This window comes from Nocardia sp. AB354 (genome assembly GCF_049538315.1).
Lineage (GTDB): Bacteria > Actinomycetota > Actinomycetes > Mycobacteriales > Mycobacteriaceae > Nocardia > Nocardia nova.
The window spans coordinates 57,672-172,118 of the sequence record NZ_JBMVFU010000004.1 but is presented as its reverse complement, the minus strand read 5'-3'; the positions used below and the strand labels follow the sequence as shown (position 1 = coordinate 172,118).

The window sequence follows — 114,447 nt, the reverse complement described above, 5'->3', positions numbered from 1 at the left end:
GGCCTCTTCCATCATGCGGTTGAAACCGACCTGCAGCAGGCCGATCTCACTGCCGTCGAACACCTCGACCTGGACATCGCGCGCACCTCCCTGCACCCGGTTGATCGCCCGGGAGAGCTGCCGCACCGGGTCGGAGATGCTCGACGCGGTGAGCATCGACAGCGCCAGCGCCTGCATGATCACCACCCCGCACAGCAGCAGAATCGAGATGGCCAGCGACTGCGCCGAGAAATGCACCTGCGACGTGATCTGGGTGACACACAGCAGCACGATCGCGATGGTCGGCGCGAATGTGCCCATGCCCCACGTCATCGCCATGCGCGTGCCGACACCGGGGGTGAGGGTGTGATCGAAGGTGCCGGTGGTCAGCGCGTGCGCGGCCACCGGGCGCAAAATTCGTTCACCCAGCATGTAGGTGAAGCCGAACACGATGGTGGCGGCCATACATTCGGTGACGATCACCGCACCCGCGAGCTCGGGTGTTTCCACGATGATCCGCGCGGCCAGCACCGCACCGCCCACCAGCCACAACAGCAGGTGGAGGATGGACTGCCGCAGCGGCGCGTGCAACGCCGCCATCTGTTCCTGGCGACTGGGCGGCCCGCCGCGCATCTGCCAGCGCATCACCGGGCGCAGCATCAACGCCGAGGCGGTGACGCTCAGGAATCCGCCGATCGCGAAGACCAGCGCCGGAAGCAGCAGGCCGGCGCGCCGCAATCCGTTCGGCGTGCCCTCGGGCGCGGGCAGCCCGTACTGGATGAACGCGTAGACCAGGACCGCACCGAAGGCATTGGCCGCCAGCATCGATGCGAGGTACAGCGGCCAGCGCGTTCGCATGGTCTGTTTGACCGCTTCCAGAGGCGCTGACACGATGACCAATCTAGCGGGGCGCGTCGTAGGTCACCGGATTCGGGCGGAGCGGACACGTGCCGGTTGCGTCCCCGGCCGATAGGCTCGCGGCGTGAGTGGGGACAGCAAGACCTCCGGGAATCCGGCCGAGCCTGCCCCGGCGGGCGTCGCATCGGCGGCTTCGAGCCGAAGCGCACCCGATCGCGGGCGCGAGCGCAGCGCGGCCGACTCGGTGCATCCACTGGTGCGTCAGGGCGCCGAATGGTGCTGGCGATTGTTGATCATCCTGGTGGCGGTGCTGGCGGTCGCCTACCTGGCGCACAAGCTGACCACGGTCGTCATTCCGGTCGCGATCGCCCTGCTCGCGGCGGCGCTGCTCTCGCCGCTGGTGGATCTGCTGCAACGCCTCGGAATGCCGCGCGGCATCGGCGTATTCGTGGCCCTGGTCGGATCGCTGGGCTTGCTGGCGGGGATCTTCACCTTCGTGATCGAGCAGTTCATCACCGGTGTGCCGCAGCTGACCGACGAATTCAAGACCAGCATCCATACCGTGCAGGACTGGCTGATCAACGGTCCGCTGCATCTGAGCAACGACCAGATCCGCAACGGCGGCAATACGATCATCAAAACCCTGGAGGCCAATCAGGATTCGCTGACGAGCGGCGCCCTGACCACCGCCGCGGCGATCGGCGAATTCTTGACCGGCGCCTTCCTGACGCTGTTCATCCTGATTTTCTTCCTCTACGGCGGCGACCAGATCTGGAACTTCGTGACCCGGATCGTGCCCACCCCGCAACGTGAACGGGTGCGCACCGCCGGGCGGCTCGGCTTCGGCACGCTGATCGGATTCGTGCGCGCCACCGTCGTGGTGGCGGCCGTCGACGCCATCGGCATCGGCGCCGGACTGGCGATTCTCAGTGTGCCGCTGGCCCTTCCGCTGGCATCGCTGGTGTTCATCGGCGCCTTCGTCCCGATCGTCGGCTCCCTGCTCGCGGGTTTCATCGCGGTCTTCCTGGCCTTGATGACGAAGGGTTTCGTCACCGCGCTGATCGTGCTCGGCATCACGGTGGCGGTGATGCAGCTGGAAGGCCATGTGCTGCAACCGTTGTTGCTGGGCCGCGCGGTGCGCATCCATCCGCTGGCGGTGGTGCTGGCGATCACGGCGGGCGTGGTGCTGGCCGGTATCGCGGGCGGTCTGCTGGCGGTGCCGTTCGTCGCGGTGATGAACACCGCGATCCGTTCGTTGCTGGTCGGCAGCCCGGAAGAGCTGTATCAGGAACTCAATACCGGGGAACCGGGGGAGCCGATGTTCCACGCCGATGCCGACCGGCCCGAGCCGGATCGCTACCGCCGGGCCGAATCGCGGTCCGATGCGGACGGCGGTGATGCGGACGAGGGCTGAGTCCGCGGGCGTCACGCGGCCCGCCGACTCGACCGCGCCGGGACCGACGGCCGCGACCGCGCCGCTGTGGCGGGCGGCGCAGGTGTTTCGCCTGGTCACAATGCTCTACGCGGTGGGCCAGCAGGTCGCCTCGGTGTCGTCGTACGAGCGGCAGCCGCTGAGTTGGGTGCTGATCGGGATGCTGGTGCTCTGGTCAGTCGTCTCGGCGCTGTGGTTGTCGCGCTGGTCGGTCACCGGGTGGGAGCGGCGAGCGGTGGTGATCGGTGACCTGGCGGTCGCCGTCGGGCTGATGGCGGCGACTCGGCTGGTCGCCGACTACCCCTGGTACCACGGGCATCAGACCCTGCCGACCACGCTGTGGGTGGCGAATGCGGTGATGTCGGCGGCGATCGAATGGGGTGCGCTCGGCGGCGTGCTCGCGGGGCTGGCGATTTCGGTGGTGAGCATCGTGGTGCGGGAACAGTGGGAGTTGGATCTGTGGTCGGATGCGACCGCGCCCGTGCTGGTTTCGGTCGGGCTGGCCATCGGGTTGGCGGCCGCGACGGCGCGGCGCGCGCAGGGGCACCTCGAGCAGGCGATGCGGTTGTCCGCCGCCACCGCCGAACGCGAACGGCTCGCCCGCGAAGTACACGACGGGGTGCTGCAGGTCCTCGCGTACATCAGTCGGCGCGGCAGTGAAATCGGTGGACGTACGGCCGAATTGGCGGATCGTGCCCGCGAACAGGAAGTCGCGCTCCGGGTGCTGATCTCCGAACAAGGCAGGGACGGTTCGGGTCTCGACGCCCGCGCGGACCTGCGTGCGCTGCTGAGAGCCTTCGCCGCGCCGTCGATCGCGGTCTCCGCGCCCGGTGAGCCGGTGACGATCGGGGCACGGACCGCCCGGGAGATCGCCGCCGCCGTCGGTGCCGCGCTGTCCAATACCGCGCTGCACGCCGGCGCCGAGGCGAAAGCCTTTGTGCTGCTGGAGGATATGGGCGATGCGGTGGTGGTCAGTGTGCGCGACGACGGGCCGGGGATCGCGCAGGGCCGGCTGCCGGCCGCGGCCGCCGAGGGGCGGATGGGCGTCTCGCATTCGATCGTCGGGCGGATCGAGGCGCTGGGCGGCACCGCCGAACTGCTCGACACCGCCGACGGCACCGAATGGGAATTCCGGATTCCACGTGACGGGGAGCAACGATGAGGACATCGGAAGACGTCGCGGCAGACGATGTTTCGGTGATGGTGGTCGACGACCATCCGATGTGGCGCGACGGCGTGTCCCGCGATCTCACCGAAGCCGGTTTCCGGCTGGTGGCGACGGCGGACGGCGCGGGCACGGCCGCGCGCCGGGCCGCCGCGGTCCGACCTGACGTCGTCCTGATGGATATGCAACTGCCCGACGGCAGCGGAGCCCAGGCCACCGCGGAAGTGCTCCGCGTCTCGCCGCGCAGCCGAGTACTGGTGCTCTCGGCCTCGGACGAACGCGGTGATGTGCTGGAAGCCGTCAAGGCCGGGGCGAGCGGCTATCTGGTCAAGAGCGCGTCGGCGGCCGAGCTGATCGACGCGGTGCGGGCGACAGCCGCGGGCCAGGCGGTGTTCACGCCCGGCCTGGCCGGTGTGGTGCTCGGCGAATTCCGTCGCATCGCCGGGACGGGGGCCGATAGGAGCGCCGAGCGCCCCGTCCTCACCGACCGCGAAACCGAGGTGTTGCGGCTGGTGGCGAAGGGTTTGTCGGCGAAACAGATCGCGACCAGGCTGAGCGTCAGCCATCGCACGGTGGAGAACCACGTGCAGGCGACGCTGCGCAAACTGCAGCTCGGCAACCGGGTCGAGCTCACCCGGTACGCCATCGAACAGGGCCTCGAGTAGGGGCCGGATCAGGGATTGCCCTGATGTGCTGCGGCCGCGGCGTCGGTAGCCTCGTGAACATGGGTGGTGAGACCGTTTCCGCCCCGGGGTCCGCGGGAACCGGGGGAGCCGTAGGCGACCGTGACCTGCGAGTATCGGATGCCGAACGCGAACATGTCGGGACCCTGCTACAGCGCGCGGTCGGGCTGGGCATGTTGTCGCTGGGCGAGTTCAGCGAGCGGATGGATACCGCGCTGGCGGCCAAGACGCGCGGCGAACTCAACGCCGTCCTGATCGATCTGCCCGGGATTCGCCTTGCGGGACAACCGAATCCCGGCCAGCCGACCGCCTCGTCCGGACCGGCTCAGACGTGGCGGTGGGGTGCCCCCGCCGGACGCACCGAGGCCGAAACCGCGATTCGTCCGCGCCTGTCCGGCGTCACCCGCAAGGGGCCGTGGCAGGTGCCGCCCTCGCTGTACGTCAACAGCTATCTGTCGGGCGTCACCCTGGATTTCACCCAGGCCGTCATGTCGACCCAGGTGGTCGAGATCCGGGTCGACGATTTCTGCAGCTCGCTGACCATGATCCTGCCCGGCGAGGCGACCGTCGACCTGAACGGCGTGGAGCTGATCGGTTCCAGCGCCAACAACAAAGTGCGCACCGGGCCGCCGATCGGACCGCTGCACATCATCGTGCACGGGCGCAGCCGGTTCAGCTCGATCACCGCGAAGCACCCGTTCGGCGTGCAGTGGAAGAAGCTGATGTCGGGGTTCTGATCGCTATTCGACGACCTCGCCGAGTCCGATCATGTTTCCCTCGCTGTCGCGAAACCACGCACCCCGTTCCGCGCGTCCCTTGCTGGGGTAGTTCCCCTCGATCTCCATGATCCCGCCGACGGTGCCCGGGTACTCCTCGAAGACCACGCCGCGCTCTCGCAGGTCGGCCACGGTGCTCTCGATATCGTCGACGTAGAACCCCAGTTGGGTGAAGGAACCATCGGACGCACCGGCCGACGCGAACAGGCAGAAGACCCCTGACGCCCCCTCATAGCGCAGCCCGCCCGGGCGCTCCTCCACGGGTTCCAGACCGAGTTTCTCGGCGTACCAACGCCTCGCCCGTTCCAGATCCTGCGTGGGGACGCGTGCCTCGATCCGCGCGGTGTTCAGCATGGGGGCATCGTAGAGCCGCGAGCTGCGGGCGCGGGCCGGTACGGAGCCACCGGCCCGCGCAGTCGATCAGTCGCGGTTCTGGCGGCGCAGCAGTTCGTTGACGCTCACCGTGCGGCCGCTGGTGCGATGCTTACCCTCGTCGTCGGGATCGGCCGGTTCCGGCTCGGGGCGACGACGGGACGAGCGCAGGTCGGCCATCCACTGTTCGATGTTGTTGCGGTTGTCGTCACCCGGCGCGTCGGGGTGGTCGGCCGGGTTTCCGGACGCATCGGATTCGGTTGCGGCCGTGGAATTCCCGGGCTCGGGCGCCGTCGGACCTCCGGCTTCACCGGTGCCCATCGAGCCCGGACCGTGCGGCGAGCCGAGGTCGCCTCGGGGCCCCGAAGCCGGTGCGTTGTGGCCGCCGGCCGGTGGCCGGTGGCCCGGATTCGCCGGCCCGTGCAGCTCCTGGGTCGCATCGGTGTCCTTCGGCTCCCGGGGCATGGCGGGAGACACACTGCCGGGCCCGGATTCCGTTGTCCGCGTAGGCGAATGCCGCATGCCATCGGGCGGGATGCGCCGCGGCGGCTGCACGGCCGGCGGGCGGGCGTCGGGGGCTACTCGCTGCGAGCGACCGGGCCCCTCGGGAGCGGCCGGAGGTCCGCTGTGGCCGGGCCGACCGGCGTCCGGCGCCGGCCCGGCGCCCTGGGCGGGAGCCTGTCCAGGGTGGTACGGCGGGGCGTCCGGACGATAGAGCTGGGCGCGGACCGACGGATGCGGCGGCACCTTCGCCGGTTTCGGCGGCAGCACCCGCGGCGTGGTGCCGACCGGAGCGGTCGGCGGCACGGAATCGGTGGCGTCGGGAGCGGTGTCCGGCGCGGGCACCGTCCGGGGCGGCATACCGCGGCGGACGACCTGCGGCGGCCGCACCACGCCACGGTTCGGGGCGGTATCCGAACCGGGCAGCGAGACCGAGGGCGGTGCCGAAGGCGCTTGCGGCGCTTGGGGTTCGGGAGTGCCCGACGGGGCCTGTCCCGGATTCGGCGAGGTGCGCCCCGGCATCGGGGCCGCGCCGAGCACGCCGGGAGTGCTGCCGGCATCGGCCGAGCGGGCCGGTTGCGGCGTTCCCGCGCCCCGGACCGGCTCCTCCGCGGCGGAGGAACCGCCGATGACACCGGATTCGCCGATGACACCGGGACCGCCTGGGGGCCGAGGCGGCTGCGGCCGGCCGGAGGGAGGCAGCACGCGGGAGGATCGGATGCCGGGCGTTTGCGGCGGGGTTGTCGGGCGCCCGGCTTCCGGACCGGACGGCGTGCGGACCGTGGCGGCGTCGGCAGAGGCCGAGGCGGCGGGCGGTGCCTGATTCCCGGTGCCGTCCGAGGCATCGGCATCACTGTCGCCGGACGAGGAATTGCCCGAATCGGCCGACGGCGCATCTGCGCCGGAGTCCGACCGGCGGCGGCCGAAACGCTTGCGCTTCGGGGACTTTTCCGACTTCTCGGCCTCAACCGGCTTCTCCGACGCCGACGAATCGGCTTCCGCTGCCGCGGCCGCCGGGGGAGCAACGGCTTTCGCTCGCGATTCCGTCGACTCTCCGGCGCCCGCCTTGGACCGCGCGGTCCGCGACGCCGACGACTCGGAGCCCTCGGACCGAGACGCCTCGGGGCTCTTGGCGCGAGTCGCGCGCGTGGACGTGCCGGCCGCGGCCGGATCGATGCGATCCAACTGCTCGGTCGGCGCCTCCGGGTCGACCCGCAGGAACTTCAACCGCCGCGGCTTGCGCGGGCCCTTCGGCGTCCCGTCGGGCAGCTGCGGCAGCTGCATGGTCACCGGATCGGTGACCGGCGTCGTCTTGACCAGGTCGACGACCTCGCCGGTGCCGGGACGCTCGTCGTCGAGGATGGGTTCGCCCAGGCCGATGCGCTGCTGAATGCGCTTCATCCAGGCCGGGGCCCACCAGCAGTCGTCACCCAGCAGTTTCATGGTCGCGGGAACGAGCAGCATGCGCAGCACGGTGGCGTCGATGAACAGCGCGGCCATCATGCCGTAGGCGATGTACTGCATCATCACCAGATCGGAGAAGGCGAACGCGCCGACCACCACGAGCAGGATCAGTGCCGCGGCGGTGATGATGCGACCGGTCTGCGCGGTTCCGGAGCGCACCGACTCGGTGGTACTCGCGCCTTGGGCGCGCGCCTCCACCATGCGGGAGAGCAGGAACACCTCGTAGTCGGTGGACAGGCCGTAGATCACCGCCATGATCAACACCAGTACCGGCGACATGATCGGCTGCGGCGTGAAATTGAGCAGTCCGGCGCCGTGGCCGTCGACGAAGATCCAGGTCAGAATGCCGAGCGTGGAGCCGAGGCCCAGCGCGCTCATCAACGCCGCCTTGATCGGCAGCACCAGCGAGCCGAAGGTCAGGAACATCAGCAGCGTGGTCACGAAGACGACCAGCACGATCATCAGCGGCATGCGATCCAGCAGCGAATCGATACTGTCCTGCATCAGGACCGGCTGGCCGCCGACCATCAGATCCACATCGTCGGGCACGCTGATCGAGCGCAGATAGGCGATCGTGTCCTCGACGTTCGCGTCCGGCGCCATCGTCGCCTCGGACACCCAGACATCGGAGCCGTTCGGCGGAATGCCGGGCGTGCCGAACGGATCGGTGAGTCCGGGTGCGCCACTGGCCTCGTCGAGGATGGCCTTGATCTCGCCGGTGTTCTGCGTGGTGATGACCAGCTGGATCGGGTCGGTCTGGCGCAGCGGGAAGATCTCGTCGAATTTCTCCTGCGCCATGCGGGTCGGATTGTCCGGCGGCAGATAGGTTTCGCTGATACCGCCGAACTTCAGGTTCTTCACCGGGATGATCAGCAGCAGCAGGATGATGCACAGCGGCACCGCCACCTTCAGCGGATGCTTCATCACCCACTGCGTGGTGCGGCCCCAGAAACCGTTCTCGACCTCTTCGGCGGTCTTGGTCTTGCGGAACCGCTTGAATCCCAGCGCGTCGACGCGCGGTCCGAGGATCGACAGCAGCGCGGGCAGGATGGTGAGCGAGGCCAGCGCGGCCAGCAGCACGGTCGCGATGGTGCCGTAGGCGACCGATTTCAGGAAGCCCTGCGGGAACAGCAGCATGCCGGCGCTGGCGGCGATGATCATGGTCGCCGAGAAGGTGACCGTACGCCCGGCGGTCATCACTGATCGCCGTACGGCCTGGCGGGTGGTGTAGCCCTCGGCCAGCTCCTCGCGGAACCGGCTGACTATGAACAAGCCGTAGTCGATCGCCAAGCCCAGGCCGATCATCGACACCACGGCCCCGACGAACGAGTTCACCTCGGTGACATGGGTGATCGCCATGACGATGCCGTTGGCGCCCAGGACGGTGAGACCGCCGATGATCAGCGGCAGGGCCGCGGCGACGATACCGCCGAAGATGAAGAACAGCAGGATCGCGACGGCCGGAATGGCCAGCATCTCCATGCGCTTCTGGTCGGAGGCGATGGTGTCGTTCAGCTCTCCCGCGACCGGCTGCATGCCCGCCAGCTGGACATCCACGCCGGGGATGTAGAAGGCGTTCTTGACCGCGCGGTAGTTGTTCATCGTGGTCGTGTCGTCGTCACCCTTGATGGCGACCGAGGCGAACGCGTACTTCTTGTCCTTACTACCGGTGGCCGAGGCGCTCCAGTCGCCGGTCTCGGTCTTCCAGTAGGCGACGTTGACCTTGTTGATCTGGTCCGGATGGTCCCTGGGCAGGCTGTTGAGATTGTCGGTGATCTTCCGCCCGAACTCCGGATCGTCGATGGTCTTACCGTCGGGCGCGGTGTAGAGCACGATCACGTCGGACATGTGATCGCGACCGTAGACCTGGTCCTTGAGCACCGCGGCCTGCGAGGACTCCGCACCGGGGTCGAACCAGCCGCTGGAGCTCAGATGGTTTTCCAGACCGAACCCGTACGCCCCCAGGGCGAGAAGCGCGGCCACCGCTACACCCAGCACGGTGTAGCGGAACCTGTGGACCAGCTCGCCCCAGCGGGTGAACACTAAGCGACTCCTTGAGCGGGGCGGGAGGTGAGCAGTGCGGACAGCGGCCGGAAGGGCTGCAGCCAGGCTCCCTCGTCGGGCAGCGAGTCGAGGCTGACCCGGGGCAGCGGTTCACGGAACACACCCGGGATGTCCTCGAGGTCGACGAAATCGAGGATATCGGACGTGACAGCCCAACTCGCGTGCTCGCGGAATCCGAGCACCTGGACCGGAACCCCGGTGGCCGCGACCTCCTCGAGCGGTTCGCGGAAGGCCTGACCGTCCGCGGAGGCCACCATGATCCCCGCGAGACCGGCTCCGCTGCGGCGTAACTGGATATGTGCCAGCATGTCGCTGTCGACGTCGGAATCCTCGTCGATCTTCGGTTTGGCGAAGACCGCGTAGCCGACGTTGCGCAGCGCCTCGACCCACGGACGCACCACATCGGCGGTCCCGGGGGCGATATTGGTGAAGACGGTGGCCTCGGGTTCGATGCGCTGTGTACTGCCGGCGGACAACTCGGCGGTACGCGCCAGCAGCCAGCGGCCGAGTGCGTCGAAGCGCGGCCGGTAGGCCGCGGTGGGACGGCCGCCGAGGATGGCGCCCAGGCCCATATCGAGGTTCGGTGCGTCCCACACCAGCAGCACCCGTCGCACCCCGGCGGGCTCGGCGACCGGCGTCGCGGGGGCCGCCGCGCCGGCGACGACGTCCGATTCGTCGCCGCGCACTGTTCCGGCAACCTCGTCGGCCGGCTGGGCCATCTCCCTGAGACTCATATCTAGATCTTCCCCCAAATGAACTCGGTGATGGCGCTTCCGGCTCGATGCGCCTTGCTCTCGAACTTCGTCACCGGGCGTTCGAGGCCGATCACCGTATCGGTTCCGGGGTGTTCCGCATCGCCGCCGGTGGCCTCGTTCAGGCCTACGAGCTGCGGTTCTCCCGCGCCCACCTCGGCGATATGTTCGGCGTAGCCCGCGTGGTCGGTGGCTACGTGCAAAATGCCGCCACGCTGCAGCCGGCTGGCGATCAGGGTCATCGTCGCGGGCTGCAGCAGCCGGCGCTTATGGTGGCGAGCCTTCGGCCAGGGGTCCGGGAAGAAGACCCGCACGCCCGCTAGCGAATCCTTGGCAATCATGTGCTCGAGGACGTCGACGGCATCGCCGCGCAGCAGCCGGATGTTCTCGATGCCTTCCCGCTCGATCCGCTGTACGAGCTGGGCGAGACCGGGTTTGTACACCTCGATGCCGATCAGGTCGAACTGCGGCTCGGCCTTGGCCATCGCCGCGGTCGCGGTCCCCGTGCCACAGCCGATCTCGATGATCAGCGGGGCGGTCCGGCCGAACCAGGCGGCGGCGTCGAGCGGCTCGTCGCTCACCTCGCGGCCGATGCGCGGCCACATCCGCTCCCAGGATTGCTGTTGGGTCGCGGTCAACGCGCCACGACGCGAGCGGAAGCTGGTTACCCGCGGGTAGAGGCGGGAGGGCTCACGCTCGGGGTAGGGGCTTTCGTGGTTACGCAAGCTGCCGCCTCCGGCCCCGTCGCTACCAGCGGTGTCGTTCGCGGCGTCGTTCACGGCGTCCATTGTCCAGTATTCGATGATCAGGGCCGCAATCGACCGCGTCGAGGAGGGAAATCCCGGGTCAGAAGTGTTGCCGCGGTGGCGGAGCCCGGCGTCAGGCGGCGAGCGGCTGCGTCTGCGGCAGTTCCGGTTCGCTCTGCCTGCCCAGCGGCAGGCCGAGGATCATCCGGCCCGCGGTGCCGGCCAGCTCGAACAGTCCGCGCCAGCGCGACGGGGACGCCATCACCGACCAGACGGTCCGGGTCTCGGTGTCGGCGTCGGTGACCGGGCGGCCGGCGATGCGGTCGGCCAGCCAGTCCAGGCTCAGCGGCGTGGCCAGCGGTAACAACGTGAAGTGGTCGCTCAGCCGATCGCGCAGGTAGCCGACGGTGGCACCGCCCGCGCGGTAGCGCTCGACCTGCGCATCGATACACGAGACGTCGATGATGCGATCGTGCAGCGGCTGGATCACCAGGATCGGGCAGTGCGGGGTGTGCTTGCCGAGCCGCATATCGTCGAACATGTCGCACATCGCGGGGGTGCTCAGTACCTCTTCCAGCGGGTGATCGAGGTGTTTGCTGACGTCGTGGCCGGCGAGCCGAGCGAGCGCGACGATCGGTGGCAGCTGAGCCGCGCGTTCCAGCAGGCGTTCCCCGGAGCTGGTGATGTGCTTGTCGAGCACCTCCTCGAGCGCCGGATACACCTGGCGTAGCGCCGAGATCACGATGGCGGGAAAACCGGCGTACCGGCCACCGTTCAGCCGGATGAACACCTCACCCGGATCGCCGACCGGCGCGCCCAGTACCGCACCGGCGATGGTGAGCTCGGGCGCATAGGTGGGAGCCATCTCGACCAGCCAGGAGCCGGCCATCCCGCCACCGGAGTAGCCCCAGACCACCACGGGGGTGTCGGTACCGAGCCCCAGCGGACGGAAGTGCATCGCGGCGCGGATGCCGTCGAGCGAGCGGTAGCCCGGTTCCCGGGGCGCGCCGAAACGGCCGTCCGGTCCCTCGTGATCGGCGATGCTCACCGCCCAGCCGCGGCGCAGTGCGTTGGCGACGAGCAGCAGTTCGAGCTGGGTGATCGAGCCCGGGACGACGGCGCCGCGGCGGAGTGCATAGGAGGGAGCGCATCGCTCGGTGACGGCGTCGATCGCCGATTCGAAGGCCAGCAACGGGCGGCGTTCGGCCGGATCGGCATCGGCGGGCAGCAGCACCGTGGTCACCGCGACCTCGGCGTCACCGTGCAGATCGTTGCTGCGATACAGCAGCTGCCACGCCGTCACGCGCTGCGGAATGAGTCCCAGCAGCGCGATCTGCACGGGCCGGCTGCGCAGAACGGTTCCGGGTGCGTGCGCGGCGGCGTCGGCGGGTGCGCGATAGAAGGGGTCCTGCGACGGCGGCAGCGGCCGTTCGTTCTTCGTCGCGACGGCGGCGCCGTCGTTACCGATGACGTCGACGTTGACGCTCATCGCAACCTCCTTCGGATCCACGGGGCCGGCGCACGGGCGCACGGCCGACCGGGGTCCACACCGCCGAGGCCGCGCACCGGCGGTGCCGCCGGCGGCTTCAGCGTAGGTGATCGAATCCATGACCCGATAGTTCACCACTGTCGAATTATGCTGTGACACAAGCACAACCACCGTTTCACCGGAGAGATTCCCAATTCCGCGCCAATTACCGCTCACCTGCGGTGATGGTCGAGCCGCAGGCCATCGTCGCCGGTCGCGAGCTCGGGCAGGCGGTTTCGTGTGATCGATTACACATCGCTGTGTGGCGCAACGACGATCGGGCGCGCCGGTGAAAATCCGGTCGGTGCCGACAACCGCCGCGTCTTCTGACAGAATTTGCCGCCGGAAGGGGGTATCACCTGTGTCGAGAGCCACTGCAACCAGCGCTTCGCCGGGCTTGCTGAACGACCACGGCGGGCCCGCACCGGAACTCGAGCAACTCATCGCCACGGTGCGCGTCGGCGCCGGGTCCGCCCCGGGCGTCGCCGATCAGCTGGCGAGCGCGGCCGTGGCCTTCCGGCGGCCGCTGCGGATTCAGGTGACCGGCCGGGCCGGCGCCGGGAAATCGACGCTGTTGCGGGCGTTGGCCCTGATGTCGGCGGAGGAGACCGCGCCGGTGGATCAGCCGGGCGTGCCGGATCCGGTGCTCGACGCCGATCTCGTCGTCTACGTGCTGGCGGGTTCGCTGCAGGCCGCCGATCGTCGCGTCCTCGAATCCCTGCGGCCCGAAACCACGATGGTCGTACTCAACAAGGCCGATGCCGTGGGCTCGCGTTGGGGCGATGCGGTGGTGGCCGCCGATCAGGCGGCGCACGTGCTGGGTGTTCCGGTGGCGCCGATGGTCGCCGAACTGGCCGTGCGCACCCGCGCCGGCACCCCGAGCGACGACGATCTGCGCACGCTGCGCCGCCACGCGGCCGGTGGCGGCGCGGCGCTCACGCTCTCCCCGGAACTGTTCGTCGACCAATCGGCCGGGCCCGATGTGGCCGATCGCCGGGCGCTGCTGGAGCGCTGGGGCCTGCACGGGGTGAGCTGCGCCCTGGCCGCACTGCGTCACGAACCGGAGTTGGGACCGCAGCAGTTGCTGCAGCTGCTGCATGCCGTGAGTGGGATCGATCCCGTGCACGCGCGCCTGCACCAGCGCTATGAGCAGCTCGCGGCCTTGCGCGGCGGTGATCTGCTCGACGATCTGGCTCGCATCGCCGCGCGCGCGATCCCGCAGGGTGACGGTGGGCGCGCCCGCGACCTGATCGAGGACTACCTGGCCGGTGACGAGGCGCTGTGGACCGCGCTGCAGGCCGGACTAGTTCGCCCGGAGGTCCGTCATCTCGCGGCCGGATATCCGTCGGCGACACCGGCCGACGCCGACGACGCGCTGGTTCGCGCGCAACGCTGGCGCGCGGTGGCCGCCAGCGATATGCCGGCCGCCGCTCGCCGCGCCGCGATCCGGCTGCACAACGGATATATGCGGATGTGGGAGCGGATGAGTAGTGCCGGACTGTGAGGTACCCGGATCGCCGGCCGAGCTGAACAGTCGGCGGGCGGGCGGGGTGGATCCCGAGGTGCTGGCCGTCGTCGAGCGATGGAATCCGCAGGGCGGCGCGCTGCTGCGCGCGGTTCCCGCCGAACCGGGCCCGAATCCCGTCGCGCCGAACGGAGTCGCGGCGACACATGCGGAAGTCATTGCGACACAGCCGGTGTCGGTGACGGTCATCGGTCCCGACGACGCCAACACCACCCTGCTGCGTACCGAACTGTCCCGCTTCGAACCGCGCGTAGCGCTCACCGATCCGGTCACCGACCCGGCAACCCTGGTCGCCGCCACCGATTTCGGCCCCGGCAGCGGACCGCCGGTGGCGCTCGTGCTGGTGGACCCCGGCGCCGCCGTCGGCGCCGCACTGCTCGATCCGGTCGCCCGCCTGCGGGCGGTGGGAACGCGAATGCTGTTCGCCATGAACGGCATTCACGCCCATCCCGACTGGCGTTCGGTACTGGATCGCGATACCGCCATGCTGGCCCGGGCGCTCGGCGCCGAGCCCGAGATTCTTCCGGTCTCGGCGCGCCTGGCCGTGGCCGCGCGCGGCAGCGGCGACGCCGCGCTCCTGGACCGCTCCGGCCTTGCCGCCCTGCACGCCCAGCTCAGCGCCGCCGTCGGGGCCCAGATCGGCCCCGAGCGACTGGCCGAGGTCACCGCTCGGGTGCTCGCCGACACCCGCGCCCGGGTGCTGAGCCAGATCGAGGCGCTGCGCTCGGGCAGCGCGGTCGCCGCCCTGCGCGCCGAACGTACCGCCGCGCTGGCCGGGCGCGACGGTGGCCGCGCCCAGGCCCTGGGCGCCCTGCGTAATCGGCTGCAGTTGGCCCGGGTCGATCTGACGCACGAGGTCGGCGCCCGCGTCCGCACCGTGAACGCCACCGCCCGTGCCGATCTGGACCGTCTCGACCGCCGCTCGGTGCGCGGCTATCCCGATCTGCTGCAGGCGGCGGTGAATCAGGCCACCGCCGAACTCGACGGCGTGGTCCGTCACCGCCTGGCCGAACTCGCCCGCCAGATCGAGGCCGTGGCGGGGTCGGAACCACAGCCCACGCTCGCCTCACCGCCGGCTCCGCCGACCGATCCCGCACCCCGGGTCGGGCCCGATCCGGAGCGCCGCCACCGCGGCGTCGAGGATCGGCTGATGATCGCCCTGGGCGCATCGGCGGGTTTCGGCCTCGGCCGGTTGATCGTTGCGCCGTTGTCGCTGGTGCCGGCGTTGGATTACGCCACCGTGCCGGTCACCCTGGCCCTCGGCGCGGGCGTGGCGTGGTGGGTGGTGGGGGCCCGGGGACATCTGGCCGATCGGGCACATCTGCGGCAATGGGTGACCGATGTGCTGGTCAATGTGAAGGCCCAGCTGGAGCAGCGGGTGGCGACGGCCCTGGTGGAGGCCGAGTCCGAGCTGACCGAACAGGTGGTGCGCGCGAGCACCGCCCGCGTGGTCGAGGCCGATCGCCGGGTCGCGGAGCTGGAGGGGCAACTGCGCCGCGCGGCCGCCGAACAGCCTGCCCGAGTGGCCGCATGCGAACGCGATCTGGCGATCCTGCGGGTCGCGGTCGCCGGGTGATCCGGCCCCGTGGTGGTTTGCCGGTTCCGCACAGCTGCGGTCCTGGTGAGGTGGGAAGGTTTCGACCGGGTCCCGAGTGAGCAACCCCATTCCGTACCGACCGTCACACCGCGTTAACCTCTTTACTTAAGGAATCCGGGTGTCCGTCTCGTTCTCGTACGCCGCCCAGCCGGGGCGTGCTGTTCGGCGAGCCGGGCGGATGTCCACAGCCAACGGCGGCCTTCCTGGTGTTGAAAGCTGTTTCGGCAGCTCTCTGGCCCGCCGCTCATCTCAGGAGAGTTTTCATGACCTCAGCGACCATTCCTGGTCTTCACGGATCCGATGGCACCGCGCCGACCAAGCATGCCGGACTGCTCGCCTGGGTGCAGGAGGTCGCAGAGCTCACCCAGCCGGAGCGGGTCGTCTGGGCCGACGGTTCCGATGAGGAATGGGACCGGCTGACCGACCGACTGGTCGCGGCCGGCACCTTCCAGAAGCTCAACGAGCACAAGAAGCCGAATTCCTTCCTCGCGCTGTCGGACCCCTCCGACGTCGCCCGCGTCGAGTCGCGCACCTTCATCTGTTCGCGCACCGAGGCCGACGCCGGCCCGACCAACAACTGGGTCGACCCGAACGAGATGCGCGCCACCATGACCGAGCTGTACCGCGGCAGCATGAAGGGCCGCACCATGTACGTGGTGCCCTTCTGCATGGGCCCGCTGGGCGCCGCGGACCCGAAGCTCGGCGTCGAGCTCACCGACTCCGAATACGTCGTGGTGTCGATGCGCGTGATGACCCGCATGGGCAAGGCCGCGCTGGAGAAGCTGGGCACCGATCGCCCGTTCGTGAAGGCGCTGCATTCGGTCGGTGCGCCTTTGACGGGCGACGTGGCAGATGTCCCCTGGCCGTGCAACGACACCAAGTACATCACCCACTTCCCCGAGGACCGCGAGATCTGGTCCTACGGTTCGGGCTACGGCGGCAACGCGCTGCTGGGCAAGAAGTGCTACTCGCTGCGCATCGCCTCGGCGATGGCGCACGACGAGGGCTGGCTGGCCGAGCACATGCTGATCCTCAAGCTCATCTCCCCGGAGAACAAGAACTACTACGTCGCCGCCGCGTTCCCGAGCGCCTGCGGTAAGACGAACCTGGCGATGCTGCAGCCGACCGTTCCGGGCTGGCGCGCGGAGACCCTGGGTGACGACATCGCGTGGATGCGCTTCGGCGAGGACGGCCGCCTGTACGCGGTGAACCCGGAGTTCGGCTTCTTCGGCGTCGCCCCCGGCACCAACCACAAGTCGAACCCGAATGCGATGGCGACGCTCGAGGCCGGCAACACCGTCTACACCAACGTCGCGCTGACCGACGACCGCGACGTCTGGTGGGAGGGACTCGAGGGCGAGCCCGACCACCTGATCGACTGGAAGGGTAACGACTGGTACCTGCGCGAGACCGAAACGCTTGCCGCGCATCCGAACTCGCGTTACTGCACGCCGATGTCGCAGTGCCCGACCCTCGCCCCGGAGTGGGACGACCCGCAGGGCGTGCCGATTTCGGCGATCCTGTTCGGCGGCCGCCGCAAGACCACGATCCCGCTGGTGACAGAGTCCTTCGACTGGCAACACGGCGTATTCATGGGCGCCACAATGTCTTCCGAGCAGACCGCCGCCGCCGAGGGCAAGGTCGGCAACGTGCGCCGCGATCCGATGGCCATGCTGCCGTTCATGGGCTACCACGTCGGTGACTACATGAACCACTGGATCAACCTGGGCAAGAACGCCGACGCCACCAAGTTGCCGAAGATCTTCTACGTCAACTGGTTCCGCCGCGGCGACGACGGCCGCTTCCTGTGGCCGGGCTTCGGCGAGAACTCCCGCGTGCTGGAGTGGATCGTCAACCGGATCGAGGGCAAGGCCGAGGCCGAGGCCACCGCGATCGGCAATGTGCCCACCGCCGGCGACCTGGACCTCGAGGGTCTGGACGTAGACCCCGCCGACGTCGACGCCTCGCTGAAGGTCGACCTCGACGAGTGGCGCAAGGAGATCCCGCTGATCGAGGAGTGGTTCGAATTCGTCGGCGACAAGCTGCCCTCGGGCGTGCGTGACGAATTCGAGGCGCTCAAGCAGCGCCTGGGCTAGTCGGACGACGCCGTTCACCGAACGACGAAAGCGAGCCGCCCGCACCGTCTTTGCGACGGGGCGGGCGGCTCGTCATTTCCGCGGTTCCGCGTGCGGAATGGCGCGCTTGTCCTATTCTGATTGTGTTCTGCATCTCACGAATACTCCCCGTGGTTGCGGGGAATTAACTACTCGGCTGAACTGACTGCTTGCAGGTGCTCGTGGATTCCGTTGTCTGGCCGACCGGTCGGGGTATGTGGGAGGTGGGTGTAGGCATGACAGAACTCGGGTTCGATGCTGTCTCGGGATTAGCCGGCGCGCGGTGGGCCGATCCGGAAGCGGACTTCACGCCGACGGCGGCGAGTACGCCGCTGCAGCGTGCCGCGGCCCGCTTGCAGGCCGTACTCCCCCCTGGATGGCAGGTCGACATCGACCTCGCCGCGCCGCGCCCGCACGAAAATCCGCAGCCGGTGCTGCGAGTTCGCTTGTCCGAGAATTGATTCGGCGCACAGTCCCTGGCGTCACGTACTGCGCGCAGCGGACATCCCGGACCGATCGCCCAGCCGGGAGGCGCGAAATCCTACCTCGCGGTTCGCTTTTCGCAAAACGCACTATTGCGTTTCCTGTGATTGCAGAGCATGCTTAGAGCAACATTGCCGGACGATTTTACAGATGCAATCGCAGGGGAGTCCGAATCATGGCGGTGCACGTGGTCGGCCGATCGCTGATGACCAGTGATCAGACCCCACATCAGGCAAGGTCCGTCGGTACCGGGGGCTGGGTGGTGTCCTTTCTGCCCGGCCGGACCTTGACGCTCGAACAGGCGACGGCGGCGCTGCAGGCGGCCGAGGCGGTGGCGGCGGTCCGCTCACTCGCCGACCGCGTCGGCCTGACCCCGCTGGAAACCGTCGGCCTCGCCATGCAGGAGCCGCCGTGGAGCGAACCGGCGCGGCGCACCCGTCGGCGGGGATGGCTGGAGTAGATCGGCCCGAGTAGATCCGGATGCGGCTCAGCGGAGGGGTTTGGTCGCGACGACGACCAGATTGCTGACCAGTAGTTCCCGCACGCCCGGTATGCGCGTCACCCACCACGCCCAGCGCGGGTGGTAGCGGGGGAAAGCGGCGAGGATCCGGGCCCGGCCGCCGGTTTCGCGCGCCCATCGCAGCCCGTCGGCGGCGCTGACGGCGAACAGGGAGCTGCCGAAGCGGTTCTTGGGCTGCTTTCCGGTGCGGCGGGTGTAGCGCCGGGCCGCGAACTCACCGCCGAGGTAGTGCCACGGGCCGGTCTCGTGCCCGCCGAACGGTCCGAGCCACACCGTGTAGGAAAGCACCATCAGACCGCCCGGTTTGGTGATACGCAGCATCTCGTCGGCCATCACCCACGGCTGTGGCACATGTTCGGCGACATTCGAGGAAAGACAGATGTCGACGGCGTCGTCGCGGATGGGCAGCGCCATTCCGGATCCGCGGACCGCGCCGGCGACGGTGAGCCCGGCGGCGTGCATTTCGGTCGGATCGGGTTCGATCGGCAGATAGCGCGCGCCTGCCGCCGCGAATTCGTCCGCGAAGTAGCCGGGGCCCCCGCCCACGTCGACGATCACGGTGCCGCTGAGGTCCCGGCCGGTCAGATCGCGATAGAAATCGGCGATCAGGTCGGCGGTATCGGCGGCGATCCCGCCGTAGAACCGCGCCGGATCGGTTTGTTCGAAGCGGAAACTGCCCAACAGGCGCAGTGAACGGCGAAGGGTGGCCCGGCGCGCGAAGCGGGGACGCGGTCCGGTTGCGTCGGATCGAAGCATGGCCGCGCCAGTCTATGCGGCCACCGCAGCGACCCGGAACGGCCGTCGGCGGCTATGGTGGACCCCACTGTCGTCCGACGTGAACGATCTGGAGAACTGCCGTGCCCGAAATCGGCCCTCGCGAGCGCGCTGCCGTGGCGCAGCTCTGTGGGCCCGGCGGCGGCGAGAACGAGGCCCACCCGAGTGCTGACGTGCGGGAAGTCCTGCTGCTGTGCTGGCGCGATACGGGACATCCGCAGGGCGGCGGGAGCGAGCGGTATCTCGAGCAGGTGGGTGCGCAGTTGGCGGCACGCGGGGTGAAGGTGACGCTGCGGACCGCGCACTATCCGGGCGCGCCGCGCCGGGAGCGTATCGACGGCATCGAGATCAGCCGGGCCGGCGGGCGCTTCACCGTCTATCCGCGCGCGCTGGCCGCCATCGCGGCCGGGCGGCTGGGCTTCGGCCCGCTGCGCGGAGTGCGGCCGGACGCGGTGATCGACACCCAGAACGGCATTCCGTTCTTCGCCCGGACGGTCTCCGGGGCGCCCTCGGTAGTCCTGGTGCACCACGGCCATCGGGAGCAGTGGCCGGTGGCGGGTCGCGTGGTCGGGCGGATCGGCTGGTGGATCGAATCGCGACTGTCCCCGCGGGTCCATCGGCGCGACCAATATCTGACCGTATCGCTGCCCTCCGCGGAGGAGCTCGCCTCGCTCGGGGTCGATGCGACGCGAATCGCGGTGGTGCGTAACGGTGCCGAACCCGTACCCGCGCAAGCGCCGACCGGTGGCGAATCGACCCGCACCCCGTATCCGAGCATCGTCGTGCTGTCGAGGCTGGTGCCGCACAAGCAGATCGAGGACGCGCTCGACGTCGTCGCGGGTCTGCGCGACCGCCTGCCCGGTCTGCGCCTCGACGTGATCGGCGACGGCTGGTGGGCCGACAATCTGAAAGACCGCGCGCATCGCTCGGGTATCGCCGACGCGGTGGAATTCCACGGCTTCGTCGACGAAGCGCGCAAGCACGAATTGCTTTCCCGCGCTTGGGTTCAGGTGCTGCCCTCCCGCAAGGAAGGGTGGGGTCTCGCGGTGATCGAGGCCGCGCAGCACGGCGTCCCGACCATCGGCTACCGCAGTTCACGGGGGCTCACCGACTCCATCGTCGACGGCGTGACCGGGGTGCTGGTGGACGACTCCAGCCAGCTCACCGAGACCGTCGGGGAACTGCTCGCCGACTCCGAGGCGCGAATTGTCATGGGGGAGAAGGCTCGTACGCGAGCTCGCGAGTTCTCCTGGGAGCAGACGGGTACCGGAGTCGGTGAGGTCCTGGCCGCTGCCGCCCGGAGGCGGTTCATCTCGGGGCTGGTGACGGGACGTGCGACGGTGGCCGCTGCGACGTCGGCGCCGCTGCGAGACGACCGCGTCGCGCCGACTCTGCGCTGATCAGCGGACGATATCTGCCGGCCGACGGCACGCCTGTCGATCCGTGTGGATCATCTCCTCCGTCGCCTGTCGGCCGGCGCCGCGACGAGGCCGGCCAGGAGCAGAGCGGCCCAGAGCGCGTGCGCGGCGACGGCTACGGTGCGGTCGGTGGCGGTGGCCGTGGCCACGTCCCGTGCGCCCGGTACGCGGTACAGCGTCAGATCGGCGTCGGAGTACACCGGCTGTAGCGCGCCCAGCGTGGTCTTCGCATCGCCGACCGCTCCCGGCGTGCGATGTTCGACGAGAATCCACCCGACGCCGTGGGCGGCGAGGTCGGCGGGTGCCGCTCCCCGGAGCAGAAGGTTTTCCACTCGCTGGGCCCGTGCCCCCTCGCCCGCCACCACTCGGCCCCGGACCGGCAGCACCCCTGTCTGCAGAACATCCGACCGCAGCATGCGCGGCGCCGGATCCAGCACCGGCACCCGTCCGCTGTAGGGGAATACGCGGAACATCCCCGCGGGCGATACGGCGACGTCACCGGGACCGTCGACCACCGCGGCGACCCGCTGCCACGCCGGCGGGTAGTGCACCGGTCGCAGTGCTCCGCCCACTCCCCACGCCAGGTCGGGAAGGGTGAGGATCAGCGCGGCGATGAACAGCAGGGCGGTAAGCGGTTGCGCGGCAACAGGTTCGGTCTGCACCGGCTCGCCACCAGCGTTCGACGGTCGGTCCGCATCCGCCGCTCGTGGTGACGGCGTTGCCGACGGGCTGCTCGTATTCGTCTGGTCCGCTTGTGGCGCAGTCTGTTTCGCGATCTCCGTGCTGTGTCGGCGGCCGAGTGCGGCGAGGGCGCGACAGCCCGCCGCCGCGCACAGGGCGTACGCGGGCATGGCAAGGGCGACGTATTTCTGGGTGTCGCGCAGCAGTCCGGCGCCGGGGATGCGCGCGATCAGGGATTCGCCGATGGCGAGCCCCCACCCCGTAGCCCCCAGGGCCGGCAGCAGGATGCAGACGGCGGCCAGTACCAGCAACATCCGCCGGGGATAACGCGTGGATCGTTCACCCCGGGCTGCCACCGCGCGCACGCCCGAGACGACGATCGCCAGCAGGACGAGAGTCGACAACACCGCGAAAAGCGTTGTCCGGGAGCCGGGTACCGCCTCGCCGTTCCAGATCCCACCGAGTCCGGCCAGGCTCCCCAGCGTGCCGAGCCCCGGTTCGGCCCGCGCGGCGAAGGCCGCCACCCCCGCCGGATCGGACGGTTCGGCCCCGCTACCGGACAGTGCGGTAGCCACCAGCCACGGACTGGCGCTCACCAGCCACAGCGCCACCGCGCCGACGACATTGCGCCGGCCCACCGTGAGAATCGCCAGCACGCCCGCCAGTAGCGAACCGGTCGGGGTCAAACCCGCCGCGGCGAGGACGCCGCCCAGCATCGACCACGGCGCGGCGGCGGCCGGTAGCCCCCGACGGGGCCGGTGATCGTCGGTGGTCCGCTCCGCTCCCTCACCGGCCGGCTCCCGGGCGCCGCCGGTCCGTATCCGTTGTCCGAGGACGACGGTCCAGGGCAGTGCCGCGTATCCGGCCAGCAGGCTCCAATGTCCCTGCAGCAGCCGTTCGGCGACATAGGGATTCCAGATCGCGACCGTCGCGGCGACGAGCCGGGGAGCCAGGGAGACCCCCAGCAGGGTGTGCGCGAGCCGGGCCGCACCCCATCCGGCGGCCGTGAGTGCCAGCACCAGGATGGCCTTGACGACGATCCCGCCGTCCACCACCACCGACAGTGCCGCGAGCAATCCGTCCTGTGGCACGGCCCGCGGCGCCGCGTCACCCAGGCCCAGTGCCGCATCGGTCGGATACGACCGGGGCGTGCTCACGCCGTCGCGCAGCAGCAGATAACCCGGCGCCAGCAGCGGCCCGACCACGATCAGGGCGAGCGCCAGGCTGTAGGCCACGGGAACGATCCGAGCCCACCTCGGCGCGGCGGCCGCAGGCAGCTGCGAGCTTCTGGTGTCGTCGCCGTGTTCTCGAGCCCCGGTCACGCTGAGTCACCCTACGTCGGCCGCAATGCCGGCGACGGTCGCCCGTCCGGTGCTACTGAACTCGCACGCCGATCTGGCGCAGCAACGTCACGTCGTCGAATACCGCACGAGCCCGAGCGATCTTCCCCTCGCGGATCGTGTACAGGCCGAGCTGGGTGTACTGCACCGGCCGGTGGGTCGCCGGGACGCCGCGCAATTCCGCGGAATGGGTGCCGCGGATCGTGATGTGGGCCCAGACCCGGTCGTCCTCGGCGATCAGCTCGTCCACGGTGAAGGTGGCATCGGGAAGCGCGCGGAAGTAGTCGAGCAGGAACGCGCGGTAGTCCTGCACGGTGAAATCGGCGCGACCGGTGCGGGCGGCGAGGGTCGGGAAGGTGCAATCCGGCGTGAAGCTGTCCCAGATTGCCGCCAGATCCCTGGTCGCTGCGTCGCCGACCTTCATGAATCGGCGAATGACGTCCTTGTTCGCTTCGATCGACATAGCCAACCCTCACATTGAGACCGTATCGTTGATACTAAAGGTATGGTCTCAGTGAGATGGTGTCAACGCGGCGAGATGAGGGGTTGTTCATGGATCGATGCGCCGAATGCGGTTTCGAGTACCGGCCGGCCGAGTCGCCGCAGGCCGCGGGCGCGATCGTCGCGGGCGTCACCGAGCTGGCGGCGACCCTGAACGACTGCCCCGACGCGGAGCGTCGCCGCCTTCCGCAGCTGTGGTCGCCGCTCGAGTACGGTTGCCACGTCCGCGACGTCCTGCTCGTGCAGCGGGAACGCGTCCTGCTGGCGCGCCGCACCGACCGCCCGGCCCTGCTCACCATGGGCCGCGACGAACGTGCCGATCACGACGGCTACGCCGACCAGGATCCCGCCGACGTGGCGCAGGAACTGCTCGTGTCGGCGCGACTGCTCGCGAATGTGCTCGACCGCCTCGCCGAGGACGACTGGGACCGCCGCGTTCTGTACAACTACCCCGATCGCGTCGAGCGCGAACTGCGCTGGGTGGCGGTCCACACCGTCCACGAGGTCCGCCACCATCTGCTCGACGTGCGGCGCCAGCTGGCGGACGAGGACTGAAAACAGCCGCCCGACGGCGTACCGGCGGGCCTCGGCTGTTCCGGGCGGGGACGAGGTGGGAGCATGGCGGGATGCCTGCCCTGCGCCGTCTACCCGTGGTCGCGGATATGACCCTGGTGACCGCTGGGGCCATGACCGCGAATATCGCCGGCTATCTGCTGCAACTGCTGGCCGGGCGCTGGCTGGGCGTGGCCGGCTACAGCGCCTTCGCGAGCCTGCTGGCCGTGCAGTTGCTGGCCGCGGTGCCGGCGTTGGCCCTGCAGAATGTGGTCGCACGGGAGCTGGTGCGCGGCGCCGCGGTGGCGACGGTGCGCGGTTTGACCCGGCGCTGCGCGCTGATCGTGGCGGTTGTCGCACTCGCGCTCATACCCCTCGTCGCGGTGCTGCTGCACGTGCCGGCACCCGCCGCGGGCGGGGCGCTGATCGCGGCGCCGGTGCTGGTACTGCTCTCCGGGGAGCAGGGCATTCTGCAGGGAACGAACCGATTCCGTTCGCTCGCAATCGTTCTCGGTGGTTCGGCGATCGCCCGGGTAGCTCCGGCGCTGATCGCGCTGGCCGTCGGGGCGGGTGCCGCTGCCGCGCTCTGGGGCGCTGCCCTCGGCCTGCTGGTGGCCACCGTTGCGGCGAACCGGATCGCGCGCCTCGCACTCTCGGCGAGGGATGCCGGCTCGCCCCCGTTGCCGCCGGACGCGGCCGAAGTCGCGGAGGCCCCCGTTGCCGGCGAGGCCCGGGGAACCGGTGCGCGGGCCGGGGCGGTGCGGGCCGCCGGCGTGGGCGCGGTCCTGCGCGCCGCACAGGTTCAAGCCGCGTTGATGGCGCTCTCGTCCGCGGATCTGATCGTCGCCCGCATCGTGCTCGACGAGGCGGACGCCAGCCGCTACGCCCTCGGTGCGATCGCCACCAAGATCGCTTTCTGGCTGCCGCAGGCCGTCGGCGTCGTGCTGTATCCGCGGATGGCGCAACCGCAGCATTCCGTGCGTGCGCTGCGTTCCGCGCTCGGCGTGCTGGGGGCGGTCGGGCTGGTCGCCGTGGCGGGTGCGGCCGTGCTGGCGCCGCTGGCCCCGTTGTTCGCCGGGCGCGACTATGCGCCGATCCAGGATCTGCTGTGGCTGTTCGCGCTCGCCGGCGCGCTGTTGGCGGTGCTCCAGGGAGCCCTGCTGTCGGCCATCGCCGCCGACCGCACGGCGCCGGCCGTCGTGATCTGGATCGGATTGGCGGTCGAAGTGGGCGTCGCCGTGCCGTTCGTACGCAGCCTGCCCGTGTTGATCGCGCTGGCCACCGGAGTCGCCGCGACGGTCACCGCGCTGGTGGTCGCCGTCGTGATCCGGACCGTACGTTGCGATCCGCGCGCTGCCACCGATGTTGCTGTGGGAGAACGGCTTTCGCCGTTGTCGGCCGAGTGACATCGGGGTCGGCGCGGCTTATGCGTCCGACTCCGTGACGTCCTCGGCGGTGATGTCCTCGGCCGCGCGCTGGTACGCCTCGGCCGCGCGCGCGAAATAGTCGAACAGCAATTCCCGCTGTTCGGGGGTGTAGCCGCGCACGATCTCGCCGATTCGGCGGCGCGCGGGGGCCAGGGCGCTGTCCAGGCCGGCGGGCCGGTCCACCGGTTCGACGATGACCTTGCGCCGGTCGGCCGGATCCGGCGCCCGGCGCACGTAACCTCCCTGTTCCAGGCGATCGATCAGGCGGGTGGTGGGTCCGGTGGTGAGCCCGGTGCGGGCGCCGAGTTCGCCGGGCGTCATCGCCCCGCTCAATTCCAGGATGTTCAGCGCGTAGAGGTCGGTGGCCCCGAGCCCGACCGCTTTCGCCCCCGCTTGGGCATGCAGCACCACCGAACTCAGATAGCGCCGAAAGACCTCGCTGTCGCGGCTTGCTGTTGACACCAGGCGCACCTCTCTCATAATCTCTTCCTCAACAAAGAGACTTCTTCAAAGAAGAAAAATCTTCTAAGCAGAGAATATCACGAGAGGGAACGCTCATGACCGCCACCGACACCACTGCCATCCGCGCCCTCATCGAGCGCAGCCGGGACGCGTGGAATCGCGGTGACGGCGCCGCCTACGGGGCGTGTTTCACCGCCGACGCCACCGACGTCACCTACCTGGGCAGCGTCTACCACGGCGGGTCCGAGATCGGCAGCGCGCATCAGGCGCTGTTCGACAGCTTCCTGAAGGGCACCCGGCTCACCGTCGACATCGTCGAGATCCGCCACTACGGCAGCGATACCGCCGTGGTCGTCACTCGCGGCGAATCGGCGAAGGGACAGGCGAAGAAACTGGGCAAACTCGCCACCTACACGGTGGTCCGCGAATCCGACGGCCGGTGGCGGATCGCGGCGGTGCAGAAGACCCAGCGCAAATCCCTGATGGAGGCCCTGACCTTCCGCCTGCAGCCCGCCGCTCGGCCGGCCGCACGGTAGCGCCCGGAATACGACAGTGGCTCCCCGGTCCGACAACCGGGGAGCCACTGTGCGAGCGGAAGCCTAGCGGTTCTTACTGATGTCGATCTGCTGCGTCGGAGCCTCCGAGAACGCCTGCCCCGGCTTGTCGCTCGGCGGGGTGGTCTGCGGCTTCTTGACCAGACGGCCCGGCTTCGAGGTGCCGTCGCCGCCGCGCAGGCCCAGGATCAGGCCGGCGATCAGCGAGATCGCGCCCAGCACACCGAAGATGATCGGCAGCGTGCGGCCGTAGAGCGACAGCTGATCCATATACTTGCGGGCCTCGTCGGACTGCGAGCGGACGGTGTCGGGATCGAAGGTCAGCGTGGTGTTGATCGCGGTGACCTCGGGCTTGTCCGCGCTGCGCGCGTAGTACTGGTGCAGCTGCTCGGAGCCGTTCACGACGGTGCCGGTCTTCGGCTCCACCCACACGTCGCGGGTGTTGGTGTAGAAGCGGTTCATCGTGATGTCACCCTCGCCCGGGACGCCCCACTTGGCGGCCGGGAAGGTGAGCCGGTTGGTCGGCGAGGACGTGACCTTCGACAGATCGGTGGCCGGCACCTGCTGGCGGAAGTGGTAGACCTTCAGATCGTTGATCTCGGTCTCCTCCACGAACTTCATATCGAACGACTTGCGGGCGTTGATGTCGAAGTACGGGTAGGTCGTCTTCTCGGTTCCCAATGGGAAGCGGTACTGGAGGCCGGTGTGCTGCACCGGATCCGCGACGCTGTTGCCCTTGCTGTCGACGGTGGTGGCGATCGAGCCGTTGGGGTCGTCGTCGATCGGCTGGCCGGTCTTGCGGTTGATGGTGACGCGGTCGATGATCGCCGACAGCAGGCCGGTGTCGCCCGTCTTGTCCTTGCGGCGCAGCGTCTGACCGGCCTGGATGGTCATGTTGGTCTTGCCGGACGGTTCCTCGACGGTGAGGAAGCGCTGCGAGATGAGCCCGACGTTCTTGTCGACCACCGCCGGACCCTCGCCCGTGAGGAGCGTTTTCGAATCCAGCACCTCGCTCGGGGCGTCGGGCTTGTTGGATGCGATGGTGGTGATCTCGAGGTCGAGGGGAGTTTTGGCCAATTGGCTCACCCCATACGTCGGGACCAGTATCGCTGCGACGATCAACAGCGCACCGAGTCCCACGAGCAGGCAGGCCACCGTCCTCTTGGTACCGGCACTGAGTGCCATGCAAACTCTCCTCGTCGTCGAACAAGCCTCGTCCGGGTGCGCTCATAACCGGGTGCGGTCATAACACAAGCACTCGTGAGCCCCGACACTAACAGTCCGGCACCTTAACCTGGCGAGCTGAGTGCGGAAAACACTCCGAAAAAGTACGAGTGTCCGGCGAGTCGCGGTTCGAGTCCGCGGGCGCGGGGAGCCACACGAGGCGCCGGCGAACCCGGCAGGGCACACTGGATCGCGATGACCGCAACGCCAGAAATCGCCACATCCAGCACCGACGTGCCGGTTGCCGCGGCGTCGCGTCCCGCTCCGCCGGTTCCCGGAACCCGGAGATTCGTTCCCGCGCTGGAGGGGCTGCGCGGACTGGCCGCCCTCGGCGTGGTGCTGACGCACGTGGCCTTCCAGACCGGCGCCACCGCGACGCCGGTGATCGGGCGGGTGTGGGAACGGTTCGACATGGCCGTCGCCGTATTCTTCGGTCTCTCCGGTTTCCTGCTGTGGCGCCCGCACGCCGCAGCGGCCCGCGGCCTGGGCACCGCCCCTCGGGCCGGGCGCTATCTGCTGCACCGGGCCGCTCGCATCCTGCCCGCCTACTGGGTCGTGGTCTGCGTGGCGCTCACTTTGCTGCCGTCGGCGGCACATTCGGCCGGGCTGCGGGTATGGGGGGCGAATCTGATCCTGGTGCAGGTGTTCGTTCCGCTGACCCTGACCGACGGTCTCACCCAGATGTGGAGTCTGTCGGTGGAGGTGGCGTTCTATCTGATGCTGCCGCTGCTGGCCTGGGCGCTGGTCCGGTTGCGCGGCGCGGCGGCACGGCAGCGGGTGTTCGCGGTGACCGCGATGGGACTGCTGTGCCTGGGCTGGAATTTCCTGCCGGTGCCGACCCCGGACGCCATCCACGCCGACAATTGGCTGCCCGGATATCTGCCGTGGTTCGCGGCCGGCATGGTGCTGGCCGAACTGGCCGAGGTCCTCGCCGCGCGGTCCCGCAGCGGGGAGGTGACCCCGCGCTGGCAACGCCCGCTCGGCGACCGCCGGCTGATGTGGTCGGTCGCCGCGGTCGCGTTCGCGCTGTCGGCGACCGATCTGGCCGGTCCCGCCGGACTGGCCCGCGCCGCGGCGTGGCAGTACGCGATGAAAATGGGTCTAGGGGCCTTGATCTGTTTCGGCCTGCTCGCCCCGCTCGTGGTCGGTGTCGCGCGGCACCGCTTTCTGGAGAGCCGCCTGGCGCTGACGATCGGACGCTGGTCCTACGGCATCTTCATCTGGCATCTGGTGGTGCTGGCGATGATGTTCCCGATCTTCGGATTCATCCCGTTCAACGGCGGGTTCCTGCATGTGCTGGCATTGACGGTCGCCTTCACGATGCCGCTGGCCGCCGCGAGTTACGCGCTGGTCGAAGAACCGGTGCGGCAGTGGGTCAAACGCCGGTTCGGTTAGTGGAACGCGCCCGCCGGAGCGGTGTGCGCGCGGGCAGTGCGGCGACGCCCACGGCGACCACCGCCACCAGCGCCGGGAACTGCGTCCACAGCGAGCCACCCATATAGGCCTCGGCCGAACGCCACGGCCCGGTCGAGAGCGCGGCTTCACCCAGAATCGTTCCGGCCCCGGCGAGGACCGCGAGAACGAGCGGCGCCTTCGGCAGCAGCCGCACCGCAACCAAACCTGCGGCAGCGCAGAGTGTTCCGATCGGACCGGAGATGAGGAACGCGGCGATCGACACACCGGCCGCACCCAGCCACCAACTGTTCCAGGTCCGAGGTGGTGGGTCGTAGGTCGTCGCGGGTTCGCCGTCCGCCGGGGCGGGCGACTCGGCCGCCGACAGGGCGGGGGCGCGGCGACCATCGCCGTTGTGCCACAACCGTTTACGCAGTCGTCTCGGAACCGGCAGAGCCAACAGTGCCAGCGGGATCAGCAACAGCAATCCGCCGAAGATGGCCAGGCGATACCAGCGGTCGATCGGGAACCCCACGGTCACCGGGCCGTGCGCATCGGCGGGAATCACCCACCCCTGCTTCCACCCGTCGACCACGACGGGCCGCAACGCGTGGCCGTCCCCGGTGTGCGCGGTCCAGCCGACATTGGTACTGAGTGGCAGGACCAGCAGGCGATCGCCGGCCGGCGCATCGATGCCGACCGGGCGACCCGCGTCTTCGGGCGACCCCGGAGCGAGGGATTCGGGCGAGTCGGAGCCGTCGGCCGCGAAAGCCGTGTTGTCCAACCGCAGTTCGTCGACCGAGAACAGCTCCGTCGGGGCGACCGTGACGTCGACGGAACCGGCGGGGAGGTCGGCCGTCCCCGGGGCGCCGCCGTCGCCGGGAGCGCACACGGTGGCGGACACCGGCTTTCCCGTGAGCAACGCATCGGCCGTCGCGGTCACGCTGGTGTGCAAAACCCGCCCGGCGACCGCGATGGTCGGGCCGTGGTCGCAGTCGACGGTCACCGGCCGATCGCCGGGGGCGGGCGCGGGGTAGTCCGGTCCGAGTACCGACACCTCCGCCAGGCCCGGCGGCTGCTCCTGGGTGAGCCCGAGGGCGGTCCGGTCCAGCACCGGCTTCCAGGTATCGATGCTGAGCTCGATGTGGTCGGTGACGTACGGATGCAACTCCAGCCGCACCGGAGTCGGCGGCGCCGACATCGGCGCGGGGGTGTCGGTCGACTTGGGCTCCGGGGCGGGCGCGTTGCGCGGCGGTGTGGCGGTCGGCGAGGTTCGGCCCGGTGAGTCGGCCGTCGCCTCCGGATCGCGTCCCTTCGGCGCGGGCGGAACCTCGCGAACCTGCGGCCCGTCCCCGAGATTGACCGCGATCGAGGTCGGTCGCGCGGGCAGTGCGCCCATCGGCGGGGTGACCTCGAGGCCGGTCACCAGTTCCGGTCGCGGCAGCTGAATCGTCAGTGTCGGTTTGGCGCCGGTGCGATTGCGCACGGTGTCCTCGGGCGCGATCCAGCTGGTGCGCGGATCGCCGTCGGTCGCCGCGAAGGCCGAACCGCGCAGATCGCCCACGTCGGCCTTGCCGCGGGCGATGGGCCGCTCCGGATCGGTCAGCAAGCCTTCCAGTGCGGGGCCCTGTCGCGTGCGCAGAGTCAGTCGCGGTGCGACCGTCATCGGGTCCGGCACACCGAGAGTGCGTTCGAAGGCGCCCGGCTCCTCGGCGGGTAGCGCGAGGCCCTTACTGCAGCGCACCCGATCCGGCGCATCGAAACATCCGCTGCGGCCGGGAAATTCCTGTCCCAGATTCCAGCCGCGCACCGGCGTTCCGGCCGGAACGGGCGGTAGCACCGTGTGGTGGCGAATCGTCACGGGCGTCGGTGCGTCACGGTTCGAATAGTCGAACAGCTGAACTTCGCTGATGCCGAATTGCCCACCGCCGGTGCCGTTCTCGGTGCGGGTCGCGGTGATGGTGAGCCAGTCGGTACGGCCCGGCGGCAACGAAACCGACACCGGCGCACCGGGTTCCGATATTCGTGCGGCCACCGTCCCGTTAGCGGTGCGCACCTCGATCCACTTCACCGGGTCGCCGATCGCGGCGGGGCTCGTGGTGACCTGCAGGGCACCGGCTTCGATGGGATGGTCGAGGTCGAGTCGCAGCCATTGCCCGACAGCGTGTTCGGCGCTGGTGCTCAACCACGCGGTGCTCGGATCCCCGTCGAAGGCGGCGGCGGTCGAACTGCCGGGCGCCGCTCCGCCGAGCTGCGTGGCATCGGCCGCGGAACTGGACGCCGTGACGGTCGCGCCGGACCACTGTCCCTGCACCGGCTGCGCGCCGGGCACTGGGTAGTCGGGTACCAGATTGTGGGTGCGGCGGGCGTCGGTGGGCGCGCGCAGCGCCGAATTGTGGTTGTCCACCCGTCCGAAATCGGCCTCCCGATCCATCGGCGTATCGGTGATCGTGGTCGCGACCGGAGTCAGTCCGGCGCGTGCGGCATCGGCGGCCAGCAGCGCGGGACCGTTCGCTTCGGAGTCGTTGCGACGCAGCCGTTCCAGCACTTCCGGCCCGCCCTGCACCACCGGAACCGAAGGCAGCGGCACCGTCCGTGCCCCCGGGAAACTCGCCGGAGCGCCGGGACCACTGCGAATCTCGGCAGGATCACCGCGGTCACCGGCGCTCACCCGGTAGATCTCGATCGCCGGATACGTGGGGCGCAGATCACCGTCGGCGACCAGACCGTCACCGTGGCCCACCTCGATCGGGTTGCCGAATTCGGCGACCTTGGTGATGCCGGGCGAACCCTCGATTGCCGCGTGCGCCAGCATCGGCCGGGTGGAGCGGGAGGTATCGGGATCGAGATCGTTGCGCAGCACCAGAATTCCGATGCCCTGATCGATCAGTGTCGGTGCGAGCCCGGTCGAGGGCCGGCCGTCGGCGATCAGCCGCTGCACCGAATCCATCGCCCGGATCGCGCCCGGCGGCGTGAGCGGCACGGCATCACGCACCGCCCACGGCGTGCGAGCCAGAGCCTGCAGCGGTTCGTCGCGGGTCAGGCCCCAGATCTGACTGCCGAACGGTGCTCCGGGCACCACCAGCGCCCGGGTGTCGGAAGCGTTGCGCGCCAACCAGTCCGCGGTCTGCTGCCAGTACGCCGGCACCTTGTCGTAGGCGCCGCGCGGGGCGAGTTTGCCGGTCCATGCCAACGAGGTCGACAGCGCCAGCGCCGCCAGCAGCAGCGCCGCCACCGCGACCATGCGGTTGCGCTCGGGATGGGCGAAGGCGCTGCGCCACACGGGCATCGGCACCGAGGCGGGCAGCGGCACCCGCCGCAGCAGATGGGCGAGCCCGATCACCAGCGGGATCCGGATCAGTGGTTCCAGCTTGTGCACATTGCGCAGCGGGGCACCGCCGGAATCCAGGAAGATCCGCACCGATTCGGCGAACGGGCCGCCCAGCTGTCCGGCATATCCGGCACAGATGCCGACCAGGCCGGCGATCAGGACGAGCGTGAACCGCCCGCGCGCCGGCATGGAACGCAGCGCCAGCCCGGCCATTCCGGCCGCCGCCAGCACGCCCGTCGCCAGCACCGCCGCGGGCTGGGTGACCAGCACCGCACCCGCGATCCGCTCCGGTGAGACGTACGGCGTCCAGCTGTCGGTGCCGCGCAACACCTCACCCAGCGACGCCCACTGGGTCGTCACGCCGGAGGATTCGATGTAGTCCAGGAACGGCGGACTCACCTTGCCCAGCACCAGCAGCGGTACCACCCACCACAAGGTGCCCAGGATCAGCAGCGGAATCCAGGCCCGGGTGAACCGCCACCAGGTCCGATTCGGGCGATACGACGCCCACCACAGTGCCGCGGGCAGGAAGGCTGCCACGGTCGCGACCGCGTTGACCGACCCCATCAGCGCCAACGCGAGGGCGCTCGCCGCCGGCGAGGTCGCACCCCGCATCGAGACCGATTCGGCGGTCGGCCGGTGCGGTAGCAGTCGCCGCCATCCGGACCGGGCGGCATGGATGCGCGGCATCCCCACCACACCCAGGGCCGCCGGTGCGAGCAGCACCCAGGGAGCCAGCATCATCGGCAGGGTTTCCGAGGAGATGGATCCGAGCGTGGTCAACACCCGCGGCGACAGTGCGAACGCGACCGCCGCGATCACCCGGGAACCGCGGGTGCCGATGCCCAGCACCTCGCACAGCCGGACGATGCCCCAGAAGCCGGCGAGGATCAGCAGCGCCCACCAGATCCGCTGCGTCACCCACGCCGGAAGGCCCAGCACATGGCCCAGCGAGAAGAAGGCGCCGTGCGGGAAGAAATATCCGTAGGCCTGGTTCTGCACCTGGCCCATCGGGGCCTGACTGCTCCACAGGTGGGCGGCACGCTGCAGGAATCCGACCGGATTCTGGGCGAGGTCGTATTTGGTGTCGGCGACGGTGTTACCGGGCGCCTGCAGATAGGTCAGCAGGAAGGCGACGAGAACGGTACCGGCGAACCAACGCCGGCCCAGTGGTGCGGTGGCCGAGGAGCGAGAGTCGGCGGCGGGGGCAGCGGTCGGCGCAGCGTCAGCGAGCGCCGTACTCAACGTTGTTCAGCAGCGACGACGAGGCGTCTCCATGACTTATCTCGGGCCGCGAATTCTGCGCCGTCGCCGTCACGACGATGAACACCGCGATCACACCGAGCAGCGCTCCGGCGACGGCGCTCGCAACCCCCGGGACGGCAAACTTCATCGCGTACTCCCAACATCGACACAGGCGTCTTGCGAGCCAACCTACAACATGGACGCGCCCCGAGAGACAAGCAGCACCGCAACCCGCCGGGCGAACGGCTCCCGAGCGGCTTTTCGAGCAGCTGCGATCAGCTCGGCTGGTCCGGTACCGGGCAGGCCAGCCCGTTCAACAGAGTGCGCAGTTTCGCGGTCGTCTCGTCGAGTTCGGTGCGCGGGTCGGAGGCCGCCACGATGCCGCCGCCACCGTAGGCCTGCACGGTGCGTCCGTCCGCGGACACGTCGGCGCACCGGATCGCGACCACCCATTCGCCGTCGCCGCGCGCATCGCACCAGCCGACCGCGCCGCCGTAGAAGCCGCGCGGCTCCTCGTACTCGGTGATGGTCCGCAGGGCGAGGTCGGTGGGGGTGCCGCAGACGGCGGGCGTGGGATGCAGCAGCAGGGCCAGATCGAGCGCGGTGGTGGCGGGATCGCGCAGGCGTCCGGTGATGGGTGTGGCCAGATGCCAGACCTCGGCGGTGTTGATCAGCTCGGGGCCGTCCGGGATCGCGAGTTCGGCGCACACGGGGGTGAGTCGTTCCCGGATCCACTCGATGACGAAGGCGTGTTCGTCGCGATTCTTGGTACTGGACAACAACTCCCGCGACCGTTCGGCATCGACGGTGGGATCGGCGTGCCGGGGCAGCGTTCCGGCCAGTGGACGCAGCGTGACGGTGTCACCGTGCCGGGCGACCAGCACCTCCGGTGTGGCGCCGACCAGGTGCGCGCCGGTCCGGCCGGCGGGAGTCAGATCGACGGCGAAGACGTTGGCCTGAGGATGGCGTACCAGCAGGTGCGCGGCGACCACCTCGGGCTCGAGCGGCTGGTCCGCCTCGGCGATCAACGAGCGCGCGGCGACCACCTTGCGCAGCGGCTGCGCCGGATCCGACAGCTGCTCCACCAGTTTCGTCACCCGGGCCACATGCTCTGCCGGACTGGGAATCTCCGCGACGACCCGGACCTCGGGCAGGGGCGGAACGGCGGCCGGACGCCACGGGCCCGCACTGTGCTGGGCCTGCTGCGGCTCACACAGCGCGGCCGCATCGCCCGGGTCGAACGGGATCGCGCCGACGATCAGTTCCGCCGCACCGTCACGCAGGGCCGTCGCTGCCCGCCGCGCATCGTCGAATGCGCGCCGGATGCCGGTCGTACGGACCACGCCCCCCGGTTGTGCGAGCAGAAAGCCGTCCATAGTTTCCCGACGATAGTCGTGTGCGGAAGCGGCGGCGCCCGGGTAGCGACGCAGATCTCATGTGGGCAGACTCATGTGAAGGCGGCGGCACCCTCACAGCTGACCGGCGAGATCGCTGACCGGTATCGGTTCCTTTCCCGGCGGCACCAGCAGAATCGGCCGATGGCAGTGCTTCAGCACGGCCTCCGCCACGCTCGAATGCAGCAGGGCGCGGATGCCGGTGGAACCGCGCGTACCGGCGACGATGATGTCCACATTCAGCTCGTCTGCCACGTCGACGATGGCGTTCCAGATGGTCGAGGTGCATTCGGCGGTACGGGGCTCCGCATTCAATCCCGCCAATTTGGCCAGCCGTACGCCCTCGGCATTGATCTGTTTCGCGTCGACGTAGGCGATATCCTCGATCTCCTCGTCCGGCAGCCATTCCGGCTGCATCACACCGGAAAGTCCGGACAGCCGCGCGGCCTGGCGCACCATCGGCTCCCATGCGGTGAGCACGACCGCCTTGGGCGCGGACAAGAATCGCCCCGCATATTCCACGGCCCGCTTCGCATTCTCGGATCCGTCGTACGCGATGAGCATCAAGTCGCAAGTCATGCCGACCTCCCGGACATCCGTGCCGTGCGCATGCGGGTTGTTCCGAGACTACCCGCGGCCCCGAGAGTACTCGGGCGATCAGCGTAAATGCGGGATGTCGATCGGTATTCGCCGATTCGATTCGAAACCGTTCCGTTCCGTCACCGGATTCGGTCCGGACCGAATGCGACCATTCGGTCCGGACCGGCCGGACCGTGTGCTGAACCTCACTCGTGGCTGACAATTCGCGCGTGATTCACCGAATCACGTGTAACTGCTGTGATTTCCGGTATTCACTGGAACAACCGACGAACGGAGCCGGGGCACGGCGCCGGGAGATGGACAGTGAGTGAGGTGCATCGTGCGATTGAAAGAGATTGCTACGCCACAGGATTGGGCGGACACCTACCGCGAGCTGTTCGGATTACCCTATGTGCGCGTCACCTCGCCGGGATATGTCGTGTTACCTCTCGGCGACTCGGTCGCCGCGGTGAATACGCCGGAACCGCTCGGTGCGCTGGTACTCGGTGAATTGACCGTGCGCGGGATTCCGGGGCCGGTGCTCGTGCGTGAACACCCGCCGCGTCGAACGTTTATCGCGGTATTCGACGGATATCCCGATGTGGACCGGACACTGCGATTGGAACGCCACGGCGTCGATATCGGATCCCATCGCAGCAATGTCATTCTGCCCACCGGATTCGGGCGCCACACCCATGAGGGCCGGTGGTGGGCGCGCGCGCCCCAGCGCGACGAATCGCTGCCGCTGCTGTCGGAGGTCGTGGCAGCGGTGGAGCGCATCGCGGCATAGCACGACGACCGGGGCACGACGACCGGACCGGCGTCCGGCGGCGCCGCAATCGCGAGGCTATCGGCGGGTGCGCAACTCGTAGCGGCGCTCGGCATAGGCCAGGTCGTCGCGCCATAGGCGGGCCGCCGCGTGATTGATCAGCGGGCGCAGCACCGGGAGAGCGCGGTGCGCGTGCCGGAAACCGGGGCGAAGTGAGTGTGCGATGACCGCTTCGATCACCGCGGTGCGAGGCCGGCCGTCGGGGCCCGGGCCGAGCGGGGTGGCGTGGGTTTCCACCACACTGCCCGCGCCTTCGCCGCCGACGATGCGCATCACGATCGTGCGCGGGTCGGGACAGGTGAATTCCGCTTCGACCGGAACTCCGAGACCGCGGGTGACGCGGAAGGTGACGGTGAGCAGGAAGCGATGATCGTCCTCGCCGAGGTGCTCGCGCGGGGGTGTCCGAGTGACATCCAGGCGGGTGAAGGAGTACGGGTGGAGCCATCCGCCGTGCCACGGATCGAGCCGGTTGGCGACGATGTCGCTCGGCTCGCAGATGCCCGTCGACCGATTGACCGCGTGCACCGTAGTGTCCTCGGGCCGGGCGCCGACGACCGGCGCCTCGGTCGGTGTGTGCCCACCCACGGCGTCCAGGCGTACCCAGGCGAGCACCCCGTCGTCGTGGCAGGGGAACGGTGACCACCGCGGCCCGCCGTCGGCGCCGATCCGCAGGCCGTGCCAGCGGCAGATCAAGGTGCCGTTCTCGACGCGGCCGGTCGCGAGCGACGCACCGAGGTGCGGGCACGCGCCGGGGCCGACCAGCAGGCTGCCGTCGCGGTCTCGCCAGGCGACGATCTCGACACCGCCGACGGTCGTGCCGAACGGCCGCCCCGCCCGGATCGCGCGACTCGCCGCGAACACGTACCAGTTTCCGCTGGGCAATCGCTGGGACCAGTCCAGTGTCGCGTCGATCAGGGCGGGATCGGCGTCGCGGTAGGTGGGCCGCTGTCGCGACCACTCTTCGGCGGCGAAACGTCGCAGTGGAAGGTTCCTCACCCGGCCGGTGAGCTGAAGCCGATGGTTCACGACGAATTCCTTTCCCGGAGCGCGAGGGTGCGCAGGACGGCCGAGCGGCCACGGTTGGGCACCGTCTGCAGTGAATGACCGGCTGCCCGCCAGTGTTGTGCCAACGTCGACGCCGCGAGCCAACCGGTCGTCGCGGCGCGTTCCATCAGGGCCACCGGAAGATCCACCCGTATGCCGTCACCTGCCAGCATCAACCGCGGGTGCGGGGTGGTGACCTCCGGCCGGTTGGCGAAATCGCCCGGCGCGAAACGGGGGCAGTCCCGGCGCCACAGCGTGCGTTCCGCCACGACCCGCGCCTGCCTGGATTCGGGGTAGATCTCGTGCAGTCGCGCGCACAGCCGGTCTTGCACCGCCTCCCGTACCGATGTGCCGGGTAGTTCGGGCGCAGCCGCGTAGGCGTGCAGTTCCACGACGCTGCCGCCCCGTTGCCGGGCCCATCGGGCAGCGGCGCTCTCGTAGCGATCGACGACACTGATGTTGTCGATCGGGCTGAGGTTGCCGGTGGCGAGGAAGCTGGGCCGGTCGCGGCGCAACGGACGGTCCAGCCAGAGCCGGTAGACGACGAAGGCCGGGGCGAGCGCCAATGCGGCGACTCGCTCGCGCCATTCGGCAGTCCCCAATTCCGGTGACGCGGCGACGATGTCGCGCAGACCGGCTATGTCGGCGGCGAGTACGACGGCATCGGCGGACAGACCGGACCCGTTGTCGGCGTGCAGCCGGAAACCGGGGCCGTCGGTGTCGATCCGGGTGATTCTGACGCCGGTGTGGAAGTCGACACGGCCGGGACGTCCGGCGACGTCCGGCGCGGTGAGATGGTCCCGCAGCGGATTCCACAGGCCCACATCGAAATTGTCCCGAATCGTGTCGAAGACCAAACCCTCGCTGGAGCCCAGGAAGTAGATGTGGAACATCGTCGCCAGTTCGGCTGCCGACATCTGCTGGGGAGCGGCGAAGAAGCTGCGAGAAAAGACGTCGAAGGCCAGATGCCGCGCGGCAACCGGGAAATTGATGCGCTGCAGGAAGGTATCGGCGTCCACGTCGTCGAGCTGCCGATAGATCCGCGGTACCGACACGGCGGCCAGCGGCGCCGCCGCGGAGGGGTCCATCCGGATCAGGTCGCGCAGCCGGAAGGTGGGACTGCGCAACGCGAACGCCACCGCGTTCCAGGGAGGGGTGCGGGGCAGATGACGGAAACCGTCCCGGCGGCCGTGCGCGTCGATCAGCGGATAGTCGTCGACACGTTGCCACCTGGTCAGCCCGGGATCGCTGCGCGACAACAGCTTTCGCAAATTGTAGTACTGCGGAAAGAAGGCGTGGAAACCCCGGTTCATGGCGAGCGCGGTGCCGTCGGGCAGCGTCTCGGTCCATCCGCCGACGCGGCCGCCGAGATATCGCTCGCGTTCGATCACGTCGACTCGAAATCCCCGTTCGGCCAGCCCTGTGGCCGCGGCCAGACCCGCGATGCCCGCGCCCACCACCGCCACTCGTGGTCGCGGCTGCCCGCCCGCGCCGACATCCATTCGTCCCGGCGCGGCCGGGAGCCGGACCCGCCGCGGATCCCGCCCCAGCCCGTCGTGAGCCGACCGGGTTCTCATGACGGCGATCCCTCCTGCCGTTGCCGCGCCCGCTCCCAGCAGAGCAATACCGCTGTGACCAGGGCGAATCCGAAGAAGAAGTCCTCCACCGGGATATCCCAGGGAAACCGGATCCCGAGTATGTGGTCCGGGTTGTACAGCACGATCGGCGCGCTGAGCTTCGTCAACCACCCGTCGACCGGTATCTGGAAGCCGAGCACGATGACCATCGATATCCAGTAGGCGGGGCGCCGCAGCAATCCGGTGCGCAGCACGGTCCATTCGGCGACCCACACCGCGGGCACCGCCGCCACAGCGGGCACGGTGTACGCGAGTATTCCGACGCTCATCGTCTGCCTCGCAGTGCCGGGCGCCGCCCTCGTTCGCTGCCGAGCAGCGCTTCGACGGCGACGAAGGTGAAGAGCCCGCAAATCGGAACAACCAGGAAGAACAGCACTTCCTCGAGCGGTATCGAACCCGGCAGGGTGATGCCGACCAGGTAACGGCTGTCGAAACTCCATACGCCACCGGCGATCGCGAGCAGATCCCAGGTCAGGAAGAGCAGAGCGGGCGGTATCAGCGCGGCCGCCAGTAATCGTGGCCGGCGATACACGCCGCGGCCGAAGCATTCCAATGGCGCGGTCAGCGCCAGACAGGCCATGAGGAGGAACAGGTAATGCCAATGCGCCATGCCGACTCCTACCGTCGTTCGTTGATCCTGTGTCCGCGTTCCGGCCGGCGGCGGGCCCACTGCGCGTGCGCCAGACCGGTGGCACCGACATACGCCCGGCGAAGCTTGCCGACGGTGGCGCGCTGCCCGAAGACTTCGAACCCGCCGCGTTCGATGCGATCCAGAATCTCCGAATAGAGCTGTAGAGCCGTCGCGACGCACGGGCGGGAACGGGGTGCCAGGAGTTCGATCCCGTCCCGAGCGTAGGCATATATCTCCCGGGTGCGGGCATGTTGCTCGGCCAGCGCGTCACGCACCCGGGAATCGCTGTGCCGTTGTTTCCGGCACCACATCAGCAGATCGCGGTCGACGCCGTGCGCCGCCAGCTCGTCCGCGGGCAGGTAGATCCGGCCGCGCGCCAGATCCTCGTCGACATCGCGCAGAAAGTTGGTGAGCTGGAAGGCCTTTCCCAAGGCGGCGGCATATGGCTCGGCTGCCGGCGCGGGGCCGACGGTCCCCAGTATCGGCAGCAGTTGCAGCCCGATCACCTCCGCCGACCCGTAGATATAGCGGTCGAGCGCCTTCCGGTCCGGGTAGTCGGTGACTGTCAGATCGAGGCGCATGGATGCCAGGAATGCCTGGAACAGTTCGGCGCGGATGTGATGCCGTTCGGCGGTATCCAATACCGCGGCCAGCACCGGATCGGCATCGCCGTCACCGGCCTCGAGTTGCGCTGCCAACTGCGTCAAACGCGCCTCGCGGCGGTGAACGGTCCAGGCCGGATCGAATTCGTCGAGTACGTCGTCGACGCGGCGGGCGAATCCGTACAGCGCGTGCACGGCGGGGCGCTGATCGGGCGCGAGCAACCTGGTTGCCAGGAAGAAGGTCTTGCCGTGGCGAGCGTTGAGAGATCGGCAATATCGGTACGAGTCACGCAGTCGCGGATCGGTGATGCCGGCCGCCTCGAGTTCGGTGCGGGTCACAACGCCTCCCCTCGGGGCCGCACACCCGTGGTCGTGTCCGCGAGTACGGACTCGATGGTGTCGAAGGGCTTGTGCTGTGCGATTTCCCTCGCCAATCGACGCGCCGCCACGCGATAGCCGGTGTCGCCGAAAACGCGGTCCACCGCCGCCGCGACCGCCGCCGGTGCGGGCGCGGCGCCACCGAGATCGATGCCCGTGCCGGTATAGGCCACGCGCGCGGCGACTTCCGGCTTGTCCGCGGTGTCACCCGCGACGATCACCGGGATGCCGTGGCGCAACGCATGGTGCACGCCGCCGTAACCACCGTTGGTGATCACGAGGTCGACATGCGGCAGCAACTCTGCGTACGGAACGAAATCACGCACGTGAATATGCGCGGGCAGCGGGCCCAGGCTCGCGTCCTTCCCGCCGGTGCTGACCACGACGACCAGATCCGGGCGCCGCGCCAGCGCTGCCAGCGCGGGCCGGAGCAGCTGATCGGGATCGCCGTTGTCCCAGGTGCCCTGGGTGAGGTGTACGACCCGGCGGTGGTCGGCGACGGACTTCCAGTCGGGGGACGCCTCGAACCCGTCCGCCGACGCCGGAATCGGTCCGGTGAACACCACCGTGGACGGAAGATCGCGCCGAGGGTATTCGAAACCGGGCACGGTGAACTGCAGTATCCGGTCGGCCAGGATCGGCCAATCGAGCAGGAAGACCGGGGCCGGCGGCATGCCGAGTTCGGCAAGAATCGCATTCAACCTCGCCTGCGACGGGCGGAACAGTACGTGGTGCACGAAACGATTCATCCGCGTGTAGTCGCGCCCGGCCCGTGGCTGCCATCCCACACCGAACGGCGGGCAATCGGCGCTGGAGAGCGTGAGCGGTCCGACTCCGCACACCAGCACCGGCGGTCGGGGAGCATCGGACACGAGCAGGGGTATCGCACCGCTGAACATCGAATCCACCAGCACGGCGTCGAAATGCCCGCGGGCCAGCTCGGAGGACAGCGCTGTGTACTGGGCCGTGAGGGGCGCGAGAAAGATCGAACTCAGTTCCGCCCGGCCGATCCGCAGACGCCGGCCGAGCCCGCGGCCCGCTCTCGAAGCCACGGGACGAACATCGGCCGCGCCCGGTAATTCCGCCGCCGGCACGCCGTGTTCGATCGCGAGTTCGCGAAATCGAGCTCCGGTGAGCAATCGGACTCGGTGCCCGCGCCGCCGAAGTTCGCCCGCGACGGTGGCCAGCGGCAGAACATGACCGGGTATGGGACTCGCGGCCAGCAAATATCGTGCCATTCCACGGTTCCTCGCTGATCGTGGCCGGATCGCCTCGGCGGTGTCCGCCCAGGATGTCGATCCGGCCTACTCTGCGCCGCGCTGACACTGCACGCGGCAGCAACCGTCACGTCGAGCTCAGTGAAGAAGCGTTCGGGCACCACATCGATCGGCGACGTGTTGCCCGTACGACACGAGATTTTACGGTAGAACGCCCGGCCGGTTCAGGCGATCGGGAACAGGCAGGCGACGGCGAGTGCCAGGACCAGGCACGGCATCGGATACGGCAGATGCGCGTACCAGCGCGCCCGCACGATGGTGATCACCGCGCCGACGAAATACAGCACGAGGCCGACGGCCGCGGCGATGCCGATCGCCGGGATCGCCAGGCCGACCAGCAACCCGAGCGCACCCGCGGCCTTGATCGCCGCCAACGGCATCAACGCCCAGTCCGGCACCCCGTAGCTGCGCATATTTCCGCGCACCCAGTCCGGGTTGACGATGTCGACGACGGTCGCCCCGAAGACGACCACGGCGGCGACGATCGTGACGGTCACGTATGCGGTGTGCATGACACCCTCCTGCTCGTTCGGCGCCCCTGATCTGCGATGGTGAAGGTGTGGGCCGAGCCCACTGCGCGGGCGAACAGGGCGAATCCGTCCCACATCGAGTTCGACGTGCGGCGACGGAGAAAGGTGACCGGTGCGCGATCGGGACGAGCTGGCGCGGCGCTTCGAACGACACCGCGACCTGCTGCGCGATATCGCCTACCGCATGCTGGGCTCGCTGCACGAGGCCGAGGACGCGGTGCAGGAAGCCTGGCTGCGCCTCGATCGGGCCGCGAGCGCGACCGAGACGACGCGCGGTGAGCGAGGTGTTGCGGACGGGTCTGCGGTGGAGGGGCGTGCGGCGGACGGGTTCGGGATCGACAATCTCGCGGCGTGGCTCACCACCGTCGTCTCGCGAATCTGTCTGGACCAGTTGCGTTCCCGGACCGCCCGGCGGGAAGAGTTCGTCGACCCCGTGGACCGATCCGCCGCGCTCGACTCCGCCGGCACCGAGGCCGGCTCTCGGTCCGGCGCCTTCACCGAACCGGAACCCGAAGCGCTACTGGCCGATTCGGTCGGCCGCGCGATGCTGGTGGTGTTGCACGCGCTGAGCCCGGACGAGCGCGTCGCCTTCGTACTGCACGATATGTTCGCCGTCCCGTTCGGCGATATCGCCCCGATCGTGGGCCGGACCACGGCGACGACGAAGAAGCTGGCCAGTCGCGCCCGGCAACGGGTACGCGGCGACAGCTCGACGCCCCCGGCCGAGCTCGCCCGTCATCGTGAGGTGGTCACGGCATTCCTGTCGGCGGCACGAGCAGGCGACCTCGGTGCCCTGCTCGCGGTCCTCGCGCCCGATGTCGTGCGTACCGCGGACCCGGCGGTCCTGCCGCCCGGCATCGCGGCGGTCGTGCGCGGCGCCGCCGCCGTGGCCGAGGAAACCGTCTTGCTGCGCAACCGTTCCCAGGTCGCGGGTGTGGCGCTGATCGACGGCGCGGTCGGTGTCGTCGTCGCCCCGGCCGGGCGTCTCGCCGCGGTCCTGCTCGTCACCGTGCGCGGCGACCGGGTCACCGCCTACGACGTCGTCGCCGATCCCGAGCGACTCGCCGCGCTGACTGTCACCGTGTTGCCCGAATACGGAACAGCGCCGGTTCGGCCGTAGCCGAACCGGCGCTGTCCAGGTTGTCGAATTCCTATGTCACCGAAGTGAAGTCGCGGATCAACGCTCCAGGATCGCGACCACACCCTGGCCGCCGGCGGCGCAGATGGAGATCAGCGCGCGTCCGGAACCCTTCTCCGCCAACTGCTTCGCGGTCTGGGCGACGATGCGTCCACCGGTCGCGGCGAACGGATGCCCGGCGGCCAGCGAGGAGCCGTTGACATTGAGCTTGGTGCGGTCGATCGCGCCGAGGGCTCCGTCCAGACCCAGGCGCTCCTTGCAGTACTGGTCGGATTCCCACGCCTGCAGGGTGGCCAGCACGACCGAGGCGAACGCCTCGTGGATCTCGTAGTAGTCGAAATCCTGCAGGGTGAGGCCGTTGCGGGCGAGCAGGCGCGGCACCGCGTAGGTCGGCGCCATCAGCAGGCCGTCCGGACCCCAGACGTAGTCGACCGCGGCGACTTCACTGTCGACGAGGTAGGCCAGTGGCTTCAGGTTGCGCTCGGCGGCCCACTCCTCGCTGCCCAGCAGCACCGCGGAGGCGCCGTCGGTGAGCGGGGTGGAGTTGCCGGCGGTCATGGTGGCACTCGGGTCTTTTTCACCATTGCCGAGCTTGTTTCCGAACACCGGCTTCAGGGTGGCCAGCTTCTCCAGCGAGGAGTTCGGGCGCAGGTTGTCGTCGCGGGTCAGGCCCAGGAAGGGGGTGACCAGGTCGTCGAAGAAGCCGCGGTCGTAGGCGGCGGCCATGTTCTTGTGCGAGAGGTAGGCCAGTTCGTCCTGCGCCTCGCGGGCGATGCCGAATTCCTTGGCGGTGATCGCCGCGTGCTCACCCATCGACAGGCCGGTGCGGGGCTCGGCGTTGCGCGGGATCTCGATGCCGACCATGCTCGGGCGCAGCCGGCCCACGAGCTTGACGTAATCCTTGTTGTTGCGCGCCCGGTTGGCGTCGAGCATCCATTCGCGCATGGATTCGCTGACACCGATCGGCGCATCGGAGGTGGTGTCGGTACCGCCGCCGATACCGGCCTCGATCCGGCCCAGCGCGATGGCGTCGCCGACCGTGACGATCGACTGCAGGCCCGTGCCGCAGGCCAGCTGCAGATCGTGGGCGGGGGTGTAGGGCGACAGTTCGCTGCCCAGCACGCTCTCGCGGACCATGCCGTGCTCGCCGACGCGCTTGAGCACCGCGCCGCCGACAACCATGCCCAGCCGCTCGCCCTGCAGCCCGAACCGGCTGACCAGGCCGTTCAGCGCGGAGGTGAACATGTCCTGGTTCGAGGCGCGGGCGTAACGGCCGTCGGATCGCGCGAACGGGATCCGATTACCGCCGAGGACGGCGACAGGTTTGGCCTGCTTGGCCTTGTCGGCCCGGCTGCTCGATGGTGCGGTCTTCGCCGAACGGGCTTTGGTAGTCACTCGAGTCTCCTTGGAGGACGGTCGGGCCGGCGGAGCTTGCGGAGCCGGCGGGTGGGTAGGCACTGTCTCGTCGGGTTTTCTGGGGCCGGAGCCGGGAATGCCGCATTTTGGGGACGAAGTCGGTAACCCGGCCGACTGTATTGCCGGCGATTCCGTCGGTTTACATTAAACTTACTCTGGAGTAAGTTAATTGTCGACACCGTACCCCGGAGATGTGGGCTACAACGCGCGGGGTAGTGGGGAAATACGGAAACGGCAGACGTCCAGATCGTCCACATTCGACACAAGGAGAAGGTAGGAACAGTGGCAGCCAGCAAGAGCAAGGGTGCTCCCAACCTTTACGGTTCGTTCGTCAATTCCGCCCCCGGCGCCTTCCTGGCCGGCAAGTTGGGCCTGCCGCAGCCGGAGAAGCTGCGCCGCTACACCCCGGGCGAGCCGGCGTTGCCCGGCCCGGTCCTGCTCGGCGGTAAGGGCCGCGTCGCCGACGCCGCGCGCACCCTGTTGTCGGACTACACCTTCGTCGACGCCCCCACCCAGGGCGTGAAGCTCGGCGCGCTGGTTTTCGACGCCACCGGCATCGGCACCGTGGAGGAACTGTCGCAGCTGTTCGAGTTCTTCCAGCCGGCCATGCGCTCGATCGCCCCCTCCGGCCGCGTGCTGGTCGTCGGCACCACGCCGGAACTCGCGGGCAGCGTCGACGCGCAGATCGCGCAGCGCGCGCTGGAGGGTTTCTCCCGCAGCGTGGGTAAGGAACTCCTGCGCGGCGCCACCGCCAACCTGGTCTACCTGCACCCGGAGGCCGCCGCGGCCGCCACGGGTCTGGAGTCGACCCTGCGCTTCATCCTCTCGGCCAAGTCGGCGTTCGTCGACGGCCAGGTCTTCCGGGTCGGCAAGGACGACAACGCCGCGGCCGGCATCGACTGGACCAAGCCGCTCGACGGCAAGGTCGCCGTGGTCACCGGCGCCGCCCGCGGTATCGGCGCCACCATCGCCGAGGTGTTCGCCCGCGACGGCGCCACCGTGATCGTCGCCGACATCCCGGCCGCCGGTGAGGCGCTGTCGCAGACCGCCAACAAGGTCGGCGGCACGGCGCTCGCGGTCGACGTCACCGCTGCCGACGCCGCGGACAAGATCGCCGAATTCGCCACCGAGCGCTTCGGCGGCGTCGACATCATCGTGCACAATGCCGGCATCACCCGCGACAAGCTGCTCGCGAACATGGACGCCGCCCGCTGGGACGCCGTGCTCAACGTCAATCTCGCCGCGCCGCACCGCATTACCGAGGGCCTGGTGGCCAAGGGTGCGCTGAAGGAGGGCGGCCGGGTGATCGACGTGTCCTCGATCGCCGGTATCGCCGGTAACCGCGGCCAGACCAACTACGGCGCCTCCAAGGCCGGTGTCATCGGCATGGTGAACGCCGAGGCGCCCAAGCTGGCCGAGAAGGGCATCACCATCAACGCCGTCGCCCCCGGTTTCATCGAGACCGCGATGACCGCCGCCATTCCGGTCGGCACCCGCGAGGCGGGCCGGCTGCTCAGCTCGCTGCTGCAGGGTGGGCAGACCGTCGACGTCGCCGAGACCATCGCCTACTTCGCCAGCCCGGCCTCGAATGCGGTGAACGGCAACATCGTTCGCGTCTGCGGCCAGGCCATGATCGGAGCCTGACGTGGCAACCCGGACCATCTCGCTGAACGAGTCGCCCAAGACCGGCAGCCTGTATCTCAAGGCCGCCCTGGGTGCCGTTCCGCTGCCGCTGGTGTCGGCGCGCAAGTCTCAGATTCCGGACCGCGCGGTCGAGTGGAACGGCGTCCGCGTCGATCCCGACCACCTCGCCGCCTACTGCCACGCGACCGGGCTGCGCTTCGGCGACTCCCTGCCGCTGACCTATCCGTTCGTGCTCACCTTTCCCGTGGTGATGCAGCTGGTGGTGGCCCGGGACTTCCCGTTCGTCGCGGTCGGCGCGGTGCACGCGGAGAATCTGATCGAGCGCACCCGCGAGATCTCGGTCAGCGAACCGCTCGACATCCGCGCCCACGTGGAGAATCTGCGGGAGCACCCGAAGGGTCTGCTGGTCGATGCGATCAGCGAGATCAGCGTGGGTCGGGAACTGGTGTGGCGGCAGGTCACGACCTTCCTGCACCAGCAGCGCACCTCGTTGTCCGGTGGCCCGAAGGCCGCGCCGCCCCCGGACGAGGTGCCTCCGCCGCCGCTGCGCAGGCTGAAGGTCGACCAGGCGATGATCCATCGCTACGCGGCCGCCTCCGGTGACCGCAACCCGATCCACATGTCGGCGCTCGGGGCGAAGGCCTTCGGCTTCCCGCGCTCCATCGCCCACGGCATGTGGTCGGCCGCCGCGATCCTCGGCGTGATCGAAGGCCGGGTGCCCGCGAAGACGTCGTACGCGGTGAAATTCGGTAAGCCGATCCTGCTGCCGTCCACGGTCAACGTCTACGCCGACCGGACCGCCGAGGGCTGGGATCTGTCGCTGAAACATCCGAAGAAGGGCTACCCTCATCTGACCGCGACGCTGCGCTGAGCGGCGAACGGCACGAACAGCCGCCCACCTTCTCGGCGGCCGCATATCGGATCGCATGGGGGATTCGATATGTGGCGGAGGCGAAAAGGTGGGCGGCTGTTGCCGTTCCGGCCGGCGATCGGCGGCCGGGTCAGCAGTTGCAGTCGCAGCCGCAGCAATCGCAGTCACAGTCGCCGCAACTGTTGCAACAGTTGCAGCAATCGCCACAGCCCTCGCAGTCGCAGCAGTCGTCACAATCGCAGTCGCAGCGGTGTATCCAGGCATCCCGATGTTCACCGCTGCACGGCCGCCGATGCCCGCCACAGCAGGCGTATCCGGTGCAGTACACCCCGCAGATGATCCCGACGCCCTGCCAGAAGGTGGGCCGTCGCGGGGGCTCGTGCGGCGGCTCGTCCGAGGGCGGATACGGATCGTTCGGCGGCCGATCGCCGAAGGGCGGCGGAATGTCGTAGGGCTGCACCGGGCTCGCGGGATACGGTCCCTGGTCGGGGTAGGGTGACGGATCGATTTGCGGCCCAGCGGGGTTCGGCTGATACGGCGGCGGCGCCGGATACGTCCCGGGCTGGTAGGGATTCGGCTGATAGGGCTGCTGCGCCGTAACGGCCGCTGCGGCTGCCGAGGGCCGAATGTGCCCGGCCGCCACGGGGTGGCCCAGCAGCTGTACTGCGGCGTCGGCATCGGCGCCGTCGGAAAGCGTTCGGCCGCCGCGTTTTCCGCAGCCGCGGGCAGCTTTCGCGTCGCCGCATGCTACGGCCGCGGCTCGGCCCAGCTTCCGAACGACACCGCGCAACGGATCGAGCAGCAGCCAGCGGACGGCGGGAACGTGGGCGAGCTTCGCCTGGTGTAGCGCGCGGCGGATTTCGGCGTCGGATTCACGCAGCAGGCCGTGCGCCTCTTCGGCGCTCACTCCGCTGGCGAGCAGCGGGTTGAAGCGATTCCGGCGGCGGTCGTCGTCCAGATCTTCGATGGCGTCGGCCAGGTGAGCGATGCGGCCGAAATGCCATCCGGCATCTCGGAGGGCCGGCGTGTTCTCCGGTCGGCCCGCCAGCACCGCGCTGTGGGCGAACAGTTCCGCGGCACACATCTGTGTCGGCTCGGTGAGTGTGGCGAGCAGCTCGGCCGGTGTGGAACCGATTGTCCGCGTGTCGCTTTCGATGTCGGAGCCCCGGGAGTCGATCGCGGCAGCCCCGCGCCCGTGTGCCGCCTGCAAACGCGGTTGCCCGCCGCACGCCGTGTGAATCCGCACTGCCTGTTCGAGTTCCGCCTGGCGGCCGATCGCGGCGATCAGCGGTTCGATATCCAGCCCGATGTCGGCGGCGTTCGCGCGCGCCGAGGCGAACCAGCGATCGGCCACCTTCCGCATGGGGCGCCGGACCAGCGGGCCCGCATCGCCGTCGTCGGCGTGGTCGCGAATCTTGGCCGCTCCCAGCAGGAGTGACGCGGTGGTCGCCAGCCGCACCCCGGGGGATTCGGCCGCGGCGACCGAGGCCCGCTGCATGCCACGCAGCGCGCACGGTCCGGCCGCGGTTCGCGCGGACTCGCCGGCCTGTGCTTCCGTCAGCACGTTCAGCACGATCGCATCGGTATTGGTCGCGGTGCGGGCCAATTGGCCGTGCCCGTCGCGCAGGCCCAGGCACAGGCCGCACATATGCGTGCGCCAATCCGCCGCGTCCAGGCCGTATTTCGCCGCGCTGTGCGCGCACGGCGTGAGAAGTCCGAACAATTCCGCCCCGTTGAATCGGCGGCCGCATCGGCAATCCGGCCGTCTGTTGCAATCCGCACTCTGGCAGGTGCCGACGGCGCCGCGCAACTCGGACCGCGCGATTCCCCGGTACTACTCGGCCTTCTTCTTACCGGCCAGACCGCGCCAGGCCAGATTGTCCAGCAGGTCGACCGCGCTGGCGACATCCACCTCACCGCTGGCGATCCGGTCGGCGATCGCCTCGCCCGCGCCGATCACCGCCACCGCGACGATGTCGAAATCCGTTCCGGGCTCGGCGTATTTGGCACTCGACTCGAGCAGTTTCGCGGTCAGTTCGATGATGCGCTCGCGACTGTTCGCGATCTCGGAGGCGAACGGCTGCTGCCCGAGGGCCTGCCGATACAGCACCGACCACGACAGCCGGTTGTTGTCCACATAGGACAGGAATGCCTCGAGCCCGGCCCGCAGCTGCTCGTGCGGGGTGAGCTTGGGGTTGCCGGCCACCGCTACGGCCTCGATGAACCGTGCGCTCTCGCGCTGAATGCAGGCCCGGAACAGTTCGTCCTTGGAGCCGTAGTACAAATACAGCATCGGCTTGGAGATCTTGGCCTCGGCCGCGATGGCATCCATCGACGTGTCGTGATATCCCTTTCGGGAGAAGACCTCGACGGCGGCGTCCAGCATCTGCTGCTCACGAACCGCCCTGGGAAGCCGCTTCGTTCCGCCTGCCATCCACACTCCTAGCCCATATCGAAACCCCTATCTTACTCCAAGGTAAGTTTCGGAGAACAACGAATTGCCGCCGATTCGCCGAAGCCGGGCTCAGCAGGGGAGCTGGATGCCTTTGTACTTGGCCACCCGCAGGACCGAATCGTCGACCTGCTTCATGGTCAGCTTCCCGTCGCGAACTTCCTGCTCGAGCCGGTCGAGCACCGAGCTGACGGCGTCGGTGCTGATCCACAGCGCGTCGTCGGCGCCGGCCTCCAGGGCGGCGGCCACCGCGTCCTCGATGCCCATCCGGGCGGTGATGGCCGCCATGCCGCTCAGGTCGTCGGTGAAGATCGGGCCGTCGTAGGGCTTGGCGTTGTAGCCGGTGCCCTGGCGCAGCAGTGCCATCGCCTGCGGGCTGATGCTCGCCGGAACGTTGGGCGTGGTCAGCCCGGGAACGTCCAGATGGCCGACCATCACCGCGGCGCCGGAGTCGATCAGGTTCCGGAACGGCACCAGATCCACCTGCTGCATCTGATCCAGTGGCGGCGTGCGCACCGCGCCGGTGTGGGAATCGCCGGACCCGTGCCCGTGGCCGGGGAAGTGCTTCATCACCGCGCCGACACCGGCATCGTGCATGGCCCGGATGTAGGCGCCGGCGTATTCGGTGACGACCTGCGGATCCTGCGAGTAGGACCGGTCGCCGATCACCGCGTCGTCGGGCTCGTCGCTGACATCCACGTCGGGCGCGAAGTCGACGGTGATGCCGAGCTTCTTCATGGCCTGCCCGCGGGCCAGGCTCTGCTGGTAGTACTCGTCGGTCGACATGGTCTGCGCGGCGACGCGGGCCGAGGGCGCCTGCCCGATCAGGTTCTGCAACCGCGAGACCCGGCCGCCTTCTTCGTCGATGGTCACCATCAGTGGTGTGCGCGCGGCGGCCTTCACCTGGTCGAGGCCCTGGCCCGACAGCATGGACTGGTCTGTCCAGCTGCCGACGAAGATGCCGCCCACCTGTTCCCCGCGCACCACCTGTTCGGCGTCGGCGGCGTTCTTGACGCCCACGGTGAGCAGCTGCGCCAGCTTCTGCCGCGTGGTGAACTGCGCGAGATAGCCTGCGGCGCAGTCCTGCTGGTTACCGGTGGTGGTGGTCGCGGGGGTGGCGCCCGTCGTGCCCGGTGTGGCGCTGGGGCCGGTCGTGGTGGTGGTGGAGGTGGAGCCCCCACCGCCGGAGCACCCCGCGAGGGCGACTGCGGCTACTGCGAGGACGATCCCGGCAACGTTGCGCATGGACCGACCGTAGCCGTTCGAGGCGCCGGAACCTACCCGTGGTCGCCGACCGCGCCCCTGCCCCGGAAGCCGCACACCGGGCCCGGGCCACCGGAACTCGTTCCGCCCGCCGCGTCCCACGTTGTCGATGATTGAAAAGCACCGCCGCCGGTAATACCGGAGTTATCGAATTGTGATATCGGTCATCCGATTGGTGTTCGCCTCGGACTGCTTCCGTAACCGACGCAGTTCGAATAAACGGTCAACTACCAGCTAATTCCATCCGGCAATAGAAAAAGAACGTCGACGCCTCTCTGGTCGGGGTCGGGTGGCAGCCGCAGCCGCGATTGGTAATGTCCCGGTAACCTTACGGTCGCTAGTTGGTTGTCGAGTATTCGCGGATCGTTCCCGCCCTGGTAGCGGACGAAATCGCGTCCTATTGCTTTCGGCTATTGATTAGCTACCAATCCCGGCGGAAATCTGCCGATCCATCATCGAACCGATAGCGGAGGGCTGAGACGTATGCGTATCAGCGCAATTGCGCGCGGCGCCGGATTGATTCTCGCGGCGGTCGTCGGATTGGGCGCACTCGGCGCCGCCCCGGCCGCCGCCGCATCCGATCTCGACCGGTATCTCGACCTTCCGCTGGTCAATCGCGATGCCGCCCACTCGCCCGGTGGGGTGAATCCGGAATTGCCCTACGACCGCGCGGAACTGGGCCGCCTGCTCGACGAGGCGCGGGCCGAGGGCGTGACGCCGACTCGGTACGCCGCACTGCTGTATCAGTACTGGCTGGTGGACGCCACCGAGAAGGCCGGTATCGACCTGCGCAGCTGGGATCCGCGGACCGGCGTCGAGGCCAACCGCGACAATCTGATCAAGTCCTATCGCTACTACGAGAATCTGCAACTCGGCCACCGCGAACTGCAGTGGGCCGGCATGGGCGGTCAGGTCGGCGCCGACTTCGGTGGCGGCCTCGTCGACGCCGAACTGATGGGAACCCTCTACGACCTGCCCGGTATCGCCGATGCCGCACATACCGTCCTCGGCGCCGTCCAGCGCACGGCCGGCCCGGAGGCGGTCGCGATGCTGCCGGAGGGACTGCGTGCGCTGGCCGACGCGGCACCGCGCATCACCCCCGGCGACCTGCACTGGATTCTCGGCATGATCCTGGTGATGCAGAAGAACATCTTCTCCGACCTGATGCCGATGCACGACGCCTACGTCACCGGTGGTCTCGCCGCGCTCGCGGAATTCGAGCGGGCCGGACTGTTCGGCGCCGACATCATGAATGCCTGGCGAGATGTGGCCTCGGGCACGCGCGATCGGATCGCCGCCGGCAATGCGGCCCTGCTGCGCCGGGAACAGCAGTGGGCGATCGGCGCGCAGTGGGACCAGGTGCGCGACTACAAGGGGCCGGTCGGTGCGGCGATCACCTACCTCAGCGGCGCCGCCGGTTCGCCATCGGTGGCCGGTGTCGTACCGCCCCGCGAATTCCGGCCCGTGCGCGTGCCTTTCACCGGCGCCGACGGCCGCCCGATGATCCTCGGCCTGCCGCTGCCGAGCTGGAACTGGTCGGCATTCGACGACCGCTGGGACTACATCACCACCGAACTGCTGCCCAAATACAAGTGGCAGGTCGAAAACAATTGGCCCGCATTGGAAGCCACGCTGCGAACCCCGTACGAGGTGCAGCTGGAATCCCATCGGCCGCTGCTGAACATCCCGCAACTGCTGGGTTCGGCGGCACAGGAAATGACGGTCACACCGGCGGGCCAGGAGGGCTGATGAGTCATCATGCGCAGCTCACTCGTCTGCCCGACCGGGTGCGGGTGTCCCGCAGAACACAGGAGGGCTGATGAGTCATCATGCGCAGCTCACTCGTCTGCCCGACCGGGTGCGGGTGTCCCGCAGAACACAGGAGGGCTGATGAGGAAGTACACAGTGGCGGCGGCGACCGCCCTTGCGCTGGTCTGTGCCGCCGGCGCCGGAGTGTCCGGATTTGCCGGCGCGGAACCCGTTGCGCCGCAGACACCCACTCCGAATCAGGTGTTCAACGGATTCGTCGTCGGCTCGCTCCAGGGCTCCACCCCGGCGAGCCCGCAGGAGGCCTTCCAGGCGCTGCGGGCCGACGATCCGTTCTATCGGGAACCGCCGCTGACCGGTACGGAGAAGCCCGGCACGGTGCTGAAGGCCGAGAAGGTCGACGTGATGTTCACCGGTGTGAAGCCGGCGAATCTCGACGCCTGGAAGCTGATGTACGTCACCACCGAACGCGACGGCGGCACTCCGGCGATCAGCACCGGAATCCTGATGATTCCGCGAGACGGCAAGCCCGCGCACGAGAAACACGTCGTCTCCTATCAGGAGGCCAACGACAGCGTCGGCTGGAACTGCCATCCCAGCACCCAGTGGACCGGTGGCGATCCGCTGGACGGCGCGTCCTGGTCGGCGCTCGGCCCGCTGGCGCTGATGTTCGGCAAGGGCTACGCAGTGATGATCTCCGACGTCGGCAACGACGCCGACCGCGCCCCGCACGGCGTCTTCGCCGGTAAGTACGCCGCGCACACTCAGCTCGACGGCACCCGCGCGGCGCTGAACTTCCCCGAGGCCGGGTTGAACCCGCGGGCTCAAATCGCGTTGTTCGGGATCGCCGGTGGCGGTGTCGGTGCCGGCTTCTCGGCCGAACTGCAACCCTCCTACGCGCCCGAGCTGAATGTGAAATCCACTGTGCTGGAAGGCATGGTGGTCGACCCGCGCAACTTCATGCGAGTCGCCGACGGATCGGTGGGTTCGGGCTTCGCGTTCGCGACCCTGCTCGGGCTGGAGCCGAAATATCCTGAGATGCGGCTGGATTCGAAGCTGAACCAGGCCGGCCGGGCGGTGGCCGACGTATTCCGCGGTCAATGCCAGGACGCGTACTTCAGCATGCCGTTCGTTCCGCTGCGGGCGATGTTCGACTCGGGGCTGAGTCCCGCCGACGAGCCGGCGTTCCAGCCGGTGTTCGACGACAACCGGCTCGGCCGGTCCGATGCGCCGAAGTCCAAGGTGCTGATCGCCTCGTGCGCGAAGGACGATTCGCCGATGTCGCTGGTCCCGGCGGCCGATTCGCGCGATCTCGCCGAGACCTACCGGGCGCAGGGCACCGACGTCACCTACCAGCCCACGGACTGCTCGATGGTCACCATGCTCACCGACCTCTACGGCTGGGGCACCGACCTGTTCGGCATGCAGACCATCGACTGGCTCGACCGGCAATTCGACTGAGCGGAGACATCATGGCATTCCTCTGGGGACTGGGCTACCTGCTCACCTTCGGACCACTGGCGGCGCTGGACATGGTCGGCCGAGCCGTCGAAAGCCTGAGCTGAACCGGGCGCGAAATCTGCGCCTGCGGCTACGTGCCCGGCAGCTCGTTGTGCCCGCCGAACGCCTTGCGCATGGCCGAGAGCACCTTGTCCGCGTAGAGCGCCTCACCGCGCGAGGAGAACCGCTCGTACAGCGCGGTCGAGAGCACCGGGGCGGGCACACCCTCGTCGATCGCGGCGTGGATGGTCCAGCGTCCCTCGCCCGAATCCGACACTCGCCCACCGAAGCTGGTCAGGTCGGGATCGGCGTGCAGCGCGGCCGCGGTCAGATCCAGGAGCCAGGACGCGACCACCGAACCGCGCCGCCACACCTCGGTGACCTCCGGCACGTCGATGTCGAACTGGTAGTACTCCGGATTCTCCAGCGGGGACACCTCGGCCGAATGCGCGTCGTCGAGTTCCTTGCCGATATTGGCCTTGTGCAGGATGTTCAGGCCTTCGGCGTAGGCGGCCATCGCGCCGTATTCGATGCCGTTGTGCACCATTTTTACGAAATGTCCGGCACCGGCGGGACCGCAATGCAGGTAGCCCTGTTCGGCGGGAGAGGGCTCACCGGTGCGACCGGGGGTGCGCTCGGCGGCGTCGACACCCGGTGCGATCGACTGGAAAAGCGGTTCCAGATGGGCGACCTGCTCGGCCTCGCCGCCGATCATCAGGCAGTAGCCGCGGTCCAGCCCCCACACGCCGCCGGAGGTGCCGATGTCGAGGTAGTGAATGCCTTTGGGCGCCAGGGCCTTGGCCCGCTCGATGTCCTCGTGGTAGCGGCTGTTACCGCCGTCGATGATGATGTCGCCCGGTTCCAGCAGTTCGGCGATCCGGTCGATGACCGCGCCGGTCGCACCGGCCGGAATCATCACCCAGATCACGCGCGGCTTCTCGAGCAGCGCGACGAAGGCCGGGTAGTCGGTCGCGCCCTGGAAGCTGTCGCCCAGTTCGTCGGTGAATTCCTTGATCTGGTCCTCGTGCCGGGAGTATCCGACCGCGGTGTGACCGTCCTTGACGATGCGCCGCACGATGTTGGCACCCATTCGGCCGAGCCCGATCATTCCCAGCTGCATACTCTTCTCCTAGAGTCGTCCGAGCTTCGGCAGGTCCGAGCTCTGCTTGCTGCTGTACCGCGGCGGGAGACCAGCGCCCTGCACCGCCACCGCTCTCGATTGTCCCCGCTGCCCCGATCGAAAATTTCTCCGGTGTCGAAACGAATCGTGTAACACCCCGAGCCCGGTCCCGATAATCAGATCGGCTCCGTGCAGTTGCCAGACCCCCGACCCGGCAACCGCACGGAGCCGTCTTCATGTCCTCGCGGCATCCGGCTCCCGCACTTCTACAGCGGCGTCTTCATGAGCACGACGTTGTACTGGTTGTGCATGGTGAGCAGGAAGTACAGGTCGCTGCCCGTCTGATACGGGTAGATCATCGGCGCGTACATGGTCGGCAGATCGCGCACGTCGACCAGGACGCGCGGCGCACTCCACGGGCCCTCCGGGTTCGGCGCGGTCCGCATGACCACGGAGTCGAAGGGATCGGTGGTCAGCATCACGTACTGGCCCAGATGCGCGTTCCACTGCACCGACAGCTCGCCCACGCCGCCGACGATCGGCTTGGCGGCGTTGGCGTCCTTCGGCTTCCACGCGCCGCCGTCCCAGTACTCGTAGGCGTCGATATTGGCGATATCGGCTTCCTTGACCCGCGAGATGAATCCGGGCTGGTTGCGGCCCGCCGGGGTGCCGTACTTGTAGACGTAGCCGCCGGCCTTCAGGAAGGCGTTCTGCTGGAAACTCTGGAAGCCGTTCTCGTTGCCGCGGCGGGTGGTCGGCAGCTGCGCCCAGGACTGGCCGTCGTCACCGGAGACGGCCAGGGTGGAGAAGTTGGTGTCCCAGTGTCCGTCCGGGCCCCACTCCCGCACCGACATCATCGACATGTACTGCACGCCGTTGACCGAGATGCCCGCGGTCGGAATGAAACTGATCTCGATGCCCGGGATCTTCGGGCTGGGCAGCGGATTGTCCACGAAGCTCGTGTAGTTCACGCCCGCCGCCGGGTCCGCGTCGGCCGGGCTGCGGAACAGCACGTTCGAGCGCCACGCCCAGATGCTGCCGGCCAGCACGTTCGGCACGCCGAGGCCGGCGGTGTCGCCGTAGGCGGTGATCATCTGCCCGCGCCCGTCGTCCCACATGATGCCGAGGTCGGTGCCCAGCACGTTCTGGTTCTGGGTCCGGTTCGGCGAGGCCATCCCGGTGGCCTGGTAGACCGCCTGTGTCGGGCCCGGGAGCTGCGGCAATCCGTTGATGCCGTTCAGTCCGGGAATCGGATTGATGTTGTTCGGGTCGGCTCCGGCCGGCGATGCCGTCAGGCCCAGCAGCGCGACCGCCGCGCAAGCTCCAGCCAGTGCGGACAGTCGTCTCATATTCCGAATTCCTTCCATGAGTCACGCCGTGGGTATTGTGCCTGCCCTCGGCGGACGGCGTGCTACATGCCGACGAAACTCTCGTCACATCGGCACGGCACGGCGTTGTCTCGGTTGTCTCGGTTTATGTATGGCGCACCAGACCCCGGGGCACTCCAGTGCCGACATTATTACCCGGTCTCGATTCCGGTGCAGGACCGGCGGTCCGGGCGTGCCGTCCGGATCGCTGCCCGGGCCTTCGCATTCGGGACCCGGAGCCTTCGCATTCGGGACCCGGAACGGCGGCGGCCCCGCCTCCCGACGGCGGGAGGCGGGGCCGCTGTGTTCACGTGGTGGACGAGGAGGCGATCAGAAGGCCGCTTCGTCGAGCTCCATCACGTCGTTGTCCAGGCTGGACAGCACGGTGCGGGTGGAGGTCAGCTCCGGCAGCACGTTGCGGGCGAAGAACTGAGCCACGGCGACCTTGCCGTTGTAGAAAGCCTCGTCGGAACCGGTGGCGCCGTTGTCGAGGGCCTTGATGGCGACCTCGGCCTGACGCAGCAGCTGCCAGCCGATCAGCAGGTCGCCCACCGCCATCAGGAAGCGGACCGAACCCAGGCCGACCTTGTACAGCTCCTTGGCGTCCTCCTGCGCACCCATCAGGTGACCGGTCAGGGTGGCGGCCATGGCCTGCACATCCTCGAGCGCGGTGGCCAGCAGCTTGCGCTCGCCCTTCAGGCGGCCGTTGCCGGCCTCGGACTCGATGAACTTCTGCACCTGGCCGGCCACGTGGGCCAGCGCCACGCCGCGATCGCGAGCGATCTTGCGGAAGAAGAAGTCCTGCGCCTGGATGGCGGTGGTGCCCTCGTACAGCGAGTCGATCTTCGCGTCGCGGATGTACTGCTCGATCGGGTAGTCCTGCAGGAAGCCGGAACCACCGAAGGTCTGCAGCGAATCGGTCAGGTACTGGTAGGCCCGCTCGGAGCCGACACCCTTGACGATCGGCAGCAGCAGGTCGTTGACGCGGAACGCGAGGTCCTTGTCGGCACCGGAGACCAGCTGAGCGATGTCCTCGTTCTGGTGGGCGGCGGTGTAGAGGTAGATCGCGCGCAGGCCCTCGGCGTAGGCCTTCTGCATCATCAGCGAGCGGCGCACGTCCGGGTGGTGGGTGATGGTGACGCGCGGCGCGGTCTTGTCGGTCATCTGAGTCAGATCCGCACCCTGCACGCGCTGCTTGGCGTAGTCCAGCGCGTTCAGGTAACCGGTCGACAGGGTCGCGATGGCCTTGGTGCCCACCATCATTCGGGCGTTCTCGATCACGTCGAACATCTGCGCGATGCCGTTGTGGACCTCGCCGACCAGCCAGCCCTTGGCCGGGACGCCGTGGCCACCGAAGGTGACCTCACAGGTGGCCGAGACCTTCAGGCCCATCTTGTGCTCGACGTTGGTGACGAATACGCCGTTGCGCTCGCCCAGGGTCCGGTTCTCGAAGTCGAAGTGGAACTTCGGCACGAAGAACAGCGACAGGCCCTTGGTGCCCGGGCCGGCGCCCTCGGGGCGGGCCAGCACCAGGTGGAAGATGTTCTCGAACATGTCGTCGGAGTCACCGGAGGTGATGAACCGCTTGACGCCCTCGATGTGCCAGGAGCCGTCCTCCTGCTGGATGGCCTTGGTGCGGCCGGCGCCCACATCGGAGCCGGCGTCGGGCTCGGTCAGCACCATGGTGGCGCCCCAGTTGCGCTCGACGGCGATCTCGGCCCACTTCTTCTGCTCGTCGGTGGCGTTGTTCCAGAAGATCTGGCCGAACGGGCCACCGGCGGCGTACATCGCGACGGCCGGGTTCGAGCCCAGGATCATCTCGTTGAGGGCCCAGACCACCGAACGCGGCGCGGGCAGGCCGCCCAGCTCCTCGTTCAGGCCGACCTTGTTCCAGCCGGCCTCTTCGTAGGCCTTGAAGGACTTCTTGAACGACTCCGGAATAGAGACGCTGTGAGTGTTGGGGTCGAACACCGGCGGGTTGCGGTCGGCGTCGGCGAAGGACTCGGCGACCGGGCCCTCGGCCAGGCGGCGTACCTCGTCGATGATGTTCTTGACCGTGTCGGTGTCCAGGTCACCGTAGGCGCCGGAATCCAGCACCGAGCCGATGCCCAGCACCTCGAAGAGGTTGAACTCCAGGTCGCGGACGTTGCTCTTGTAATGGCCCATCTCTGTTACTCACTCTCCGTTGAGTCGGTGCGGGTCGGTGTGTGCCGTTCCCGCCCATGTGTCTCCACACCGGGTAGTCGAACGGAATATCCGCCTTCTACTCGCGGGTAACTTACAGCGTATATTACCGATGGGTAATGGGCTTGGAAAGCGCTGACCGGGCGATGTGACGAGATGAACACGCGGCCGCCGGCTCACCGCAATCACCCGTCGCGGGTGAGGTGCCCGCGGGTGGGTCGCGGGCAGGGTGTCGGCAGGGTAGTTCACCTGCGCCGAAGGAGGCCGCTGTGCCGGATTCGAAGCCGAACATCCTGGTCATTTGGGGTGACGACATCGGTATCACCAATCTCAGCTGCTACAGCGACGGCCTGATGGGCTATCGCACGCCCAATATCGACCGGCTCGCCGAGGAGGGCATGCGGTTTACCGACTCCTACGGCGAACAGAGCTGTACGGCCGGGCGGGCCTCCTTCATCACCGGGCAGAGCGTCTACCGCACCGGGATGAGCAAGGTCGGAGTGCCCGGCGCGGGCATCGGTCTGGCTCCGGAGGATCCGACCATCGCCGAACTGCTGAAACCGCTCGGTTACGCGACCGGGCAGTTCGGCAAGAATCACCTCGGCGACCTCAACAAATTCCTGCCGACGGTGCGCGGGTTCGACGAGTTCTTCGGCAACCTCTACCACCTGAACGCGGAGGAGGAACCCGAGCTGCCGGACTATCCGCACAAGGACGCCTACCCGCGGCTGTACGACCTGCAACGCCCGCGGGGGGTGCTGCACTCGTGGGCGACCGACGAGGACGACCCCACCGAGGACCCGCGCTTCGGTCGCGTCGGCAAACAACGCATCGAGGACACCGGGCCGCTGACCAAGAAGCGGATGGAGACGATCGACGAGGACGTGGCCGAGGCCTGCGTCGATTTCCTCACCCGTCAGCAGCGGGCGGGCACGCCGTTCTTCGTCTGGCTGAACTTCACGCACATGCATCTGCGCACGCACACCAAGCTGGAAAGTGTGGGGCAGGCGGGATTCTGGCAGTCGCCGTACCACGACACGATGATCGACCACGACCGCAATGTGGGCCGTGTGCTCGATGCCCTCGACGAGCTCGGCCTGGCCGACAACACGATCGTCATCTACAGCACCGACAACGGCCCGCACGCCAACACCTGGCCCGACGGCGCGACCACCCCGTTCCGCAGCGAGAAGGACACCAACTGGGAGGGTGCGTTCCGGGTGCCGCAGGTGATCCGCTGGCCGGGCCACATCGCGGCCCGCTCCATCTCCAACGACATAGTGCAGCACCATGATTGGCTGCCGACGTTGCTCGCCGCGGCCGGTGAACCCGATATCGTCGACAAGCTGGAACAGGGACATGCGGTGGGGGACAAGACTTTCAAGGTCCACATCGACGGCTACAACCTGTTGCCCTACCTCACCGGCGAGGTCGAACACAGCCCGCGGCGTGGCATGGTCTATTTCTCCGACGACTGCGATGTGCTCGGAATCCGGTTCGAGAATTGGAAGATCGTGTTCATGGAGCAGCGCAAACAGGGCACGCTCGGAATCTGGGCCGAACCCTTCACCCCGCTGCGGGTGCCGAAACTGTTCAATCTGCGCACCGACCCGTTCGAGCGAGCCGACGTCACCTCCAACACCTATTGGGACTGGTTCCTCGACCACGACTACATCGCCTTCTACGGGACGGCCATCGCGACGGCGTTCCTCGACACGTTCAAGGAATTTCCGCCGCGTCAGGAACCGGCCACCTTCACCATCAACCAGGCGGTCGCCAAACTGCACGACTTCCTCGCCCGGGACTGACCATGGCGGTGTCGCTGGAATCATGGAACGACGGTGAAACCATTTCTGCCATCGTCGATTTCGTCGCTCGCGTCACCGATCGGGACGGGCCCGACTATGTCGAACCGTCCGCGCGGATAGCGGTATTCGACAACGACGGCACCCTGTGGTGTGAGAAGCCGATGCCGATTCAGCTCGACTTCACCATCCGGCGGCTGGCCGAAATGGCCGAGCAGGAACCGCGATTGCGCACGCAACAGCCGTGGCGCGCGGCCTACGAGCAGGACCTGCAGTGGCTCGGCACGGCGATGGTCAAGCACTACCACGGTGACGACGCCGATCTGAAGTTGTTGATGGGCGCGGTAACTCGCGCGTTCGGTGAGATCAGTGTCGAGGATTACGACGCGCGGGTGGCGGCATTCTTCTCCCATGCCGACCATCCGACCCTCGGCCGCCCGTATCACGGCTGCGGTTTCGCTCCGATGGTCGAACTGCTGTGGTATCTGCGCGACAGCGAATTCACCACCTACATCGCCTCCGGTGGTGATCGGGATTTCATGCGCCCGGTCGCGGGGGATCTCTACGGGGTGCCGCCGGAGCGGGTGATCGGCAGTGCGCTCGGGTTGACCTATCGGGAACGGGAAGGCCGCAGCGACCTGCTCTACAAATCCGCGATGGATTTCTTCGACGACGGGCCGGAGAAACCGGTCCGAATCTGGAGCCGGATCGGCCGCCGTCCCATCCTGTCGGTCGGCAATTCCAACGGCGATCTGCCCATGCTGTCGTTCTCCGAACTCGCGGGCGCGCCGTCGTTGCGCATGCTGATCCTGCACGACGACGCGGACCGGGAATTCGACTACATCGCCGGCGCCGAGAATGCGCTCGAGCACGCGCGTCGCAACGACTGGACGGTGGTCAGCATGAAAAATGACTGGGCGCAGATCTTCACCCCCGATTCGTAGGAACGGCCCGTGAATATTTCGATCGCCACCGACGTGCGGCAGATACCCGCACAGACCTTCACGATGGGTTCGGGCCGCCACTATCCGGAGGAACGGCCCGCTCATCGAGTGGCCGTGGATGCCTTCGCCATCGAAACTCGGCAGGTCACCAACAGCCAGTACGAACGGTTCGTCGCCGACACCGGGTACCGCACCGTCGCCGAGCGCCCGCTCGATCCCGCCGACTTTCCGGGAGCACCGGTCGAGAATCTGCAACCCGGCTCGATGGTGTTCACCCGGACGGCCGGCCCGGTCGACCTGCGGCATCTGAACCTGTGGTGGCGCTGGACGCCCGGCGCCTCGTGGCGGCATCCCGAGGGGCCCGGGTCGTCGATCGCCGACCGGCCCGATCATCCGGTGGTGCATATCGCGTACGAGGACGCCGCCGCCTACGCGACCTGGATGGGCCGGGCGCTGCCGACCGAGGCGCAGTGGGAGGCCGCGGCCCGCGGCGGGGTGGAGGGCGCCGAATTCACCTGGGGCGAGGAGGGAGAATCCGGAGACCGGCGCCTCGCGAACTACTGGCACGGCGACTTCCCGTGGCGTCCCGACCGCGGATACGGACACACGACTGCCGTCGGTTCCTATCCGCCCAACGACTACGGCCTGTTCGATATGGCCGGCAACGTGTGGGAATGGACCGGCGACTGGTACGCCGAGCGCCATCCGGGCGGCGGCGGATGCTGCGTCCCGCGTAATCCGCGCGGTGGGGATCAGGAGCGGAGTTTCGACCCGCGTCAGCCGCAGTTCCGGGTGCCGCGCAAGGTGATCAAGGGCGGTTCGTTTCTCTGCGCCGACAGCTACTGCCGCCGGTACCGGCCCGCCGCGCGTCGCCCGCAGATGGTCGACACTGGGATGAGTCATATCGGCTTCCGGTGCGTGGCAGGCCCCCGCTGAGCGGGGATTACCGTGGACACCGTGCGCATCGAGACAGCTGCGGGGGACGCCGAGGTGGAGATCGACCGGGAGGCCGGCGACCGGTTTCTGCTGCTGCTCACCCACGGTTCCGGCGGCGGGGTGGAGGCCGGGGATCTGCTGGCGGTCCGCGATCGCGCGGTGGCGCTGGGCGGGGTGGTCGCGCGGGTGATTCAGCCGTACCGGGTCGCCGGTCGGCGGGCACCCGGTTCGGCGACGGTGCAGGATGCGGCGTGGTTGGAGATCGTCTCGGCCCTGCGCGAGCAGGTGCCCGGGATACCGCTGATCCAGGGCGGGCGCAGCAACGGCGCCCGGGTCGCCTGCCGGACCGCCGTCGAAGCCGACGCCAAAGGCATACTGGCGCTGTCGTTTCCGCTGCACCCGCCAGGTAAGCCGGAGAAGACGCGGCGAGAGGAGCTGCTGGCGGCGTCCGCGCACACCGATGTGGTGGTGATCAACGGTGAACGCGATCCCTTCGGAATTCCCGACTCCGCCGATGCGGCTGCGGTGAAAGTGATTCCGGGCCAGGCCCATTCGTTTCGCAGTGGCTTCGATCTCATCGCCGGGACGGTCGAGCCATGGCTGCGGCGATGGGCGGACATGGATTGACCGGTGCGAAAAGGTCTGTGGATCATCGAATCTCAGGTTCCATCTCCGGGAATACCCCGATGCCGGGCCGCCGTTGCGGAGGTAATTTCGGCTGTGGTCGGGATTTCGAGAGGAGACAGATCCATGATCGCAGGCCCGATTCGCGCCGCTCGTCGTCCCGCGGCCGGTGTCGCACTGGCTGTCCTCGCAGCGGCCGGTATCGCCGTCGCCGGAGCGGGTGCCGCGCAGGCGAGCGTTCCGTGTGGCGCCGCCCCGCCGTGCAGCGCCGACGGCTTCGGCTCCGATGGGTTCAACGCCCAGGGTGTCGACCGATTCGGGCGCGACCGCTCGGGCTTCGACCGGTCCGGATACGACTCGCTCGGTTACGACCGCTTCGGGTACGACCGGTTCGGCCGTGACCGATTCGGCCGTGACCGGTTCGGCCGTGACCGATTCGGTGACGATCGGACGGATCCGCCCGCACAGTCCCACGGACCGGCGCCGCTACCCACCGGCAGCGCCGGACTGTGAGGCGTCGCCACCCCGGATCACGCGTCCGGGGTGGCCGTCGCTTGCTCTTCCAGATCGGGCACGATCGCGGTGGCCACCACGAGGGCGTCGATGGCGTCGCGTCCCTCGGTTTCGCGCAGCACCCGCTGCGCCGTGTCGATCCGAATATGTTCTGCGGCAGCGAGATCCGCCACCACGTCGTAGGGAGTGAACAGGATCGCCGGATCCTGCGGCCCGCCGTAACCGTCGGCGATATTGGTGGTGTCGTGGCCGAGGACGAGGAGGGTGCCGCCCGGGCTCAGCCGCTCGGCCGCCGCGAGCAACAGGCTGCGCCGCTGGTCGGCGGGCAGATGAATGTAGACGGCGAGAATCAGTTCGAACGGGCCGTCGATCCCCGCACCGGCCAGATCGGTGACGTCCGCGCATTCCCAATCGATCCTGCTGCGCACCGAACGTGAAAGCCGCGAGGCGACCGTGCGGCCCTTGTCGATGCCCACCTGGGAGAAGTCGACCGCTCGCACCTGCCAGCCGTGCGTGGCCAGCCAGAGCGCGTGCCGTCCCTCCCCACACGCCAGGTCCAGGGCACGCGGCAGTTCGGGTGGCGCTTCACCGGGCACATCGGGCACCAGCCGAATGCGCCGCTCCAAACCGGAGATGTGTTCCACCACCGTCGCGTTCGGCGGTGCACCCCACACCAACTCGCTCTGCGCGTAGCGCTCGTCCCACTCGGCGGCGTCCATGGGGCGAGTCTAGCCAGCTACAGCGCGACGCCCGGCCGAGTGAAATGGGGCCGGGCGCCGGGTATCCGAGGCGACCTACAGTGTCGTGCGCATGAGAACGACGTTGTACTGACTGTGCACCGTGGTGAGGAAATACAGATCGCGCCCGGTCTGGTAAGGGAAGATCGAGGGGGCGTAGGCGGTGGGCAATTCGCGTGTATCGATCAGCACCTCCGGCGGACTCCACGGCCCCTCCGGGGAAGACGCCCGGCGCATCACCACCGAATTCCACGGATCGGTGGTCAGCATGACGAATTGCCCGAGGTAGTCGTTCCACATCACCGACATCTCGCCGACCCCGCCGGTGATCGGGCGGGCGGCGTTCACATCGTTCTTACGCCACGCCCCGCCGTCCCAGTACTCGTATTCGGCGAGATTCTGGATGTCGTTCTCCCGCACGCGCGCGACGTAGGCGAAGTGATTGCGGCCCGACGGCGTGCCGTATTCGTACACCCAGCCGCCGCTCTTCACGAAGGCGTTCATCTGGAAGTTGGCATTGCCGCCCTCGTCGGGCCGGCGGGTGAAATCGAGGTCGGCCCATGTTTCCCCGTTGTCGGCGGAGGCGGCCAGGCCCGAGAAGTTGGTGGTCCACTGGCCGACGTCGTCCCAGCTCTTCACCGACATCAGGCTCATGTACTGCACGCCGTTCACCGAGATTCCCGCGGTCGGGATGCGGCTGATCTCGATGAACGGAATCTTCGGACTGGGGATCAGATCCCGCGCCTGGCCGAACACGTCGCGCACGGCGCTGTCGAAATAGATGCCGTCCGAAGGATCCTGGGTGTGACTGCGCACCAGGATATTGCTGCGCCACGCCCAGAAACTGCCGGCCAGCAGATTCGGCAGCCCCACGCCGGCGGTATCGCCGAAGGCGGTGAGCATCTCGCCGCGGCCGTTGTCCCACATGATTCCCAGGTCGGTGCCGAGGACGTTGTAGTTCTCGGTGGCGTTCGGGCTGGCCATTCCGGTGACCTGGAATATCGCTCGCGAACGCCCGACCAGATTCGGTAATCCGGTGGTGCCGTTGAGAACCGGAATCGGATTGATGGCATTCGGGTTGGCGGCCGCCGGCGCGGTCACGGTCAGAAGGACGGCCGAGGCGCCCGCTATCGCGGACAGCAGGACGGATACGGTCTTGGACAAATGCAGCCCTTCCCGTTCTCGCCGATGCGCCCCCGTTCACCGGCTTCGCTGGCAAAGTGTGAAAATGCTAACAGCGAATCGCGGATAAATGGGTTTCCTTCTCGCGTTTTCGGGTAAATCCCGGGTCGGCAGTGTGTCCGTTTGTCGAATCTACCGACGGCCGAGCGCTTGCCGGACCAGGAGTGGTATCTGCGTCGCCCGTTCGATTCCCAGAGTGCGGCGGGTGCCCGCGTGCCAGGTGCGCTCGAACAATTGTTTGGCGGCGGCGACGGCGGGTGCCGGGCGGGCCGCGATGCGATCGGCCAATTTCTCGGCTTCGGCGCGCGGATCCTCGCTCACTCCGGTGATCAGCCCGATTCGTGCGGCATAGGCGGCGTCGACGGGATCGGCGGTCATGGTCAGCAGGAGGGCCTTGTCCGCGCCGATCAGGCGCGACAGCGTGACCGCGCCCGACATATCCGGAACGAGGCCGTGCGCGACTTCCATCACGGCGAAATCGGAATCCGGTGTGGCGAAACGGAAATCGGCGGCCAGGGCCAATTGCAATCCGCCGCCGAAACAATGGCCGTGCACCGCCGCGATCACCGGCTGCGGCAGCCGCCGCCACGCCCAGCACGCCTCCTGAAAAGCATTCGTGCCCAGCCACGGCAGGGGCAGGAAATTGCGCACGATACTCAACGGGTCGCCGGTTGCCTTCGCGATATCGAGGCCACTGGAGAAACTGGGCCCGTTGCCGGCGAGGATCACGGCGCGAATCTCGCCGCGCTTTCCGATCACCCGCGCCACCCGGACGAGATCGTTCAACATGTCGATGGTGAGCCCGTTGTGTTTGTCGGGCCGGTCGAGTTCGACGTAGGCACGATCACCGTCGAAGGTCAGGGATACGTCGCTCATCGCTCACTCCGTGCTGATCGGGGTCGGCCCCCGCGGTTACCCGCCGGTAGGCACCTGCTCGAGGATTATCTTCGCGCAACCGGCCGGGTCGTCGTAGAACGGGGTGTGGCCGCTGCCCGCCAGGGTGATGTGCCGGGCCTGGGGAAGCCATTGCCGCGCCCGCCGGCTCTGGGTCCGATAGGTGAGCAGGATGTCGCGGTTGCCCCAGGCGATCGTGACCGGGATGCGAGCCAGGCGGCCACCGTCGCGCAGCCGCGCCTGGTCGAAAGAGGCCAGGGCCGAACGGAATCCGGGGGCATCGAGAACGCCGTCCACGGTCTCGACCGCGGTCCGGGTGTCCAGCGCCCACGGCCGGCCGAAGACGATGCTCAGGAAGGCGGTCCGCCCGGCCGGTGTGCCGAGGATGGCGGGCAGTTGTGTGCGCAGTCCCCGGCCCAGGGTGGCCGCGCGGCCCAGCGCCTGCTGACACCAGATGCGCCCGGCATCGGACCAGAAGCCGATCGGTGAATACGCGGTCACCGAACTCGCCACACCGCGCGCGCCGAGGTTCAGCGCGATCAGACCGCCCATCGAATTGCCGGCGAGGTGGGGTCGTTCCAGGCCCTGTTCGGTGAGGAACGCGTGCAGAGCGTCGGTGAGGGTGTCCACCGTGGTGTGCGGTAGCGGGTCGGACCCGCCGAAACCGGGAAGGTCGACCGCGATCACGTCGAAGTGGGCCGCCAGCGTGTCGATGACCGGTTCCCACACCTGCCAGCGACTGCCGACGCCGTGGATCAGGACCAGCGGTTCACCGGTGCCGACCCGGTGATGGTTCAACATCATTTCGAAACTCCCGCACCGAGACTCGGACGCCGACGAGGAACGGGGACACCCTAGCAATCATTGGCGTTACGCCAACAGAGGTCGCCGTAACCGCGGCCGAAGGATCGGTGAGCGGCGCCGTTGTGAACGCTCCGTGTTCGCAGGACTCGGACTGTTGTCCGGCCGCCTGATGCGGCAGTATCACCTGCGCGGTTCGTGTCCGGTTCCACCGGAACGCGCCATAGCTGATACGCCTGAGAATTGAGGAACAGTTGAGGATTTCGCTGATCGCCGCCGTCTGCATCGCCCTGCCGCTTCTGGGTGCGTGCGGTTCCGACAAGGATTCGGAGCCGACCATCACCCAGGCCGACCTGTCGAAATCTCTGCAGTCCAGCGGCCTCAAGGATGCGAAACTCGCCGATTGCGCCGCCAAACTCTATGTGGACGAAGGCATTTCGCAGGACGGCCTGCGCAAGATGACCAAGCCCGGCAGCAATGCCCAGGTGACCGACGGCTCGATGGGGGGCCTGAGCAAGGAGGACTCCGACAAGGCGCGTGCGGCGACCCAGAAGATCGCCACGACCTGCGTCGCGGCGCCGCAGTAGATCCACGGCACGCTTACCGGGCGCTCGACCGGTTCGCAGGCCCCCACCACGGCCGGACCGATCTACCGTGGGGATATGGCTGCAGCGGAGTACCAGCACCTGCTCGTCGAGCGCAACGGTGAGACCGTTCGGATCACCATGAACAGACCGGACCGGCGCAATGCGCTCTCGGCCGATCATCTGCGGGAACTGCTGTCCGCGTTTCGCTGGGCGGGCGGCAGCGATGCGAGCGGGATCGTTCTGGCCGCGAACGGTCCCGTCTTCTCCGCCGGGCACGATTTCGCCGATGTCGCCGCCCGTGACCTGCTCGGCGTGCGCGATCTGCTGACCTTGTGCACCGAGGTCATGTCGACCATCGAATCCGTGCCCCAGGTCGTTGTCGCGCGCGTTCACGGCCTGGCCACGGCAGCCGGATGTCAGCTGGTCGCCTCCTGCGATCTGGCCGTCGCCGCCGAATCGGCCGGCTTCGCCCTCCCGGGTGGCAAGGGCGGCTGGTTCTGCCACACTCCGGCCGTTCCCGTGGCGAGGGCGATCGGCCGCAAACGCCTGATGGAACTCGCCCTCACCGGCGACCCGATCGATGCCCACACCGCCGCCGACTGGGGGCTGATCAACCGAGCCGTCCCCGACGCCGATCTCGACCGGGCGGTCGCCGAGCTGCTCACCAGGGCGACCCGGGGCAGCCGGGCCAGTAAAACGCTGGGCAAGCGCACGCTGTACGCCCAGCTGGACCGCCCGGAGGACGACGCCTACGCGATTGCGCTCGAGGTCATGGCCGCCGCATCCCAGCTGCCGGGCGCCCGCGAGGGTATGGATGCCTTTCTGAACAAGCGCACGCCGATCTGGCCGGACTAGCTCGGTCCGGCAGTCGGCGGGGAGGGCGCCGATTCGGCCGCGGAAGCCGAATCGGCGTCGGCCTAGCGCCCCGCGGTGTTCGGGTCCTGCTGGGCGAGCACGAAGGTGCCCTGCCCGTCCGGGCCCAGCCCGGTGTCGAGGATCTTGTCGTCGAGGAAGTCGACGACCTGCTCGTCGAGGAAGACGCGCGGGCCTTCCGCGTTGAGCACCTGGTCCTGCTCCGACGGCCCCGCGGCTACTGCGAGCTGCAGCGTCTCGGCGCCGTCGTTCGAGGAGATGCGCAATCCGGCATCGTCGGGCATTCCGTCCGCGGAGGTGATGGTGCGAACGGCCTCGATGGCAGTGGGCGTGAGCATGAGCATCTGTCCGGTTTCCTTCCGCCGTCGTCACAGGTCTCGGTCGGTGCGACAGTCACGTGCCGTGGACCGGCCGGTCAACCCGGCCGGCAGTCGTCCACGGCACCCGGCACCTCCGGAGGGGTAGCCACGATTCGCCCCGCCTAACCTCTCCGCCGGAATCGACCCGGTACGAACCTTCGTTTCGGTCTCCGCGGTGGGTGGTACCCGGCGTTCACCGCCGCCGTGCGGTGGATCGAGTTGGCGTTCGGTATCAACCTCGGCGTCAGCTGACGACTGCGGACGAGGGACATCGGCCGCCGGTTGTTCGCCGGTGGCCGATGTTTATGGGCGACAGAGGATTTCGTTCGTGAGCCCGCAGGCGGTATCGCGCAGCCGAAGGACGGTATCGCGGGGGGAGAGAAAGAGAGCCGGTGACGGGAATCGAACCCGCACTCTCAGCTTGGGAAGCTGATGTTCTACCACTAAACTACACCGGCCGGTGCGTGAGGCACTGCAGAGAAGATAGCAGAGCCCGTCCCCGAGATCACAACTTCCCATCTAGAACGACCCGGCCCGGATGGGGCGAGTCGCCACCCGACCCGGCGACCGTCGCGGCGGTCGCCCGGGCCGGGCGATGAGGGTGGCTACATCACGGGCAGGGGCGGCGATTTGGGGAAGACGACCGGCAACGAGGTCAGGGCCCGGTGGAACGGGCCGGGCCGCCATTCCAGTTGTGCGGCCGGGACGGCCAACTGAATTTCCGGCAGCGCGTCGAAGAGTTGGTCGATGGCGTTCTGGACCGTCAGGTAGGCCACCGATTTGGCGGGGCAGCTGTGCGGGCCGGTGCTCCAGGCCAGATGCGAACGGTTGCCGATACTGCTCGAGGCTTCGCCGCGGATCTTCGGATCGTTGTTGCACGCCGCCAGGCTGATCAGGACCGGCTGATCGGCGGGCAGCCACACACCGTCGATCATGATCGGCTGCCGTGGATAGGTGGTGCAGAAGTTGGCCATCGGCGGGTCGTTGAACAGGATTTCGTCGAGGGCGTCGGTGGTGGACAGGTTGCGGCCGAGGATGTCGCCGAACCGGAATCGCTCATCGGTGAGGATGAGCATCAGCGCGTTGTTGATGAGATTGCGCTGGGCCTCGAAGCCCGCGCCGTAGAAGGACATCAGCTGGGCGAACACCTCGACATCGTTGAGGCCGTTCGGGTGATGGGCCAGATGCGAGGTGACGTCGTCGCCCGGCTGCTCGCGCCGGAACGCGATCAGTTCCATCAACGCTTCCTTGAGCATGTCCATGCCCTGTTGACCTCTGACGGTGTCGAACCGGGCGGCCATGCCGTTGGCGACGCGGGTCCCGATATCGGCCGGGCAGCCGACCATCCGGTTGAGGACCTCGAGGACCAGCGGGAACGAGTACTGCATGACGAGATCGGCGGATCCCTGCTCACAGAAGGAGTTGACCAGCGGAACGGCAACCCTTTCCACGATCGCCGGCACGCTGTGGAGGTCGATGTGGTCGATCGCGGCGACCGACGGAGCGCGGTAACGGGCATGCGGCGCACCGGTGTTGTACCGGGCCGCCGGATACCACTCCATCATCGGGCGCACCGGTGAATCCTGCGGAATGGTTTTCTGCCAGGTGCGCGGATCGGAGGGAAAGTGGTCCGGGTCGTTGAGGATGCGAACGGCGACGGCGTAGTCGATGACCAGGGTGGCAGGCACACCGGGGGCGAGCTCGACGGGAACGAGGGAGGGGTACTGCCGTCGCATCTCTCGATAGGCGGCATGTGGATCGGCGACGAATTCGGCTGTGTACATCGGGAATCGGTCGTCGTCGGCATCGAAGGGCGAGCCGTGCTGGACGGGACATATTCCGGTCGCCGTGATGTAGGGCTCGGGAAGGGGTGACTGTGGTGTGGTCAAAGACGGGACTCCAGACGGGTGGAACAGGAATTCGACGACAGCTCGGCGGGCGCGGCACATGTCGCGCTCACGGTGCCTGGCGGTTCGCCCACGCAAGCAACATAGCAGCGACGCGGCGACGGTGTCTGCGAACGTGGGAGTAGGGTGCCGCCACCCGCATCGAAAGTCGATCGGATGTGCTTGTGGGTCAGAGCTTTCCGCTCATATCGGGCGACGCCGCCGCGGCCACGGCGCCCGCGTCCGGATCGCGCTCCGAGTCCGGTGTGTGCGGCGGACGGGACGGCCGGTCGCCGCGAGATATGCCGAGCAGACGGAGCATCGGCGCCGTCGACGCGGTGGTCACCAGGGCCATTATCACCAGCAGTGAATACAACTGGGTGCCGATGAGGCCGGTGGTCAGGCCCACGTTCAGAATCACCAGCTCGGTCAGACCTCGGGTGTTGAGCAGCGCTGCCACCGCGGCGGCCGCTCGCGACTGCATCCCGGTCAACCGCCCTGCGAGATAGACGCTGCCGACTTTGCCCACCACCGCGACCCCGATGACCGCGATCAGTTCGCCGATCGATGTCGCGTCGACCGAGCCGAGATCCACGGCCAGCCCGGCGATCACGAAGAAGCCGGGCATCAGCAGGATGCACAGGATTCGCACACCGGCCTCGACCGTCCGGCGGCGTTCGCGCGGGAAGATGACACCGAAGGCGAAAGCGCCGAAGATCAGATGCAATCCGATCCATTCGGTGATCGCGGCGAGCCCGAGCGCCCCGCCCACGCCGAGCACGATCATCGTCTGCTGGGTGCCGGATTCCGAGATCCGGGCCAGCAACGGTCGGATGAACCACCACAGCAGACCGACCAGCGGTAGGAGCAGAACGAGCCGCCACTGGACTCCACCGGGGTGCGCGAGGGCGAGGACCACGGCGAGGACCGACCACGCCACGACGTCGACCAGCGCCGCGCAGGCCAGGCTGAGCTGTCCGATCTCGGTGCGAACGAGATTGCGGTCGTGCAGGATTCGGGCCAGTACCGGAAAGGCGGTCACGGCCATCGCGCAGCCGACGAACAGCGCGAAGTGCAACCGATTGCCGGTGGTGTGACGTGCCAGGACGGTGATCGCGACCGCGCTGCCCAGTGCGAAGGGAATCGCGTAGGCCGCCGCGGAAACCGCGGGGATCGAGCGCCGGGCGCCGCGGAATATCTCCCGATCGAGTTCCAGTCCGGCGACGAACATGAACACTGCCACACCGATATTGGCGAGCAGCGTCAGATACGAGCGTCCGGCTTCGGGAAACAGGGTGGCGGACAGATGGTGTCCGATGACGGTGGGACCGGCCAGGATCCCGGCGGCGATCTCACCGATGACCGGTGGCTGCCCGATCTTTTCGGCCAGCCATCCGAGCAGGTGCGCGGCCGCCATGATGAGAACCAAGTCGAGTAGGACCGTGATGGTGGGAGCAGGCACTCAGTTCTCCTCGAAAACATCATCCGGCAGATCCGGTTCCGGCAGCGGACCCGTCGTGTGTGCGGGCGGGACGACCGCGGGATGGAAGACTTCGCGGATGTAGCACACGGGGCGGCGGCCGAGCGTCATGATGTACGCCCTGGACGCACTGGGCCGGCCGTCCGGCCACCGCCTGATGCCTGCCCAGAGCAGGCGGCGGTGCTGGGGCAGGCCGCGGGTGAGCAAGCCGTGGCCGATCGGCATCCGGACATCGTCGATGCCGCTGGCGGCCGCCGATTGTGGCACGGCCACTACGTAATTGAGCGAGACGGTCGCCAGCGCGGGGGTGACCAGGCGGGAGCGCCGGACCAGCGCGCCGTCGGCATCCTGCAGCCGGAGTTCCTCGACGATGAATGTGGGCAGTGTTCGGGGTGGAACCTGCTGCTGGCGCAGGACGTGCACGCTCAGCGTCGTCTCGAGGATATGTTCGAGCGCCGTGGTCGTGAAGCCGGTGCCCGACAGCAGGGTTCGGGTCGTGGGGTGGTGGAATCGCTCGATCTGCGTGGCCGGGTTCGTCCGGGGACCCGGCCCGCTGGGCGTGGGTTCGCTCAGCGGGCCTGGGACGGATCCTGTGACGGTCACTGTCGACTCCACGTCTCGGTTCGCACCGGGAGTCCTGGTGACGTCACCGCTAGAGAGCGGCGCCGGCACCCTTGCGGGGCGGTTGGACCGGGAGAGTCATGGCCTCGCGCTCGGCGTCGGAGCGCGGGCGGGTGGTCAGGCCGAACACCGGTTCCGTGGTGATGCGAATCTCGCCCATCGTGGTGTCGGACAGCGGATCGCGCCAGTGGTCCCAGACCGGCGACATATCCAGGCCGCCCATGTACTTGATGTTGACCCCGTCGGTCTCCGGGGCGGTGTGCAGGCGCTCCGCCTCGGCGACGATGACCTCGGTGCCGGTGCGGTCCTGATCGCCCGTGGTCTCGCTGACATCGGTCAGGCCGGCCATGATCCGGGTGAACGACTGCTCGGGCGAATCGCCGTCGTGGACGTCGGTGAGCTTGTGCGCGTGCGCGAAGTATTCCTCGGAGCCGATGTAGTGCTCGTACATCCGTGAGACCAGGGAGAGGAACCGGGTGTAGCCGCGGCGGTAGGTGTACTCGTAGTACGCCAGCGCATCGGTTTCGGACATCTCACCGCGCAGTGTGGTCGCGATCGCCGCCGCGGACACGAGCCCGGAATAGGTCGCCAGGTGAACTCCGGTGGACAGCAACGGATCCAGGAAGCACGCCGCGTCGCCGACGAGGACGTAGCCGGGGCCGCAGAACCGGTCGGCGACGTAGGAGTAGTCCTGTTCGGCCCGTACGTCGGCGATCTGCTCGGCGCCCTCGAGCATCTCGCACATCGGCTTGCTCTCCCGGATGGTCTCCAGGTAGTACGACTGGCGCGAATCGTGCGCGCGCAGCTTTTCCGCGGCCAGCCGCGCCGAGACCACATAACCGACGCTGGTACGGCCGTCGGCGAGCGGAATGTTCCAGAACCAGCCGCCCTCCTGGGTCGACACCACGTTGATCGCGCCCTCCGGGCTGTCCGGGTGCAGGTGTGCGCCCTTCCAGTAGGACCAGATCGCCACGTTGCGGAAGGCCGGATGTTGGCGACGCATGCCGAAGTGCTTGGCCAGCAACCCGTCTCGGCCGGTGGCGTCGACGAGGAAATCGAACTCGGCGGTGTGGACGGTGTCGTCGCCGGCCTTGACCCATTCCGCCGCGGTCGGACGCTCACCGTCGAACAGGATGTTCTTGACGGTCGCCTGTTCGATGACCTCCGCGCCCTGGTCGGCGGCATTGCGCAGCAGGAGATCGTCGAAGGTGGCCCGGTCGACCTGCCAGGACCATGCCTCGGCATCGACGAGCTTGGACCAGTCCAGCAGCCAGGTGTCGTTCTGCCATTGGAAGTAGCCGCCGCGTTTGATCTGGAAGCCGTGCGCGGCGACCCTGTCGTAGGCGCCGGAAACCCGCAGCGTGGACAGGCACGAGGCCAGCAGTGATTCTCCGATGTGATAGCGCGGGAACGTATCCCGCTCCAGGAGGGTCACCTGCACTCCGGACCGTGCGAGCAGTGCGGCTGCGGTCGACCCCGCTGGGCCGCCGCCTACCACCAGAACGCGCGGAATTTCGTTGTTCCCCATAGCAACTCCCTGGAACTGCGTACGAACGGACGGTGCGCCTGATCGGCTGCCGGACCGAGTCCGGATGGCATGCCCTACGACAAACTCCGAAACCTCCGTAGCCGCTTGTTAACTCGAAATCGGCGCACGGGAAATCAGTTTATCAGTAGTACTTGAATCATCAAGGGAAACAGTAAGTTTCGATGCAAGTTCATACGTACAGCGCATAGCTAGAAGATAGCTGGCAAAGGTATGAAAATGCCGCTGTCTGTGATGCGCGGCTAGGGTCACGACAGTGGACGCGACGTTGCGTTACGTGAGTGCAGTTTTCGGCGAGCAAAGCGGTAGAGACGGTGACGACGGACCGATGCGGGTTCGCAGTCCCGGTTGGTCACGTCCGGCATCACCCCACTTCCACCGACTCAATCAGAGTAAGGCCTTTGTCCGGTTCCCGCGTGGCATCCGCCGGATTCCGACGGCTCCTTCGGGGTATGCCCTGGTCGCCGGTCATATGCGGGAGAATCCTTGGGGCCGAACGATATTGCGGTATACCGGCGATGCGACGGGCGTCCACGCGAGGCCGCGGTGCCGTGGGCGCTATCCGGTGGTCGTCTCCGCGGTCAGTGCCGCGGTCGTCTCGGCAGCCCGCTGGGCGTCCGCAACACTGCAGCGGCCGAGACCGCACGCGGTCGCGACACCGAACGCGGTACGACCGGCCGCCTGCTCGAACAGTCGCAGGGCGTGTGCGCTGTCGTCGGCGGAATCCGGTGACACCACCCCCGCGATGACGTTCCAGTCCGGGTCCAGCCGGTGCAGGGGCGCGTAGAACGCGGCGTCCTGGGGAGCGGGTTCGGCACCGAACGCACACGGAATGTGCACTGCCGGAAGAGGAGTGCCGTCTGCGCGCAGCCGGCGTGCGGTGTGCTTCAGCAGGGTGACCGCGGGCGCCAGCGAACGCGGGCTGAGCAGCGCCTTGTGCTGGTAATCGCCGTAGCACAGGTGGACCACGGCCTGTGCCCCGATCTCGTGTATGCCGGTGAGTACCCCGGCCAGCTGGCGGGCCAGCAGCGGCGCCGCCGCCCATTTCGCGCCCAGCTGGTCGGCCTTGACCATGCCCAGCAGCGCGAACGGTGATTCGACCTGCCAGACCACGCGATCGCCGTAGCGCGCGTTCACCTCCGCGATCTCTTGCAGTGCGGCCTCGGTGAAGACCGGCAGATGCCGCAGCGCGGCCACGATGAGATCGGAGCGGCGCAGTGCCGGGCCGAGCGGGAAGCCGTTCGACACCGCCGCACCGGCGAAGACGAACATCGCAAGATCCAGCGGATTGGGTTGGCTCAGTTGCAATCTCGTCCCGTCCAGCTCGGGCCGCGCGGCACGCACCTCGTCGAAGGCGGCTACCACGGCACCGATGCGGTCGAGCCGGTCCATCGCCACGTGCCGCGGTTCCAGCTTCGCCCCCGGTCGGAGACCGTAGCTCGGGAAATCGCTGTAGTCGGAGTAATCGCCGGTGCGGACGACATCGAAGACGTCCTCGTGCTCTCTGCGCCGGCGGAGGTAGTCGAGGATCCAGTCCGGATCCAGGTCACACGGCAGTCCGGTCACGGGATGGCCCGCACTGCGGTCGGCGAACCACTGCAGCACCGCAGCATCCCCGGTCATCAACTCGGCTGGAACACTTCCGACATAATGCGCACACCTGGTCATCGCACTCCTCGTAATTCCGTTTGCCCCTCTACATTCTCAGCCAGATCGTTTGCAGGTGAAAGAATTCCGGGAACCGGGAGGTAGACGCGGCGCTGCGGACGTGTGGTTGTCGTGGCAACCGTGCGGGCGAGGCGGGTGGCGGTCGGTGGTGCTACGGAACGGCGGGGGTGCCGCCGGGAGCCACTGGCAGGCCGGCCGCCTTCCACGCCCGGAACCCGTCGACCAGATCGGTGGCGCGAGCCAGTCCGAGACGCTGTGCGTCGGCGGCGGCCAGGCTGGAGGCGTAGCCCTCGTTGCAGACGATGATCACCTCGGTGTCGGGCGTCAGATCCGGGAGCCGATGCGAACCGCCGGGGTCGAGCCGCCATTCCAGCACGATCCGTTCGACGACGACCGCGCCGGGTATCTCGCCCTCGGCGAGGCGGTCGGCGTGCGGGCGGATATCGACCACGAGCGCGCCCTCGGCCAACCGGTGCGCGGCGGTGACGGGCTCGACGCGGTTCAATCCGGCGCGTGCCTGTGTGAGCAGATCCTCGGCGCTCATACCGTCACTCCTCGGCGATCGGGCGATGGGGGCTACCGGCATGGTCACACACCGGTGAAATCCCGCAGCGACCGGTATTCGCGGACCGGTCGCAGCGGTGGCGAGTAGGCGTGCACCGTGGTGGCCGGCCGGGCGCTGCGGTTGTGCAGCTGGTGGGCGCGTTCGGGCCCGAACGCGATCGTGTCGCCGGCGCGGCGCCCGGCCGAGCGTACCGGGCCGGTGGGATAGCGGTAGTCCTCGTCCAGTTCGCCGATCGAGACGGTGAACGACCCCGACGCGCCCCCGTGGTCGTGCGGTTCGGTGCCCTGCCCGGGCGCCCACGACAGCAGCCACAGTTCCACGCCCATCGTCAGCGCGAGCCGGGTCCACCAGCGCCGCGAGGTGTCGAACCGCACGATATCCAGCAGCGGTGTCGCCAGTTCGCTCGCCACCACCGCGGTGAGCTCGTGTAGTTCGGCCGGTGTCCACAGCGTGCGCTCGGCCACCACGGCGTCGCGGAGCAGCGGCACGTCGACGCCCGGATGTATGTCTTCGGCGTGCTCGAGTCGCACAGGCACGGACGTCGTCACCACTATCCCTTCCACACTACGGTCACGCGAATTCTTCGCCGCCACACGCGGTTTGCCACCATCCAGACTCACCGTGAGCGAAATTCCGCGGTGTCGCCGAGCCGGGTGAACGGGCGGCGTCCGCCCGGCGGATTCACCGGGCGGACTTGCGATTCGGGACGTGGATGAGACACCGTGTCCGACCGGCTTGCGTGCCGGAATAGATTCCGGTTTATCCGCGAGCGGCGCGGCTTCGAATCATTAGGTGTCATGCCGGTGGCCGATGTGCTCGTCGTTTACCGCGTGGCGTCAGCTGCTGTCTCGCCGAATCACGCCGGTGATCCGGCCAGGGATGAGGTGCTCGGATGACCAGTGCTGCCGGTATCGATGAGATGGGTCCGATCGACTATCTCGTCATCGAGTTCCCCGCGGGCCGCCCCCCGGACGGTTCGGCCCTGCCGGTGCTGCGCGATCTGGTCGGCCGGGGTATCATCCGCGTGCTGAATCTGGCGTTCCTCCGGAAAGAGGGCGACGGGTCGCTGACCGGCATCGATATCGCCGATATCGGGCTCGAGTGCGAAGCGAGCGTGGCCTTGTTCGCCGAGGAGACGACGGGCGTACTCGACGACGGTGATCTGCGGGAGGCGGGCGCCGCCCTGCACCCCGGGCGTTCGGCCGCCGTTCTGATCTACGAAAACACCTGGGCCGCACCACTGTCGGTGGCTCTGCGGCGCAACGGCGCCGAAACCGTCGCCGCCGGCCGCATCCCGGTCGAGGCGATCCTGACCACCTTGGACAGCCTCGACGACAAGAACTGAGACCGGCGATTCAGCGGCCCGCTCCGAAGCATCCGGCCGCTCCCGTGGCGGCGAATACGGCGGTGGTGCAGTAGGTGGCCACCGGGTAATAGGGGCCCATCGTGGTGGCCGGATCGCCGCCGCGATCCTGCGAAGCCTGGATCGACTGCGGGTAGAAGCTCTCGCTCGGCAGCATGTTCCGCAGGAAGAGAACCTTCTTCGCCACCTGCGTGCTGCCCCAGGGCAGCACGGTGACACTCGAATCCATCTGTGCCGGTAGGTCTTCCGGCGCCGCGACGACGTAGGTGTAGTAGCCGTCGGCGTCGAGCCGGGTCTGGAAGTCGGCCGCGCAGGCCACGACCGGATAGGGCGTCACCAGGTCGTTCTGGCACATCGACCAATATCGGACCTGCTGAGCCGGGTCGGTCGGAGGCTGTCCGGCTCGCGAATCCGGGAAATTCGGCGCCTTGCCGCGCACCACGACCAGGCGGCCCGGCTGATAGGTGAGTCCCGCCCCGAGGTATTTGTTGTCGCCGTTCGGGAACAACCCCGAGGTGCTCGCCGGATTAACGAACGTGGCCTCGGGCACGTTGGCCGGGAACGCGCCCCCCGCGGCCCCGGCGATGACCTGGTCGAATCCGGCGGTCGCGGCCTGAGCGAGGGGGCCGGGATAGGCGCTGGGGTCGAAGACCCGGCTGCACGGTTGCCTGGTGACGGTCGCGCCGGCGACCGTCAGCGTCGCATCGGGCAGCGGTACCCCACCGCCGGCCGAAGTCGGGTCGGTCGGCACATAGACCCGGATGATCAGGAATCCGATGGGCGCGTTCTGCGCGGCGGGCAACGCCCGAATTTCGTTGCGGCCGTGGTCTGCTGCGCCGGTGACCAGTCGAGCGTGCCAGCGCCGCTGCGTTTCCGGCGCTGCCGTCGGTGCGGCGAACGGATTGGCACTGCCCGGATCGGGGGCAATCTGGTTGTCCCGCAACGTATCCACGGTATCGAAGTTCGTGCCGTAGGTATTGAGCGAGAAGTAGCGCGCGGCGGGGTAGCTGCCGGACAATTCGATGGAGTCGCCCGGGCCCAGCGCATACGGCAGCACCCAGTACGTGGCGTTGGCATCCGGGAACGCCACATTGAGCACCGTGCTGTTCGACATGAACCGCCAGGCGCACAGCGGTGAATCGGGCGCGGCCTGCGCACCGGCCGACGGCGCCGACCAGACCCCGGCCCATACCGCGAGGAGCACGCCCAGCATGCGGGCACAGCGCGACCGCGACGAAGTCCTCATCCGACCGACTGTGCCGTCGCGCCGGGCACAACCGGATCACCCGCCGCGGGTGAAGGCGCCGGACTCGGCCGAAATATCGATCCCGACGCGGCTGTTGTGCAGGCTTGTGAGCAATGGCGAGGTGAAGATCCGGTTCGGGGTGGGTACGGGTTCGGCGGCCGATCCGGCAGATCTGGCGGCGCTGGTGGATCGGCTCGAGGCCGCGCGGGTCGATTCGCTGTGGTTCTCCGAACTGGTCTTCGCACCGGCCGTGGATCCGACGGTGGGGATGGCGTTCGCGCTGGCCCGCACCAGCCGTCTGAAAGTCGGCACCTCGGTCGCGATTCTGCCGGGGCGCCATCCCGTGCTGGTCGCCAAGCAGCTGGCGTCCTTGGCGTCCTTGGCTCCGAAGCGGGTGCTACCGGTATTCGGACTGCGACCCGCGGGGCCCGGCGAACAGGACCTGTTTCCGGTGCCGGGACCGCGCGGCGCGGTCTTCGACGAATCGCTGCGCCTGCTGCGGGCGGTGCTGCGCGCCGACGATGTCGATTTCGACGGCGACTACTTCACCGTTCGCGGGGCGATGGTGGGCAAGCGGCCGGCCCGCCCGCTCGATATCTGGCTCGGTGGTCGCGCACCGGGCGCCTTCCGCCGCATCGGCCGATACGGCGATGGCTGGCTCGGGAGTTTCGTGACCCCGGCCGAGGCGGCGGCCGGGGTGTCGGCGATCAACGCTGCGGCCGCAGCGGCGGGCCGGGAGATCGAAGCCGATCACTTCGGCATCACGCTGTTGCTCGCGGAGAACGGCATCCCCACCCAGCTGGCGGCACGGATCGGCGCGCAGCGAGCGGGTGCCGATCCGAACGACGTGATCGCCGGGAGCTGGGCGGACCTGCACCGGCTGGTGGACGGGCACCTCGCGGCCGGTCTGAGCAAATTCGTCGTGGTGCCGGCCGACGGCGCGATATCGGCGGAATTCGTGGACCGGTTCGTCACCGAACTGCTGCCGCGGCAGAACTGAGGCGGGGTATCAGGGCACGTCGATGACGAGCTTGCCCGCGTTGTGCCCCTCGTCCAGCTGTTCGTGGATCGCGACGATGTCGTCGAGCGGCATGGTCTTCGCGATCCGCGGATGGACGAGTCCGCGCTCGAACAGCGGGGTCATCTCGGTGAGCCGGCGGCGTTCGCGGCTGAGGAAGATGCCGTAGAGCGTCTGGTTGCGCTGGTAGAGATCGTCGAGCCGGCCCTCCGGTCCGAGGATGGTGGCGATGCGTCCGCCGTCACGAGTGGCCGCGCAGCTCCGGCCGACATTCTCACCGCCTACGGTGTCGAGCACCGCGTCGACGCCGGTGCCGTCGGTGTGCGTGCGGGCCACCTCGACGAAGTCCTCGCTCTTGTAGTCGATCGGGGTCGCGCCGAGATCCCGCAGCAGCTGCTGATGGTCCGCCCCGGCGGTGGCCAGCACCGAGGCGCCGGCCGCGCGGGCGAACTGCACCGCGAACGTGCCGACACCGCCGGATCCACCGTGTACCAGCACGGTCTGTCCCGGCCGCACGGCGAGCCGGCGCACGATCGCCTCCCACGCGGTTCCGCCGGCCAGCGGAATCGCGGCGGCCTCCGCGAACGACAGGCTCGTGGGTTTCGGCGCGACGATCGAGGCGGCCGCCACGTGGTACTGGGCATAGGCGCCCCCACCCGAGGCCAGTTCCGAGGTGTAGTACACGGCATCGCCGACCGCCACGTCGGTGACACCGTCACCGACCTGTTCCACCTCTCCGGCGACATCGCTGCCGATCACGGCGGGCAGCGCCAGGTTCGGATTCGCCAGTCCCCGGCGGATGATTCCGTCCACCGGGTTCGCGCTCGACGCCCGGACTCGCACCAGCACCTCACCCGGGCCGGGACGTGGCGTATCGACGTCTCGAACCGTGAGTGCTTCCGGACCACCGAATTCCCGCAGCACCGCTGCACGCATGCGCATCTCCTCCTTCGAACGGTCAGCCCGCGACACCGGCGGATGCGGTCTTGCGGGGCAGCGAGCGAATCAGCTTGCGATTGGCGAAACCGAACATGCCGAGTTCGGACAGTTCGCGACCGAAACCGGACTGCTTCACCCCGCCGAAGGGCAGATCGGCCTGCGAGGAGGTCGGGTGGTTGATCCACACCATGCCGCTGTCGATCTGCTCGGCCACCGCTCGCGCGCGGCCCGGGTCGCTGCTGTACACCGTGGCGCCGAGTCCGAACTTCGAGGTGTTCGCCAACTCGATCGCCTCGCGTTCGTCGCCGACGCGGTACACCACCGCGACCGGCCCGAACAGCTCCTCGGAATAGGCGCGCATCTCGGGGGTGACGTCGGTCAGCACCGTCGCGTCGACGAACGCGTCGCGGCGTCCGGGCGCCGGTACGTCGGGACGGCCGCCACCGGTGACCACCGTGGCGCCCTTCTCGCGGGCATCCTGAACCTGTTCCAGCAGGTCGTCGGCGGCCTTCGGGGAGGAGAGCGGTCCGAGTGTGGTCTCCGGATCCGACGGGTCACCGGGGCGCAGTGCGCCGAACCGCTCGGCCAGACCGGCCACGAAGCGGTCGCACAGTTCGTCCGGGACGATGAAACGTTTTGCGGCGACACAACTTTGACCGGTGTTCGCCAGCCGCCCGGTGGTCGCCGCATCGATCGTGTCGTCCAGATCGTCGGCGTCGAGCACGATGAAGGGGTCGCTGCCGCCGAGTTCCAGCACGCATTTCTTCACGTGCCGCCCGGCGATCTCGGCCACGGACGCACCGGCGGCGTCGCTGCCGGTGAGGGATACGCCCTGGACAGCGGGGTGCGCCAGGACGTGCTCGACGTCCGAGATCCGCAAGAAGACGTTGGTGTACACCCCTTCGGGCGCGCCGGCGTCGGTGAAGATCTTCTGCAGTTCGAGCGCGGTGAGCGCGCAGATCTTGGCGTGCTTGAGCAGAATCGTGTTGCCCAGCACCAGATTCGGCGCCGCGAACCGCACCACCTGATAGAGCGGGAAGTTCCACGGCTCGATGCCGAGCAGCACCCCCAGCGGTGCGTTGACGACCTGGGCTTCACCCTCCTCGACCGGCAGCGCGGTGGGCTCCAGAATGCGCGGGCCGTTCTCGCCGTAGTACTGCAGGATGCTCGCCGCGAGGTCGACTTCGAACTCGCTCTCGGAGATGCGTTTGCCCATTTCGCGGGTGATGAGCCGGGCGAGGTCGTCCTTGCGTTCGCGCATCAGATCGGCTGCGGCGGACACCACCCGCGCACGCTGCTCGACCGGCGTGGCGCGCCACGACCGATAGGCGTCGTCCGCACGTTCGAGCAGGGCATCGAGTTGTTCGGTCGCCAGATAGGGCAGTTCGGCGAGGGTTTCGCCGGTATAGGCGTCGACCGTCTCGAACGGTTCGGCGTCGGGACCCGAGGCGCTCATCGGCTGGATGTTGGTCGATGTCATCGGTCACCACTCCTCGTACGACGGAATCCGACTCGGTCGGTGTCGGTCGGTCGGTGTCACAGGGTGGCTACCCGCCCACGGCGCACGAAACATCTCACCGCACACCGACCGTCCGGGAATGCCACCCCGTCGCGCCGTCCGGCATCGGGGGGCGGCGCTGTGCGGGCTGGGTGGTTCCGGTGGTGTCGGTGGCGCGGACGTGCAGGGTGTGCGTGCCCGGGGTGGCCTGCCAGCGGTAGGTCCATTGGCGCCAGGTGTCGGGGGAGTATTCGGTGGTCAGGTCGGCGGCGAGCCAGGGGCCGTCGTCGACCCGCACCTCCACCGACGCGATACCGTGATGCTGAGCCCAGGCGACTCCGGCGACTGTGACCGGGCCGGCGGACAGGGTGGCGAAGGCGGCGGGGACATCGATCCGGGACGCGGTCTTGATCGGAGCCCGGTCCGCCCACCCCCGGGTCGTCCAATACGCCTGTGCGCGATCGAATCTGGTCACTTCGAGGTCGACCACCCACTTGGTGGCGGAGACGTAGCCGTAGAGGCCGGGAACCACGAGCCGCGCCGGGTAGCCGTGTTCGAGCGGCAGCGGCGCGCCGTTCATGCCGACGGCGAGCAGGGCGTCGCGCCCGTCGGTCATCGCCTGGATCGGCGTCCCGGCGGTGAATCCGTCGGCGCTGCGGGACAGCACCATATCGGCATCCGGCCGCACACCCGCCTCGTGTAGCAGATCGGCCAGCCGGTAGCCGGTCCACACCGCATTGCCCGCGAGATCGCCACCCACTTCGTTGGACACACAGGTCAGCGTGATCATGCGCGCGATCGCGGGGCGCCGGCGCAACTCGTCCATCGTGAATTCCACTGTGCGGTCGACCATTCCGTGGATGCGCAGCCTCCACTCGGTACTGCTGACGGCCGGCACCTGCAGCGCGGTGTCGACCCGGTAGAAGTCGGCGCCGGGCGTGACGAATGCGGTAAGTCCCGGCACCGAGCGGGTCATGGCCGGGGTGATCGGCGCGGCCTCCGAAACTGCCTTGGGCACGATGAATCGCGCCCGGTCCGCGGCCACGTCCCGCAGCCGTTGCGCCAGGAATCGTCCCGCCGCCGCGGCACCGACCGCGATCGCGCCGGCCCCGGCCGCCATCGCCAGAAAACGCCGCCGGGCCAATCGAGTGGCACCCGGGATATCGCGGTGGTCCGGGACGCCGTCCCGAGCCCCCTCGCGGCCCCGCCCCTCGTCGCGCCGGCCGCCGGGTGGGAGCAGTAGCCGCAAGACGATCAGCCCCGCCGCCACACCCGCCGCGGTCGGAATCGCGAACCACCACTGCGCATTCGGGCGATGCAGTGCCGCAGCGATGATCGCGACACCCAGAACGGCGAATACCGCACTGCCGATGCGACGGCGACGTTCGAGCACACCGCACAGTGCGGCAAGCACCACCATCGCCGCGCCCATGGCGGCGAACAGCACGTCCTTGTCGTGACTGCCGAACCGCCGGATCGCCTCCTCGCGCAGTTGCTGCGGCGTGTGATCGACGACCGTCGCCCCGGCGGCGAAGAAGGGCGAGGAGCGTGGATCCAGGATCGCACCCACGAGTTCGCCGATGCCCAGCACCGCCGCACCGGCCAGTATTCCGGCGAGCGCGGCGGCGGCGAATCCGAGCGTGCCGCGGTGCGCGGTGGGCTCGCGCGTACCCGTATCGATCATGATCTCCTCGATTCCCAGGTGGGATGAGGAATTCGTGACGCCGGTCCGCGCGGACGGCGCCGATCGTCAGCTCATCGACATGGAGGCGATCGGGGCCGTGGTCGGGGCCGGGGAGCCGCCCGCGGGTTCGACGGTGATGGCCAGTGCGTCGCCGCCGGAGTAAGTGGCCACCATCGGCGCGGACGCACTCGGCATGCGGTCCATCACCCCTTCCGAGCGTGGCGCACCGGTCGGCGGTACCACCCACAGCTGGTATACATGGCCCTGCGGCGCCGGCGGCACGCTGTCGAAAGCCACTGTGGCCGCACCCATTTCGGTGGACGCGTGCACCGTCACCACACCGCCGGTACTGAGCGGCGCGCTCGCGGTGTGTGCATCCGGTTGCCGCATGATCTGTTCCGCCATCGGGGGATTCGCGGTCTGCCCGGCGTATTGCTGGGCGACGATACCGCCGCCGATTCCGGCCGCCACCACTACCGCGGCCGCCGCGGCCAGCCACCGTAGCCGAGGCCTCCTGGACGGTCGGGTGAGCGGAACCGCAGCGGACGGATCGGTGGGCCGCGCCCGGTCGAGTGCGGCGAGTATGCGCGCTTCCAATTCCGGCGCGGGCTCCTGCGCATCGAGCACCGACAAAGCACCCATCGTCTCGCGGACCGCGCGAACCACCACCGAGAAGGCCTGGCTCGTGTCCGGTCCGGCATCGGCGACGCGCTGTTCGATCTCGTCGCGCTCGGAATCACCGACCGCGTCCAGTGCGTAGGGGTAGGCCAGGTCGAGCAACTCGTGGTCGGATGTGTCAGGCATGGGAGGCAACCCCCGAAAGGCAGTTCTGGAGCCGCTTCAGCGCATCCCGGATACGGCTCTTGACGGTGGGGAGCGGCGCGTCGAGATGTTCGGCGACCTCGCGGTAGGTGCGTCCGCTGTAGTAGGCCAGGGCGACCGCTTCCCGCTGGGTCGGCGTGAGGGTCTCGAGGCAGTGCAGCACCGCCTGCTCCTCCAAGCGCTGACCGACCGTCTCCGCGACGGTGTCGTGGTCACGTCCCAGATGGGCGTGGCCGAAGACGCGATCACGAACCGTCGCCGACTCCTCCGTGCGCACCCGGTCCACGGCGCGCCGGTGGGTGAGCATCATCAACCAGCCGATGGGGCTGGCCAGCGCGGGGTCGTAGCGTTCGGCCGCCGCCCAGGCCTGCAGGTAGACCTCCTGCGTGACCTCCTCGGCGGCGCTGTGGTTGCGCAGGATGCGCAAGGCCAGCCCGAACACCCGCGCGCTGGTCGCCCGGTAGAACCGCGTGAACGCGTCACGGTTGCCGGTGGCGGCGGCCCCGAGCAGCGTGGCGAGCTCACGCTGCGCGTGCGCTCGCTCGCCACCGCCCGGCGGACACGACGGGGCGTCGTCGGTGTCGGCCAGGCGGATCGAGGTGAACTCCGGATCGCCGGTCATGAGCGCGTTCCTGCATGCATGGGAAGAGGTTCGACATGCCCAGCGTGCCGGATGGGTGCGAGTTTCGCGGTGTTTTCCGCACCTGTTCGGTATCTCTTGCGAACCGCGTCGACCAGCGCGGACGACCGCGGGATCGCTCAGGCGGGCGGCATCAGCACGGTGTCGATCAGGTAGACCGTCGCATTCGCGGTCTTCACCCCACCACAGACGACCGACGCGTCGTTGACCTTGATCGTGTCGCCGGAACGGGTCACCTTCACCGTGCCGCCTTCGACCGTCTTGTGCTCACCGGCGATGGCGTCGGGTGCGATCTGCCCCGGCACCACGTGGTAGGTCAGGATCTTGGTGAGAGTCGCGCTGTCGGTCTTCAGGCTGTCGACCGTGGCCGGCGGCAGTTTCGCGAACGCGTCGTCGGTGGGCGCGAACACGGTGAACTGGCCGCCGTTCAGGGTGTCGACCAGGTTGACCTGAGGATTCAGCTTTCCGGACACCGCCGCGGTGAGCGTGGTCAGCATCGGATTGTGTGAGGCGGCGGTCGCCACCGGATCCTGTGCCATCCCCTCGACCGACCCCGGGCCCGTGGGCACCTGCTCGGCGTAGGCCTTGCAGCCGGGACCGACCAGGCCGGCCATGGCGTCGGCGGCCGAACCGCTCGGCGACATCATGGGGCTGGTCGTCGCGTTACCGTTCATCGTGGTCGGCGTCGATCCCGAACCGGAGTTGTCGTCGGAAGAACAGGCCGACACTCCCAGGAGGGCCGTGGTCGAAACCAGCGCTGCGGTGACAACGGCGCGCGTCATACTTCTCATCGGTTCATCGCTTTCTCTCGGACGACCCGGCGGTCGCATATCTCGTCGTTGGCGACAAGGAGTTCGCGTCGACCGGTCCGGCGGATGGGACGAATTTCATCCCGGCTCGCTGTGCGGCTGCGAGCCCGCGAACACGGGTTACTAGGCTGACCGCCGTGCTGCTTTCCGATCGCGACATTCGTGCCGAGCTGGCCGCCGGGCGGCTCGGGCTGGAACCGTTCGACGAGAAATTGGTTCAGCCGTCGAGTATCGATGTGCGGCTGGATCGAATGTTCCGGGTGTTCAACAACACCCGCTACACCCATATCGATCCCGCGCAACGCCAGGACGAGCTGACCACTCTGGTCGAACCCGATCAGGGCGAGCCGTTCGTCCTGCATCCGGGTGAATTCGTCCTCGGCTCCACGCTCGAGGTCTGCACCCTGCCCGATGATCTGGCCGGACGCCTGGAGGGTAAATCGAGCCTGGGGCGGCTCGGGCTGCTCACCCATTCCACGGCGGGATTCATCGATCCGGGTTTCAGCGGGCACATCACGCTGGAGTTGTCGAATGTGGCGAATCTGCCGATCACGCTGTGGCCGGGGATGAAGATCGGCCAGCTGTGCCTGTTCCGCCTGAGCAGTCCCTCGGAACATCCGTACGGCAGCGCGGCGGCCGGCTCGAAATATCAGGGTCAGCGCGGGCCGACCCCCTCGCGCGCCTACATGAATTTCCCGCTCCCGCAGGATTCGATCCCGCAGCCCGCGGAGTCCTGATCGGGCCGGCACCCGAACTTTTCGTGCAAACCTCGACGTAAATGCCAGAAAACCGCCAAAACCTGCGAGGTTTGCACAATACGTTCACCCCGTCGGTGGCCGGAGCACGCCGATCGGGGGCGAAGAAGTCATGACGAGCCGGCGAGGCCCGCGGAAGACCTCGTCGGCTCGGCATCCGGCTAACTCGGCGGCAGCACGTGCGCGCCCGATTTATCCGTCGACAGTGCCAGTGAGCTGATGTATTGAATCTCGCCCTCCGGCCCCGGAACCGCGGAGGCGATCATGTCGGGGCGTTCGAAGTCCATTCCGGTGACGTGGCAGGTGAGGGTTTCACCCGAGGGGTTGCCGTGTTCGTCGAACATGTCCAGCGCGATTCCGTCGTCGCCCCGGCGCAGGTAGTACTTGCCCTTGGTGAGGACGGCGGTGAGCGGGGTGGCGACGAAGGCGATCACGACGGCGACGATCGGCGAATACGGTTTCAACGCCGCGCCGAACACACCGAAGAATGTCATGATCGACAGCACCGCCGACAGTCCGAAACCGACCAGGCCGACGGGGTTGAAGTTGTAGAGCATGCCGCGCCGGAATTCGGGCTGTTTCGGCGAGAGCTTCAGCAGATACTTGTTGACCGCGATATCCGTTGCGACGGTGACGATCCAGGCGATACCGCAGTTGGCGTAGAAGCCGAGGATGTCGTTGAGGAAGTCGAACATATTGGCTTCCATCAGGATCAGCGCGATCGCCAGGTTCACGCCGAGGAATACCAGCCGGCCCGGATAGGTCTTCGTCACGCGGGTGAACGAGTTGGTCCACGCCAGCGAACCCGAATACGCGTTGGTCACATTGATTTTGATCTGTGAGATGACCACCAGCACCACCGCGAGCGTCATCGCCAGCCAGGACGGAACCATATCGCGGTAGATTTCCAGGAACTGATGCACCGGCTGATTCGCGATGTCCTGCGCCCCCGGCAGATTCGCGATCAGATAGACCGCGAGGAACAGGCCGACGACCTGTTTGACGGCACCGAAGATCACCCAGCCCGGCCCCGCCAGCAGCATCCAGCCCCACCATCTGCGCGCGTTCTCCGGGGTTTTCGGCGGCATGAACCGCAGATAATCGATCTGCTCGGCGATCTGGGCGATCAGTGAGAGACAGACGCCGGCGGCCAGCAGCGCACCGGAAAGGCTCACTCCCGCACCGTCCTTACCGCCGTAGGCGAAGAACGAATCGATCGAATCAGGGTGGCGGATCAGCAGAAACGCGAACGGCAACACCATCAGCAACAGCCACAGCGGCGTCGTCCACACCTGCAGTTTCGCCAGCGTATTCATGCCGTAGACGACCAGCGGGAAAATCAGCACCGTGGAGAGCAGATAACCCAGCCACAGTGGAATGTGCAGGCCCAGATTCAGGCCCTGCGCCATGATCGAGCCCTCGGTGGCGAAGAAGATGAAGGTGAACGAGGCGAACACCAGGTTGGTGATCACCGAACCGTAGTAGCCGAACCCACTGCCGCGAGTGATCAGATCCAGATCGATGTTGTAGCGGGCGGCGTAGTAGGCCAGCGGAAATCCGGTGATCATGATGACGATCGCGAAGATTCCGATGCCCAGCAACGCGTTTCCGGTGCCGTTCGCGATGCCGATGTTCGCGCCGATGGAGAAATCCGCGAGATAGGCGATGCCGCCCAGCGCGGAGACGCCGACCACGGCCGGACTCCATTTGCGGTAGCTGCGGGGCGCGAAGCGCAGCGTGTAGTCCTCGAGGGTTTCCTTCGTCGCGGCGGCAGCGGTCGCCGGACGGGTTTGCACATCAACCACGATCTACTCCTCATCGTTTCCGCGCTCGGCGCGGCCTTTCGAGGGTGCAGGTCCCGTGTGGTGTCCGTTTTGCCGCTCGGTTACCGCCGTGTAACGCTCCGCGACGTGCGGTTTTGCGCTCTCCCTTTACCGTGGTGCATGACCTTTGACTCGACAGCGAAGGCGAACGACCCCGGTGCGGGCGCGGCCATCCGGCCCTCCGCGACCGACCGGATCCGCTCCTGGACGGCGCTGGTACTGGCCGCCGCACCCACCGCCGCGATTCTCACGGTGCTGCTCTACGGGCTCGGTTTGGCGATGGGCTTCGGCACCCTCGGCATCCTCGCCATCGCGTGGCTGGCGGTGTGCGTACTCGTCGCGGTGGTGTTCTTCCTGGGCGCCGAGCGGCGGTGGTTGACGGCACGTTTCGGGGTGCGTGCGCCCACCTCCGCCGAGCGGCACGCGCTGACGACGGCGTGGGAGCGGGTGGCCCGGCGGTCCGGCATCGCCTCCTCCTCGCACTCGCTGTGGATCCGGGAGAGCGAGCGCGAATTGCTGCTGCCCCGGCGGATGATCGCGGTCCCCTCCGCCGTACTCGGTGCGCCCCCACGGCAACTCGAAGCGGTGCTGGCCCGTGAACTCGGATATCGGTCCGAAGGGCGAGTAGCGCTGTGCCAGTTCGTATTCCGATATTTCAATCTGCCGTTGGTATGGCTGGAGCGGGTGTTGCTCTCGGGTCCGGCCGCGGTCGGAGCGTGGCTGACGCGGCGGATGACGCCACCGGCGGCCCGGATCTGCGGGATCGGCTGGAGTGCGGTCAGCCGGGTGCTGGTCGCCTGCCCGGCGATCGCGGCCACCACTGTGATCGTGGGACTTCCGGCCGCACTGCTGCTGCGCATCGCTCCGGAGGTGGCGGCCTGCGCGCTCGTGCCGGTCGTGCGCCGCATCGACTACCGGGCCGACCGCGCCGCCGTCGACCTGGGATACGGCACGGACCTCGGTGTGGCACTGCAGGAACGGCGGGCGGAGTCCGGCGACGCGGCCGCGCTGTATGCCCTCTCGGTGTCGGCGTACGCGCCGCGGACCTCCGTGGACGAACGCGTTCGCCACATCCGCGATCGCATGGACGAGCGGGTGCGTATCGCCGGCCATTCGGGGCCTGTGCTTCCGGAAAGCGGTGCGGCACAAGGATTTACCGGTACCGAGCGATAGGGTGGCGGTCCGGCCCCGCCGCGGATGCCGGACCGGTTCAGCAGTCCTCGAATGCGGCTTTGATGTACCCCGAGGACTGATACAGGTACTGGTAGGCCCACCGCGCGGCACCGATGTGCGGATGCGCGTCGACGAGGAGAATCTCACCGCCCCAGCACTTGCCGAGCACATACCGGGCGCGGGAGATGTGCGGCGTGAAGGTCACCACGATCACGCGCCGCCAGTTCTCGCGGGCGGCGCGGGTGGCCAGTTCGCGTCCCTCACCGCGTGTGGTGCGCGGCTCGGGATCGAAGCAGCTCACCCGGAAGCTGTAGCCGCCGTGACAGATTCGGTTGATCAGCGGGGAGTGGTCGTACGGATCGGAGAACACCACCTGCGGGGCGTAACCGTCGTGGGCCAGGCGCAGCGCCAGCTCCTCGCGGCCGTCGTGGGCTCCGCCGAGCACCAGGATGGCATCGGCCGCGTGCGGGGTGTCGGTCCGCGGGCGCACGTACACCGGCCACAGCGCCGCCACCGCGACGGCGAGCACGAGCACGACCCCCACCGCACCGCGCACCCACCACCTTTTTCGCACCCTGCGATGGTAGGTGGTCGACGAATGCGCTGATCGGCGACGGTTTCTCCCTGTACACCCACTGTTGCCTGCGCCCTCGCCTCGTGGACGCGGACCGGCCATACCCGGCACGTATCAATCGATTATGCGTCTGACGGTATTCGGGACGGGATATCTGGGAGCCACCCATGCCGCCTGCATGGCCGAGCTCGGTCACGAGGTGCTCGGGGTGGATATCGACCCCGGCAAAGTGGCCAAATTGTCCGACGGCGTCGTGCCGTTCTACGAACCCGGCCTGGAGGCGGTGTTGCGCCGCAATCTCGATGCCGGGCGACTGCGCTTCACCACCTCCTACGAGGAGGCGGCCGCGCACGCTGACGCTCATTTCCTCGGTGTCGGCACGCCGCAGAAGAAGGGCGAATACGGCGCGGACCTGAAATATGTCCATGCCGTGGCCGATTCGCTGGCGCCGCTGCTGGAGCGGCCGTCGGTGCTGATCGGCAAGTCGACGGTGCCCGTCGGCACGGCCGCGGAACTGGGCCGCCGGATGCGGGCCCGCGCCCGCACCGACGTCGAGGTCGCCTGGAATCCGGAATTCCTGCGGGAGGGGTTCGCGGTGCGTGACACCCTGCGGCCCGACCGGCTGGTCCTCGGTGTCGACGCCGAACGCGAACGCGCCGAATGGGTGCGTGCGCAGGTGCGCGAGATCTACGCCGACCTGATCGCGGCGCAGGTGCCGTTCCTGCTCACCGACCTGGCCACCGCGGAATTGGTGAAGGTGTCCGCCAACGCGTTCCTGGCCACGAAGATCTCGTTCATCAACGCGGTCTCCGAGGTCTGCGAGGCGACCGGGGCCGATGTCACGATGCTGGCCGACGCGCTGGGTCACGACGCCCGCATCGGCCGGCGCTTCCTCAACGCCGGGCTCGGCTTCGGCGGCGGCTGCCTGCCCAAGGACATCCGCGCGTTCATGGCCCGCGCGGGGGAACTCGGCGCCGATCACGCGGTCGCGTTCCTGCGTGAGGTCGACAACATCAATATGCGCCGGCGCACCAAGGTGGTCGATATGGCGGCCAAGGCGTGCGGCGGCTCGCTGCTGGGCGCCAATGTGGCGGTGCTGGGTGCGGCCTTCAAACCGGAATCCGACGATGTGCGCGATTCGCCCGCGCTGAACGTGGCCGGAATGATCCAGCTGCACGGGGCCGTGGTCACCGTCTACGACCCGAAAGCGCTGGAGAACTCGCGCCGGGTGTTTCCCACGCTGAACTACGCGACCTCGGTGGCGGAGGCCTGTGATCGAGCGGATGTGGTGCTGGTTCTCACGGAATGGGACGAGTTCACCGCACTCTCGCCGCGCGACCTCGAGCCGGTGGTGCGCGGGCGTTCCATCATCGACGGTCGCAACTGTCTCGAGCGCGCCGAGTGGACCGCCGCGGGATGGGTGTACGCGGGACTCGGCACGTCGTAGGGTGGCGGGAGCCAGGTAGAGTGGCGGCGCCCTGCGGCATGAGCATCGGGCCCGCACAGCGGCCCGGCTTCGCTCGCACGGCCCAGCGCAGGCCGTGGGGGCGGCGGTCGGGCGTACCGGTCGTGAAGCGTGAAACGAGATGGGCGGCAGATGAGTTCGGTACTGGGAGTTTCGGTGGGGGCCGGCGCCATTCGCGTCGCGATCCCACATCCCGGTAATTCCGCCGAACGATTCGTCTCCACCGCCTTCGACGTCCAGGCGATGCCGGTCGCCGAACAGCAGTCCATGGACGATGTGGCCGCCGAAACCGTCGGCGCCGTCTTCGGTTCCGCGCCGGAGATCGCCGCGACCGCGCTGGCCTATCGCAACGAACAACACGCGCGCACGCTGCGGGGCGCCCTCGCCCGCCGTCAGCTCACCAACTACGAACTCGTGCCCGAAGTCGCGGCGGCGCGGGAATTCCTGCGCGCCACCGGTGAACTGCAGGGTTATCGCACGGTCGCGCTCTACGACCTCGGCAGTTCCGGGCTCTCGGTCAGTGTGATCGACGTGGAATCCGGAAAGGTGAGTCACAGCGAGCGCACCAGCGACATCAGCGGCGACTATCTGGATTCGCTGATCCGTGAACAGCAGATCGCTTCCGGCCGGATCGAACATCCGCCCACCGCACAGGGTTTGGCGGCCCTGGACGGCGTATGCCGGCAGGCCAAGGAACAGCTGTCGAGCACCACGGCGGTCGCGGTCCCGTCCGAGCACGGCCTGGTGCTGTTGTCGCAGGAGAACTTCGAAGCGCTGATCATGCTCGCCGTCGAATCGTCGGCCCGCATGACCCGCGATGTGATGATGCGCTCCGAACAGGCCGTGCAGGCGGTCTTCGTGATCGGTGGGTGTGCCCGGATCCCGCTGATCGCGCGCATTCTGGAGCGGTGGATGGGCATGCCCGTGCTGGTGCCCGCCGATCCGGAGACCGTGATCGTGCGCGGCGCGGCGCTGCTCGCCCGCCCGGCCCAGGTGGCCGCACCCGCACCCGTCCCGCAGGCGCCCGGGCCCGGATCCGCCGACGACACCGTGCAATTGGCGCCGGTGTGGTTGTCCGAGGATGCGCTGCGACGCGCCCGCAAACGCAACAAGGCGCGCGGCAAGAGCGCACTCGGCGGCAAGGTCGGCGCCGTCGATGCCGGTCGCCGCCGGGAGTTGAGCGTGGCCGGGGTGGCGGTCGGTGCGCTGGTCGTCGTCGCGGCGCTCGGGATCGGTCTCGGCTGGGGCCAATCGGTTCTCCGCGGTGATTCCCAGAGCAACACCTCAGCCCCCAGTTCGGTGCCCGACGCTCCGCCCCGCGCCTCCGCGGACCCCTCGGTCGCGCCGACCACCGATGCCACCAACGCCTCGGTGGCCGCGCCCACTCCCAACTGGCAGGCGCCGACCACCACCACCTCGGCCGCGCCCCCGGGACCCCCGACCATCGTCGTCCCCGGCCTGCCGCCGATCGTGGTGCCGACCATTCCGCCGCTGCTGCCACCGTTCCCGCCGCGGCAGTAGGTCCGGACCGCGCCGAGGTGTGGGGCTGACGAGGCCGGGTCCGTGATGAGCCTCGATTCGGCCGAGGGCCTGGCAAAGCAACGACCTTCGGCCCTGCCCCAACCGGTGCCCGACCGGGCACTGTCGAACGATGACGATTTCCACCGAGGTCAAGACGATCCGGCTGACTCGCGCGGTGCTCGCGGGCGTGGCAGCATTCATCGCGTTCTGGGCCCTGGCCGGGGCCATCGGTCTCGCCGGTGGCGGTGCCGACCTCGGTGCCGCTGTCGAGGCGCGATTGCCTCTGCACAGTCCGGTTCTCGCAGCCGTGCTCCTCGGTCTGCTCGTGGCGGTTCCGATGGCGGCGACGGCCGCCGCGGTCATTCGAAACGATCATCGGGCGGCCGCGATGGCGGTGTGCAGCGGTGCGCTACTGGTCGGCTGGGTCGCGGTGCAGCCGATAATCATCGGCCAGTTCTTCTGGCTGCAACCGGTCTTCGGTCTGCTGGGCCTCACCGTCGCCGGACTCGGCCTGTCGCTCAACGCGCATCGCGGGCGGTGACATCGGACCGGATCAGCCTGATCATCACCTATCGGCTGGTCCGAGGAGTGTGCGAGATGCCCCCTGTCCAGATCGCGGTCTGCGGGCCGCGCGACTGCACGAACGCCGAGGCCGCTACCGCGCGGGAGGTCGGCCGGCTGCTGGCTCGGGCCGGCGTGGTCGTGTTGTGCGGCGGCGGAACCGGGGTGATGGCGGCGGTCGCCGAGGGCGCGTCGGCCGAAGGCGGCCTGGTGATCGGAGTACGGCCGGACACCGGCCGAGCAGGTGTGGGTGCCGGACTCTCCGCCGTCCTGTACACGAATATGGGCGAGGCGCGGAACGCGATTCTGATCTCGTCGGCGGATGCGGTGGTCGTGGTGGGCGGTTCCTGGGGAACGCTGTCGGAGCTGGCCCTGGCGAATCGACGTGGGGGCGTGCCGGTGGTGTCGATCGGCGGATGGCAGATCCTCGATGCGGAGGGCGAGACCGTCGAGGGGAGTCACCGGGCGGCGAATGCGGCCGAGGCGGTCGCATTCGCCGTGGCCGGTGCTCGACCCGCCGGCTGACGCCGGGCTCGCCTCAGGGCGCGAAGCTAGCTCCCGCCGACGCCGAGAGCCGTGAGCAGCACGAGTACGAGAGTCGCGACGGCCAGGACGCCGTGCCCGCCGACGATCGCCACCGGGAAATGCCGCTCGGCGGGATCCCCGGCCTCGGGTGCGGTCACCTGCCCGGTGGTGCGGGCGCGGTAGACGGGCAGCCAGCGCAACAGCATCACGAATCCGAGCAGCGCGACCGGAACGAGCAGTCCGAATCCGACCCAGGCCAAGGCGTCGTTGTCGATCACGAGATAGACGATCCACATCACCAGACCGGCCACGGCGAGCAGGAAGTGCCCGAAGACCACCGGCGGCGGCAGATGACTGGAACCCGGTTGTCGCACACCGCCTTTGGCGATCCAGGTGGCCAGCAGGAAGAACCCTCCGCCCGCGGTGAGCAGCCAGAGGATCAGAGCTGCGATGCCCATGATGACTCCCGAGTGTGAGAAGGGAAGGTCAGCGGCGGTAGCCGGTGGCCTGGGTGCTTTCGCCGACGACCCGGACGCCGTAGCGGTAGGCGAGTTTGCCGCCGAGATATCCGGATATGCCCAGCACGAGCAGGGATGCGATCGACAAGACCAGGGGCCCGACGGGTGTCGCGCGATCGGTGCCGGCCGCGGTCCGCCACCAGAAGTTCAGTGCATAGGCGACGGTGATGATCAGGTTCAGGCTCATGTGGATCAGCCCGGTGCGGAACGCGGGCGTGCCGGACGGGATGGCGAACAGGTCCAGAAAGCCGATCGAGGCGGCGGCCAACGCGCCGAGCACGCCGATCGCCACCAGCCATTCGGCCCCGCGGGCCAGAAACTGCGGGTCGTCGACGATGTGGGAGCCGATGTCGAAGACGAGACTCGCGACCCACGCCCCGATCGGCACCGTCACCAGGATCGGGTGGAACGGATGCCCGTACGGCCCGGCCAGTGCGGCGCTGACGGGTTGTTTGGCCTGCTCCATATCTCCGGCTGCGACATCACCGGCCATGGCTCCACTCTCCCTCGGTCGAGGTTCAGTTTCGCCAATAAGTATTGGCGAAACTGTGGCGACGGTCAATACACCGCATGTGAATCGGTGCCATCGATCTTTCGACCCAATGGATTCGGCGTTATTGTGGTCGAATGACCAGCGATTCGGCGATCGGTGCGGTCGCGGTGCTCGATGATGACCTGCGGCGCGGCATGTACAGATTCATTCGCGGCGCCCGGCGGCCCGTGACTCGTGACGAAGCGGCCGAACAGGTCGGGATCTCGCGGAAGCTGGCAGCGTTTCATCTGGACAAACTCGTCGCCGCCGGACTCCTCCAGGCGCGTTACGAACAGACCGGCGGCCTGCGCCGGGTCGGCCGCGCTCCCAAGGTGTACGAGCCCACCGCCGCCGAAGTGCGGGTGAACATCCCCGAACGCCGCCACGAAGTGCTGGCCGAAATCCTGATGGATGCGGTGCTGGCCGAGAGTACGGGCGAAACGGCCCGCGACGCCGCCGAACGAGTTGCGGCCGAACGCGGAAACGCCTTGGGCCACAACGCCCGCGAGCGCCTACGCCCCGGCCGCCTCGGCGTCGAGCGCGCCCTGACGGTGGTGCAGGCGATCCTGTCCGACCAGGGCTTCGAACCCAGCCGCGACCCGCTGAACTGCCTACGCCTGCGCAACTGCCCCTTCCACCCCCTCTCCACCCAAGCCCCCGGCCTGGTCTGCGGCCTCAACCACGCCTACCTGCGCGGGGTGCTCACGGGCCTGAAAGCCGAGGCGATCGAAGCGGTACTCGCGCCGACCGCCGGCGAATGCTGCGTGGAACTCCGCCCCGCGCAGTAGGTGTGGGCGGGACGAGGCTGTGGTGGGCAACCGGGCGTGATGGCCGGCGAAGACTTCGGCCGGCCATCACGATGAGCCGATCTGCTCTCAGGCGGCCAGGTTGGCCAACTGCGGGAGTCGCGACACCAGTGCGTCGAGTTCCTCGCGCCAGCGGCGATGCACGTTGAGGCGCTCGGGGGCTCCGGTGTGCGGCATGCGGTAGTACACCTTCGACCACAGCGGGTTGATCTTCATCTCCGTGAACATGGCCGTGCTGAAATGCTCGGCGCACACCAGGTTCGCGGGCCGGCCCGTCCACTTGTTGGCCTCGACGATGACGACCGATGTATTGGTCAGCACGACGAAGTAGTACTTGCGCACGAACAGCATCGCGAACCGCACGTAGGGCAGGTCGTCCACCCACGGGCTCGGGCCGGTGATCGCCTGGAAGGCGAGCTGCATCTGCTCACCCGGCGGGGCGAATTCGACCAGCTTCTCGGCCAGCTGTTTCTGGATCGTCGATTTACGGAATGCCATGCGGCCCAACCCCGTTGAAGATTCCCCCGGCACCGTGCCGGTGGAACGCACCGACCTTAGCGGTATTCGCGCGTGCCTGCCACCCCGCGATCGAACCCGCGGGGAGGCGTCGCGATCCGGTGCGGCATCAGCGGCCGGCCGCCGCGGCGCTGTCCAGCGCGTCGAGGGCGGCGAGTTCGGCGGTCAGTTCGGCGCGGATCGCGGTGATCGCGTCCCGGCCGATCGGTAGCCGCAGCGGAGGTGTGGGCGATTCGACGGCCGCGATGATCTGCTGCGCGGCATCGTCGGGATCGCCGTAGACGCTCGGGTCCAGGGTGGACAAACGGTCGAAGGCCGCTCGGACACTGGCGTCGTAGTCGGGATGCGTGACAGGCGTAATCCCCAGCGACGCAACGAAACCGGTGCCGAACATACCGGGCTCGACGATGGTCACATCGATGCCGAGATGGGCGACCTCCCGGAGCAGCCCCTCGTTCATACCCTCGACGGCGAATTTCGTTGCGGCATAAAGGCCCAGGCCCGGCGACGGCGCGGCCACACCGGCTACCGACGAGATCTGCACGAGGTGGCCGCCCTTCTGCTCGCGCAATACCGGCAGTGCGGCGCGCACGACGTTGAGCGATCCGAACACATTGGTTTCGAATACCGCGCGCACTTCGCTGTCCGGAATCTCTTCCAGCGCACCGAACACCCCGTAGCCGGCGTTGTTCACGACCACGTCGATCCGGCCGAAGGCCTGCTTCGCCTGCGCGATCGCCTTCCGGGACTGCTCGGCGTCGGTGACGTCCAGCGGGGTCAGCAGGATTCGCCCGGGATGCTCGTCCGCCAGTTCTCGCAGGGCCTGCGCGCGCTGAGGGTCGCGGGCCGTCGCCGCGATCCGGCCCCCGGCGGACGCGATCGCACGAGTCAGTGCCAATCCGAATCCGGAGGAGGCCCCTGTTATCAGCCACACCTTGTCTGTCGCCATCGAATGTCCTCACCTGCGGTTAATTAGGATACTGCTCGTATCGTATCCAAAAGGTTAGACTTGCGCCATGGTCGAGGTGAAACAGTCGCGCGGTCCGGGCCGGCCGCGCAGTGAACGATCCAGGCGCGCGGTGCTGGAGGCGGCCCGCGACCTGCTGACCGACCGCGGCCTGCCGGGCCTGAGTGTGGACGAGATCGCCGCCCACGCCGGGGTCAGCAAAAACACCATCTACCGCTGGTGGCCCACCAAGGCGGCCGTCCTGATGGATGCGTTCACCGACGCCTTCGCGGACCGGATGAGCGTCCCCGCTGAGGGGGATGCCCTGACCCGTCTGCGCACCACGGTCCGCCGCGTGGCGACCTTGATGAGCGATCCCGACGCGCGACGTCCTTTCGTAGCCCTGGTCGCCGCCGCGCAGCACGATCCGGAATTGGCTGCGGCGCTGCGAGATCGGTTCATCGCCGGGCGGCGGGCCGAGGTGGGTGAGCTCCTCGCTGACGCCCGATCCGCCGGCCGCCTTCCCGCGGGTCTCGACCCCGACACCGCCATCGATCTGATCTACGGCGCCCTCTATTACCGGCTGCTGGTCAGTGGGGAGACCATCGATTCCGGCTATGCGGACCGAATCCTGACCGCGATGGGCCTCCTCCCGGACTGAACGACGCTGAACGAGTTGGCCGTCCGGTTCCCTCGGGAAGCGTCGACGGTCGCGTCCGATTAGCGCCAGCACCGGCCGGGACCGATTCCTAGCGTCGTGTTCATGGACAACGACCTGCTGATCGACACCCGTGCTCCGGTCCTCCGCACGGCCGTCGTCGGACTGATGGCGGTGGCGGCCGGGCTCGGCACCGCGACCATGTACGTACTGCAGCCGGGGATCGCGGCGGTGGCGGGATCGCTGCACGCGTCGGTCGCGGAAATGGGGATAGCGCTGGCGTGCGGGCCGGTCGGCTATCTGCTCGGGCTCGCCCTCCTGGTTCCGCTGGTGGACCGGTATCCACCTCGGACAGTGGTGTCGCTGCAGTTCGCCGCGCTCGCCGCGGCCTCGGCGATCGGCGCCGCGGCCGGGGCGGTGTGGTTGCTCGGCCCGGTGATCGGCCTGATCGGTGCGGCCTCCTCGGTAGGTGCCCAGATGAGCTCGGTGGCAGGGCGTTTCGCGGAACCGAGCCGGCGTGCGACGGTGCTGGGAACCGTGACGGCGGGGATCTCGGCCGGAATCCTGGCCGGGCGAATCGTCGGCGGTTGGCTCACCGACCTCATCGGCTGGCGGGGCATGCTGCTCGTCTTCGCGGCGGCGTGTGTGGTGCTCGCGGCGGCGGCCCGGGTCGTACTGCCCGCCGCAACCGCCCCGGTCGCCTCCGGATATCTGGCGATGCTGCGCGGGCTGCCGGGACTGTTCACCCGCTGTCCGTCGCTGGGGTCGGCGGCCCTTCGCGGCACCTTGTGGTTCTTCGCCTTCTGCACGGTGTGGGGCGGTCTCGCGGCGGCTTTGTCGCAGCCTCCGTTCTCCTACTCGTCCGAGCGAATCGGCTTGTACGCGTTCGCCGGACTGGCCGGTGTCGCCGCGACGCGCATCGCGGGAGCGTGGACGGATCGGGTGGGGGCGCGTCGTGTGATCCTGGTGGGTCTCGTCGTCGCCGGTACAGCCGCGGTGATACTCGCTGTCGCCCTGTCGAATACGGTGCTCGCCCTGCTCTGTCTCGGTCTGTTCGACGCGGGCCTGTTCGCGGCGCAGGTCGCCAATCAGAGCACGGTGCTGGCCATCGACCCGGGCTCACCCGCCCGGTTCAACAGCGCCTACATGGTCGTGTATTTCGTCGGGGGCAGCGCCGGCACCGCCTTCGGTGCGGCCGCGGTGAGCTGGTTCGGATGGGCTGTTACGGCGGTGATGGCAGCGCTGGCGATCGCGGCGGCAGGTACCCTCACCGCCGGTAGTCGAAAGCGCGTCGATCAATCCCCGTAACCCGTTGTGGGCCAAGAGGATCGGTTGCGCGGCGGGGGATCGTTGCGGGGGTATGGCTCGGCATCCGGCCGCGGTGGCCGGGTGGGCCAGCTCGGCCGGGGGTCGTCGTGAGGGCGGCCGGACGGGACGCGCCGGTGGCCGCCGGTGGGCTCTCCGGTGCGGCCGTCGATACGCCGGTGACTGCCCGTATCGGTCCGGCGATCATCGATGCGCCGGTGACTGCCCGTATCGGCCCGGGGATCGTCGATGCGCCGGTGGCCGCCGGCGTCGGCGCGGCGTTGGCCCCCGGTCGCATCGGGCGAGGGGGCGGTGCGGCGACGGGTGGGCGGTTCGGCCGGACGCCCGTCGACGCGGCGGTGACTGCCCGTATTCGGTCCACCGCGGTGGTCGATGTGGTCGTGACCGGCCCTGTTCTCCCGGCCCTGCACGCGCCGACTTCCTGCGGTCTCGTCACGCGCGGCGACGCGGCGGTGGCTGCCGGTGGTTTCGGCCGCACTCTCCGCCCGGCGCCGGTCCGTGGCAACGGCACGGCGGGGTTCGGGTTCGGGCTCGTAGTCGTCGAAGCCGGCGCGTTGCCCGAAGGGGCGGGCCAGCAGGACCGCGATGGCGGTGGTCAAGGGCACCGACAGTGCGAGGCAGATGCCGCCGACCGCGGATCGGGTGATTTCGATGGCCACCGCATCACCGGTGAGCACGTCGCTGATGGAGCGCCCGGCGACGGAGAACATCAGCAGCAGCGGCAGCGCGCCGCCGGCGTAGGCCAGGACCAGGGTGTACACCGTGCTGGCGATGTGGTCGCGGCCGACGCGCATGGCGGCCGCGAAAACCTCACGCCGCGTTGCCTCTTCGTCGAGTGCGGCGAGTTCGAAAGCGGCCGAGGCCTGGGTGATGGTGACATCGTTGAGCACACCGAGGGAGCCGATGATGAAGCCCGCGAGCAGCAGGCCGGTAATGCTGACGTGCTGGATATAGGTGGCGACGTTGGTGTTCTGCTCCTCGGACAATCCGGTCAGATTCGTCACCTCCAGCGCGACCCACGACAGCACCGCCGCGAGCACCATCGCGCTCAGTGTGCCCAGCAGCGCCGAACTGGTCCGCAGATTGACGCCGTGCGCCAGATAGAGGACCGCGTAGAGAATCAGCGCTCCCGAGACGAGGGCAACCGGCAGCGCGGGCTTCCCGTCGAGCAGTGCGGGCAGCAGGAATACGACCAGCACCCCGAAGGCGAACACCAGGCCGAGCACCGCGCGCAAACCGCGCCACCGCGCCACCGCGACGATCACCACCACGAAGACGAGCGTGATCAGCAGCAGGGGCATGCCGCGCGAATAGTCGTCGAAGGAATAGATGGTGGTTCCGCTCGGGTCGTCCTGGCGAACCAGCCGAATGTGGTCTCCGGCATGCAAATCGGGTTGTCCCGGCCCCGGCGCGATTTCGAGCAGCGTACGGCTGCCTTTGTTCGGCCCCGATTCGATCGAGACCAGACTGCGCTGGCAGGTGTAGGCATTGGTCGGCGGTGGTTGCGGAGTATCGGGAAACGCGCGTCCGTTCGACGGACTCCCGCACGGCCCCATATCCTGCATCGCCACGGTCCCGGCCTCGGTCTGCACCGCCCCGCCGCCACCGTTCTGCATCGGCAACGGAATATCCACATGCTGCCGACTGGGCCACAACCAGATCATGGCGATCACGACGATCACCCCGATCGCGGTGAGCACCCCCACCACCACCCGAGCCGCCGTAGCCCCGATAGCAATGGGCCCGGAATGGTCATGATGGTGATGATGATGCTCGCTCACCGCAGGGAGCTTAAAGGAACTTATTTTCAACAGCAGCGCGTACTACGTCTCTGCGTGCTTTGGCCGGATTAAGGCGCGTGCTCGTGAACGTAGTCGGGCCCAACAAGGCGCGGCGGCTCGTTCCCACCAGCTACCGGTGCACCCGAAATCAGCGGTGCAACCATACGCCTGATCACGCAAGAACATGGGTAACTCACCGGGCACGGGCTAACTCGACCGATCGATCATCCGCTGGCCGCCAACGCAAAGAATCCCGCACCTGAATCTGGCCTGAATACTCGGAGAGGCGGTACAGGGGGAGCGGGCGGCGGAGAGCAGGGGGATGTCTCCGCCGCCCGAAAGGGATCCGACGGCCCAGGGGGGGTAGGCGGTCGAATCCAGGGCCGAGCGGCCCAGGGGGGGTAGGCGGCTCGGCCGGGCACTGTGAGTGCCGAGGACTACTGTACACAAAAGTTCGAAGTTTGCGCCAGTAAAGTCTTCAAAAACCTACTTTTCCAAACTCCCGGTTTGTTTTGGTACGTCCCGGCCCCGATTACTGGCGGTAGCTGGAGAGGAAATTGCCGAAGCGCTCGATCGCCACGGCCAGATCCCGGGCCCACGGCAGCGTCACGATGCGCAGGTGATCGTGCTGCGGCCAGTTGAAGCCGGTGCCCTGCACCATCAGAATCTTCTCCTGAAGCAGCAGGTCGAGCACCAGTTTTCCGTCGTCGCGGATGTCGTGCACCTCGGGATCCAGCCGCGGGAACGCGTACAGCGCGCCCTTCGGCTTCACGCACGAGACGCCGGGGATCATATTGAGCTTCTCCCACGCCACATCGCGCTGCTCGAGCAGCCGCCCGCCGGGCAGGATCAGATCCTCGATGCTCTGATAGCCGCCGAGCGCCACCTGAATCGCGTGCTGAGCGGGCACGTTCGGGCACAGCCGGGTGGAGGCCAGCAGGTCGATGCCCTCGAGGAATCCGGCCGCGTGTTCCTTGGGGCCGGTGATGACCAGCCAGCCGGACCGGTATCCGGCCACGCGATAGGCCTTGGAGAGGCCGTTGAAGGTGAGGCACAGCAGGTCGGGAGCCAGGCTGGCGAGCGAGATGTGCTTGGTGTCGTCGTAGAGGATCTTGTCGTAGATCTCGTCGGCGAGCAGCAACAGCTGATGTTTACGAGCGAGGTCCACCAGCTGCTGCAGCACCTCCGACGAGTACACCGCGCCGGTAGGGTTGTTCGGGTTGATCACCAGCAGGGCCTTGGTCTTGTCGGTGATCTTCGATTCGATATCGGCCACATCCGGCTGCCAGCCGTTGGACTCGTCGCACAGGTAATGCACGGCGGTGCCGCCGGCGAGACTGGTCATGGCGGTCCACAGCGGATAGTCCGGTGCGGGGATGAGCACCTCGTCGCCGCTGTCGAGCAGCGCCTGCATCGTCATCGTGATCAGTTCGGAGACGCCGTTGCCCAGGTAGACGTCGTCCACGTCGAATTCGGGGAAGCCGGGGACCAGCTCGTACCGGGTCACGATCGCGCGGCGCGCGGGCAGGATGCCCTTGGATTCGGAGTAGCCCTGCGCGTACGGCAGCGCGGCGATCATGTCGCGCATGATCACATCGGGGGCGTCGAAACCGAACGGCGCCGGGTTGCCGATGTTCAGCTTCAGGATGCGATGGCCCTCGGCCTCCAGTCGTGCCGCATGTGCGTGCACCGGCCCACGGATTTCGTAGAGAACGTTCTGGAGCTTCAGGGACTGCTCCAGAATCCGGGGCGGCTGATGCGGTGACTGACTGGTAGGGCTCACCTGTTCAATGGTGCCACCGCCCCGCAACTGCATATCCGAGGCATCGCCCCCGCGCCGTATCGGCGTTGCGCCGGTCACATCGGGGCCGCCGCGCCCGCCGCTCAGGTCGGCGGATTGGCCGGCAGCATCCCGGTGGCGACCGTGGTGCCGCAGAACTCCTCGATCCGTTCGTCCAGACGGCGCGCCTCGACCGCGTCGCGGAAGCGGGGAGTGGCGATGCGCCGGCGCAGTCCGGTGAGCCGCTCCTCGAGTTGGGCGATGCGGCGATCCTCGGAGAGTTCGAGTACCGGACTCAGTGCGTCGCCGGCGCCGTCGAGACTGCCGTTGATCAGCTGGGCCGCCGCGTTGTCGACCCGCGCGAGCGCCTCGGCTCCGTACGACCGCTGTTCGCGGGGGCCGCCGCTGTACAACTCGATGGTGCGCTGGGTTTCGGCCAGGGCCGGTTCGGCCTGGCCGAGATGGATGTAGGTGGCGCCGGCGTAGTAATGACTCTTGGCCTCCGGGAAGCCGAAGACACCGCCGGTCTCGTCGTGCAGTTCGTCGGTGCCGGTGCCCGCGCGTGCGGCCTCGGCGGCGCGGATGCAGCGTTCGGCGTCCGCGGCGCTGCCGAGTTTGGACCAGATGCGCGCCTCGATGTTGTGCAGCCGGACCTTCGCGGTCACCGAGTCGGCGTACTGCTGACCGTTCTGCGCGAGTGCCACCGCCCGGCGCGGCCGCTCGGACCAGTATTCGATCAGCGCCTGCATGCCGCGCGTCCACGCGCGTAATCCGTTGTGGCCGCACAGTTCCGCATAGGCCCAGGCCGCACGGGCCTGTTCTCCGGCGGCGTCGAGATGTCCGAGATCGGTACTGGCGTTGGCCAGCAGACCCGACAGCGTTCCGGCCAGCAGATACAAATGGCTTGTGTCCGCGGGCTTCTGGTGGCCTTCGAGCAGCCGGTACACCCGCCGGCGCACCCGCAGCATCTCCACCATCATCGGAACCGGCGGCACGTGGACATACTCTCTGGCGATGCGGGTGGCATCGGCGTCGAGCTGTTCCAGCGCGGAGGCGCCGACGTTACTCGCCTCGGCGCGACCGGCGTGCTCGCTGGCTTCGTGGGCAGCCGCCATGATCAGATCCCTCTCCGAAATCTCGGCTAACGCATCACCTCTCATCGCACCTGCGTCTACGAGTGCCAAAAGTTCCGCGTCGCTCGAATACTTGCTGCGCGTCGAATGACCTTGACGCACCTCGAATTCCGGTTCCGGCCGATCGATGACGGGCTGATCGATCATGGCCGCGAACCGTGCCCGCACGACTTCGTCGGACCTGGCGAGTGATGTGTCCAGCGCGGCCTGGTTGACCGGGCGCGGATGCACCCGGGCACCGCCAGCCTCCCATTTCGACACCAGGCGTTCGTGTACACCGAGATGGGCCGCGAACTCCCTGATGCTCATGCGTTTGGCATCGCGGAGGGCGCGGGCTTCCTTACCTGACCACTGCCGGACCACGATGTCATCCCTTCCGCGCGAACTGGTCTCCAGAGTACGAGCGGACGGTGATCACGGCCACAACCGAAACCGAGCTGGTACAGGGGAATTGGCTGGTCCCGGCGGTTTGGGCAGTGAAAGGGCAGTGCAGGGCGCGTGTGGGGGCGTTTCGGGGACGTCGCAGTGGCGGGAGCCTTGAAGATATCGAGAGAGTCGCCGTGAAGGTCGGGAAACTGTGAACGTCGAGAAGCTCAGAACCGCCGACGATTGGGTGATGTTCTATCGGCATCACGCCGGTCTGACATGTATCCAGCGTGGGGGATTCGTCACGCTGCCGGTGACCGGCGCCGTCGGTGTCGTGCATCTGCCGGCCGACCGCGCCGAAGCGGTGTGCCGATCGCTGACCGAACACGGCGGGTGCGGGCCGGTGCTGGCCCGGCGCGCGCGCTGGAGCTTTCTCGTATTTCCCGACAGCCGGCCCGGTGGGCAGATCGCGGAGATTCTGCAGCGTCTCGATATCGGCATCCCGGCCGACGGCGGCGAGATCATGATGCCCACCAGCCTGGGCCGATGGACCCGCGAGGGTTGTCACTGGATCGTGCCGCCGGGGCCCGACCTGGAACTTCCACCCCTTTCGATAGTCGTCACGACGGCGCTGGCGGTGGGAAGAGGCGGCGAGGACTGAACCCGCAGACCGGTCCTCGCCGCTGCCGATCCGGGTCCGCCTCGTTGCCTGTCGGGGGCGGACCCGGATTCGGAACGTGGATACAATCACATCCGGAACAGTCCTTCTTCAGATTTGACCCATTTGTGACATGTTGACGTTTAAGATTGCCGGATGAAGCTCCAGCGCCTTACCGCGATATCCGCACTGGTCGTCGGCGCCGTCACCGCCGGAACCACGGCCGCGCACGCCGAACCGGCCGCCGCACCCCAACCGGCGGCGATCAAGTACTCCATGAGACTCGTCGACAAGACCGTGGTGACCACCCTGCAGGGCGGCACCTTCCGGATCGCCGCGGACGGCAAGTCCTACGCCATCACCGATCCCCACGGCGCCACCGTGGTCTCACTGCCGACCGAGGTACGCGTCGCCGGGACCGAGGTGCCGGTGACACCGGTGGTCAAGAACGACGGCACCGTCCTCGAGTTGACGCCGCAGCGCACCGTCACCGTCGACAAGCCGGTCACCGTACAACCGATCGCCTCGCCGCTGGAGAACCATCGCGCGATGAACGACTTCGAAACCAATTTCGGCGTCGCGACCGCCGTCGGCACCTTCCTGGGTACCGCTGTCGGCGCCATCATCGGCGGTGTCACCGGCTGCATCCTGGGTTTGCCGCTGCTGGGTGTCGGGTGCATTCCGGCCGCGGTCGCCGGCGCCGGTATCGGTGGCATCCTGGGCACGATCGCGATCGGCGGTCCCGCGCTGGCGATCACCGGATTGGACATGATCGGCACCCTGTCGGCCGCGCCGGGTACGACCAAGTGGGCCGACGACAAGTAGGTCCGGTTCCGGCCGACCGCGGTCCGACTGTGCCGCAACCCGATTCGCGGCACAGTGCCTTGTGAGGGCCCCCAGTACTGGGGGCTCCTCCGCTGGTGGGCATGCGCGTAACATCGACCCGCTTGCGTGGCCAAAAGTGGTGAGCTCGAAGCGAATTCACCGCAAACCCGCAGGTGTGACGGCGCTCGTCGAGGGGGCGGGCGCCGAGATTCGATGACGGAATGGAAGTATCGATGAATCTCCGCAGCCTCACCGCGGCCTCCGCGCTGACGATCGGCGCACTGACCGCCGGGCTGACCACCGCCCACGCCGACCCGGCTCCCACGCCGGAGCAGACCGGGATCAGGTACTCGGTCAAACTCGTGGACAAGACGGTCGTGACGACCTTGCAAGGGGGGACCTTCCGGCTGGCGCAGGACGAGAAGTCGTACTCCGTCACCGATTCCCACGGCGCCACCGTGGTTTCGCTGCCCACCGATGTGCGCGTCGACGATGTCGCCGTTCCGGTGAAGCCGGTGGTGAAGAACGACGGCACCGTCCTCGAACTGACGCCGCAGAAGACGATGACCACCGACCATCCGGTCACCGTCCAGTCGATCGCGTCGCCGCTCGAGAACCAGCGCGCGATGAACGACTTCTCCACCCAGTTCGGACTCGCCACGGCCGTGGGCGGATTCGTCGGCACCGCGATCGGCGTCGTGGTCGGCGGAATCACCGGCTGCATCCTGGGCCTGCCGCTGCTCGGCGTGGGCTGCATCCCCGCCGCGATCGCCGGCGCCGGCGTCGGCGGCATCCTCGGCACCATCGCCGTCGGTGGCCCCGCACTCGGCATCGCGGGTATGGACCTGATCAACACCCTGCAGGCCGCCCCGGGAACCAGCAAGTGGGCCAAGGACTCCGCGGGCAACTAGGAGTTACACACCATCGAAGGCCGGTCGCTCGCGCAGCGGCCGGCCTTCGGCGTTGCGGCGAACCCGCCGCTATCCGTGAATGCTCCGATTCGCAGGCCGGTAGTGCCGGAAACGACACGGGGGCGCTGCCGGTGTCGGCAGCGCCCCCGTGCGGTGAGGCGAACTACTTCTTGCGGCCCGGGGCCTTCGCTCCGGACTTGAAGCCCAGGCCACCCGGCTTGGCGGTCGGAGGCTGGACCTCACCGTTGCCGCTGTCGGCGGATTCGGTAGAGGCCGCCGGTGCCTCCGGTGCGGGAGCCGACTCGGTCGCCGGAGCCTCGGTCTCGGCTGCTTCGCCGCCGGCCGCTTCGGCCGGTGCCGCGCCGTTACCGGATTCCTTTGCCGCCGGGGCGGATTCGGAAGCGGCGGGCGCGGCGGTGCCCGGGGCCTTGGGGCCGGGGCGCTTGAAGCCGGACTTCATTGCCAGACCCTTCGGCGCCACCGTCGGTTTGGTTTCGGTGGGGCCGGTGGACGTGGCGGTCGGAGCCGACTCGGCCGGTTCCGCGGGCGCCTCCGAAGCGGGCGCCTCGGCCGGGGCTTCGCTCGCGGGCTTGGCGCCCGGAGCCTTCGCCTTGCCCTTCATGGCGAGGCCCTTGCCGCCGGGTGCCTTCGCGGCACCCTTCATGGCCAGGCCGCCGGGCTTGGCGGTCGGTGCCGCCGGAGCCTCGGCGCTCTCGGCTGCCGGAGCCTCGGCTGCGGACGCCTCTGCCGCGGGGGCCTCGGCGGGCTTCGGAGTTGCCTTGGCGCCCGGTGCTTTCGCCGCGCCCTTCATGGCGAGGCCCTTGCCGCCGGGTGCCTTGGCGGCGCCCTTCATGGCCAGACCACCCGGCTTGGCGGCGGGCGCTTCCGCGCTCGCCTCGGCGGCCTCGGGCTCCGGAGTCGCCTTGGCGCCCGGTGCTTTCGCCGCGCCCTTCATGGCCAGGCCCTTGCCGCCGGGTGCCTTACCGCCACCCTTCATCGCCAGGCCCTTACCGGCGGCCGGGGCGGCCTGCTCGGCAGGCGCCTCCGCCTCGGTGACCGCGGCTTCGGCAACGGCGGCCTCGGCGGCCGGTGCGGCCGCGGCTTCGGCGACCGGTTCGGGAGCCTTGGGCTGCTGGACCACCTTCAGGTTCTCCGACAGCGCCGCGGGCTCGACCCGGTCGATCGACTGCAGCATCAGCTGCGCCACGTCCACGACCTCGACGCCCTGGCCGACCTCGCCGGAATCCTTGCGCGCGGTCACACCGTCGGTGAGCATCACGCGGCAGAAGGGGCAGCCGGTGGCGATCAGCGACGGCGAGTTACCGCCGTCCAGGGTGGCCAGCGCCTCGTCGGTCCGGTCGAGGTTGACTCGCTTTCCGAGTTGTTCCTCCATCCACATGCGGGCACCACCGGCGCCACAGCACATCGAACGCTCGCCGTGGCGCGGCATCTCGCTGACCTTCGCACCGGAGGCGGCCATCAGCTCACGCGGCGCGTTGTAGATCTTGTTGTGCCGGCCCAGGTAGCAGGGGTCGTGATAGGTGACCTTCTCCGACACCGGCTTCACCTGAACGAGCTTGCGCTGCCGCACCAGCCGGTTCAGCAGCTGCGTGTGGTGCACGACCTCGTAGGTGCCGCCCACCTGCGGATACTCGTTGTTGAGCGCGTTGAAGCAGTGCGCACAGGTGACGACGATCTTCTTCTTCGACGGCTCCACGCCCTCGAAGACCGAATTCAGCGTCTCGATGTTCTGCATCGCCAACTGCTGGAACAGGAATTCGTTACCCGCGCGGCGAGCCGAGTCACCGGTACAGGTTTCCTCCGCACCCAGCACCATGAATTTCACGCCGGCCGTGGCGAGCAGTTCGGCGACGGCCTTGGTGGTCTTCTTGGCACGGTCCTCGTAGGCACCGGCACAGCCGACCCAGAACAGATATTCGTATCCGTCGAAACTCTCGGCGTCCTGGCCGAATACCGGAATATCGAAGTCCAGCTCCGACATCCAGTTCAGGCGATCCTTGGCGTTCTGGCCCCAGGGGTTGCCCTTGTTCTCCAGATTCTTGAACAGACCGGCCAGCTCGGAGGGGAATTCCGATTCGATCAGAACCTGGTAGCGACGCATATCGATGATGTGGTCGACGTGCTCGATATCCACCGGGCACTGCTCGACACAGGCGCCACAGGTAGTGCAGGACCACAGCACCTCGGGGTCGATGATGCCGTTGACATCCTCGCCACCGACCAGCGGACGCTCGGCCTCGGCCTTGGCCGCCTCCGAGATCTTCGCCAGCGCGGCCTCGTTCGGCTTGCCCTCGGCGTCGACCAGGCCGACCTCGTCGCCGCCCATATCCTTACGGCCACCGGCGAGCAGGTAGGGCGCCTTGGCCGCACCGTGATCGCGCAGCGACATGATCAGCAGCTTCGGCGAGAGCGGCTTACCGGTGTTCCACGCCGGGCACTGGCTCTGGCAGCGACCACATTCGGTGCAGGTGGTGAAGTCCAGCCAGCCCTTCCAGGAGAAGTCCTCGATCCGCCCGGCGCCGAGGGTGTCGGTATCGGGGTCGACGTTCTCCATATCCAGGGCGCGGCCCTTGGACATCATCGGCTTGGCCGCACCCAGGGCGACGCCGCCGTCGTCCTCACGCTTGAAGTAGATGTTGAAGAAGGCGGAGAACCGGTGCCACGCCACACCCCAGGTGATGTTGCGACCGACGTAATAGAGGAATGCCATACCCGACATCAGCTTGATGAAGGCGAAGATCGACACCATCGTCGCGTTGGCGGGCAGCAATTCGGCGACCCGCATCGTGAAGAAGTCGGTCGCGGGGTTGCCCTCGCCGTTCAGCGCGATCTTGCCGGCCTTGACGAAGATCATGCCGAGGCCTTCCATCAGCACGATCGCTTCGATCACATAGGCGGGCCCGAACTTCGAACCGCTGAAGCGCGAGAGGCGCTGCGGGATCCGCGGGTGATTGAGCTGGCGAATGGTGATCAGCGTCAGGATGCCGACCACCGTTCCGATGCCCATCAGCTCGTCCCAGAAGTGGTACACACCCCAGTTGCCGATGATCGGCCAATGGAATTCGGGGTCGAACGTCTGCCCGTATGCCTCGAACCAGAGGATGGCGCCGGTGATGAAGCCGATCATCACCAGCCAGTGCGCCCAGCCGACGGTGCGGAACTTGTTCATGCGGGTATGGGCGATGAACTCGACCAGCATCGTCTTGAGGCGTGGGAAGAACGGCCGCCAACGATCGGGTGCCGGCTGACCGACCCTGATCGCGCTGAAGATCTTCCACGCGCCGCCGATGAACGACGCCCAGCACACCAGGCTGAGCACCGCTCCAATCGTGCCCAGCGTCACTGTCAGGGCATTCATGTCGCGACCTTCCTTCGGTTCCACGAGCATTCCGGCGACCGGGCTGGGGTCGCCGTCGGTTGCTCGTATCGTAACGGGCAGTAAGTTACCCGCCGGTAACTTATCTGTCCATCGTATGATGCACGAGTGGTCTATCCCAGGTTGTGGGGTCCAACCGTACTGGGGGTGTGACCGTTCTCACGTGTTGTCCTGCGGTTTTGACGTGGGCGCGGTCGTCTGACACGGTAAATCCCGGCAAATCCGGTGCTCAAGCCAGGACAGGCTTACTCGCCGCGAAGGCGAACCGTTGTGGAATTCCGCGTTAATTGTTAGGGCACATAACAATTCTCGCTTTCGGTCGGGGTATTCGACTAAGCTCACCTCGTCCTGCTTGCTGTGTGCACCTTCACACTGCTCGGGGAGGTCCGTCAGGTTTGAAGTCGGGGTTGATGGCCTGATGGATGCGTGGGCTCTCGCGGAGAAGTTGCGTGCGGCAAACCCTGATGACGGATTGGAAACCGAATGAAGCTCCGCAGAGGTACTGCGGTCGCCGCTATGGTCATCGGCGCAATGACCGTGGCGTTGGGAACTGCCAACGCCGACCCTGCACCAGCCCCGGCTCCGGCCGCCGACGCCAAGCCGGGGATCGACTACTCCACCAAACTGGTCGACAAGACTGTCGTCACCAAGCTCAAGAACGGCACGTTCGAGCTCGTGGAGAAGCACGGCGCGACTCCCGACCAGAAGCAGCAGGTCGTCGACATCAAGGACCAGGCCGGCAATGTCGCCCTGGAGATGCCGATCGACTACCGGATCGCGGGCGTTCAGATTCCGATCAAGCCGGTGCTCAAAGACAACGGCACGGTACTCGAGCTGACGCCGGACAAGCCCGCCAACGTCGACCTGACCAAGCCGGTCGCCGCCGCCCCCGTGGCCGCGGTCGCGGACACGAAGGTCGACCAGCAGGCGCCGATCCAGGCCGATAAGCCGGTTCTGGTCGCCAAGGATGTCGCCTCGCCGATCGAGAACCAGCGCGCGATGAGCGACTTCGCCACCAAGTTCGGTCTGGCGACCGCGATCGGTGGTTTCGTCGGTACCGCCATCGGCGCCGCGATCGGTTGTGTCGTGACGATCGTCGCCGGCTGCATCCCGGGTCTGGTGACCGGCGCCGGCGTCGGCGGCATCGTGGGCACCGTCGCGGTGGGCGGCCCTGCTCTGGTCGCGGCGGGCGTCGAGCTCGTCAACACCATGCAGGCCGCCGACGGCACCACCCAGTGGTCGGATGCGGCCATGGCGGCGGCCAGCGGCCAGGCGCAGCAGGCCAACCAGCCGAAGTAGTTCGCGGCGCGGAGCCGGTCATCGGCCGACTCCTGGACGTGTACGGCCCGTCTTCCGCACGGAAGGCGGGCCGTTGTCGTTGTGGCGGTCAGTCCGCGAACCGCAGCCGCCCGGTGTAGCTCACCTCGCCGAGCGGTGTGCCGAATTCGGCGAAGGACCGTTCGGCGATCTCGAAACGCCCGTCCTCGCGGACCAGGAGCACTGTGCTGCAGCGGGTTCCGTGCCAGTCGTTGGCGACGAAGCGGGCCGATACCGAGCGTTCCTGATTCGGCGACAATCCGGTGTGCGGTAGTTCGGCGTCGGGTGCGATGGTGCGGTCGGCCAGGACGTCGAAGTAGTCCTCGACAGCGGGCGAACCGACTATCGCGCTCAGCGCCCGCACGCCGTCGCGCACCTTCGGCCACGCTGTGGCGCCGGTGTCGGTGTGCACGGTGCCGTCTCCGGTGCCCTCGCTCTCCGCGGTCCGACCATCCGCGATGCCTGCCGTCCGTTCGGAACCGGGAAGGGTCGAACCGAGCAGGGCGGCATTGGACAGCCCGTGTACTCCCGGTGGGAGGGCCAGCGGAGTGGCCTCGCTGCGATTGCTCTGCCACCACAGTGTCTCCAGATCGGAGACCACCAGGTTGTAGCCGTTGTAGTCGTCCAGATCGGCCGCGGTGGTACGAACGAACTTCTCCGGAGCCGCGGAGGCGGTCAGATAGTCCATCAGCAGGGCGCCGCGGGAGCGGGCATCGGTGCGCCTCTCGTTCGGGCCGCGCACATTGGTGACGGTCGCGAACCGGCCGGCCTCGGGGACGATCCCCAGCCAGGTGCCCGGCACGCCGTCCGGAGCTCCGAGATCACGCCCGGCCAGCAGGTTCGGCCGCTCCGGCCACCAGCGCATCGATTCGGTTGGGCGCGTGTAGAACTCGTCGCGATTGCCCGCCACGATCAGCCGATACTCCGGATGCGCGCGCCACCCGATCAACACCAGACACATAACTCCAGCATGCCCCAGCCGCTGTGCCGGCACTATCGCGGCCGCGGCCACCGAGTCTCGTCACCGGCGCGCGAAGGCGCCCCGTCGGCGCGAGCCACAGTGGGTGGGCTCGGTGCTGCCGACGAGGCGCCTCCTCGTGGCGATCAGCCGACCGGGATGGTGGGCGGATTGCAGTCGGCGGTCCGTCCGCCGCCCGACAGGGTGTCCAGCAGGCAGCCGAGGTTGATCTGGCTGCTGCCGGAGGACAGACCGGCGGTATCGGACGCGGCTACCGGCGTGGCGGTCGTCCCCGATGCGATGGGGGCGGCGACGAGAAGTGAAGTGGCGCAGAGCAAACCGGCGGCTGAAAGCTTCGTTGTGAACATGCGTGCGATCTTTCCATCCGGCAGCGCGGAGAAGGATCCCCGAATTGCGCTGCCCCGAATGCTCGGGGCACACCGGTTCCCGCCCCGGATACGACGAAAGCCCGGCATTGCTGCCGGGCCTTCGACGATGC

At 68.3% G+C, this 114,447-nt stretch carries 101 protein-coding genes, 1 tRNA gene and 1 pseudogene (1 of these 103 cut by a window edge); 42 read left to right on the top strand and 61 right to left on the bottom strand.

The window, feature by feature from the left end; all coding sequences use genetic code 11:
* A protein-coding gene (locus ACPCUW_RS07625; RefSeq protein ID WP_063011568.1) for an adenylate/guanylate cyclase domain-containing protein crosses the window boundary here: on the bottom strand, window positions 1-837 show its 5' portion. 639 nt of this gene lie to the left of the window's left edge; 837 of the gene's 1,476 nt are visible here — the first part of the coding sequence; it begins with the start codon at window positions 835-837; its stop codon lies off the left edge, out of view.
* 244 nt (window positions 838-1,081) lie between these two features.
* Between ACPCUW_RS07625 and ACPCUW_RS07620 the strand changes: the two genes are divergently transcribed.
* The 4 genes from ACPCUW_RS07620 to ACPCUW_RS07605 are packed head-to-tail and all read left to right on the top strand — an operon-like array spanning window position 1,082 to window position 4,854.
* Window positions 1,082-2,251 carry an AI-2E family transporter gene (locus ACPCUW_RS07620; protein WP_423424254.1) on the top strand — a complete coding sequence of 390 codons (1,170 nt, stop codon included), beginning with the start codon at window positions 1,082-1,084 and terminating at the stop codon, window positions 2,249-2,251.
* Window positions 2,232-3,431: a MacS family sensor histidine kinase gene (gene macS / locus ACPCUW_RS07615; protein ID WP_423424115.1), complete on the top strand. Its 1,200-nt coding sequence runs from the start codon at window positions 2,232-2,234 to the stop codon at window positions 3,429-3,431. The genes ACPCUW_RS07620 and macS overlap by 20 nt, the downstream gene beginning before the upstream one ends.
* Window positions 3,428-4,099: a response regulator gene (locus ACPCUW_RS07610; RefSeq protein WP_423424114.1), complete on the top strand. Its 672-nt coding sequence runs from the start codon at window positions 3,428-3,430 to the stop codon at window positions 4,097-4,099. Before macS ends, ACPCUW_RS07610 begins: the two co-directional genes overlap by 4 nt.
* Before the next feature lie 59 nt (window positions 4,100-4,158).
* Window positions 4,159-4,854 carry a DUF1707 SHOCT-like domain-containing protein gene (locus tag ACPCUW_RS07605; protein ID WP_305781156.1) on the top strand — a complete coding sequence of 232 codons (696 nt, stop codon included), beginning with the start codon at window positions 4,159-4,161 and terminating at the stop codon, window positions 4,852-4,854.
* Window positions 4,855-4,857: 3 nt separating this feature from the next.
* Here ACPCUW_RS07605 and ACPCUW_RS07600 read toward each other — a convergent pair whose 3' ends face one another.
* The 5 genes from ACPCUW_RS07600 to ACPCUW_RS07580 form a co-directional block, all read right to left on the bottom strand.
* Window positions 4,858-5,247 (bottom strand): VOC family protein, encoded by a 390-nt coding sequence (locus ACPCUW_RS07600; protein WP_423424113.1) that lies wholly within the window; start codon window positions 5,245-5,247, stop codon window positions 4,858-4,860.
* Window positions 5,248-5,313: 66 nt separating this feature from the next.
* Window positions 5,314-9,273: an MMPL family transporter gene (locus tag ACPCUW_RS07595; protein WP_423424112.1), complete on the bottom strand. Its 3,960-nt coding sequence runs from the start codon at window positions 9,271-9,273 to the stop codon at window positions 5,314-5,316.
* Entirely contained in the window at window positions 9,273-10,028 is a 756-nt protein-coding gene (locus tag ACPCUW_RS07590; protein WP_064906191.1) for an NYN domain-containing protein, read from the bottom strand. Before ACPCUW_RS07590 ends, ACPCUW_RS07595 begins: the two co-directional genes overlap by 1 nt.
* 2 nt (window positions 10,029-10,030) lie before the next feature.
* Window positions 10,031-10,834 carry a tRNA (guanosine(46)-N7)-methyltransferase TrmB gene (gene trmB, locus ACPCUW_RS07585; RefSeq protein WP_423424111.1) on the bottom strand — a complete coding sequence of 268 codons (804 nt, stop codon included), beginning with the start codon at window positions 10,832-10,834 and terminating at the stop codon, window positions 10,031-10,033.
* Between the two features lie 91 nt (window positions 10,835-10,925).
* A complete protein-coding gene (locus ACPCUW_RS07580) occupies window positions 10,926-12,281 on the bottom strand; it encodes a lipase family protein (RefSeq protein ID WP_063011560.1) in 1,356 nt (451 codons plus the stop codon).
* A 400-nt stretch (window positions 12,282-12,681) separates the two neighbouring features.
* On the opposite strand from ACPCUW_RS07580, the gene ACPCUW_RS07575 reads away from it, so the two are divergent.
* From ACPCUW_RS07575 to ACPCUW_RS07555, 5 genes are all read left to right on the top strand, one after another.
* Window positions 12,682-13,824, top strand: coding sequence for a hypothetical protein (locus tag ACPCUW_RS07575; protein WP_423424110.1), 1,143 nt, complete (start codon window positions 12,682-12,684; stop codon window positions 13,822-13,824).
* Complete coding sequence (locus ACPCUW_RS07570) at window positions 13,811-15,421, top strand: hypothetical protein (RefSeq protein ID WP_423424109.1); 1,611 nt, start codon at window positions 13,811-13,813, stop codon at window positions 15,419-15,421. Before ACPCUW_RS07575 ends, ACPCUW_RS07570 begins: the two co-directional genes overlap by 14 nt.
* Window positions 15,422-15,705: 284 nt before the next feature.
* Window positions 15,706-17,538 (top strand): phosphoenolpyruvate carboxykinase (GTP), encoded by a 1,833-nt coding sequence (locus ACPCUW_RS07565; protein WP_063011466.1) that lies wholly within the window; start codon window positions 15,706-15,708, stop codon window positions 17,536-17,538.
* 254 nt (window positions 17,539-17,792) lie between these two features.
* On the top strand, window positions 17,793-18,017 hold the full coding sequence (locus ACPCUW_RS07560) for a hypothetical protein (protein ID WP_064908140.1): 225 nt from the start codon (window positions 17,793-17,795) through the stop codon (window positions 18,015-18,017).
* A gap of 197 nt (window positions 18,018-18,214) precedes the next feature.
* Window positions 18,215-18,499: a hypothetical protein gene (locus tag ACPCUW_RS07555; RefSeq protein ID WP_030514228.1), complete on the top strand. Its 285-nt coding sequence runs from the start codon at window positions 18,215-18,217 to the stop codon at window positions 18,497-18,499.
* Between the two features lie 27 nt (window positions 18,500-18,526).
* Here the strand turns inward: ACPCUW_RS07555 and ACPCUW_RS07550 are convergent, their stop codons facing one another.
* Window positions 18,527-19,315 carry a class I SAM-dependent methyltransferase gene (locus ACPCUW_RS07550; RefSeq protein ID WP_218399524.1) on the bottom strand — a complete coding sequence of 263 codons (789 nt, stop codon included), beginning with the start codon at window positions 19,313-19,315 and terminating at the stop codon, window positions 18,527-18,529.
* 191 nt (window positions 19,316-19,506) lie between these two features.
* Between ACPCUW_RS07550 and ACPCUW_RS07545 the strand changes: the two genes are divergently transcribed.
* Entirely contained in the window at window positions 19,507-20,733 is a 1,227-nt protein-coding gene (locus ACPCUW_RS07545; protein WP_423424253.1) for a glycosyltransferase family 4 protein, read from the top strand.
* Between the two features lie 50 nt (window positions 20,734-20,783).
* Here ACPCUW_RS07545 and ACPCUW_RS07540 read toward each other — a convergent pair whose 3' ends face one another.
* On the bottom strand, window positions 20,784-22,709 hold the full coding sequence (locus ACPCUW_RS07540) for a hypothetical protein (protein ID WP_423424252.1): 1,926 nt from the start codon (window positions 22,707-22,709) through the stop codon (window positions 20,784-20,786).
* Between the two features lie 97 nt (window positions 22,710-22,806).
* On the bottom strand, window positions 22,807-23,235 hold the full coding sequence (locus ACPCUW_RS07535) for an ester cyclase (protein ID WP_423424108.1): 429 nt from the start codon (window positions 23,233-23,235) through the stop codon (window positions 22,807-22,809).
* A gap of 89 nt (window positions 23,236-23,324) precedes the next feature.
* On the opposite strand from ACPCUW_RS07535, the gene ACPCUW_RS07530 reads away from it, so the two are divergent.
* Complete coding sequence (locus tag ACPCUW_RS07530; protein WP_104393010.1) at window positions 23,325-23,828, top strand: DinB family protein; 504 nt, start codon at window positions 23,325-23,327, stop codon at window positions 23,826-23,828.
* A 71-nt stretch (window positions 23,829-23,899) separates the two neighbouring features.
* The gene (locus ACPCUW_RS07525; RefSeq protein WP_423424107.1) at window positions 23,900-25,231 is read left to right on the top strand and encodes a polysaccharide biosynthesis protein; all 1,332 of its coding nucleotides are present in this window, start codon (window positions 23,900-23,902) and stop codon (window positions 25,229-25,231) included.
* An 18-nt stretch (window positions 25,232-25,249) separates the two neighbouring features.
* Here ACPCUW_RS07525 and ACPCUW_RS07520 read toward each other — a convergent pair whose 3' ends face one another.
* A complete protein-coding gene (locus ACPCUW_RS07520) occupies window positions 25,250-25,714 on the bottom strand; it encodes a MarR family winged helix-turn-helix transcriptional regulator (RefSeq protein ID WP_064908144.1) in 465 nt (154 codons plus the stop codon).
* Window positions 25,715-25,809: 95 nt separating this feature from the next.
* On the opposite strand from ACPCUW_RS07520, the gene ACPCUW_RS07515 reads away from it, so the two are divergent.
* Window positions 25,810-26,250 (top strand): SgcJ/EcaC family oxidoreductase, encoded by a 441-nt coding sequence (locus tag ACPCUW_RS07515; protein ID WP_423424106.1) that lies wholly within the window; start codon window positions 25,810-25,812, stop codon window positions 26,248-26,250.
* Between the two features lie 63 nt (window positions 26,251-26,313).
* Here the strand turns inward: ACPCUW_RS07515 and ACPCUW_RS07510 are convergent, their stop codons facing one another.
* The gene (locus ACPCUW_RS07510) at window positions 26,314-27,453 is read right to left on the bottom strand and encodes a DUF3068 domain-containing protein (RefSeq protein ID WP_423424105.1); all 1,140 of its coding nucleotides are present in this window, start codon (window positions 27,451-27,453) and stop codon (window positions 26,314-26,316) included.
* A 234-nt stretch (window positions 27,454-27,687) separates the two neighbouring features.
* Here ACPCUW_RS07510 and ACPCUW_RS07505 point away from each other — a divergent pair, with 234 nt between their 5' ends.
* Window positions 27,688-28,887: an acyltransferase family protein gene (locus ACPCUW_RS07505; protein WP_423424104.1), complete on the top strand. Its 1,200-nt coding sequence runs from the start codon at window positions 27,688-27,690 to the stop codon at window positions 28,885-28,887.
* Here the strand turns inward: ACPCUW_RS07505 and ACPCUW_RS07500 are convergent.
* The 4 genes from ACPCUW_RS07500 to ACPCUW_RS07485 form a co-directional block, all read right to left on the bottom strand.
* A complete protein-coding gene (locus ACPCUW_RS07500) occupies window positions 28,868-33,460 on the bottom strand; it encodes an alpha-(1->3)-arabinofuranosyltransferase domain-containing protein (RefSeq protein ID WP_423424103.1) in 4,593 nt (1,530 codons plus the stop codon). The genes ACPCUW_RS07505 and ACPCUW_RS07500 overlap by 20 nt on opposite strands.
* On the bottom strand, window positions 33,441-33,608 hold the full coding sequence (locus tag ACPCUW_RS07495; RefSeq protein ID WP_081879341.1) for a DUF2613 domain-containing protein: 168 nt from the start codon (window positions 33,606-33,608) through the stop codon (window positions 33,441-33,443). The genes ACPCUW_RS07500 and ACPCUW_RS07495 overlap by 20 nt, the downstream gene beginning before the upstream one ends.
* A 127-nt stretch (window positions 33,609-33,735) precedes the next feature.
* Window positions 33,736-34,836, bottom strand: a complete 1,101-nt coding sequence (locus ACPCUW_RS07490) for an isochorismate synthase (protein ID WP_063011454.1) — start codon at window positions 34,834-34,836, stop codon at window positions 33,736-33,738.
* A gap of 93 nt (window positions 34,837-34,929) precedes the next feature.
* The gene (locus ACPCUW_RS07485) at window positions 34,930-35,433 is read right to left on the bottom strand and encodes a universal stress protein (RefSeq protein ID WP_030514240.1); all 504 of its coding nucleotides are present in this window, start codon (window positions 35,431-35,433) and stop codon (window positions 34,930-34,932) included.
* A 340-nt stretch (window positions 35,434-35,773) separates the two neighbouring features.
* Here ACPCUW_RS07485 and ACPCUW_RS07480 point away from each other — a divergent pair, with 340 nt between their 5' ends.
* Window positions 35,774-36,223: a hypothetical protein gene (locus ACPCUW_RS07480; protein ID WP_146100745.1), complete on the top strand. Its 450-nt coding sequence runs from the start codon at window positions 35,774-35,776 to the stop codon at window positions 36,221-36,223.
* 57 nt (window positions 36,224-36,280) lie between these two features.
* Here ACPCUW_RS07480 and ACPCUW_RS07475 read toward each other — a convergent pair whose 3' ends face one another.
* The 7 genes from ACPCUW_RS07475 to ACPCUW_RS07445 form a co-directional block, all read right to left on the bottom strand.
* Window positions 36,281-37,288 carry a DUF5914 domain-containing protein gene (locus tag ACPCUW_RS07475; protein WP_423424102.1) on the bottom strand — a complete coding sequence of 336 codons (1,008 nt, stop codon included), beginning with the start codon at window positions 37,286-37,288 and terminating at the stop codon, window positions 36,281-36,283.
* A complete protein-coding gene (locus tag ACPCUW_RS07470) occupies window positions 37,285-38,883 on the bottom strand; it encodes an FAD-dependent oxidoreductase (protein WP_423424101.1) in 1,599 nt (532 codons plus the stop codon). Before ACPCUW_RS07470 ends, ACPCUW_RS07475 begins: the two co-directional genes overlap by 4 nt.
* A complete protein-coding gene (locus ACPCUW_RS07465) occupies window positions 38,880-39,212 on the bottom strand; it encodes a lycopene cyclase domain-containing protein (RefSeq protein ID WP_030514244.1) in 333 nt (110 codons plus the stop codon). Before ACPCUW_RS07465 ends, ACPCUW_RS07470 begins: the two co-directional genes overlap by 4 nt.
* Complete coding sequence (locus ACPCUW_RS07460; RefSeq protein WP_030514245.1) at window positions 39,209-39,553, bottom strand: lycopene cyclase domain-containing protein; 345 nt, start codon at window positions 39,551-39,553, stop codon at window positions 39,209-39,211. The genes ACPCUW_RS07465 and ACPCUW_RS07460 overlap by 4 nt, the downstream gene beginning before the upstream one ends.
* 8 nt (window positions 39,554-39,561) lie before the next feature.
* The gene (locus tag ACPCUW_RS07455; RefSeq protein ID WP_423424100.1) at window positions 39,562-40,515 is read right to left on the bottom strand and encodes a phytoene/squalene synthase family protein; all 954 of its coding nucleotides are present in this window, start codon (window positions 40,513-40,515) and stop codon (window positions 39,562-39,564) included.
* A complete protein-coding gene (locus ACPCUW_RS07450; RefSeq protein ID WP_423424099.1) occupies window positions 40,512-41,792 on the bottom strand; it encodes a glycosyltransferase in 1,281 nt (426 codons plus the stop codon). The genes ACPCUW_RS07455 and ACPCUW_RS07450 overlap by 4 nt, the downstream gene beginning before the upstream one ends.
* A gap of 203 nt (window positions 41,793-41,995) precedes the next feature.
* Complete coding sequence (locus ACPCUW_RS07445) at window positions 41,996-42,343, bottom strand: DoxX family protein (RefSeq protein ID WP_063011430.1); 348 nt, start codon at window positions 42,341-42,343, stop codon at window positions 41,996-41,998.
* Window positions 42,344-42,473: 130 nt separating this feature from the next.
* Here ACPCUW_RS07445 and ACPCUW_RS07440 point away from each other — a divergent pair, with 130 nt between their 5' ends.
* Window positions 42,474-43,481: a sigma-70 family RNA polymerase sigma factor gene (locus tag ACPCUW_RS07440; RefSeq protein ID WP_423424098.1), complete on the top strand. Its 1,008-nt coding sequence runs from the start codon at window positions 42,474-42,476 to the stop codon at window positions 43,479-43,481.
* Window positions 43,482-43,538: 57 nt separating this feature from the next.
* On the opposite strand, the gene ACPCUW_RS07435 is transcribed toward ACPCUW_RS07440, so the two are convergent.
* Window positions 43,539-44,894 (bottom strand): acetyl-CoA C-acetyltransferase, encoded by a 1,356-nt coding sequence (locus ACPCUW_RS07435; protein WP_104365975.1) that lies wholly within the window; start codon window positions 44,892-44,894, stop codon window positions 43,539-43,541.
* Between the two features lie 303 nt (window positions 44,895-45,197).
* Between ACPCUW_RS07435 and ACPCUW_RS07430 the strand changes: the two genes are divergently transcribed.
* Complete coding sequence (locus ACPCUW_RS07430) at window positions 45,198-46,559, top strand: 3-oxoacyl-ACP reductase (protein WP_082856781.1); 1,362 nt, start codon at window positions 45,198-45,200, stop codon at window positions 46,557-46,559.
* Between the two features lies 1 nt (window position 46,560).
* On the top strand, window positions 46,561-47,430 hold the full coding sequence (locus tag ACPCUW_RS07425) for a MaoC family dehydratase (protein WP_423424097.1): 870 nt from the start codon (window positions 46,561-46,563) through the stop codon (window positions 47,428-47,430).
* Window positions 47,431-47,560: 130 nt separating this feature from the next.
* Here ACPCUW_RS07425 and ACPCUW_RS07420 read toward each other — a convergent pair whose 3' ends face one another.
* The 3 genes from ACPCUW_RS07420 to ACPCUW_RS07410 all read right to left on the bottom strand — a co-directional run bounded on the left by ACPCUW_RS07420 (window position 47,561) and on the right by ACPCUW_RS07410 (window position 51,127).
* Window positions 47,561-49,153, bottom strand: coding sequence for a DUF5685 family protein (locus tag ACPCUW_RS07420; RefSeq protein WP_423424096.1), 1,593 nt, complete (start codon window positions 49,151-49,153; stop codon window positions 47,561-47,563).
* A gap of 111 nt (window positions 49,154-49,264) precedes the next feature.
* A complete protein-coding gene (locus ACPCUW_RS07415) occupies window positions 49,265-49,864 on the bottom strand; it encodes a TetR/AcrR family transcriptional regulator (RefSeq protein WP_030514254.1) in 600 nt (199 codons plus the stop codon).
* 90 nt (window positions 49,865-49,954) lie between these two features.
* Entirely contained in the window at window positions 49,955-51,127 is a 1,173-nt protein-coding gene (locus ACPCUW_RS07410; protein WP_423424095.1) for a glycoside hydrolase family 3 N-terminal domain-containing protein, read from the bottom strand.
* A 501-nt stretch (window positions 51,128-51,628) separates the two neighbouring features.
* On the opposite strand from ACPCUW_RS07410, the gene ACPCUW_RS07405 reads away from it, so the two are divergent.
* Window positions 51,629-52,894 (top strand): hypothetical protein, encoded by a 1,266-nt coding sequence (locus ACPCUW_RS07405; protein ID WP_064908439.1) that lies wholly within the window; start codon window positions 51,629-51,631, stop codon window positions 52,892-52,894.
* Window positions 52,895-53,035: 141 nt separating this feature from the next.
* Window positions 53,036-54,373, top strand: coding sequence for a lipase family protein (locus ACPCUW_RS07400; RefSeq protein WP_423424094.1), 1,338 nt, complete (start codon window positions 53,036-53,038; stop codon window positions 54,371-54,373).
* Window positions 54,374-54,503: 130 nt separating this feature from the next.
* On the opposite strand, the gene gnd is transcribed toward ACPCUW_RS07400, so the two are convergent.
* From gnd to ACPCUW_RS07385, 3 genes are all read right to left on the bottom strand, one after another.
* The gene (gnd, locus tag ACPCUW_RS07395) at window positions 54,504-55,532 is read right to left on the bottom strand and encodes a phosphogluconate dehydrogenase (NAD(+)-dependent, decarboxylating) (RefSeq protein ID WP_063011411.1); all 1,029 of its coding nucleotides are present in this window, start codon (window positions 55,530-55,532) and stop codon (window positions 54,504-54,506) included.
* 266 nt (window positions 55,533-55,798) lie between these two features.
* Complete coding sequence (locus tag ACPCUW_RS07390; RefSeq protein ID WP_063011409.1) at window positions 55,799-56,881, bottom strand: DUF4185 domain-containing protein; 1,083 nt, start codon at window positions 56,879-56,881, stop codon at window positions 55,799-55,801.
* A gap of 348 nt (window positions 56,882-57,229) precedes the next feature.
* A complete protein-coding gene (locus tag ACPCUW_RS07385) occupies window positions 57,230-59,065 on the bottom strand; it encodes an acyl-CoA dehydrogenase (RefSeq protein WP_064906777.1) in 1,836 nt (611 codons plus the stop codon).
* 287 nt (window positions 59,066-59,352) lie between these two features.
* Here ACPCUW_RS07385 and ACPCUW_RS07380 point away from each other — a divergent pair, with 287 nt between their 5' ends.
* From ACPCUW_RS07380 to ACPCUW_RS07360, 5 genes are all read left to right on the top strand, one after another.
* Window positions 59,353-60,891: an arylsulfatase gene (locus ACPCUW_RS07380; protein WP_423424093.1), complete on the top strand. Its 1,539-nt coding sequence runs from the start codon at window positions 59,353-59,355 to the stop codon at window positions 60,889-60,891.
* A gap of 2 nt (window positions 60,892-60,893) precedes the next feature.
* Window positions 60,894-61,832 (top strand): HAD family hydrolase, encoded by a 939-nt coding sequence (locus ACPCUW_RS07375; protein ID WP_423424092.1) that lies wholly within the window; start codon window positions 60,894-60,896, stop codon window positions 61,830-61,832.
* Window positions 61,833-61,895: 63 nt separating this feature from the next.
* Entirely contained in the window at window positions 61,896-62,768 is an 873-nt protein-coding gene (locus tag ACPCUW_RS07370) for a formylglycine-generating enzyme family protein (protein ID WP_423424251.1), read from the top strand.
* A 21-nt stretch (window positions 62,769-62,789) separates the two neighbouring features.
* Window positions 62,790-63,395 carry an alpha/beta family hydrolase gene (locus ACPCUW_RS07365; RefSeq protein WP_423424091.1) on the top strand — a complete coding sequence of 202 codons (606 nt, stop codon included), beginning with the start codon at window positions 62,790-62,792 and terminating at the stop codon, window positions 63,393-63,395.
* Window positions 63,396-63,518: 123 nt separating this feature from the next.
* A complete protein-coding gene (locus ACPCUW_RS07360; protein ID WP_423424090.1) occupies window positions 63,519-63,905 on the top strand; it encodes a hypothetical protein in 387 nt (128 codons plus the stop codon).
* A 17-nt stretch (window positions 63,906-63,922) separates the two neighbouring features.
* Here the strand turns inward: ACPCUW_RS07360 and ACPCUW_RS07355 are convergent, their stop codons facing one another.
* The 4 genes from ACPCUW_RS07355 to ACPCUW_RS07340 all read right to left on the bottom strand — a co-directional run bounded on the left by ACPCUW_RS07355 (window position 63,923) and on the right by ACPCUW_RS07340 (window position 67,522).
* The gene (locus ACPCUW_RS07355; RefSeq protein WP_423424089.1) at window positions 63,923-64,624 is read right to left on the bottom strand and encodes a class I SAM-dependent methyltransferase; all 702 of its coding nucleotides are present in this window, start codon (window positions 64,622-64,624) and stop codon (window positions 63,923-63,925) included.
* A 75-nt stretch (window positions 64,625-64,699) separates the two neighbouring features.
* On the bottom strand, window positions 64,700-65,806 hold the full coding sequence (locus ACPCUW_RS07350; protein WP_064908433.1) for a DUF4185 domain-containing protein: 1,107 nt from the start codon (window positions 65,804-65,806) through the stop codon (window positions 64,700-64,702).
* Window positions 65,807-65,956: 150 nt separating this feature from the next.
* Entirely contained in the window at window positions 65,957-66,700 is a 744-nt protein-coding gene (locus ACPCUW_RS07345; protein ID WP_423424088.1) for a crotonase/enoyl-CoA hydratase family protein, read from the bottom strand.
* Window positions 66,701-66,736: 36 nt separating this feature from the next.
* Window positions 66,737-67,522 (bottom strand): alpha/beta fold hydrolase, encoded by a 786-nt coding sequence (locus tag ACPCUW_RS07340; protein ID WP_063011397.1) that lies wholly within the window; start codon window positions 67,520-67,522, stop codon window positions 66,737-66,739.
* Between the two features lie 251 nt (window positions 67,523-67,773).
* Between ACPCUW_RS07340 and ACPCUW_RS07335 the strand changes: the two genes are divergently transcribed.
* On the top strand, window positions 67,774-68,106 hold the full coding sequence (locus tag ACPCUW_RS07335; protein ID WP_030514270.1) for a hypothetical protein: 333 nt from the start codon (window positions 67,774-67,776) through the stop codon (window positions 68,104-68,106).
* Window positions 68,107-68,181: 75 nt separating this feature from the next.
* Window positions 68,182-68,961, top strand: a complete 780-nt coding sequence (locus ACPCUW_RS07330) for an enoyl-CoA hydratase-related protein (protein WP_423424087.1) — start codon at window positions 68,182-68,184, stop codon at window positions 68,959-68,961.
* Window positions 68,962-69,023: 62 nt separating this feature from the next.
* Here ACPCUW_RS07330 and ACPCUW_RS07325 read toward each other — a convergent pair whose 3' ends face one another.
* From ACPCUW_RS07325 to ACPCUW_RS07285, 9 genes are all read right to left on the bottom strand, one after another.
* Window positions 69,024-69,323: a hypothetical protein gene (locus tag ACPCUW_RS07325; protein WP_030514272.1), complete on the bottom strand. Its 300-nt coding sequence runs from the start codon at window positions 69,321-69,323 to the stop codon at window positions 69,024-69,026.
* A gap of 402 nt (window positions 69,324-69,725) precedes the next feature.
* Window positions 69,726-69,796 (bottom strand) — tRNA-Gly (locus ACPCUW_RS07320).
* A 147-nt stretch (window positions 69,797-69,943) separates the two neighbouring features.
* A complete protein-coding gene (locus ACPCUW_RS07315; protein ID WP_082856779.1) occupies window positions 69,944-71,227 on the bottom strand; it encodes a cytochrome P450 in 1,284 nt (427 codons plus the stop codon).
* A gap of 187 nt (window positions 71,228-71,414) precedes the next feature.
* Window positions 71,415-72,686: a cation:proton antiporter gene (locus tag ACPCUW_RS07310; RefSeq protein ID WP_063011393.1), complete on the bottom strand. Its 1,272-nt coding sequence runs from the start codon at window positions 72,684-72,686 to the stop codon at window positions 71,415-71,417.
* Window positions 72,687-73,307 carry a hypothetical protein gene (locus ACPCUW_RS07305; protein ID WP_423424086.1) on the bottom strand — a complete coding sequence of 207 codons (621 nt, stop codon included), beginning with the start codon at window positions 73,305-73,307 and terminating at the stop codon, window positions 72,687-72,689. It lies immediately after the preceding gene.
* A 49-nt stretch (window positions 73,308-73,356) separates the two neighbouring features.
* Window positions 73,357-74,853 carry a flavin-dependent monooxygenase QhpG gene (qhpG, locus tag ACPCUW_RS07300; protein ID WP_063011391.1) on the bottom strand — a complete coding sequence of 499 codons (1,497 nt, stop codon included), beginning with the start codon at window positions 74,851-74,853 and terminating at the stop codon, window positions 73,357-73,359.
* Between the two features lie 576 nt (window positions 74,854-75,429).
* Complete coding sequence (locus tag ACPCUW_RS07295; RefSeq protein WP_423424085.1) at window positions 75,430-76,494, bottom strand: hypothetical protein; 1,065 nt, start codon at window positions 76,492-76,494, stop codon at window positions 75,430-75,432.
* Between the two features lie 196 nt (window positions 76,495-76,690).
* A complete protein-coding gene (locus tag ACPCUW_RS07290; protein WP_423424084.1) occupies window positions 76,691-77,083 on the bottom strand; it encodes a rhodanese-like domain-containing protein in 393 nt (130 codons plus the stop codon).
* 44 nt (window positions 77,084-77,127) lie between these two features.
* On the bottom strand, window positions 77,128-77,640 hold the full coding sequence (locus ACPCUW_RS07285) for a cysteine dioxygenase (protein ID WP_423424083.1): 513 nt from the start codon (window positions 77,638-77,640) through the stop codon (window positions 77,128-77,130).
* 356 nt (window positions 77,641-77,996) lie between these two features.
* Here ACPCUW_RS07285 and ACPCUW_RS07280 point away from each other — a divergent pair, with 356 nt between their 5' ends.
* On the top strand, window positions 77,997-78,449 hold the full coding sequence (locus ACPCUW_RS07280; RefSeq protein WP_030514283.1) for a DUF6325 family protein: 453 nt from the start codon (window positions 77,997-77,999) through the stop codon (window positions 78,447-78,449).
* A gap of 10 nt (window positions 78,450-78,459) precedes the next feature.
* Here ACPCUW_RS07280 and ACPCUW_RS07275 read toward each other — a convergent pair whose 3' ends face one another.
* The gene (locus tag ACPCUW_RS07275) at window positions 78,460-79,713 is read right to left on the bottom strand and encodes a hypothetical protein (RefSeq protein WP_423424082.1); all 1,254 of its coding nucleotides are present in this window, start codon (window positions 79,711-79,713) and stop codon (window positions 78,460-78,462) included.
* A 121-nt stretch (window positions 79,714-79,834) separates the two neighbouring features.
* Here ACPCUW_RS07275 and ACPCUW_RS07270 point away from each other — a divergent pair, with 121 nt between their 5' ends.
* The gene (locus tag ACPCUW_RS07270) at window positions 79,835-80,713 is read left to right on the top strand and encodes a TIGR03854 family LLM class F420-dependent oxidoreductase (protein WP_423424250.1); all 879 of its coding nucleotides are present in this window, start codon (window positions 79,835-79,837) and stop codon (window positions 80,711-80,713) included.
* 9 nt (window positions 80,714-80,722) lie between these two features.
* Here the strand turns inward: ACPCUW_RS07270 and ACPCUW_RS07265 are convergent, their stop codons facing one another.
* The 6 genes from ACPCUW_RS07265 to ACPCUW_RS07240 form a co-directional block, all read right to left on the bottom strand.
* Window positions 80,723-81,667 carry a zinc-binding dehydrogenase gene (locus ACPCUW_RS07265; protein ID WP_064909954.1) on the bottom strand — a complete coding sequence of 315 codons (945 nt, stop codon included), beginning with the start codon at window positions 81,665-81,667 and terminating at the stop codon, window positions 80,723-80,725.
* A gap of 22 nt (window positions 81,668-81,689) precedes the next feature.
* Window positions 81,690-83,150 (bottom strand): NAD-dependent succinate-semialdehyde dehydrogenase, encoded by a 1,461-nt coding sequence (locus ACPCUW_RS07260; RefSeq protein WP_423424081.1) that lies wholly within the window; start codon window positions 83,148-83,150, stop codon window positions 81,690-81,692.
* A gap of 94 nt (window positions 83,151-83,244) precedes the next feature.
* Window positions 83,245-84,852, bottom strand: a complete 1,608-nt coding sequence (locus ACPCUW_RS07255) for a molybdopterin-dependent oxidoreductase (RefSeq protein WP_423424080.1) — start codon at window positions 84,850-84,852, stop codon at window positions 83,245-83,247.
* 66 nt (window positions 84,853-84,918) lie between these two features.
* Window positions 84,919-85,656 (bottom strand): anti-sigma factor, encoded by a 738-nt coding sequence (locus tag ACPCUW_RS07250; RefSeq protein ID WP_063011381.1) that lies wholly within the window; start codon window positions 85,654-85,656, stop codon window positions 84,919-84,921.
* A complete protein-coding gene (gene sigK, locus ACPCUW_RS07245) occupies window positions 85,649-86,296 on the bottom strand; it encodes an ECF RNA polymerase sigma factor SigK (protein WP_423424079.1) in 648 nt (215 codons plus the stop codon). Before sigK ends, ACPCUW_RS07250 begins: the two co-directional genes overlap by 8 nt.
* Window positions 86,297-86,433: 137 nt before the next feature.
* A complete protein-coding gene (locus ACPCUW_RS07240) occupies window positions 86,434-87,105 on the bottom strand; it encodes a fasciclin domain-containing protein (RefSeq protein WP_423424078.1) in 672 nt (223 codons plus the stop codon).
* A 155-nt stretch (window positions 87,106-87,260) separates the two neighbouring features.
* Here ACPCUW_RS07240 and dcd point away from each other — a divergent pair, with 155 nt between their 5' ends.
* Entirely contained in the window at window positions 87,261-87,860 is a 600-nt protein-coding gene (gene dcd, locus ACPCUW_RS07235) for a dCTP deaminase (protein WP_030514292.1), read from the top strand.
* A gap of 179 nt (window positions 87,861-88,039) precedes the next feature.
* Here the strand turns inward: dcd and ACPCUW_RS07230 are convergent, their stop codons facing one another.
* A complete protein-coding gene (locus tag ACPCUW_RS07230) occupies window positions 88,040-89,683 on the bottom strand; it encodes a purine-cytosine permease family protein (RefSeq protein ID WP_423424077.1) in 1,644 nt (547 codons plus the stop codon).
* A 138-nt stretch (window positions 89,684-89,821) separates the two neighbouring features.
* Here ACPCUW_RS07230 and ACPCUW_RS07225 point away from each other — a divergent pair, with 138 nt between their 5' ends.
* Entirely contained in the window at window positions 89,822-90,874 is a 1,053-nt protein-coding gene (locus tag ACPCUW_RS07225) for a hypothetical protein (RefSeq protein ID WP_423424076.1), read from the top strand.
* 37 nt (window positions 90,875-90,911) lie between these two features.
* Here ACPCUW_RS07225 and ACPCUW_RS07220 read toward each other — a convergent pair whose 3' ends face one another.
* A complete protein-coding gene (locus ACPCUW_RS07220) occupies window positions 90,912-91,448 on the bottom strand; it encodes a YdcF family protein (RefSeq protein ID WP_245925759.1) in 537 nt (178 codons plus the stop codon).
* Between the two features lie 124 nt (window positions 91,449-91,572).
* Between ACPCUW_RS07220 and ACPCUW_RS07215 the strand changes: the two genes are divergently transcribed.
* The 4 genes from ACPCUW_RS07215 (at window position 91,573) to ACPCUW_RS07200 (ending at window position 95,520) form a co-directional block, all read left to right on the top strand.
* Window positions 91,573-92,895 carry a UDP-glucose dehydrogenase family protein gene (locus tag ACPCUW_RS07215; protein ID WP_030514296.1) on the top strand — a complete coding sequence of 441 codons (1,323 nt, stop codon included), beginning with the start codon at window positions 91,573-91,575 and terminating at the stop codon, window positions 92,893-92,895.
* 150 nt (window positions 92,896-93,045) lie between these two features.
* Complete coding sequence (locus ACPCUW_RS07210; protein WP_218399507.1) at window positions 93,046-94,434, top strand: Hsp70 family protein; 1,389 nt, start codon at window positions 93,046-93,048, stop codon at window positions 94,432-94,434.
* 130 nt (window positions 94,435-94,564) lie between these two features.
* Window positions 94,565-94,975 (top strand): hypothetical protein, encoded by a 411-nt coding sequence (locus ACPCUW_RS07205; RefSeq protein WP_146100749.1) that lies wholly within the window; start codon window positions 94,565-94,567, stop codon window positions 94,973-94,975.
* 56 nt (window positions 94,976-95,031) lie between these two features.
* Window positions 95,032-95,520 carry an LOG family protein gene (locus ACPCUW_RS07200; protein WP_423424075.1) on the top strand — a complete coding sequence of 163 codons (489 nt, stop codon included), beginning with the start codon at window positions 95,032-95,034 and terminating at the stop codon, window positions 95,518-95,520.
* Window positions 95,521-95,546: 26 nt separating this feature from the next.
* Here ACPCUW_RS07200 and ACPCUW_RS07195 read toward each other — a convergent pair whose 3' ends face one another.
* Window positions 95,547-95,978 (bottom strand): hypothetical protein, encoded by a 432-nt coding sequence (locus ACPCUW_RS07195; protein ID WP_423424074.1) that lies wholly within the window; start codon window positions 95,976-95,978, stop codon window positions 95,547-95,549.
* A 28-nt stretch (window positions 95,979-96,006) separates the two neighbouring features.
* Entirely contained in the window at window positions 96,007-96,531 is a 525-nt protein-coding gene (locus tag ACPCUW_RS07190) for a DUF2231 domain-containing protein (RefSeq protein WP_423424073.1), read from the bottom strand.
* 134 nt (window positions 96,532-96,665) lie between these two features.
* Between ACPCUW_RS07190 and ACPCUW_RS07185 the strand changes: the two genes are divergently transcribed.
* A complete protein-coding gene (locus ACPCUW_RS07185; RefSeq protein ID WP_423424072.1) occupies window positions 96,666-97,358 on the top strand; it encodes a helix-turn-helix transcriptional regulator in 693 nt (230 codons plus the stop codon).
* An 87-nt stretch (window positions 97,359-97,445) separates the two neighbouring features.
* Here ACPCUW_RS07185 and ACPCUW_RS07180 read toward each other — a convergent pair whose 3' ends face one another.
* On the bottom strand, window positions 97,446-97,874 hold the full coding sequence (locus ACPCUW_RS07180) for a hypothetical protein (protein WP_064907133.1): 429 nt from the start codon (window positions 97,872-97,874) through the stop codon (window positions 97,446-97,448).
* 127 nt (window positions 97,875-98,001) lie between these two features.
* The gene (locus ACPCUW_RS07175; RefSeq protein WP_423424071.1) at window positions 98,002-98,841 is read right to left on the bottom strand and encodes an SDR family NAD(P)-dependent oxidoreductase; all 840 of its coding nucleotides are present in this window, start codon (window positions 98,839-98,841) and stop codon (window positions 98,002-98,004) included.
* A 67-nt stretch (window positions 98,842-98,908) separates the two neighbouring features.
* Between ACPCUW_RS07175 and ACPCUW_RS07170 the strand changes: the two genes are divergently transcribed.
* Both ACPCUW_RS07170 and ACPCUW_RS07165 read left to right on the top strand, forming a co-directional pair.
* Entirely contained in the window at window positions 98,909-99,499 is a 591-nt protein-coding gene (locus tag ACPCUW_RS07170; RefSeq protein WP_423424070.1) for a TetR/AcrR family transcriptional regulator, read from the top strand.
* Between the two features lie 102 nt (window positions 99,500-99,601).
* Window positions 99,602-100,804, top strand: coding sequence for an MFS transporter (locus tag ACPCUW_RS07165; protein ID WP_423424069.1), 1,203 nt, complete (start codon window positions 99,602-99,604; stop codon window positions 100,802-100,804).
* A 575-nt stretch (window positions 100,805-101,379) separates the two neighbouring features.
* Here the strand turns inward: ACPCUW_RS07165 and ACPCUW_RS07160 are convergent.
* From ACPCUW_RS07160 to ACPCUW_RS07150, 3 genes and pseudogenes are all read right to left on the bottom strand, one after another.
* Window positions 101,380-102,603 (bottom strand): annotated as a pseudogene (locus ACPCUW_RS07160) (YibE/F family protein); the annotation flags it as partial.
* Window positions 102,604-103,135: 532 nt separating this feature from the next.
* Complete coding sequence (locus ACPCUW_RS07155) at window positions 103,136-104,395, bottom strand: pyridoxal phosphate-dependent aminotransferase (protein WP_423424249.1); 1,260 nt, start codon at window positions 104,393-104,395, stop codon at window positions 103,136-103,138.
* A gap of 92 nt (window positions 104,396-104,487) precedes the next feature.
* On the bottom strand, window positions 104,488-105,825 hold the full coding sequence (locus ACPCUW_RS07150) for a hypothetical protein (RefSeq protein ID WP_082856777.1): 1,338 nt from the start codon (window positions 105,823-105,825) through the stop codon (window positions 104,488-104,490).
* A 268-nt stretch (window positions 105,826-106,093) separates the two neighbouring features.
* Between ACPCUW_RS07150 and ACPCUW_RS07145 the strand changes: the two genes are divergently transcribed.
* The 3 genes from ACPCUW_RS07145 (at window position 106,094) to ACPCUW_RS07135 (ending at window position 108,276) form a co-directional block, all read left to right on the top strand.
* The gene (locus tag ACPCUW_RS07145) at window positions 106,094-106,543 is read left to right on the top strand and encodes a hypothetical protein (RefSeq protein ID WP_030514310.1); all 450 of its coding nucleotides are present in this window, start codon (window positions 106,094-106,096) and stop codon (window positions 106,541-106,543) included.
* A 153-nt stretch (window positions 106,544-106,696) separates the two neighbouring features.
* On the top strand, window positions 106,697-107,365 hold the full coding sequence (locus ACPCUW_RS07140; protein ID WP_064911156.1) for a hypothetical protein: 669 nt from the start codon (window positions 106,697-106,699) through the stop codon (window positions 107,363-107,365).
* A gap of 233 nt (window positions 107,366-107,598) precedes the next feature.
* Window positions 107,599-108,276, top strand: a complete 678-nt coding sequence (locus tag ACPCUW_RS07135; RefSeq protein ID WP_030514312.1) for a hypothetical protein — start codon at window positions 107,599-107,601, stop codon at window positions 108,274-108,276.
* A 163-nt stretch (window positions 108,277-108,439) separates the two neighbouring features.
* Here the strand turns inward: ACPCUW_RS07135 and ACPCUW_RS07130 are convergent, their stop codons facing one another.
* Window positions 108,440-111,655, bottom strand: a complete 3,216-nt coding sequence (locus ACPCUW_RS07130) for a (Fe-S)-binding protein (protein ID WP_423424068.1) — start codon at window positions 111,653-111,655, stop codon at window positions 108,440-108,442.
* Window positions 111,656-112,204: 549 nt separating this feature from the next.
* On the opposite strand from ACPCUW_RS07130, the gene ACPCUW_RS07125 reads away from it, so the two are divergent.
* Window positions 112,205-112,972: a hypothetical protein gene (locus ACPCUW_RS07125; protein ID WP_227463074.1), complete on the top strand. Its 768-nt coding sequence runs from the start codon at window positions 112,205-112,207 to the stop codon at window positions 112,970-112,972.
* An 88-nt stretch (window positions 112,973-113,060) separates the two neighbouring features.
* Here ACPCUW_RS07125 and ACPCUW_RS07120 read toward each other — a convergent pair whose 3' ends face one another.
* Together ACPCUW_RS07120 and ACPCUW_RS07115 are read right to left on the bottom strand one after the other, a co-directional pair.
* Window positions 113,061-113,951 carry an NRDE family protein gene (locus ACPCUW_RS07120; RefSeq protein ID WP_423424067.1) on the bottom strand — a complete coding sequence of 297 codons (891 nt, stop codon included), beginning with the start codon at window positions 113,949-113,951 and terminating at the stop codon, window positions 113,061-113,063.
* Between the two features lie 143 nt (window positions 113,952-114,094).
* On the bottom strand, window positions 114,095-114,316 hold the full coding sequence (locus ACPCUW_RS07115) for a hypothetical protein (RefSeq protein WP_423424066.1): 222 nt from the start codon (window positions 114,314-114,316) through the stop codon (window positions 114,095-114,097).
* Between the last annotated feature and the right edge of the window lie 131 nt (window positions 114,317-114,447).

What these genes read in the sequence shown, in the direction of transcription:
- ACPCUW_RS07610 (WP_423424114.1), top strand. Translation starts at nt 3,428, where the DNA reads ATGAGGACATCGGAAGACGTCGCGGCAGACGATGTTTCGGTGATGGTG.
- ACPCUW_RS07605 (WP_305781156.1), top strand. Translation starts at nt 4,159, where the DNA reads ATGGGTGGTGAGACCGTTTCCGCCCCGGGGTCCGCGGGAACCGGGGGA.
- ACPCUW_RS07600 (WP_423424113.1), bottom strand. Translation starts at nt 5,247, where the DNA reads ATGCTGAACACCGCGCGGATCGAGGCACGCGTCCCCACGCAGGATCTG.
- ACPCUW_RS07590 (WP_064906191.1), bottom strand. Translation starts at nt 10,028, where the DNA reads ATGAGTCTCAGGGAGATGGCCCAGCCGGCCGACGAGGTTGCCGGAACA.
- trmB (WP_423424111.1), bottom strand. Translation starts at nt 10,834, where the DNA reads ATGGACGCCGTGAACGACGCCGCGAACGACACCGCTGGTAGCGACGGG.
- ACPCUW_RS07580 (WP_063011560.1), bottom strand. Translation starts at nt 12,281, where the DNA reads ATGAGCGTCAACGTCGACGTCATCGGTAACGACGGCGCCGCCGTCGCG.
- ACPCUW_RS07565 (WP_063011466.1), top strand. Translation starts at nt 15,706, where the DNA reads ATGACCTCAGCGACCATTCCTGGTCTTCACGGATCCGATGGCACCGCG.
- ACPCUW_RS07560 (WP_064908140.1), top strand. Translation starts at nt 17,793, where the DNA reads ATGACAGAACTCGGGTTCGATGCTGTCTCGGGATTAGCCGGCGCGCGG.
- ACPCUW_RS07555 (WP_030514228.1), top strand. Translation starts at nt 18,215, where the DNA reads ATGGCGGTGCACGTGGTCGGCCGATCGCTGATGACCAGTGATCAGACC.
- ACPCUW_RS07550 (WP_218399524.1), bottom strand. Translation starts at nt 19,315, where the DNA reads ATGCTTCGATCCGACGCAACCGGACCGCGTCCCCGCTTCGCGCGCCGG.
- ACPCUW_RS07535 (WP_423424108.1), bottom strand. Translation starts at nt 23,235, where the DNA reads ATGTCGATCGAAGCGAACAAGGACGTCATTCGCCGATTCATGAAGGTC.
- ACPCUW_RS07530 (WP_104393010.1), top strand. Translation starts at nt 23,325, where the DNA reads ATGGATCGATGCGCCGAATGCGGTTTCGAGTACCGGCCGGCCGAGTCG.
- ACPCUW_RS07525 (WP_423424107.1), top strand. Translation starts at nt 23,900, where the DNA reads ATGCCTGCCCTGCGCCGTCTACCCGTGGTCGCGGATATGACCCTGGTG.
- ACPCUW_RS07515 (WP_423424106.1), top strand. Translation starts at nt 25,810, where the DNA reads ATGACCGCCACCGACACCACTGCCATCCGCGCCCTCATCGAGCGCAGC.
- ACPCUW_RS07510 (WP_423424105.1), bottom strand. Translation starts at nt 27,453, where the DNA reads ATGGCACTCAGTGCCGGTACCAAGAGGACGGTGGCCTGCCTGCTCGTG.
- ACPCUW_RS07505 (WP_423424104.1), top strand. Translation starts at nt 27,688, where the DNA reads ATGACCGCAACGCCAGAAATCGCCACATCCAGCACCGACGTGCCGGTT.
- ACPCUW_RS07495 (WP_081879341.1), bottom strand. Translation starts at nt 33,608, where the DNA reads ATGAAGTTTGCCGTCCCGGGGGTTGCGAGCGCCGTCGCCGGAGCGCTG.
- ACPCUW_RS07490 (WP_063011454.1), bottom strand. Translation starts at nt 34,836, where the DNA reads ATGGACGGCTTTCTGCTCGCACAACCGGGGGGCGTGGTCCGTACGACC.
- ACPCUW_RS07485 (WP_030514240.1), bottom strand. Translation starts at nt 35,433, where the DNA reads ATGACTTGCGACTTGATGCTCATCGCGTACGACGGATCCGAGAATGCG.
- ACPCUW_RS07470 (WP_423424101.1), bottom strand. Translation starts at nt 38,883, where the DNA reads ATGAGAACCCGGTCGGCTCACGACGGGCTGGGGCGGGATCCGCGGCGG.
- ACPCUW_RS07465 (WP_030514244.1), bottom strand. Translation starts at nt 39,212, where the DNA reads ATGAGCGTCGGAATACTCGCGTACACCGTGCCCGCTGTGGCGGCGGTG.
- ACPCUW_RS07460 (WP_030514245.1), bottom strand. Translation starts at nt 39,553, where the DNA reads ATGGCGCATTGGCATTACCTGTTCCTCCTCATGGCCTGTCTGGCGCTG.
- ACPCUW_RS07450 (WP_423424099.1), bottom strand. Translation starts at nt 41,792, where the DNA reads ATGGCACGATATTTGCTGGCCGCGAGTCCCATACCCGGTCATGTTCTG.
- ACPCUW_RS07445 (WP_063011430.1), bottom strand. Translation starts at nt 42,343, where the DNA reads ATGCACACCGCATACGTGACCGTCACGATCGTCGCCGCCGTGGTCGTC.
- ACPCUW_RS07415 (WP_030514254.1), bottom strand. Translation starts at nt 49,864, where the DNA reads ATGGCAGGCGGAACGAAGCGGCTTCCCAGGGCGGTTCGTGAGCAGCAG.
- ACPCUW_RS07410 (WP_423424095.1), bottom strand. Translation starts at nt 51,127, where the DNA reads ATGCGCAACGTTGCCGGGATCGTCCTCGCAGTAGCCGCAGTCGCCCTC.
- ACPCUW_RS07405 (WP_064908439.1), top strand. Translation starts at nt 51,629, where the DNA reads ATGCGTATCAGCGCAATTGCGCGCGGCGCCGGATTGATTCTCGCGGCG.
- ACPCUW_RS07400 (WP_423424094.1), top strand. Translation starts at nt 53,036, where the DNA reads ATGAGGAAGTACACAGTGGCGGCGGCGACCGCCCTTGCGCTGGTCTGT.
- gnd (WP_063011411.1), bottom strand. Translation starts at nt 55,532, where the DNA reads ATGCAGCTGGGAATGATCGGGCTCGGCCGAATGGGTGCCAACATCGTG.
- ACPCUW_RS07390 (WP_063011409.1), bottom strand. Translation starts at nt 56,881, where the DNA reads ATGAGACGACTGTCCGCACTGGCTGGAGCTTGCGCGGCGGTCGCGCTG.
- ACPCUW_RS07385 (WP_064906777.1), bottom strand. Translation starts at nt 59,065, where the DNA reads ATGGGCCATTACAAGAGCAACGTCCGCGACCTGGAGTTCAACCTCTTC.
- ACPCUW_RS07375 (WP_423424092.1), top strand. Translation starts at nt 60,894, where the DNA reads ATGGCGGTGTCGCTGGAATCATGGAACGACGGTGAAACCATTTCTGCC.
- ACPCUW_RS07370 (WP_423424251.1), top strand. Translation starts at nt 61,896, where the DNA reads ATGGGTTCGGGCCGCCACTATCCGGAGGAACGGCCCGCTCATCGAGTG.
- ACPCUW_RS07360 (WP_423424090.1), top strand. Translation starts at nt 63,519, where the DNA reads ATGATCGCAGGCCCGATTCGCGCCGCTCGTCGTCCCGCGGCCGGTGTC.
- ACPCUW_RS07355 (WP_423424089.1), bottom strand. Translation starts at nt 64,624, where the DNA reads ATGGACGCCGCCGAGTGGGACGAGCGCTACGCGCAGAGCGAGTTGGTG.
- ACPCUW_RS07345 (WP_423424088.1), bottom strand. Translation starts at nt 66,700, where the DNA reads ATGAGCGACGTATCCCTGACCTTCGACGGTGATCGTGCCTACGTCGAA.
- ACPCUW_RS07340 (WP_063011397.1), bottom strand. Translation starts at nt 67,522, where the DNA reads ATGATGTTGAACCATCACCGGGTCGGCACCGGTGAACCGCTGGTCCTG.
- ACPCUW_RS07330 (WP_423424087.1), top strand. Translation starts at nt 68,182, where the DNA reads ATGGCTGCAGCGGAGTACCAGCACCTGCTCGTCGAGCGCAACGGTGAG.
- ACPCUW_RS07325 (WP_030514272.1), bottom strand. Translation starts at nt 69,323, where the DNA reads ATGCTCATGCTCACGCCCACTGCCATCGAGGCCGTTCGCACCATCACC.
- qhpG (WP_063011391.1), bottom strand. Translation starts at nt 74,853, where the DNA reads ATGGGGAACAACGAAATTCCGCGCGTTCTGGTGGTAGGCGGCGGCCCA.
- ACPCUW_RS07295 (WP_423424085.1), bottom strand. Translation starts at nt 76,494, where the DNA reads ATGACCGGGGATGCTGCGGTGCTGCAGTGGTTCGCCGACCGCAGTGCG.
- ACPCUW_RS07290 (WP_423424084.1), bottom strand. Translation starts at nt 77,083, where the DNA reads ATGAGCGCCGAGGATCTGCTCACACAGGCACGCGCCGGATTGAACCGC.
- ACPCUW_RS07280 (WP_030514283.1), top strand. Translation starts at nt 77,997, where the DNA reads ATGACCAGTGCTGCCGGTATCGATGAGATGGGTCCGATCGACTATCTC.
- ACPCUW_RS07275 (WP_423424082.1), bottom strand. Translation starts at nt 79,713, where the DNA reads ATGAGGACTTCGTCGCGGTCGCGCTGTGCCCGCATGCTGGGCGTGCTC.
- ACPCUW_RS07265 (WP_064909954.1), bottom strand. Translation starts at nt 81,667, where the DNA reads ATGCGTGCAGCGGTGCTGCGGGAATTCGGTGGTCCGGAAGCACTCACG.
- ACPCUW_RS07260 (WP_423424081.1), bottom strand. Translation starts at nt 83,150, where the DNA reads ATGACATCGACCAACATCCAGCCGATGAGCGCCTCGGGTCCCGACGCC.
- ACPCUW_RS07255 (WP_423424080.1), bottom strand. Translation starts at nt 84,852, where the DNA reads ATGATCGATACGGGTACGCGCGAGCCCACCGCGCACCGCGGCACGCTC.
- ACPCUW_RS07250 (WP_063011381.1), bottom strand. Translation starts at nt 85,656, where the DNA reads ATGCCTGACACATCCGACCACGAGTTGCTCGACCTGGCCTACCCCTAC.
- sigK (WP_423424079.1), bottom strand. Translation starts at nt 86,296, where the DNA reads ATGACCGGCGATCCGGAGTTCACCTCGATCCGCCTGGCCGACACCGAC.
- ACPCUW_RS07240 (WP_423424078.1), bottom strand. Translation starts at nt 87,105, where the DNA reads ATGAGAAGTATGACGCGCGCCGTTGTCACCGCAGCGCTGGTTTCGACC.
- ACPCUW_RS07225 (WP_423424076.1), top strand. Translation starts at nt 89,822, where the DNA reads ATGACCTTTGACTCGACAGCGAAGGCGAACGACCCCGGTGCGGGCGCG.
- ACPCUW_RS07215 (WP_030514296.1), top strand. Translation starts at nt 91,573, where the DNA reads ATGCGTCTGACGGTATTCGGGACGGGATATCTGGGAGCCACCCATGCC.
- ACPCUW_RS07210 (WP_218399507.1), top strand. Translation starts at nt 93,046, where the DNA reads ATGAGTTCGGTACTGGGAGTTTCGGTGGGGGCCGGCGCCATTCGCGTC.
- ACPCUW_RS07205 (WP_146100749.1), top strand. Translation starts at nt 94,565, where the DNA reads ATGACGATTTCCACCGAGGTCAAGACGATCCGGCTGACTCGCGCGGTG.
- ACPCUW_RS07200 (WP_423424075.1), top strand. Translation starts at nt 95,032, where the DNA reads ATGCCCCCTGTCCAGATCGCGGTCTGCGGGCCGCGCGACTGCACGAAC.
- ACPCUW_RS07195 (WP_423424074.1), bottom strand. Translation starts at nt 95,978, where the DNA reads ATGGGCATCGCAGCTCTGATCCTCTGGCTGCTCACCGCGGGCGGAGGG.
- ACPCUW_RS07190 (WP_423424073.1), bottom strand. Translation starts at nt 96,531, where the DNA reads ATGGCCGGTGATGTCGCAGCCGGAGATATGGAGCAGGCCAAACAACCC.
- ACPCUW_RS07185 (WP_423424072.1), top strand. Translation starts at nt 96,666, where the DNA reads ATGACCAGCGATTCGGCGATCGGTGCGGTCGCGGTGCTCGATGATGAC.
- ACPCUW_RS07180 (WP_064907133.1), bottom strand. Translation starts at nt 97,874, where the DNA reads ATGGCATTCCGTAAATCGACGATCCAGAAACAGCTGGCCGAGAAGCTG.
- ACPCUW_RS07175 (WP_423424071.1), bottom strand. Translation starts at nt 98,841, where the DNA reads ATGGCGACAGACAAGGTGTGGCTGATAACAGGGGCCTCCTCCGGATTC.
- ACPCUW_RS07170 (WP_423424070.1), top strand. Translation starts at nt 98,909, where the DNA reads ATGGTCGAGGTGAAACAGTCGCGCGGTCCGGGCCGGCCGCGCAGTGAA.
- ACPCUW_RS07165 (WP_423424069.1), top strand. Translation starts at nt 99,602, where the DNA reads ATGGACAACGACCTGCTGATCGACACCCGTGCTCCGGTCCTCCGCACG.
- ACPCUW_RS07150 (WP_082856777.1), bottom strand. Translation starts at nt 105,825, where the DNA reads ATGAGCATCAGGGAGTTCGCGGCCCATCTCGGTGTACACGAACGCCTG.
- ACPCUW_RS07140 (WP_064911156.1), top strand. Translation starts at nt 106,697, where the DNA reads ATGAAGCTCCAGCGCCTTACCGCGATATCCGCACTGGTCGTCGGCGCC.
- ACPCUW_RS07135 (WP_030514312.1), top strand. Translation starts at nt 107,599, where the DNA reads ATGAATCTCCGCAGCCTCACCGCGGCCTCCGCGCTGACGATCGGCGCA.
- ACPCUW_RS07130 (WP_423424068.1), bottom strand. Translation starts at nt 111,655, where the DNA reads ATGAATGCCCTGACAGTGACGCTGGGCACGATTGGAGCGGTGCTCAGC.
- ACPCUW_RS07125 (WP_227463074.1), top strand. Translation starts at nt 112,205, where the DNA reads ATGACCGTGGCGTTGGGAACTGCCAACGCCGACCCTGCACCAGCCCCG.
- ACPCUW_RS07120 (WP_423424067.1), bottom strand. Translation starts at nt 113,951, where the DNA reads ATGTGTCTGGTGTTGATCGGGTGGCGCGCGCATCCGGAGTATCGGCTG.
- ACPCUW_RS07115 (WP_423424066.1), bottom strand. Translation starts at nt 114,316, where the DNA reads ATGTTCACAACGAAGCTTTCAGCCGCCGGTTTGCTCTGCGCCACTTCA.